89 protein-coding genes and 2 pseudogenes (2 of these 91 running past the window's edge) are annotated in these 115,343 nt (G+C 59.4%); 51 read left to right on the forward strand and 40 right to left on the reverse strand.

Annotated features, from left to right (window positions below; all coding sequences use genetic code 11):
* Together IPM54_30540 and IPM54_30545 are read left to right on the forward strand one after the other, a co-directional pair.
* Positions 1–1,379 carry the 3' portion of a hypothetical protein gene (locus tag IPM54_30540; GenBank protein ID MBK9264127.1) on the forward strand. Its footprint begins 682 nt before the window's first position, so 1,379 of the gene's 2,061 nt are visible here — the last part of the coding sequence; the start codon falls outside the window, past its left edge; the stop codon is at positions 1,377–1,379.
* Positions 1,379–1,924, forward strand: a complete 546-nt coding sequence (locus tag IPM54_30545) for a hypothetical protein (protein ID MBK9264128.1) — start codon at positions 1,379–1,381, stop codon at positions 1,922–1,924. Before IPM54_30540 ends, IPM54_30545 begins: the two co-directional genes overlap by 1 nt.
* Here IPM54_30545 and IPM54_30550 read toward each other — a convergent pair.
* Positions 1,921–7,284 (reverse strand): hypothetical protein, encoded by a 5,364-nt coding sequence (locus IPM54_30550; protein ID MBK9264129.1) that lies wholly within the window; start codon positions 7,282–7,284, stop codon positions 1,921–1,923. The two genes, IPM54_30545 and IPM54_30550, sit on opposite strands and share 4 nt — an antisense overlap.
* Positions 7,285–7,842: 558 nt before the next feature.
* Between IPM54_30550 and IPM54_30555 the strand changes: the two genes are divergently transcribed.
* Entirely contained in the window at positions 7,843–9,807 is a 1,965-nt protein-coding gene (locus IPM54_30555; GenBank protein MBK9264130.1) for a putative DNA binding domain-containing protein, read from the forward strand.
* Between the two features lie 13 nt (positions 9,808–9,820).
* Here IPM54_30555 and IPM54_30560 read toward each other — a convergent pair whose 3' ends face one another.
* The 3 genes from IPM54_30560 to IPM54_30570 are packed head-to-tail and all read right to left on the reverse strand — an operon-like array spanning position 9,821 to position 15,502.
* Positions 9,821–13,006, reverse strand: a complete 3,186-nt coding sequence (locus IPM54_30560; GenBank protein MBK9264131.1) for an error-prone DNA polymerase — start codon at positions 13,004–13,006, stop codon at positions 9,821–9,823.
* Positions 13,003–14,724: a DNA polymerase Y family protein gene (locus IPM54_30565; protein MBK9264132.1), complete on the reverse strand. Its 1,722-nt coding sequence runs from the start codon at positions 14,722–14,724 to the stop codon at positions 13,003–13,005. The genes IPM54_30560 and IPM54_30565 overlap by 4 nt, the downstream gene beginning before the upstream one ends.
* Positions 14,725–14,773: 49 nt before the next feature.
* Positions 14,774–15,502, reverse strand: coding sequence for a recombinase A (locus IPM54_30570; protein ID MBK9264133.1), 729 nt, complete (start codon positions 15,500–15,502; stop codon positions 14,774–14,776).
* A gap of 338 nt (positions 15,503–15,840) precedes the next feature.
* On the opposite strand from IPM54_30570, the gene IPM54_30575 reads away from it, so the two are divergent.
* The 10 genes and pseudogenes from IPM54_30575 to IPM54_30620 all read left to right on the forward strand — a co-directional run bounded on the left by IPM54_30575 (position 15,841) and on the right by IPM54_30620 (position 26,736).
* Positions 15,841–16,188: a DUF2934 domain-containing protein gene (locus IPM54_30575; GenBank protein ID MBK9264134.1), complete on the forward strand. Its 348-nt coding sequence runs from the start codon at positions 15,841–15,843 to the stop codon at positions 16,186–16,188.
* Positions 16,189–16,332: 144 nt separating this feature from the next.
* On the forward strand, positions 16,333–16,647 hold the full coding sequence (locus tag IPM54_30580) for a hypothetical protein (GenBank protein ID MBK9264135.1): 315 nt from the start codon (positions 16,333–16,335) through the stop codon (positions 16,645–16,647).
* A gap of 67 nt (positions 16,648–16,714) precedes the next feature.
* Positions 16,715–17,038 (forward strand): hypothetical protein, encoded by a 324-nt coding sequence (locus tag IPM54_30585; GenBank protein ID MBK9264136.1) that lies wholly within the window; start codon positions 16,715–16,717, stop codon positions 17,036–17,038.
* Entirely contained in the window at positions 17,035–19,179 is a 2,145-nt protein-coding gene (locus tag IPM54_30590) for a GMC family oxidoreductase (GenBank protein MBK9264137.1), read from the forward strand. The genes IPM54_30585 and IPM54_30590 overlap by 4 nt, the downstream gene beginning before the upstream one ends.
* A 205-nt stretch (positions 19,180–19,384) precedes the next feature.
* A complete protein-coding gene (locus IPM54_30595) occupies positions 19,385–20,737 on the forward strand; it encodes a fused MFS/spermidine synthase (GenBank protein ID MBK9264138.1) in 1,353 nt (450 codons plus the stop codon).
* Positions 20,738–21,237: 500 nt separating this feature from the next.
* Entirely contained in the window at positions 21,238–21,960 is a 723-nt protein-coding gene (locus tag IPM54_30600; protein ID MBK9264139.1) for a hypothetical protein, read from the forward strand.
* Between the two features lie 183 nt (positions 21,961–22,143).
* A pseudogene (locus IPM54_30605) lies at positions 22,144–23,372 on the forward strand (aspartate kinase).
* A gap of 50 nt (positions 23,373–23,422) precedes the next feature.
* A pseudogene (locus tag IPM54_30610) lies at positions 23,423–24,926 on the forward strand (fucose isomerase).
* A gap of 684 nt (positions 24,927–25,610) precedes the next feature.
* Positions 25,611–25,847: a hypothetical protein gene (locus IPM54_30615; GenBank protein ID MBK9264140.1), complete on the forward strand. Its 237-nt coding sequence runs from the start codon at positions 25,611–25,613 to the stop codon at positions 25,845–25,847.
* Between the two features lie 328 nt (positions 25,848–26,175).
* On the forward strand, positions 26,176–26,736 hold the full coding sequence (locus IPM54_30620) for a hypothetical protein (protein MBK9264141.1): 561 nt from the start codon (positions 26,176–26,178) through the stop codon (positions 26,734–26,736).
* Between the two features lie 171 nt (positions 26,737–26,907).
* Here the strand turns inward: IPM54_30620 and IPM54_30625 are convergent, their stop codons facing one another.
* On the reverse strand, positions 26,908–27,297 hold the full coding sequence (locus tag IPM54_30625) for a hypothetical protein (protein MBK9264142.1): 390 nt from the start codon (positions 27,295–27,297) through the stop codon (positions 26,908–26,910).
* A gap of 81 nt (positions 27,298–27,378) precedes the next feature.
* Between IPM54_30625 and IPM54_30630 the strand changes: the two genes are divergently transcribed.
* Positions 27,379–27,750 (forward strand): hypothetical protein, encoded by a 372-nt coding sequence (locus IPM54_30630; GenBank protein MBK9264143.1) that lies wholly within the window; start codon positions 27,379–27,381, stop codon positions 27,748–27,750.
* Between the two features lie 23 nt (positions 27,751–27,773).
* Here IPM54_30630 and IPM54_30635 read toward each other — a convergent pair whose 3' ends face one another.
* Positions 27,774–28,886, reverse strand: a complete 1,113-nt coding sequence (locus tag IPM54_30635) for a tetratricopeptide repeat protein (GenBank protein ID MBK9264144.1) — start codon at positions 28,884–28,886, stop codon at positions 27,774–27,776.
* Between the two features lie 849 nt (positions 28,887–29,735).
* Here IPM54_30635 and IPM54_30640 point away from each other — a divergent pair.
* The 3 genes from IPM54_30640 to IPM54_30650 all read left to right on the forward strand — a co-directional run bounded on the left by IPM54_30640 (position 29,736) and on the right by IPM54_30650 (position 32,173).
* On the forward strand, positions 29,736–30,164 hold the full coding sequence (locus IPM54_30640) for a penicillin acylase family protein (protein MBK9264145.1): 429 nt from the start codon (positions 29,736–29,738) through the stop codon (positions 30,162–30,164).
* The gene (locus IPM54_30645; GenBank protein MBK9264146.1) at positions 30,100–31,332 is read left to right on the forward strand and encodes a penicillin acylase family protein; all 1,233 of its coding nucleotides are present in this window, start codon (positions 30,100–30,102) and stop codon (positions 31,330–31,332) included. The genes IPM54_30640 and IPM54_30645 overlap by 65 nt, the downstream gene beginning before the upstream one ends.
* Before the next feature lie 112 nt (positions 31,333–31,444).
* Positions 31,445–32,173, forward strand: coding sequence for a penicillin acylase family protein (locus tag IPM54_30650; protein ID MBK9264147.1), 729 nt, complete (start codon positions 31,445–31,447; stop codon positions 32,171–32,173).
* A 5-nt stretch (positions 32,174–32,178) separates the two neighbouring features.
* Here IPM54_30650 and IPM54_30655 read toward each other — a convergent pair whose 3' ends face one another.
* From IPM54_30655 to IPM54_30665, 3 genes are read right to left on the reverse strand one after another with little or no spacing between them, the layout of a single operon-like run.
* Positions 32,179–32,766, reverse strand: coding sequence for a hypothetical protein (locus tag IPM54_30655; protein MBK9264148.1), 588 nt, complete (start codon positions 32,764–32,766; stop codon positions 32,179–32,181).
* On the reverse strand, positions 32,711–33,235 hold the full coding sequence (locus IPM54_30660; GenBank protein MBK9264149.1) for a hypothetical protein: 525 nt from the start codon (positions 33,233–33,235) through the stop codon (positions 32,711–32,713). The genes IPM54_30655 and IPM54_30660 overlap by 56 nt, the downstream gene beginning before the upstream one ends.
* Entirely contained in the window at positions 33,232–34,932 is a 1,701-nt protein-coding gene (locus IPM54_30665; protein ID MBK9264150.1) for a c-type cytochrome, read from the reverse strand. The genes IPM54_30660 and IPM54_30665 overlap by 4 nt, the downstream gene beginning before the upstream one ends.
* Positions 34,933–34,961: 29 nt before the next feature.
* On the opposite strand from IPM54_30665, the gene IPM54_30670 reads away from it, so the two are divergent.
* The 3 genes from IPM54_30670 to IPM54_30680 are packed head-to-tail and all read left to right on the forward strand — an operon-like array spanning position 34,962 to position 36,839.
* Positions 34,962–35,324: a hypothetical protein gene (locus IPM54_30670; protein MBK9264151.1), complete on the forward strand. Its 363-nt coding sequence runs from the start codon at positions 34,962–34,964 to the stop codon at positions 35,322–35,324.
* A gap of 9 nt (positions 35,325–35,333) precedes the next feature.
* Entirely contained in the window at positions 35,334–36,068 is a 735-nt protein-coding gene (locus IPM54_30675; protein MBK9264152.1) for a hypothetical protein, read from the forward strand.
* 24 nt (positions 36,069–36,092) lie between these two features.
* The gene (locus IPM54_30680) at positions 36,093–36,839 is read left to right on the forward strand and encodes a phytochelatin synthase family protein (protein MBK9264153.1); all 747 of its coding nucleotides are present in this window, start codon (positions 36,093–36,095) and stop codon (positions 36,837–36,839) included.
* Positions 36,840–36,871: 32 nt separating this feature from the next.
* Here IPM54_30680 and IPM54_30685 read toward each other — a convergent pair whose 3' ends face one another.
* Positions 36,872–37,063: a hypothetical protein gene (locus IPM54_30685; GenBank protein MBK9264154.1), complete on the reverse strand. Its 192-nt coding sequence runs from the start codon at positions 37,061–37,063 to the stop codon at positions 36,872–36,874.
* Here IPM54_30685 and IPM54_30690 point away from each other — a divergent pair.
* Together IPM54_30690 and IPM54_30695 are read left to right on the forward strand one after the other, a co-directional pair.
* On the forward strand, positions 37,062–37,712 hold the full coding sequence (locus tag IPM54_30690; GenBank protein MBK9264155.1) for a hypothetical protein: 651 nt from the start codon (positions 37,062–37,064) through the stop codon (positions 37,710–37,712). The genes IPM54_30685 and IPM54_30690 overlap by 2 nt on opposite strands.
* 25 nt (positions 37,713–37,737) lie before the next feature.
* Positions 37,738–37,959, forward strand: coding sequence for a hypothetical protein (locus IPM54_30695; GenBank protein MBK9264156.1), 222 nt, complete (start codon positions 37,738–37,740; stop codon positions 37,957–37,959).
* Positions 37,960–37,986: 27 nt separating this feature from the next.
* On the opposite strand, the gene IPM54_30700 is transcribed toward IPM54_30695, so the two are convergent.
* The 4 genes from IPM54_30700 to IPM54_30715 all read right to left on the reverse strand — a co-directional run bounded on the left by IPM54_30700 (position 37,987) and on the right by IPM54_30715 (position 39,998).
* Positions 37,987–38,217, reverse strand: a complete 231-nt coding sequence (locus IPM54_30700) for a hypothetical protein (protein MBK9264157.1) — start codon at positions 38,215–38,217, stop codon at positions 37,987–37,989.
* 51 nt (positions 38,218–38,268) lie between these two features.
* On the reverse strand, positions 38,269–38,535 hold the full coding sequence (locus IPM54_30705; GenBank protein MBK9264158.1) for a hypothetical protein: 267 nt from the start codon (positions 38,533–38,535) through the stop codon (positions 38,269–38,271).
* Positions 38,528–38,896 (reverse strand): hypothetical protein, encoded by a 369-nt coding sequence (locus IPM54_30710; GenBank protein MBK9264159.1) that lies wholly within the window; start codon positions 38,894–38,896, stop codon positions 38,528–38,530. The genes IPM54_30705 and IPM54_30710 overlap by 8 nt, the downstream gene beginning before the upstream one ends.
* A gap of 358 nt (positions 38,897–39,254) precedes the next feature.
* A complete protein-coding gene (locus IPM54_30715; GenBank protein ID MBK9264160.1) occupies positions 39,255–39,998 on the reverse strand; it encodes a hypothetical protein in 744 nt (247 codons plus the stop codon).
* 77 nt (positions 39,999–40,075) lie between these two features.
* Between IPM54_30715 and IPM54_30720 the strand changes: the two genes are divergently transcribed.
* The 4 genes from IPM54_30720 to IPM54_30735 all read left to right on the forward strand — a co-directional run bounded on the left by IPM54_30720 (position 40,076) and on the right by IPM54_30735 (position 43,388).
* A complete protein-coding gene (locus tag IPM54_30720; protein ID MBK9264161.1) occupies positions 40,076–40,528 on the forward strand; it encodes a hypothetical protein in 453 nt (150 codons plus the stop codon).
* The gene (locus tag IPM54_30725; GenBank protein MBK9264162.1) at positions 40,521–41,186 is read left to right on the forward strand and encodes a hypothetical protein; all 666 of its coding nucleotides are present in this window, start codon (positions 40,521–40,523) and stop codon (positions 41,184–41,186) included. The genes IPM54_30720 and IPM54_30725 overlap by 8 nt, the downstream gene beginning before the upstream one ends.
* Before the next feature lie 204 nt (positions 41,187–41,390).
* The gene (locus IPM54_30730; GenBank protein MBK9264163.1) at positions 41,391–42,332 is read left to right on the forward strand and encodes a hypothetical protein; all 942 of its coding nucleotides are present in this window, start codon (positions 41,391–41,393) and stop codon (positions 42,330–42,332) included.
* Positions 42,333–43,388, forward strand: a complete 1,056-nt coding sequence (locus tag IPM54_30735; GenBank protein MBK9264164.1) for a hypothetical protein — start codon at positions 42,333–42,335, stop codon at positions 43,386–43,388. It begins immediately after the preceding gene.
* A 30-nt stretch (positions 43,389–43,418) separates the two neighbouring features.
* Here the strand turns inward: IPM54_30735 and IPM54_30740 are convergent, their stop codons facing one another.
* Positions 43,419–43,877 carry a TerB family tellurite resistance protein gene (locus IPM54_30740; GenBank protein MBK9264165.1) on the reverse strand — a complete coding sequence of 153 codons (459 nt, stop codon included), beginning with the start codon at positions 43,875–43,877 and terminating at the stop codon, positions 43,419–43,421.
* A gap of 226 nt (positions 43,878–44,103) precedes the next feature.
* Here IPM54_30740 and IPM54_30745 point away from each other — a divergent pair, with 226 nt between their 5' ends.
* Positions 44,104–44,994: a hypothetical protein gene (locus IPM54_30745; GenBank protein ID MBK9264166.1), complete on the forward strand. Its 891-nt coding sequence runs from the start codon at positions 44,104–44,106 to the stop codon at positions 44,992–44,994.
* 21 nt (positions 44,995–45,015) lie between these two features.
* On the opposite strand, the gene IPM54_30750 is transcribed toward IPM54_30745, so the two are convergent.
* Positions 45,016–45,696 carry a DTW domain-containing protein gene (locus IPM54_30750; GenBank protein ID MBK9264167.1) on the reverse strand — a complete coding sequence of 227 codons (681 nt, stop codon included), beginning with the start codon at positions 45,694–45,696 and terminating at the stop codon, positions 45,016–45,018.
* A gap of 22 nt (positions 45,697–45,718) precedes the next feature.
* Positions 45,719–46,903, reverse strand: a complete 1,185-nt coding sequence (locus IPM54_30755; GenBank protein MBK9264168.1) for a hypothetical protein — start codon at positions 46,901–46,903, stop codon at positions 45,719–45,721.
* 136 nt (positions 46,904–47,039) lie between these two features.
* Here IPM54_30755 and IPM54_30760 point away from each other — a divergent pair, with 136 nt between their 5' ends.
* The 3 genes from IPM54_30760 (at position 47,040) to IPM54_30770 (ending at position 56,261) form a co-directional block, all read left to right on the forward strand.
* Positions 47,040–49,457 carry a fused MFS/spermidine synthase gene (locus IPM54_30760; protein ID MBK9264169.1) on the forward strand — a complete coding sequence of 806 codons (2,418 nt, stop codon included), beginning with the start codon at positions 47,040–47,042 and terminating at the stop codon, positions 49,455–49,457.
* 48 nt (positions 49,458–49,505) lie between these two features.
* Positions 49,506–52,892 carry a protein kinase gene (locus tag IPM54_30765; GenBank protein ID MBK9264170.1) on the forward strand — a complete coding sequence of 1,129 codons (3,387 nt, stop codon included), beginning with the start codon at positions 49,506–49,508 and terminating at the stop codon, positions 52,890–52,892.
* Positions 52,893–52,985: 93 nt separating this feature from the next.
* On the forward strand, positions 52,986–56,261 hold the full coding sequence (locus IPM54_30770) for a collagen-like protein (protein ID MBK9264171.1): 3,276 nt from the start codon (positions 52,986–52,988) through the stop codon (positions 56,259–56,261).
* A gap of 60 nt (positions 56,262–56,321) precedes the next feature.
* Here IPM54_30770 and IPM54_30775 read toward each other — a convergent pair whose 3' ends face one another.
* A complete protein-coding gene (locus IPM54_30775; GenBank protein ID MBK9264172.1) occupies positions 56,322–57,404 on the reverse strand; it encodes a sigma-54-dependent Fis family transcriptional regulator in 1,083 nt (360 codons plus the stop codon).
* 2,301 nt (positions 57,405–59,705) lie between these two features.
* Here IPM54_30775 and IPM54_30780 point away from each other — a divergent pair.
* Complete coding sequence (locus tag IPM54_30780; GenBank protein ID MBK9264173.1) at positions 59,706–60,077, forward strand: hypothetical protein; 372 nt, start codon at positions 59,706–59,708, stop codon at positions 60,075–60,077.
* Between the two features lie 190 nt (positions 60,078–60,267).
* On the opposite strand, the gene IPM54_30785 is transcribed toward IPM54_30780, so the two are convergent.
* On the reverse strand, positions 60,268–61,011 hold the full coding sequence (locus IPM54_30785) for a hypothetical protein (protein MBK9264174.1): 744 nt from the start codon (positions 61,009–61,011) through the stop codon (positions 60,268–60,270).
* A gap of 323 nt (positions 61,012–61,334) precedes the next feature.
* Here IPM54_30785 and IPM54_30790 point away from each other — a divergent pair, with 323 nt between their 5' ends.
* The gene (locus IPM54_30790; GenBank protein ID MBK9264175.1) at positions 61,335–62,669 is read left to right on the forward strand and encodes a cytochrome P450; all 1,335 of its coding nucleotides are present in this window, start codon (positions 61,335–61,337) and stop codon (positions 62,667–62,669) included.
* A gap of 37 nt (positions 62,670–62,706) precedes the next feature.
* Here IPM54_30790 and IPM54_30795 read toward each other — a convergent pair whose 3' ends face one another.
* Entirely contained in the window at positions 62,707–63,453 is a 747-nt protein-coding gene (locus tag IPM54_30795) for a class I SAM-dependent methyltransferase (protein ID MBK9264176.1), read from the reverse strand.
* Between the two features lie 132 nt (positions 63,454–63,585).
* Between IPM54_30795 and IPM54_30800 the strand changes: the two genes are divergently transcribed.
* From IPM54_30800 to IPM54_30810, 3 genes are all read left to right on the forward strand, one after another.
* Entirely contained in the window at positions 63,586–65,253 is a 1,668-nt protein-coding gene (locus IPM54_30800) for a DUF2029 domain-containing protein (protein ID MBK9264177.1), read from the forward strand.
* 200 nt (positions 65,254–65,453) lie between these two features.
* On the forward strand, positions 65,454–66,392 hold the full coding sequence (locus tag IPM54_30805; GenBank protein ID MBK9264178.1) for an SDR family oxidoreductase: 939 nt from the start codon (positions 65,454–65,456) through the stop codon (positions 66,390–66,392).
* Positions 66,393–66,418: 26 nt separating this feature from the next.
* Positions 66,419–67,114 (forward strand): glycosyltransferase family 2 protein, encoded by a 696-nt coding sequence (locus IPM54_30810; protein ID MBK9264179.1) that lies wholly within the window; start codon positions 66,419–66,421, stop codon positions 67,112–67,114.
* A gap of 18 nt (positions 67,115–67,132) precedes the next feature.
* On the opposite strand, the gene IPM54_30815 is transcribed toward IPM54_30810, so the two are convergent.
* Both IPM54_30815 and IPM54_30820 read right to left on the reverse strand, forming a co-directional pair.
* Positions 67,133–68,713: a Pyoverdin chromophore biosynthetic protein pvcC gene (locus IPM54_30815; protein MBK9264180.1), complete on the reverse strand. Its 1,581-nt coding sequence runs from the start codon at positions 68,711–68,713 to the stop codon at positions 67,133–67,135.
* Positions 68,710–70,563: a DUF2236 domain-containing protein gene (locus IPM54_30820; GenBank protein MBK9264181.1), complete on the reverse strand. Its 1,854-nt coding sequence runs from the start codon at positions 70,561–70,563 to the stop codon at positions 68,710–68,712. Before IPM54_30820 ends, IPM54_30815 begins: the two co-directional genes overlap by 4 nt.
* 223 nt (positions 70,564–70,786) lie before the next feature.
* On the opposite strand from IPM54_30820, the gene IPM54_30825 reads away from it, so the two are divergent.
* Positions 70,787–71,206: a hypothetical protein gene (locus IPM54_30825; GenBank protein MBK9264182.1), complete on the forward strand. Its 420-nt coding sequence runs from the start codon at positions 70,787–70,789 to the stop codon at positions 71,204–71,206.
* 27 nt (positions 71,207–71,233) lie between these two features.
* Here IPM54_30825 and IPM54_30830 read toward each other — a convergent pair whose 3' ends face one another.
* From IPM54_30830 to IPM54_30845, 4 genes are read right to left on the reverse strand one after another with little or no spacing between them, the layout of a single operon-like run.
* Positions 71,234–72,190: an ABC transporter permease gene (locus IPM54_30830; protein MBK9264183.1), complete on the reverse strand. Its 957-nt coding sequence runs from the start codon at positions 72,188–72,190 to the stop codon at positions 71,234–71,236.
* Between the two features lie 2 nt (positions 72,191–72,192).
* Entirely contained in the window at positions 72,193–73,704 is a 1,512-nt protein-coding gene (locus tag IPM54_30835; GenBank protein MBK9264184.1) for a sugar ABC transporter ATP-binding protein, read from the reverse strand.
* Entirely contained in the window at positions 73,701–74,687 is a 987-nt protein-coding gene (locus IPM54_30840) for a substrate-binding domain-containing protein (GenBank protein ID MBK9264185.1), read from the reverse strand. The genes IPM54_30835 and IPM54_30840 overlap by 4 nt, the downstream gene beginning before the upstream one ends.
* A 46-nt stretch (positions 74,688–74,733) precedes the next feature.
* A complete protein-coding gene (locus IPM54_30845; protein ID MBK9264186.1) occupies positions 74,734–75,753 on the reverse strand; it encodes a ParB N-terminal domain-containing protein in 1,020 nt (339 codons plus the stop codon).
* 178 nt (positions 75,754–75,931) lie between these two features.
* Here IPM54_30845 and IPM54_30850 point away from each other — a divergent pair, with 178 nt between their 5' ends.
* Together IPM54_30850 and IPM54_30855 are read left to right on the forward strand one after the other, a co-directional pair.
* Complete coding sequence (locus IPM54_30850) at positions 75,932–77,590, forward strand: FGGY-family carbohydrate kinase (GenBank protein MBK9264187.1); 1,659 nt, start codon at positions 75,932–75,934, stop codon at positions 77,588–77,590.
* 94 nt (positions 77,591–77,684) lie between these two features.
* Positions 77,685–79,538: a GNAT family N-acetyltransferase gene (locus IPM54_30855; protein ID MBK9264188.1), complete on the forward strand. Its 1,854-nt coding sequence runs from the start codon at positions 77,685–77,687 to the stop codon at positions 79,536–79,538.
* 2 nt (positions 79,539–79,540) lie between these two features.
* Here IPM54_30855 and IPM54_30860 read toward each other — a convergent pair whose 3' ends face one another.
* Complete coding sequence (locus tag IPM54_30860; GenBank protein MBK9264189.1) at positions 79,541–79,861, reverse strand: hypothetical protein; 321 nt, start codon at positions 79,859–79,861, stop codon at positions 79,541–79,543.
* Positions 79,862–80,010: 149 nt separating this feature from the next.
* Between IPM54_30860 and IPM54_30865 the strand changes: the two genes are divergently transcribed.
* From IPM54_30865 to IPM54_30875, 3 genes are all read left to right on the forward strand, one after another.
* Positions 80,011–80,955 (forward strand): hypothetical protein, encoded by a 945-nt coding sequence (locus tag IPM54_30865; protein MBK9264190.1) that lies wholly within the window; start codon positions 80,011–80,013, stop codon positions 80,953–80,955.
* A gap of 88 nt (positions 80,956–81,043) precedes the next feature.
* Positions 81,044–82,108 (forward strand): hypothetical protein, encoded by a 1,065-nt coding sequence (locus tag IPM54_30870; protein MBK9264191.1) that lies wholly within the window; start codon positions 81,044–81,046, stop codon positions 82,106–82,108.
* A gap of 61 nt (positions 82,109–82,169) precedes the next feature.
* Positions 82,170–85,373: a WD40 repeat domain-containing protein gene (locus IPM54_30875; GenBank protein MBK9264192.1), complete on the forward strand. Its 3,204-nt coding sequence runs from the start codon at positions 82,170–82,172 to the stop codon at positions 85,371–85,373.
* 47 nt (positions 85,374–85,420) lie between these two features.
* Here the strand turns inward: IPM54_30875 and IPM54_30880 are convergent, their stop codons facing one another.
* Complete coding sequence (locus IPM54_30880; GenBank protein MBK9264193.1) at positions 85,421–85,651, reverse strand: hypothetical protein; 231 nt, start codon at positions 85,649–85,651, stop codon at positions 85,421–85,423.
* A gap of 65 nt (positions 85,652–85,716) precedes the next feature.
* Between IPM54_30880 and IPM54_30885 the strand changes: the two genes are divergently transcribed.
* Positions 85,717–87,186 (forward strand): hypothetical protein, encoded by a 1,470-nt coding sequence (locus IPM54_30885; GenBank protein ID MBK9264194.1) that lies wholly within the window; start codon positions 85,717–85,719, stop codon positions 87,184–87,186.
* Between the two features lie 13 nt (positions 87,187–87,199).
* Here IPM54_30885 and IPM54_30890 read toward each other — a convergent pair whose 3' ends face one another.
* Positions 87,200–89,812 carry a hypothetical protein gene (locus IPM54_30890; GenBank protein ID MBK9264195.1) on the reverse strand — a complete coding sequence of 871 codons (2,613 nt, stop codon included), beginning with the start codon at positions 89,810–89,812 and terminating at the stop codon, positions 87,200–87,202.
* 145 nt (positions 89,813–89,957) lie between these two features.
* On the opposite strand from IPM54_30890, the gene IPM54_30895 reads away from it, so the two are divergent.
* Entirely contained in the window at positions 89,958–91,634 is a 1,677-nt protein-coding gene (locus IPM54_30895) for an amidase (GenBank protein ID MBK9264196.1), read from the forward strand.
* A gap of 51 nt (positions 91,635–91,685) precedes the next feature.
* Here IPM54_30895 and IPM54_30900 read toward each other — a convergent pair whose 3' ends face one another.
* The 6 genes from IPM54_30900 to IPM54_30925 form a co-directional block, all read right to left on the reverse strand.
* A complete protein-coding gene (locus IPM54_30900) occupies positions 91,686–92,327 on the reverse strand; it encodes a sulfotransferase family protein (GenBank protein MBK9264197.1) in 642 nt (213 codons plus the stop codon).
* Between the two features lie 103 nt (positions 92,328–92,430).
* A complete protein-coding gene (locus tag IPM54_30905; GenBank protein MBK9264198.1) occupies positions 92,431–93,060 on the reverse strand; it encodes an ABC transporter ATP-binding protein in 630 nt (209 codons plus the stop codon).
* Positions 93,060–94,301: a hypothetical protein gene (locus tag IPM54_30910; protein ID MBK9264199.1), complete on the reverse strand. Its 1,242-nt coding sequence runs from the start codon at positions 94,299–94,301 to the stop codon at positions 93,060–93,062. Before IPM54_30910 ends, IPM54_30905 begins: the two co-directional genes overlap by 1 nt.
* A gap of 3 nt (positions 94,302–94,304) precedes the next feature.
* A complete protein-coding gene (locus IPM54_30915; protein ID MBK9264200.1) occupies positions 94,305–95,513 on the reverse strand; it encodes a hypothetical protein in 1,209 nt (402 codons plus the stop codon).
* Positions 95,514–95,631: 118 nt separating this feature from the next.
* Positions 95,632–97,557 (reverse strand): hypothetical protein, encoded by a 1,926-nt coding sequence (locus IPM54_30920; GenBank protein MBK9264201.1) that lies wholly within the window; start codon positions 97,555–97,557, stop codon positions 95,632–95,634.
* A gap of 98 nt (positions 97,558–97,655) precedes the next feature.
* Complete coding sequence (locus tag IPM54_30925; protein MBK9264202.1) at positions 97,656–98,309, reverse strand: hypothetical protein; 654 nt, start codon at positions 98,307–98,309, stop codon at positions 97,656–97,658.
* Between the two features lie 73 nt (positions 98,310–98,382).
* Here IPM54_30925 and IPM54_30930 point away from each other — a divergent pair, with 73 nt between their 5' ends.
* A complete protein-coding gene (locus IPM54_30930) occupies positions 98,383–102,033 on the forward strand; it encodes a caspase family protein (GenBank protein MBK9264203.1) in 3,651 nt (1,216 codons plus the stop codon).
* 126 nt (positions 102,034–102,159) lie between these two features.
* Positions 102,160–103,200: a hypothetical protein gene (locus tag IPM54_30935; GenBank protein MBK9264204.1), complete on the forward strand. Its 1,041-nt coding sequence runs from the start codon at positions 102,160–102,162 to the stop codon at positions 103,198–103,200.
* A 3-nt stretch (positions 103,201–103,203) separates the two neighbouring features.
* Here the strand turns inward: IPM54_30935 and IPM54_30940 are convergent, their stop codons facing one another.
* The 4 genes from IPM54_30940 to IPM54_30955 are packed head-to-tail and all read right to left on the reverse strand — an operon-like array spanning position 103,204 to position 106,656.
* Positions 103,204–103,917 carry an SDR family oxidoreductase gene (locus IPM54_30940; GenBank protein ID MBK9264205.1) on the reverse strand — a complete coding sequence of 238 codons (714 nt, stop codon included), beginning with the start codon at positions 103,915–103,917 and terminating at the stop codon, positions 103,204–103,206.
* A complete protein-coding gene (locus IPM54_30945; GenBank protein MBK9264206.1) occupies positions 103,914–104,624 on the reverse strand; it encodes an SDR family oxidoreductase in 711 nt (236 codons plus the stop codon). Before IPM54_30945 ends, IPM54_30940 begins: the two co-directional genes overlap by 4 nt.
* A gap of 46 nt (positions 104,625–104,670) precedes the next feature.
* Positions 104,671–105,666, reverse strand: coding sequence for a hypothetical protein (locus IPM54_30950; protein ID MBK9264207.1), 996 nt, complete (start codon positions 105,664–105,666; stop codon positions 104,671–104,673).
* A 39-nt stretch (positions 105,667–105,705) separates the two neighbouring features.
* Positions 105,706–106,656, reverse strand: a complete 951-nt coding sequence (locus IPM54_30955) for a hypothetical protein (protein ID MBK9264208.1) — start codon at positions 106,654–106,656, stop codon at positions 105,706–105,708.
* Between the two features lie 84 nt (positions 106,657–106,740).
* On the opposite strand from IPM54_30955, the gene IPM54_30960 reads away from it, so the two are divergent.
* From IPM54_30960 to IPM54_30970, 3 genes are read left to right on the forward strand one after another with little or no spacing between them, the layout of a single operon-like run.
* Positions 106,741–108,249, forward strand: a complete 1,509-nt coding sequence (locus IPM54_30960) for a protein kinase (protein MBK9264209.1) — start codon at positions 106,741–106,743, stop codon at positions 108,247–108,249.
* 54 nt (positions 108,250–108,303) lie between these two features.
* Positions 108,304–109,317 carry a hypothetical protein gene (locus IPM54_30965; protein MBK9264210.1) on the forward strand — a complete coding sequence of 338 codons (1,014 nt, stop codon included), beginning with the start codon at positions 108,304–108,306 and terminating at the stop codon, positions 109,315–109,317.
* 23 nt (positions 109,318–109,340) lie between these two features.
* Entirely contained in the window at positions 109,341–110,609 is a 1,269-nt protein-coding gene (locus IPM54_30970; GenBank protein ID MBK9264211.1) for a hypothetical protein, read from the forward strand.
* A 133-nt stretch (positions 110,610–110,742) separates the two neighbouring features.
* Here IPM54_30970 and IPM54_30975 read toward each other — a convergent pair whose 3' ends face one another.
* Positions 110,743–111,507, reverse strand: coding sequence for a hypothetical protein (locus IPM54_30975; protein MBK9264212.1), 765 nt, complete (start codon positions 111,505–111,507; stop codon positions 110,743–110,745).
* Positions 111,508–112,689: 1,182 nt separating this feature from the next.
* Between IPM54_30975 and IPM54_30980 the strand changes: the two genes are divergently transcribed.
* The 3 genes in view from IPM54_30980 to IPM54_30990 are tightly spaced (at most 28 nt apart) and all read left to right on the forward strand, a layout consistent with a single transcriptional unit that may run on beyond the window.
* Positions 112,690–113,727 carry a hypothetical protein gene (locus tag IPM54_30980; GenBank protein MBK9264213.1) on the forward strand — a complete coding sequence of 346 codons (1,038 nt, stop codon included), beginning with the start codon at positions 112,690–112,692 and terminating at the stop codon, positions 113,725–113,727.
* 28 nt (positions 113,728–113,755) lie between these two features.
* A complete protein-coding gene (locus tag IPM54_30985) occupies positions 113,756–114,805 on the forward strand; it encodes a hypothetical protein (protein MBK9264214.1) in 1,050 nt (349 codons plus the stop codon).
* 2 nt (positions 114,806–114,807) lie between these two features.
* Positions 114,808–115,343: the 5' portion of a hypothetical protein gene (locus IPM54_30990; protein ID MBK9264215.1), read on the forward strand. Its footprint extends 469 nt past the window's final position; only the first 536 of its 1,005 coding nucleotides appear in the window; its start codon is at positions 114,808–114,810; its stop codon lies off the right edge, out of view.

A 115,343-nucleotide genomic window follows, 5' to 3' on the forward strand; every position in this document is an offset into this window, starting at 1 on the left:
GCAAGGCGCGCGAGGCCGGCGAGATGCTCGACAAACGTCTCGGCAAGATTGCTCGGTGCGAAGAAGAATTGCGCATCGAAGCCATGCATGCGTGGATCACGGCGGGGCAACCGAAAAAGGTGCGCCCGCACCTCGAAGCGCTGCGCAACTCACTTCCAGGGTTGGCGCGGGTCATCGAAGGTCGCCCGGCCCTCGATTCGTTGCCCAATGGTCTCGATACGCTCGCGAAGGATCCGCGCCTCGCCGAGCTTGGCGTATGGTTTTTGGATACCGCGGCTCGCGAAAAAGCGCACGAATCACTGGAAAAGGGCCCGTCCGCGCCGCTCGGCGTGCTTCCCGGGCCAGCCATGTGGGATGCCCTTTTCGACGGCAAAGCGTACATCGTCGTCGCCGAAGCCCTCACGCGTTGCGCTCGCACGGCCTACTTGGGAGCTTCACGAGCTCGATTGCTGGTGCATCCAGACAAACCCGGACGCATTGCATTGTGCTTGAACGCGAAGATCCCTGCGTTTTTGTGGCCGGAAGCAAATGCAGACGTCGAAGGCATCACGTCGCTGCTCGTACCCTACCGACGAACGCTGGCGGTGGACGAGCCACGGCTGTACGATTTGCCGCGGTCGATTCGCCTCTACATCGGGTTTGGCGCGGCAGTACCAAGCCCCTATTCGGGCGAGCTCGAGGAGCTGGAATTCCACACGTGGAGCCGCGTCGCGACGACGTCCCCGTTCCTCGAAAATTACGGTTGGGGCAGCGAATTCAGCGAAGATCCACATCGTGGATTCGTCGATCGCGGCGGACTCGACGGGATGCTCGCATTGCGTCAAACAGGGGGAATGGATCCGCAGCGGGTGCCGTCGGAATCGTATCGGACGATGCATAGCCGCTCCATCGTGAGGCTCGAATTACATCGGTCGGGCTACGTCATCGAAGCCAAGTACCGGCCAAGTCCGCATGTGGATGCCGTTCGCGCCATCAACGCTCGATTCGATACATCGTTCCCCGAAGACATGCCGCTCGATTGCGTGGGCGTGCTGATGCATTTCGAGGGGGCGCTTTCGGCGGACAAGCTCATGGCGGAGATCGGGCCCGAGCTTCCGCAAGAAGAATGGTGGAAGCTGCATGCCTTGGGCGCATTGCTGCATGAAACGATGGCGCTCGACGAATGGCTCGCGGGGCTGCCGGAGGTCTTCGCCCACGAGGCGCACGCTATTGCTTGGCGATATGGGCGGCTTGGGTTCCTTTTGCGTCGAGCGATCACGACGCCGGAATTGCGTGAACCGATTCAAACGGGTCCGCATGCTTCTGGGCTCAGCCCTGAGCAAGACGACGAAGACGACGACGACGATTACGACGACGAAGGTGACGAGGAGGAATCGTGATGGATCGTTTCATTGCCCTGGCGCGCCCGTCGTGCATGGACAACTTGACGAAACACGCCAAGGAGCGAGGTTGGTTGCCCTTGAGCTCTCCGCCATGGCGGTTTCATGGTGGAATGACGCGCGGTTTCATCACGCCCAGCGGAGTGCACGTGAACGCCGTGGATCAGACGCTTTTTGGAGCGTTCGTCATTTCGGTCATGCCTGACAAAGACGGTGTCGCCGCGGATCTCTCACAATTGCTCGAGCTCGTCCCATTAGAGACGCTCGTGCAAAAGTGGGACACGGCAACGACGCCGGCGGAGAAGGTTCAAGCATTGCTGTGGCTTTCGAGCGCCCAAGCGCTCGCGGGAAGCGATATGATTCCCGCATTCGAGGCGGCGGTGCGCAAAGCATTGGACGATGCGGATTCGGTCGTGCGCCTGGCGGGTATTCGCGCGCTGGCGATTGCACCATCCAAACTTGGCAAAGAGCTTCTCGAAGGGCGCCAGGATCCGGACAATCCGGGGCTCGAGGATTGGTACGATTTATTTGCGCAGAATGCTTAGAAGGCGTCACCCCCCTCTTCCACTCGCAGCGCAAACGACGCGCTCGTCGCAAAGCAGCGCGCCTCGTACATCGTCTCGATGCGCGCAGGCATTGCCGTGAAACGTCCCGGCAACACCGCCTCGATATCGTAACTCACCTCGTGGCGATCCGTGCCGAGCGAGTCAAAAAAGATCGCCGTACGATCCGCTCGCAGCTCCACGTGCGCGCATTGCCCTTTGCAAACGTCGCGCCCGCTCTTTTTCGCAACCGGCTCGCATCCCGCAAGCTTCATGTCCTCCAGCAGCAAATACGCCCGCGCCTTCGCCGCCTTCACCTTCAGCATCACGCGCAAACGCTGCCCAATCTTGATGCTGTCGCCATTTCGCAGTTGCCGCTTCGGCTCCTTCTTTTCATCCAGCAGCCAATACGTTCGCTCGATCTCCATCCCCTCCCCGCTCGCCGCAATCTCCGATTCTTGCGTGTAATACTCGAGCACCGCGCTGAAATGACGATGCGCAATCGGCGCTCCAGCAGGTTTCTCGTCGAGCACGAACGAAAGCTCGTTTTCGCCCGTCCGCAGGTCTTCGTCGCGGAACTCCATCGATACCGGCTTTTCCCCCAGCCGCTCGAGCTTCGCCTTTTGCTTCGACTCCGCATTGATCCGCACATCCACCGTGCGCTCGTGCCCCATGCTTCGCATACGCTCTTCGTACGAAAGCAGCGCCAATACCGCGAGCGCCGTGTCACGCGTGTTGTGCCATCGCCTTCCTTTTCGGTGTTGCAGCAAAAATGCCACCAGCACCTCGAGCGTCTCGTCCTCCGTTTTGCCTTCGCGTAAAAGCGCAAGCACGTAAAACGCAATGGCCTCCGTGCTCCCTGGATGATACCATTGCAATTCGCTCTCATCGTCGCGTGCAACCTTCTTCAAGAATCGCTTGGCCGGTCCCACGAGCGCTTTTCGCACTTCATCCGCATGCTCCTGTGCCCGGCTGTCACCCTCCGCGGCAAGCACCCAACAAAACTTGGCTCTCTCCGTCAGCGAAAGGTTCTCCCAACGCGACGACAGCACGTCAATCACGCGTTCACCCACGCGGTCGCCCGTCCATGCAATCGCAAAAGCCGCGAAAACATCCGCATCATCCGAATGATTTCGCCGAAGCTGCTCTTTCGTGAGATAAGCGCGGGCCTTCTGCAAACTGTCGCTGTCCGGCTGCGACGCCATCGAAAAACTGAATACGACATACGCCGTCATCCATAAATCCGAATGGCCTCCAGCCCACCACCCAAAACCTCCATCCGCATTCTGCATGCCGACAATGCGGCGGAGCGTCTCCTGTACCACGTCGTCCGAAAGTTTTCCTTGGAAACTGCGATACGCGCCAGTTCCCGCTTCGTCATGCGCCGATATTCGCTCCCACAATAGATGCGGCAGCAGCCGTGAACACGTCTGTTCGACACAGCCATACGGGTATTCTCGCAAATAGTCGAGCGCCCCGAGCACCGCGTCCATCGGACCACGATCCAGTTGCACCGAAAGCTTGGTAAACTCCTTCTTGCGCTCCTCGGGCAATTCGAACGAAGCGCTCACGGGCTCCTCTGCGAGCACCCCCGAAAGCGTTTTCCGCAAAAGCACTCCATACGGACGATATGCAACCTTCCGCTCCTCCGCATCCGAGACGCCGTCTGCATTCGTCGCAATCACCTCCGCACGCACCACGACGTCGCGCTCTTCGCACGTTGGAACGGCTAGCTCCACGTCGATACGAGCCTGCCCGTTCGGATCCATCGATCGCGAGCTTCGTGCATTCGCCGGAAGCGTTATGCTACCAGCCTGCAGGGACGCCTCGACCGAAAGCATTTTCTCGCTGCGGCTATCGATCATCGCTCGCAATGCAATGACATCGCGCTCTTGAAAGAACCGCGGCGCTTGCAATCGTACCATCAGCGGCTTCTGCGTACGCACGCGAGCAAACGCTTCGAGCAAATGATCGTGCGCGAGCGATACCAAAAGGGCCGAAGCCTTCCACGTCGTCAGCGTATCGGGAAGCTTGATTGGCAATGTCAAAGAAGCATTTCGCCCGAATTTCGCATGAGGAATCCACGCAGCTTCCGACGAAAAGTCACTTCGCAATTGCACGGGCGCGCTTTGCGGCATTGCAGCGCCCGCGTCTTCCTCCAATCCGCCAGGCGCTTCTTGCCGTTTTCGCATGACCGCCTCTGCAACCAGCCCCGCACCTGCCCCCACGAGCGCCACGGGCGCGGCTGCAATGGCGGCCGCCGCTCGCATGGGACTCGCAGATTTCCGCGCCGGCGCCATTGGCATAGCATACGCCATCGATGCAGCCGGCATATCCTCCACACCGGCCATCATTGGCGCAGGAGGAGGCAGCCCACCGGCCAATACCGCATGCTGCAATCGATCAACCCGCGGGACGTGCGAATACACGGTGCGACCCTGTTGCGCATGCGCGCTCGCCGCACTCCACGCTGGAAACGATTGCGGCCGCGGCGGCGAATCCTCAAAAAATGCAAGCGGACTCTTGGGCAGAGCGACCAGCGAAAAGAGCGCTTCGTCAATCACCGTCACCGTCAGCTCGGTCGGCTTTTGCTGAGCTTCACTGAGTTTTGCTTCAATCGACGTCTCCGCGCCCGGACGCGCAATGGCCGACGGAAACGCAAGCTCGAGCGCGACCGGCGCTTCATTGGGAATCGAAAGCGGATCAATCCGGGCCACCGCATGCTCTTGATGCAACCCTTCGTCACGCGCATCGAAATGCCATAACGCAAAATGCACCTTTTCCTCCGTCCCCGGTATGAACGGAAGGTCCACCCACGTCGTCGGACCCTTTCGATCGAGCACTCTGCTGAAAAGGCGAGGCCCTCGATTGTACACGAGCAGCTCTTTGGAAAGGTACGTTTTGGGCCCCGTGAGCGCCACGCGAATGGTCCCCTGGCTGTCGCTCGGATCATTCGACACGATGAGCTCGCGCGATTTTTGCTGCAATGCAGGACCGAGCAGCGTGAACGCGTATTTCGTGCGCGCACGCTGTCCTTCGACATGCGCCGAAATCTGCCAACGCCCCGCGGGCAAATCGAGCGGCATATCAAATATCTCGTCCGAACGACGAAGCTCGTGCACACTCGTTTTTTGGGTAGATCCTTTGCGGCACGTCAGCGTCACCTTGCGTGGAGCGTCATCCGTCGAATCCGCCGGCTCCCATTCGAGCCATAGCGGCAGCGCTTCTCCTGGCACTCGAAGCGTTTTTGCAGGCTTTGCAGAAACGATCACGGCAGCGCGACCCACGGAAACATGCAGGTTCGCTTGGCAGCTCTTGCCCGATGCATCGCGCACCGTCGCGCAGAAGTCGAAATCGCATCCATCAAAACGCTGAAGGACGTCCCACGGACCGTTCCACGAAATATCGATGCTCGCCTTTCCCTGCGCATCCGTCTTGAATCGCTTTCGTGCGAGCGATTTTGGCGCATAAAAATGCTTCGTCAAAGGAGCATTGTCGAACGCCGTGTGCGTCCAATTCGATCGCTTCACATCGAGCGTGCCTTCGGCATTGGCAACGGGACCACCGAAAAAATAACTGGCCTCGAATTCCAGCGTGTACTTCTTGCCCCACACCAGCTTGTCTTTGGCTCGAAGCTCCGCACGAAACTCCGGTGCGACGAATTCTTCGACGTGAAACGACCCTTCGATCTTCGGTTGCGGCGATACGTGCACCGTCTTGAAGATGTATCGCCCGAGCGCTGCGTCGGAAGGCAATACAAAATCGAACGAGGCACTTCCGAATTCGGAGAGCGTACATGATATCGTATTGACCTTCGTCCCACGCGGCGCGAATACTTCCAGTTGATACGTCTGTTTTGCTGCAATCTTCTTGCTCGTGCCTTCGTGCCCCTTTTGCCGCGCAAACAGTTTACCCTGCACGCGTTCTCCGGGCCGATACAACGGCCGCGCGAGCATCACGTAAAAGCGGCGCTGCACCTCGGGCGCTTTGCTCGTCGCGACGTCACTTCCATTCGTCACGAAGAGCTGTTCTTTTCGCCCTTGGCCATTGATGCGTTCGACGAGCACTCCGAATTGCCACGCAGGTTTCCCCTTCCACGTAAAAAGCCCGTCTTCGTCGGTCGTGCTTTCGAGCGTCTCGATTTTGGTGCCGCCCGCATCTCGATGCATCAGCGTCAATGGCACGTTCGCCACGGGAGCTTTGGTCTTCTTGTCGACGACCCACGTGCTCACGCTGTTTTCCGTGAGCGTCAGGACGGCATCGAGCGAGCTTTTTTGCACCCGACAATGCACTTTCGTAACGGGCATGGATTCGTCGCCCATGCATTGCGACCACGCTCGAGAAGCCGGTAATTGCGCCGAAACCTCGATTCTCACTGGCCCTTCGAGGTGCGGGAGCTTGAAAAAGTGCACTGGCTCTTGCAGGAGCGGCACTTTCCACGTATCGAGCGTTTTTTCCAGCAGAACTTCGCCGAGCGCGGCTTGTCCGAGCGGCGCTTTGGGATCATCGAGCCAGGTGCTCTCCGATGCTTTGACATCGAGCGCATGTATTTTCACCTGGAGCTTGGCGGATCGAGGCGCAATCAGTCCCCAATACGAGCGGTATTCGTGGATATCGCCGAGCTCGGGCGAAAAGAACTTCTGCACGCTCCCGCGAACGACGTCGTGCATGTGTTTCTTGGGGAGCGCGAGATATCGCTTCGCATACGCGAGCGCCTTGTTGCGAGAACCCTGGTAGGTGTAATGATTGAACAGATCGTAAAGGGCCGAATTGCCAACGTTATCGTCATGCGAGGCCAATTCTTCGAGCACGTGCAGCGCCGCTCGTAGACTGCGGGCATTGAGGTTGTGCTGTGCCCATTGCAGTTTCAGCTCGGGATGCCGTTTGGCGTCGTAAAGCTCGAGCCACAATGGCAAACAACTGCGGGGAAGTCCGCCGAGCTGTCGTTCGGCTTCCTTGCGCGCATGTTCGTGAGCACGCTGGCGTATGGCTTCGCTGCCTTCGATTGCGAGGCGTTGCCATCCTCGCCATTCTTCCCACTGGATCCAATGCGATTCGGTGAAAGCTTGCGCATCGCGCAGGCGGCTCGATGCATGCAGCTTGGCAATCGAGAGGCCCGAGCGATAAAACAGTTTCCACAGGGCCTTTCGCCGCGCTCGTTCCTCTTCGAGCGTCTCTTTGAGCTCGGGTACGTCGAGCGCCGGATCGTCTTCTTGGGCGTCGTCTTTGGCGAGCTTTCGCATGCTCGCGCGAAAGCGGAGCAGTTGCCCGAGTTGGTGCGCGTAGATCATGCCAATGATGCTCGCGACGAGCGCCACGAGCGCGATGGCGATGTAAACGATGACTTTCAGAACGATGAGCACGGGTCCGAGGTCCACGTGTATCGGATCGGAGGGGAAGTCTCAACGAAACAATGAGGGAATGGGCTTTTCTGCGACTCGAACCCGGACCGAGGCGCACGAGGTGGGCTTCTGTTGCGACTCGAACGCCGACGAAGGGCCTCGACGTGGGCCTTTGCTGGGGGTCGAGCCTCGACCGAACCGCGCATCGTGGGCATCTTTTGGGGGTCGAACCGCGACGAAGGGCCTCGACGAGGGGGTCTGCTGAGGGTCGAGTCGCGACGGAAGGCCTGCGAGTGGACTTTTGATGGGGGTCGGACCTGGGTCGAGGGGCTCGACGAGGGGGTCTGCTGAGGGTCGAGTCGCGACGGAAGGCCTGCGAGTGGACTTTTGGTGGGGGTCGGACCTGGGTTGAGGGGCTGCGGGTGGGCCTTGGGTGGGGGTCGGACCTGGGTCGAGGGGCTCGACGTGGATCCTTGCCGTGATTGACAGCCTCCATCTCGCGCACCTCGAGGGCATGTGGAAGGGCTGGCACCAGGCTTGCTTTTTGCGTGCCTTTCAGTAGAGTCCTCGAACTTCCCCATGGCTCTCCAGATCGAACTGCAAGCGCTAGCCACTCGCGAAAGCGAACAGGTTGAATGGAAAGAAAACGTCGCCGACATTGAGGATGTCGTGAAGACGGTTGTCGCCTTCGCAAATGATTATTCGAACCTTGGCGGCGGATATGTCGTATGCGGAGCGATGGAAGCTCGTGACGAGCACGGGTTTCAGCGCATGATACGCAATGGTTTGTCTGCAGCACGATTAAAGGAGGTCGAAGGGAAAGTTTTGGCACTGTGCCGCGACATGGTTGATCCACCGGTGGTCCCGATCGTTGAAGAGGTTCCCGCCGATGAGCCTGCGCGCCGAATTTTGGTGTTCATCGTTCCTGCAAGTCCAGGCGCGCATCAATTGCGCACGGCGCATGGAAGCAAGTATTGGGTGCGAATGAGCCGTAATACGGTAGAAGCGCGAAATGGCATTCTACGGGAACTCTTTGTCCGCAAACGCGTACTCGAGCCATGGGATCGGCGAATGAATGCGGCAGCCACCACGGAGGACATCGATTTATTGGCATTGCGTGAACATCTGCAGCGAATGAAAATGTGGAACGAGGAACGTTCAGTAGACGACTATCTTTCTCCTGAATTTCAGTTGTCGCCATTCGTCCCCCCGCTATGCGGCCGTGAACCACTCACAGGCATGCTCCGCCCGCGAAACTTTGCGCTGCTTCTGTTCGGCAGAGAGCCGACGAAGTTTTTCCCTGGCGCGCACTCGGTGTTTTCTATTTATCCTGGAGTCGATCGCACCGAGCAATATTCTGAAAAAGTGATGATTTCCGGTGGTGTCGTCGAACAAGCCCGTAAACTCATCGACCTTTTGAATACCGAGGCATACGTGGCTATCGACAAGGCCGATCGAACAGCCCCAAACTTGCTAAAATACCCCCAACGTGCACTCCAGGAGGCGGTGGTCAATGCCATCGTGCACCGTGATTATGAGGTGGACCATCCGACACGTGTTACAGCATTCTCGGATCGCATCGAGATAAACTCGCCGGGAACGTTACCCTCCGCAGTGGACCGTGGCAAATTCGTCCGCGGTGAAGCGTCTGCTGTCTGGCGCAACCAAGCACTGGCCTACTTCTTCAATCGATTGCAGTTGGCTCAGGCCGAAGGTCAAGGGATTCCTACGATTTTGCGCACCATGCGGGACGAAGGGTGTCCCGACCCGATCTTCGAAGTCGGGCAAGAAAACATTCTCTGCATTTTGCCGGCGCACCCGCGGCATGCGAAAATGAGAGAGCTCAAAGCAATCGAGAGTGGCTTGCTACTTGGGCATTTCGACGAAGCCTCTCGTCGTGCCGCCGCGCTCCTCGAAAAAGACCCGCTCAATACACGCGCAATCGAGCTCATGTGCGAAGCGAGCAATTTATTGGGAAGGCCTGAACGTGTCTTCGACATCATTCACGCCGCAGGCGTTCAACCCGAAAAGCTGAACATCAGCGCGCTATTGGTGCTCGGAGAAACGCTTGCCTCCATTCGTGCGCCCACCGAGGCCCAGCGGGCACTTGCATCGCAGCTTTTGAACGCCGCATCGACCAGCAAGTTACAGGAAGCCGAAATTCGCAAATTGGTCATCACGCTGCGCAAAGTAAAAGAATTCGAACGCGCGCTACAGGTGCTGGACAATCATTTCACGTCCAACCCGGCGCTCGCCATGGCCCCATCGCTCCTCGAATTACGTGGAAAAGTATTGATCGATCTTGCGAAGGTGTGCACCGATACGGCACGGAATGATCGGGCAAGCGCCAGAATCAAGCGCCAAGCGTGGGATGCTTGCCGGGACTACCTAGACCGAGCAGATCGAGAACTTCACCGTGCACTCGAGCATGGGCCTTCCCCAGTTGAACGTGAATATATCGAACGGGATCTCGAGTTTTTGCAGAATCTGCGTCGAACCGCGCAGCGACCGGCTCATTATAGACCCGGCGGCCGCCGTCATTGATCATCGATCCACCTCAATGAAAATCCCGCGACTTCGTCCCTACCCCGCGCTTGCCGGGAGCATCCAGCCGCTCGAGCTTCTCCGCCAATACGTGAATCACCGGCCCCTGCCGCTCGAGTCGCCCCTCGACGGCCATGATCTTCGAATACCGCGCCACGGCGTAGTTCTCGTCGAAAAGCGTCTTGCGCACGATCACGTTCACCACACCCGTCTCGTCTTCCAATGTAAAAAACGTGACGCCACTGGCCGTCGCCGGCCGCTGACGACCAATCACCATGCCCGCCACTCGCACGCGCGTGCCATGCTCCACCGTTTTCGTCGCTTCGGCCGTGAGCGTTCCCTGCAAATCGAGGCGCGCACGGTAATGCCGTATCGGATGATCCTGCAGCGATAAGCCCAGACGCCCATAATCGAGCACCAATTGCTCGGCCGGACGCAATTTCGGCAAACCCACGTCACGCTCGGGCTCGATGGGAAGCGCATCGAAGAGCCCATCCACGCGGGGCGCACGCGCTCGCCACAATGCTTCGCGCCTGTTCGACACGAGCGCCTCGAGCGCTCCCGCTTCCGCCAATGCTTCCACTTCGTTTTTATGCAGGCCCGCTCGCCGCACGAGGTCCGCGACGCCCGTAAAGGGCGCCTCGTCCCGCGCCTGCATGATGGCATGCGCCGGTCCTGCGCCAAAGCCTTTGATGAGTCGCATGCCCAATCGAATGGCGCCGTCCGCTTCGAGCGCATGATCCCACGTGCTCACGGTGACGCATACCGGACGAGCTTCCACGCCGTGGCGCTGCGCGTCCTGCACGAGCGACGACGGACTGTAAAACCCCATGGGCTGCGAATTCAAGAGAGCACAACAAAACGCGGCCGGATGATGCACTTTGAGATACGCGGATGCATACACGAGCAAGGCAAAACTGGCAGCATGTGATTCGGGGAAACCATATTCACCAAACCCTTGAATCTGCGCAAAGAGCTGCTCGGAAAACCGCGCCGATATGCCGCGCTGAGAAAACCCGCGCAAAAGCCTTTCACGATGCCTTTCGAGACGCCCGTGCTTCTTCCACGCCGCCATGTCTCGACGCAGTTGGTCCGCTTCGCCCGGCGTGTATCCTGCGCCAACCATCGCGATTTGCATGACCTGCTCTTGAAAAAGCGGGACGCCCAGGGTGCGAGCGAGGATCGCATCCAAACAAGGATGCGGCGAAATGGGCGCTTCCTGCCCCGTGCGACGACGCAAATACGGATGCACCATGCCGCCTTGAATGGGTCCAGGACGCACGATGGCCACTTCAATGACGAGATCGTAAAACTTTTTGGGCTTCATGCGCGGGAGCATCGACATCTGCGCGCGACTTTCAATTTGGAACACACCGACGGTGTCCGCTCGACCAATCGCTTCGTAGACGGCGGGATCTTCGGCAGGAATGCGCGCCAAGGCATCGATGGGGTCGAAGGGCACGTCCGGATTCGTCCGCTCGTGGACCATGGCGAGCGTTTTTCGCACCGCCGTGAGCATTCCCAATGCCAAAATGTCGACCTTGAAAAAACCAAGATCATCAATGTCGTCTTTGTCCCACGGAATGACCGAACGCCCGACCATTCGCGCGGGTTCGATGGGCGCGACGTGATGCAATGGTTCGGCCGACAAGACAAAACCGCCCACGTGAATGGACAAATGCCGCGGCATGCCTTCGAGCGCCCGCGCAAGCATGACGACGTTGCGCAATCGAGCATCCCCGGGATCGAATCCAAGCTCCACCAATTTCTTTTCGCTTGCATCCGCTTCGTGATACAAAGACAAACCACTCAATTTATCGAGCTGATCCGTCGTCAAGCCAAATACTTTGCCCACTTCCCGTAAAGCGCTTTTGCCGCGATAACAAATGACCTCGGAGACCATGGCCGCTCGGTCACGACCGTACATTTCATAAATCTCTTGAATGACTTCTTCGCGTCGCTCGTGCTCGAAATCGACGTCGATGTCCGGAGGCTCGCGACGCTCGGGTGACAGAAACCGCTCGAAAAGCAGACTGGATCGGGCTGGATCGACCGCGGTGATGCCCAAAACGAAGCATACCGCGCTGTTCGCTGCGCTTCCGCGGCCTTGACACAAGATGCGCCTTCTTCGAGCAATCGAGACGATTTGGTGGACGCTCAGAAAGTAGGGCGCCACGTCGAGCAATTTGATGAGGTCGAGCTCTTTTTCGATTTGCGCCATGACGGCGCTGGGACAACCTTCGGGATAACGATCCTTGGCGCCTATCAAAACGAGCCTTCGCAAGGCATCGTCCGGTGTTTCGTCCGGCAAACAAAGTCCCTCGCTGGGAAAGTGATATCGAATTTGGGACAGTGAAAAATTGCACTCTTCGGCAATTTCGACGGATCGCGCGATCCAATCGGGATAATCGCGAAAGAGGTGTTTCATCGATGCGCCCGTGCGCAAGACGGCTTCGGCATTGGGCGATAATAGCGGGCCTGCTTGATCGAGCGTGGTTTTGTGACGAATGCACGCAAGAATGTCAGCCAATGGTTTGCGCCCCGCGACGTGATACAAGGGGCGAGCGGTGGCGACGACGTCCATTCCATAACGCGCCGATGCCAAATTCACGGCGTCCTGACGAGCCGCGTCGGTGCGATCGAGGTGCCGCCAAGCCGCCAAAAACGCACGTTCGGCAAATGCTTCGCGAAGCGGGCCAAAGATTTCATCGGCGACATGAAGCCGCGACGCCAATGGAACGATGGCAAAAAGCCCGTTGGATGCGGACGCTATCTCGGCAACGTCGATACCTGCACTTCCCTTTTCGTGATCGGTGTGCGCCTTCGTGAGCAATCGACAAAGATTCGAATAGCCATCGTGATCTTGACAAAGCAGCACGACACTTCCATTGGATCGCAAATCGGCGCGTTTGTCCGGCCCTGCTTCGAGCGACAACTCCGCACCAATGATCAAGGGCTGACCCGTCTTCTTGGCTTCCGTGTGCGCCCGAGCAACTCCATACAATCCATCCCGATCCGCAATGGCAATCGCCGACAATCCAAGCTCGTGCGCGCGCTTGACGAGCTCTTCGGGATGAGACGCGCCTTCGAGGAATGAAAACGACGAACGCGCACAAAGCTCGGCAAACGCAGGCGGAGGTTCAGGTGCTCCATCGGTTCCACCCGGTATGACGGCAAATTGACGAGGCCGGCGGCTCATTCACAATACCCTTGCAAATACCCTTCACCCGTGGCGCGATCGACATACACCCACGCAAGCGTTCGCGCAGGTTGCGTGCCGCCTTTTCCGGAATTCGCCGAGCTGGTCCCAGGACCCGCTACGAACCACGCGATGCCATAATCGCGCGACGCGGGATCCTTCGTCCACCACTCGACCCCATCGAGACGCATGGCAAATCGGACGTGTTCGACGACATACATCCGCCCCTCGACGGCCACGACGGCGCCTTTTGTAATGCGGCCGAGCGGCAAGGGCGTCGCAAACAGACGCGTCGGCTCGGGGACAGCGGTTTCGTCGAAGTCGTTTGGCGGAGGTTGCTGCGCCTTTTTCGGGTCGTGATCGACCAAAGGAACGAACTTGGAGCGCGCTTCGGGACGATGGGCTTGGGCGACTTCGAGGACACCGACGCGATCTTGACCAATGTCGGCGGAGAGCTCGGCCAAGAGCGTGGGAAGTGCGTCAGGACGAACGGCCTTGTCGCGCGAGAGATCGATCTGGATGCGATGGGCCTCGACGATTTGCGACACTTCCAAGCGCAGGCCGATCGCAGGGGCCACGAGCGCTGTTTTTTCGAGCTTGGTCCGTAGCGCTCGATGCAGGTCGCTCGCATTCGAAAGCGGCGCGGGCATGTCGATGTCGAGCGTGAGCATGGGGTCGTCTTGATCGATGCCAGTTGGCGCGCGAAGACGCACGATGGACTTGTCGAGCGGAATGTGAAGCGTGAGGGCTTGGCAAGCTTCGCCGCGAGCTTCCAAACGCGACGCGAGGCGCGATGTCATGGATCGCAGGACGAAGAGCAGAGGTTCGACGCTGGTGATGCTATCGTCGAAATTGGTTTGCTCGACGAGGACGCGCGGCGGTTCATACGGAACGAGCGGCAAAGGGTCGTAACCGGCGGCGAGATCCAGCACTTCGGGCGCTCGGAAGCCGAGACGCGGGGCAAGCTCGGCACGCGGGAGTTTGCCCAAGGCACCGACGTTGAAGATGCCGAGACGAAGGAAAAACCCGGTCGTGTCGGGATCGAGCGGGAGGACCGAGATGGGCAAGGTGCTGAGCACGTTGGGTGCATCTTTGGCGATGACCGTGGGATGCGGGCGACGTTGCACGGTGAGTGACGTAGCGGTGGTGAGCGAAGGGTTGAGGGCAAACCGTGCGAGGGCTTGGGCGATGCGAGGGCCACTGGCGATCGCAGCTTGCGCTCGATGTCCGAGGGCCGCGACGCGTTCACACAGTTCGTCGAGGAGTTCTTGTTCGCCGCCGAAGAGATGCGCAGCACCCGTGATGTCGAGCCAAACGGTGTCGTGCACGGTTTGCCGTTTGACGCGTTCGGATTCTCCGGGTTGTTCAGGGTGCAAACGAATCGCGGCGGTGGTGCCGAGACTGAGACAAACCTCGGCGACTCGACCGAGCGCGGCGAACATTTCGTCGATGGAAACGGTGTGGATCTGAAGGCCCGCGAGGGTTGCTTGAGCTTCGACGACGCCTTGGCCCGGACGAACTCCATAATGCCATGCGGTTTCATCGACGAGATCGATGATGGCGGTGGCGTGATCGCGGGTTTGTCCTTCTTCAATGTGCGAGTCAGACAAACCGTACGAAAACAGCACGGCAAGCGGGCCGTCCACACGCACGCGTTCGCGCACGAGCTCGACGCCGAGCTGCGGGAGCACGACTGCTGCGATTCTTCGACTGACCACGGGTTTCATCATACTTTTGATTCGGGGGCTGGCGTGGTCCCCGAATTGTTCAGCGCCCAAGGTCGATCGCGCAGGATCCGGTCACTCGACCCGCGCGATCCTTGGCGACGCGCAAGCCGAGTTTGTCTTCCGCGATTCGTTCGAGCTCGATGCGCATCGCCGCCGGCAAAGGCATGGCGCGTGAAGCGTTGGCATCCGTGAGGAGCAGGACGGTGGTGTCGCTGCCTTCGACGGCGAGTGCCAAGCGACGAACGATGGTGACCCAGCGATCGAGCCGCGTTTCACCTCGAGATCCGGGCACGCCTGCCGTATCGATCACGACGACGGAGAAGGCGTGACTCTGTGCAACTCGAACGGCGACGCGTGCGAGGTCGTCGAAATCTGGACGGATGACCAGTAGTCGTTCGAGGTCGACGCCTGCGCGGAGAGCTCCTGGGGCAAACAGGGTTGCGGTGGGATCGAGCCACGCGCACCACGCGCCTTGCGTATCGTTTTCGCCGCGATGCCGAGCATCCGCTTGAGCCGAAGCGCACAAGGCAAGCGCGAGCGTGGTTGCACGGGCAAGACCTTGCGGCGCGGAGAGCTCCACGACGACTCCCCGGGGCAAACCGCCTTCGGGCAAGGCTGCATCGACGGGGCGCAAGCCAAGGGGCAAGGCTTTGGCGCGTCCGGTCGAAAGGCCGGAAAGCCCCGGACGAACGAGGGCGCTTTGGAAGAGTGCGCGGCGACGAGCGTCGATGTCCAGTTCAGGTGCCGTGGCAGCAGAGGCGAAGCTCATACTGAACACATTAACAGCTACTGAACGGCTGGCAAACAAAGATGCCAGTAAAAAATGAACTCATCGGACATACTCTGTCCTACTGAACAAGCCAGGACATGACGCACGACGGATGAGCTATGACACAATGCACCAATTTCACTCGTCGTAAATTTTGCCGTTCGTGCTGCGACGGGTTACGAGGCGCAGACTTGAATGAAACCCCGGGAGAAGCCGTGCTTTTCCGGCACTTGCGGGACCCCGAACTCGCCCGCTCCGCGGGTTCGAACAGTGGGGCCCCCCCCGCAAGCGCCGGAAAAACACGAGCTTCTCCCTCCTACGAAAGAGAAAGGTACGTCATGAAAACGAAAGGTAAAAAGGCCGACAAGAAGAACGTCTCCCTGAACAAGAAGGAGAAGAAGAGCGTTGTGATGGAGGCGACCGAAGCGCTGGCCGGTTCGGAATTGATGCTGGATGAAGCGGTGGAGAGAACACCGGCGACGGCTCAGTCAGATGACTCGATCTTGCCTGCTCCCGCAAATGTGGAGCGACGCACGATCACGAATGACGAGCGACAGCGGCTCATTGCACTTGCGGCGTATTTCCGAGCGCAGCAGGCAGGGTTTGGAAAAACGAACCCGGTCGAGGACTGGCTCTTGGCGGAACGTGAAGTGGACGCGATGATTGGGGCCGGGGACTCGATCTGACGAAAGATCGGTTTGCCACGACGAATCTGATTCCTGGGCCGAATTCCACCCAAATGGCCATCCTGACCGAGCCGGCGACATTCCTCTTGATCGCAAGCGTAAGAACCGCAATGATGAGTCGTTCATGAGAGGCAGGAGGTTTCCATGGCATTGACGCATGAAGAACAGGAATACGTTCGGGCCGTAGGAAGGTGGTTCTACGGACAAGCACCTGCACAGGTGACCGAAGAGCTCGCCAAAGTCGTGGCCGAGATGATGATGAAAGTGGTCGAGGGGTCGAGGGCGATGCACTTGGTCCCGCGTCCGACGGGTGGGGTGCCCGGCGTCGCTTGGCTTTGCAGCCAGGCCGTTCAGGCATGGTGGCGAACGCACCATGAAGAGCGAGTTTACTACGCGGTGAAACAAGCCGTGGCCATGGGCTACAAGTCCACGTATGCAATGGCCGAGATGGGACTGTAATTCGCTCGACGTGTCCCCTCCTTCCTCCACTCACCATCATACTCTCCGCGACGCGCTCATCGCCGCAATGCTTCCTTCGCCCGGCGGAGGTTTGCCCGCCGCAGGTGACCTCGATCTGTCCGCCTTTTGGCCTCGATTCGAAGCTGCCGCGCCCATTCACCTGCGCCTGGCATTCCACACGGCCACGGTCGTCATTGCCGGGATGTTGCCCATTGCGCTTGGATATCGCCACACGCTCGCGTCGCTCGATGACGATGCACGCAATGCGTTCCTCGTGCGAGCTGCGAACATGCCCGGCATGGCTCCGCTGCTCGATATCGTGAAGGTCGTCGCCGCATTCGCGTATTTCGACGACCCGCACGTGGAAGCCACCATTCGAGGTCGCGCATGAATCGCGTCGATGGACGAACATTGCACGTGCCGCTCGATATCGAAGCGGACGTCGTCATCGTCGGCAGTGGTCCTGCGGGATCCGCCGCTGCGCGTGAAGCTGCTCGGCTTGGCGCTCGCGTCATCGTCGTCGAAGAGGGGCGTTTTTTCGATAAGAGCGAATTCCCAGAATCCTCGTTCGCCTCGATGGCAGCCGCTTATCGCGACATGGGCGCGTCGGTGGTGCTCGGTCCTGCACCCATTCCGTTCGTGCAAGGCAAAATGGTCGGCGGTTCGAGCCCCATCAATGGCGCGATTTGTTGGCGAATGCCGCGCGACGTTCATGCCGAATGGATCCAAGCCGATCCGGCTTTGGCAGATGCATTGCCCTACGAAAAAATCGAAGCCATCACCCTCGAGCTCGAATCACGCCTGAACGTCAAACCAACCGAGGCGCGCATTGCAGGCACCAAAAACCTCCTGATGGCCAAAGGTGCCGAAGCGCTGGGCATCGAGCATCGGCCGATTCGTCGCAACGTTTCCGATTGCGAGGGGCTCGGGCGCTGCATGCAAGGTTGCCCGAAAGGGAACAAACTATCGGTCGATGCCACATTGCTTTCCGATGCGGAATCACATGGCGCAATGGTCGTCACTTCGGTCGAGGTCACCGAGATCGAGCGCCTCCGCGATCGCGTCGTTGGTGTGCGAGGAATGAGCGCGAGCGGTAAAACGGTGCGCATCGGAGCTCGGCGCGCGGTGATATTGGCGGCGAGCGCCGTGCAAACGCCTGCGATTTTATTGAAGAATCGTATCGATCACGGCCCGGTTGGGCACGGGTTTTCGTGTCACCCGGGCGTTTCGATGGCGGGGCGTTTTCCCGAGCCCGTGCGGATGTGGGAAGGCGCGACGCAAGGCCACGAAGTGATTGGTTTGCGCCGCGAGGGGCTGAAGTTCGAGGCACTTGGTTTTGGCCTCGCCGTGATGGCGGGGCGTCTCGGGGGCGTGGGGCGCGATTTTGCGAAGGAAATCGCGGACATGGCGCATGTGGTCGATTGGGGCGCAGCGGTGCGCGCGGAGGCTCGAGGGCGCGTGCGCGTGGTCGCGGGAAAGGCGCAGGTTTTCTATACACCGACGCCGCGCGACGTAGCGCTTTTTCGTCGGGGTTTGCGCGTGCTTGGCGAGATGATGCTCGCAGCGGGTGCCGATCACGTTTCACCCGGCGTACGAGGATTCAAGCCGCGCACGTCGACCATTGCGGACTTGATCGAGCTCGAAAAAGCGGGCCCGACGAACCCTGCGGCATTTACTGCTGCAATCACGCACATGTTCGGCACGTGCGTCATGGGCAGCGATCCGGAAACATCGGTCGTGCGTACGGATTTCCGCCACGTGGCGCTCGAAGGACTCTACATTGCAGATTCGAGCGTATTTCCGTCGAATATCGGCGTCAATCCACAAATCCCCATCATGGCCATCGCGACGCTTGCCGCTCGCGCCGCGGTAGGAGTCGACGTGGCAAAGGCGACCGGTAGAGGGCAAAAAGTGGATCCAGCACCGAAACAACATGATAAAGAGAAGCCCATGACGACTCGACGTGCCGAGCTGACGCTGGAGGACTTGATGGCGATGGATGCGAAAGCGCTTCACGAAGTGCTTTTGCATGGTCACCCGCTCGAACCGGAAAAGCTCGCTGGAAGGGCATACCTTGGGGTGGACCTGAGTTTGCCCGACATTGCGCGCAAGATCCTTTGGCATACGTTCCGAAAAACGTTCACGCGTGATGAATCGACGGGAGATGTGCGCGGATGGAACGTGCGCATGGAGCAGCATGGAGTGAACGGGGCGCGGATCCCGATGCGTAATCGCAAGGGCAAAAGCATTACGTTTGGGCATTACATCGTTCGTAAAACGGACGGCATCGAATTCCCTGGCGATTATCGCGGCACGCATTACCTCGATTATGGAACCGTGGGCAATCCATTCTTCGATTTGGCGCGTTTGGGTTTCACGCCGCTCGTGGCGGTAAACGTTGGTAGCCAGGATCTTTTGCTTGGTTGGGAAGTTTTTCGGGTGGGAGGCAAGTTCGTGCCCATGCCGCTTTATTGGGCGCTTCGTGATGAAGGGCCGCTCGACGAGGTCGTACCGCGGCCGGACGAGGCGTGACGAGCGGCTGCGACGAACCGCAATACGAAGCCGAGTATTGCTTTGACGGCGCCATCGACAACATCGATCGCAAGCGGAACACGCAAGACAAACCACATTTGTCTTCGCATCAGCTCTGCTACCGCTCATTGATATACAGGCTGCTTGACAGGCGGCGCGCGTTCGCCCTAGCGTGCGCGCGTCCCCTCGATCCATCACGATATCCATGACGAACGCTCAACCGGACCGTCGCACGATCGCTGTCGTATCGCTCTTGTTTTTTCTTTCAGGTGCGACGGCGCTCACAGCCGAGGTCGTGCTGAACAAGCTCCTCACCTATGTTTTCGGTTCGAGTCATCTGTCGACGTCGACCGTGCTTGCGGCATACATGGCGGGGCTTTCTGCTGGCGCTTGGTTATTCGGCCGCCGGGCGCACGAGCGGGCGCGCCCCGTGCTGGCTTACGCGATTCTCGAATTTGCCGTCGGCGTTTTTTATGCCCTTCTGCCGCTGGTGTTTGGACCGTTTCAGCGCCTTGGCATATCGCTCGCAGCTCCGCTCGCGGACGCACCCGTGTCGCTCACCGCAGTTCGGTTTGTCCTTTCGTTTGCCCTCGTATTCGCACCAACGCTCATGATGGGGGACACTTCCGACGCTTTTGGCTGCATTTCGGCGTGGCCAGGCGATCGAAAAAACCTTCCGCTTCTCTATGCCGTCAATACGCTCGGAGCCGCATCAGGCGTTCTCTTGGCAAGTTACGCGGTCGTTCCCGCAATCGGCCTCGACGGAGCACTTTACGCATGCGCCGCAGTAAACTTCGTCGTTGCATTGATCAGCGTGGTCCTTTCGCGACGCATTGGACCAATTCCGCGAGATGCCGTAAATACCGCATCTTCTTCCGACACGGCCGCGGACGCAATGCCCAGCACCTGGACGTTGCGGCCGCGCGTGGCGCTCGGGCTCGCATTCGCGCAGGGAGCGCTCGCATTCGTGCTCGAAGTGGTGTGGTTTCATTTGATCGGCACAGTCATTGGCGTGACGACCTATGCGTTTGCGCTGATGCTTTTCTCCATTTTGCTCGGCATAGGACTCGGTAGCCTGCTCCTTCCGTTCGTTGCGAGAAAAACGCGCCTGCCCTCGGCATCCATTTTCGTTTGGGCCATGATGCTCGCCGCGTTTGGAGTCGCCTTTTCGCTCGGCGGATGGGACGAATTTTCGAGCATCATCGATTTCACGCCATCCCTCGAGGAACCCGGCCATTTTTTCGCGCGTGAAGCAGTTCGTCTCGCGTTTTGTCTCGTGCTCCTTTTGCCTACGACCCTTGCGCTCGGCATGTCACTTCCGGCGCTCGCTGCTGCCACGCGTGAAGACGACGGACGACACGGTGCGTGGGTGGGTCGTTTTTGCATCGAATACGCTCGGCACGATTACCGGATCACTCACCTGCGGATTCGTGCTTCTCGGACGATTTCCGTCGGATCGCATTCTATCATTTGGTGCAGTGCTCGCGGTTGGTCTTGCTGCGGCTGCATTCATTTCCGGGCTGAATTCGCATACAGGACGAACGCCTTCTCGCACTGAACGCTGGGCCATCGTAATGGCTGCTGCGGCATGTTTGGCGGTCGTCGTATCCTTCCGAGGGTGGGATACGTATCGGCTCACGCAGGGTAGCCATTATTATTGGGAGCCTCCCGAGGCGACGCGCGAAAGCGAAGTTGCATGGATCCGTGAAGACGCGCAAAGCGGTTTCATTACGGTGATGCGCGCCAAGAATGGCAAGCGCACGATGCGAACGAATGGGAAATACGAGGGCAACAGCGAACCTGGCGAATTCCAAGATCTCTTTGCGCTGCTCGGCGGGCTCTACATCAAGCATTACGAACGCGCAATGCTCGTCGGCATGGGCCCTGCCCGCACGCTTGGCGTGCTGCATGCCATGCCATTCAAAAAAATCGAGATGATTGAATACAGTCCCGCCATCATCGAAGGTGCACGCAGTCAATTTCGGAATTTTCCGCCGCTGCATTCAACGACACGCCCCGCGTTTCGGTTGTTGCGACGACGGACGCAATTGGATTCAGTTGGCACGCGAGCCCTACGATTACATTGCAGTTGGAATTACGGGAGCTGCTTTCGCTGGCGCAGGGAATATTTACAGCCGCGACTTTTTCCGGGCGGTCTCGGACAAACTACACCCCGACGGCATTTTCATGCTTTGGGTTCAGGTGCACCACGTTTTTCCCCAGGATGTGCGATCGGTGGTGCACACGCTGCGAACGGTCTTCCCGCATGTCCACATGTATACCGATCCCTGGCAAATGCAGGGCTACTTGTTGGCGTCGCGATCCGAGCTGTCGATCGACCCGCTTCTCGTAAAAAAATTGAATGATTCCGACCATATTCGCTCGGTGCTATCGCAGCACCAACTGGATTCGGTATTGGATCTCGTCGAACGGAGCGTTTTTACGACCGAGGACGAGTTTTCACGATATCTGGCGGACCCGGCCGTCGGCCAACCTCCAATACTGCTCACGGATCTTTTTCCTGCATTCGAGTATTCAACGCCGTATGCCCTTGCCGAAAGGCTCAACTCGTTCTACTTCCATCGGTATTCGGACAATCGGCTGCCTCCGATGTCGCCGGACGTCACGGCCGAAGAAAGGGCGGTGCTCGAATGGCGTCGCGCGCTTGGATGGGGCGACAAGCGGGGGGCGCTCGAAGCACTACGCCGCGCCAAGGAGTTTGGCGGGCACGACAAGTACGACGAACGGATCCGGAAGCTCGAGCTGGAAACGAAGAATTGATCAAATACTTCGACTTGCAGGCGGCGCACGTAAATGCCAGGAGACGGCCGGCCGCGTTGGTGATGTTCACAACGCGCAGGTTTCACCGTGCAGCTTACAAGGTGATGACAGAGCAGCGGCAGATCTTCTGCCCGCGAAAAACCCCATGCACGAGACGCGCTCTTGCGCTAACGTCCGCGCGCCATGATCGTCATGAAGTTCGGCGGGAGCTCCGTCGCCAATCGCAAACAAATCGAAAAAGTTTTGTCCATCGTTCGCACGCGCGCGAAAGGTCATTCAGCGCCAAACCGAAATTGCTCGGGAGCTGGGCTGTAACGACGAGCTGCTCGCGCCGTTTTTCGAGGAAATCTCCGCCTTGTACCGTGGTCTGTCGCTCGTGCGGGAATCCAGCCCCCGGAGCCTCGATTATGCAGCAAGCTTCGGCGAGCGCATGGCCGTGCGCGTCATTGCCGACTTTTTCACGCGTCAAGGTTTTCCATCACGAGCCTTCGATGCATGGGAGCTCGGGTTTGTCACGGACGATAACTTTGGCGCAGCGCGGCCCGTTCCTGGGTATGGCGACGCGATGAAGCGTCTTTGCGCCGAACGCGTGCCGAAAGGTGTCGTGCCGATCGTGACGGGTTTCGTTGGCCAAACGCAAGCGGGTGACATCACCACGATTGGTCGCAATGGCAGCGACCTGACGGCAACGCTGATTGGCGCAGCCATTGCCGCGGAAGAAGTCGAGATTTGGTCGGATACCGACGGCGTGATGACGGCGGATCCGCGTTTCGTTCCTCGAGCTCGGTCGATTGCCGCAATGCACTTCGACGAGGCCGCGGAGCTTGCGTATTTCGGCAGTCGCGTGCTGCATCCGTCGACGCTCGTGCCGGCGATGGAGAAAAACATTCCCGTGCGGGTGCTCAATACCAATCGGCCGGAACATCCGGGAACGGTGATTCATCATGTGACGCCAGCGCGCGAGCAAGCAGCCACGAGCATCGCATACCGCGAACATCAAATGCGGTGACGATTTCCTCGCCCAGGATGCTCGGTGCGGCAGGATTTCTTGGTGAGGCATTCGACGTGCTCGGTAAGCACGACGTCGTCGTCGACATGATTGCCACGTCCGAAGTCAGCGTGTCATTCACGACGGATCGGCGCGAGCCGCTCGATCGGGCGCTTTTGGACTTGAAGCGTCTCGGCGACGTGCGGATGGAAGACGGAAAACGCTGCTCGTCGTCGTTGGGCAAGGTTTGGCGACGAGCGTCGGGATTGGGGCGGCGATCTTGCAAGCGATGGCGGATGCGGGGGTCAACGTGGAAATGACGAGTTTCGGGCTGAAGAGCATCAGCCTGACGATGCTCATTGCCGATGCGGACATTGGCCGAGCGGTCGGGGTTTTGCACGAGCGGTTGTTCGAGCGCTCTTGACGCCGGCTCGAATGCATGATGGTTGTTGACGACGGCGGAGGAATCGTTCGATGAAGAAGATTGCATTGTTTTGGCCTGGTGACGCGCGGACGAAGCCCAACGAGGTTGCCATTCCGAGCATCACGCGTGCGACCGATCAACTCGAGCGGGCGCTGCGCAAGCTCGGGCGCGAACCGTACCGGGTCGAAGGTTTTTGGCAAAGCCGCACGGAGTCGATCGAGAAGCTCGGGCCCATCGACGATCCGATGATTGGCGTGTGCGTGCATTGGTTTTACGGGCCGCATACGACGGACGGTGTGGTTGGGAAAGACAATCCGCTTCTTTTGGCATCAAACTTTTCGGCCGATTCCCGGGGCTCGTGGGGCTGCTCAATACGGGCGCGTCTCGAAAGTGTGGACCGACCTTTTGCGCATTTGGACCGACGTGGACGATTGGACGACGGATGGCGCGTTCATGGAGCGTTTGTCGGAATGGTGTCAGACGGGGAAAATCGTTTGGCCTGAAAACGATATCGCGTACCACGCGCCTGTTTCTGCGGAAGCGTCGGCTCGGGCACGCAAAGTGGCCGAAGGGATCCGGCGTCGCCGCGTTCTGCTTTTGATGCTGGGCGACACGTCGATGGGGATGATCAATGGTTACTTCGGGCCGCGGCTGCTCAACAAGCATGGTTTTACCGAGCACAAGATCGATCAGGCTTGGATCATCGATCGCGGACGCAGGATTGCGGATGCGCGCATCGAAGACGCATTTCGATTCGTCAAGGATCGTGGCGTCACGTTTCATTGGGGCGAAAAGGACGCCGAAGACTTCGACGAGCGGGCGACGCGGGAGCAGCTTCGCGATTACCTCGTGGTGCTCGACTTGGTCCAACGAATTCAAGGCCGATTGTATTGGTTGGCAATACCAATTGGGCCTCGTGCCATTGCGGGCCCCGAGCGACTTTGCCGAGGGGCTTTTGAATTCGGCGTGCCGTCCGGAATCGTCGGGGCGCCTATCGTTTGTTCGACCGAAGCGGACCAAGGCAATGCGGTGCCGATGGAGATGATGAAGCGCCTGCTACGTGAAAAAGGCTTGCACGAAGCGGTGATGTTTCACGATGTTCGTTGGGGCGCGGAGCACGACGGGCGCTTTGTGGGTGCTTCTGAATTCGGGCTCGTGCGGCGCATACGCATTCAATCACGATCCGGATACATTGCGCGGCGTGCATTCGTATCGGCAGCCGTCGATGTATTTCCCGCAGCCTGGAGGGACGTTTGCGGGCGGAGTTTGCCTGGCAAGATGACGTGGGCACGGGCATACATCAAGCAAGGCGTGCTATGGATGGATATTGGGAAGGGTGAAGTGGTGAAGTTGCCGCCCGAGGTGCGGGATGCGTGGTGGGAAGGCACGACGCGTCAGTGGCCGTTCATGGCGGCGGACATGGAATTGGGCGCGATACGCTGATGGCGCATTACTTGTCGAATCACGTGGCCGTGGCGTACGGTGACATTTTTTGATGAAATGGTGGCGTTGTCGCTGGAGCTGGGCTTCCGCGTGCGGGTGCTGGGACAGTGATGTCTCAGGTCAATGCCCTTTCGCATCTCGCGCCGCCGTTTCACATTTCTTGAAATCGTACGCCTGGCCTTCATCACAGAGGATCATCTGTTCAAAGCAGCAGGTGCCACACGGCTGCCCCTCTTGGCGCTCGATGCACCCAACGTAACACGGGTCCGACCCATCGAGGCAATGGGGAGGTAGCTTTTGCGCTTCCCGTTTCTCTGCCTTCTCTGGTTTGTATGGGCCACATCCCGGTCGTAAGGCCAGGATGAGACCCAGCGCAACGAAGGCTGACAACTTCAACATCATCGGTCGTCTTTGTCCGGGCAGGAGTAGAACGCGAAACTCTCATTCTTCTTGCACGATTTGCCAGCTTCCTGGCAGCAGACACGGCACGCGGCGCCCTGGCCCGCCTTGTAGCAACTATTCACGCACGCAAACGCACGGCGATCACAACGCTCCTCCAAAGAGTTGTCATCGTCGGTACGCATCCAAGAACAGCACTTGCCCCAAGAGTTACGACAAGCAGTACGGCGCTGAGCGCCTTCATCACTCGCATCTCTCCCGCAGTAAAGCACGCACTGCGTCGAGACACAACCTTTCAACCTCCTTTCTTCCCCGCTTCCCATTCCCATCAAACACTCATTCCGTGATTGAAGCGAACATCGATTGGGTGTATACGCATTGATGGAGGTACGCACGATGAAGCACGGTGCAATCTTTCTTTCGCTGACGGCCACCATCGCATTGATTTACGGGTGCAGCAGCGATCCTGCGTCGACCGCGTCGACCAGCTCGGCTGCAAAGCAGCAGCAGCAGCTCGGGAGACGCCGGTGCAGGAGGCAATGGCGGAGCTGGCACGGGGGCGCTGGCACTGCCAGCAGTTCCAGCTCGGGTCAAGGAGGATCGGTCATCGAGCCGATATTTTGCATCGTGTAACGATACGCCGCCGGCCGGCGCCGTTCTCGCGCCCGGAACCGAAAAAAAATACACGGAGGCGCATGCCCAACGCTCGTCGACGGACACAATCTGTTCCAAAGCGGCAGCGCAATGAGGACTTTCGACTGGTTTTACCAGCCAACCCCAAAGCCGACGAACGATTCCCGGTGCTTTTCTGTGGCATTGGCTGGGTGGGAGCGCCGATGACTTTTTCGAGAAGGGCCAACTCAATTGGCGCGCCGACACGCAACGCTTCATTGCCGTCATTCCCGAATCGAAGGGCGACACGTTCAAGTGGCCGTTCGAGGTCATCGCATCGCAAGCCCGCATGGACGAGGAATTCGTCTTTTTCGACGACATGCTCGCGTGCGTATCCGAACAATTCAACGTCAACAAGGAATGCGTCGCCAGCGCGGGCGTGAGCGCCGGAGCGTTGTTCACGGGGCAGCTTGCCGGGTTCCGCGGCGATTACCTTTCCTCCATCGTGAGGCTTTCCGGTGGCACGGGCGGTAGCCTCATCAAACCCTTTAATCCCGAACACCGAATGCCCGCCATCGTTCTGTGGGTGGTCCCACGGACAACTGTTTCCGGCGTCATGAATTTCGAGCAAACGTCGAAAGACCTCGAACAGAATCTGGAAAGTCGCGGGCATTTCTTCGTCGAATGTATCCACAACTGCGGACATGCCGAACCGCCGCTCGACGCACAGCCCGGTTTGTCCACGTACGCGCCCATGTGGCAATTCGTCCTGGATCATCCGTATTGGCTGAAAGCCGGGCAATCGCCCTATGCAACCACATGGCCCGAATCAATGCCTTCCTGGTGCGCCATCGGTGCTGCAAGTGCCACGCCGCGCACGGGCACGTGTCCAAGCGCTCCGGGGTGCTGAATTGGATTCCGAAGCTCGAGTCACCTAGTCCTACTCTACCAAATCGGACAGCGAGAGCTGTTTGCTCGGCGGGGCGGGGCCCTGGTTGAGCCGCCGAAGGCGGCGAGGGAGCGGGGTGCCGCGGTGCCGAGAAATCAGCCCCAAGCCAATCAACGAAGTGGCGGAGTAGTGCTAGAGCAGCGATCGGTTCGACACCAAGCCAAGATCTGCACGCTCGCCTCGCGCTGCCCCCCATACCCCCAGATTTTGCCCTGTCAACAAACCGCTTGTTGCTCTAGGATGCGTCGACCCAGGAGGCTTGTTCATGCGTTTGTCTTCATCTTTGGGAATCGTCGTCTCGGCCGTGGGACTTTCGGCGCTTGCTGCCGGCTGCGCCTTGGAAGCCGAGTCGCTCTTTGCGAGCACGCAGCCGACCGCCAATGGCGGCGCCGGTGGCGAAGGCGGCTCCGGTGGCATCGGGGCGCTGGCGGCAAGCCGGCGCCGCGCAGGCTCCAGTTCGAGCAGCTCAGGTAGCTCGAGCAGTTCGAGCAGTTCGACAGCTCGGGCATGGTCGATCCGCAAGCGTGTGGAACGTGCGCCTTCAACGCGTGCCAAACGGAGATCTTTGCTTGCGGACAAGACTGTATCGGTTTCGTGCAGTGCATGCAAAACTGCACGGACAAGGCGTGTGCGGACGAGTGCTTGAAGCAAAGTCCCCAAGGACAACCGGTTTACGACTGCACATGCAAATCGTGCACGAACGATTGCGGCGGATTGTGCGATTCCGGTTCGAGCAGCTCGAGCTCCAGCGGTATGCCCACGTGCTCGTCATGTAGCGATCTGTTGCAAGGAAACTTGGGTCAACCGTGTGATGGTTCGGCGCAGTTGATCGGCGCGCTGTACGCCTGCGCATGCCAGCAGAATTGCACGATGGAGTGCGGCACCATTTGCCAAGGCGGTCAGCCGGATCAAACGTGTCTTGGTTGCGTGTCGCAGAAATGCGGCAGCGAGCTCGGTGCGTGCTTGCAGGACTGAGCGAGTGACCTGCGATCAGGCGCTCAAAGTCGCGACGATTCCAGTGTCACGTCGGCCCGCGCGAATGCTTCGTGAAACCTTTGCCAAATCGAGGCGGCTTTCTCCTGCCTGCCCTGCATTTCGACGGCCGTAGCCAGCCCAAACAGCGAATACCCATTTTCGGGAAGTTTTACCAAATCTTCTCGAAAAACGCGCTCCGCATCCGCAAACCGGTCCGCGCGAAGCAGCACGTCGCCCAGAATTTGCCGCACCGGGTAATGCCAATCCGACGGCTCCATGTACCGCAGTTTGTCTTCCAAAACGATCGCCTGCTCGAAATGCGTAATGGCTTCATCGAGATCCCCGCGATCCGCCTCGAGCTCGCCCCGCGTCACGTGCACGGCCACGGCAAGCACGTCGCTCGCCGGGTTGACCCCCATGACCGTCGCCGTCGCCAGCGAAGGCGTTTCCGCCAGCTTTTCCAATTCGGCGAGCTCGGCCGATGCGGCTTCCTGGTCGCCGAGGCGTGAATATGCAATGGCTCGGGCGTGATGCCAAACGGCGCGCAAATACGCCTGGCTCTCCGGTGGCGCTTGCTCCTCGAGGATCTCGTCCCAACGCGCAAACCGAATGAGCGCGTAAATCGGGCTCGCAGCAAAATGCTGCATCATGACCTCCATACCCGCCCCATGTCCCGAATGGAGGACACCATGGGCCATGTCCGCAGCCATGCGCGCCGCGCGAATCGCAACCTCGGAGCGGCCTTCGAGCGTCGCGGCGGCCCATAAAAAGTGCGGATTGTGCAAACGGTACATGTGCAAGTAAAAATTGCTCGGATCCGCATAAGGAACATACCGCTCGTCCGCGACAATCGCACGCTCGTTGGCAAGCGACGCATCGTGATATCGACCCGTGCGAATGTAAATATGCGCCGGCATATGCACGAGATGTCCGGCTCCCGGCACGAGGTGCGCCAGACGATCGGCCACGTCGAGCGCACGCTGAGGCTTCGGCGATGCCTCGACGACGTGAATGTAATAGTGCAGCGCACCAGGATGCATTGGTTCGAGCTGCATTGCACGTTCCAGCGTGGCCACGATTTCCGGCGTATACGGGCGCGGCGATCCGTCGTCGGCCCAATAATTCCATGGCGCCAATCCATCTGCGCCTCCGCGGTCAGCGCGAGGACGTCCACGTCATTCGGAAATTGTTTTGCAACTTCGAGCATGTTCTCGGCATACGCTCGATCCAGAGGCGTACGATCTGCAACGGGCGCCTGCGCATAACGAACCCCAAGCGCCTTGATGAGCGCTCGTTCGACGGGCGACGCATGTTCCATGAGCGCCGCTGCACGCTGCATATGGTCGTAAGCTCGCGCAACGTTGGCGTCGTTCATGGGCGCATTGATGTTCGGTCCGAGCACCAGCGCTGCACCCCAGTAACACATTGCGCACGTCGGATCGAGATGCGCCGCAGCGAGAAAGCTTCGCTCCGCCTCGGCATGATTGAATCCGTACGTCAGCGCAAGTCCCTGATCGAAATAACGTTGTGCGAGCGGCACGGTCGTGGAAATCGGGCGACTCCACGACCCCATCCCCTCGAGAAGCGGCGCTGCGCCACCCTCGTACGCCACGCTATCGTGGCTATGAAGCGCGCCATCCGCCGTCACCGGCCCAGCGACGAGCATTGGGACAGCCAAAGCGCTCGCCAACATCAATATCGTCATTTTCGATGAATTGCGCATCTCTCTGTCTCCGATCTCGCTGCGGTCGAATTTCTCCGAAAGCGTGGGGCAGATGCCATGAGCGGCAAGCCCATCCAGCTCCCGCGAACGATTTCGGTGGCGGTAAAGGCAACTTTTTCCATTCTCCTTTGACTCCCGAACGATTTCATGTCCACTTTGCTGCCGAGGATGCGACACGACGACCTTTCGACTTGCCTCCATATCGCTTTGCCTACTTGCTGCGTCATCACTCGGATGTGCCGATGATCTCGTGCGGACGAGCATGAAGATCATCGTCGACGAGGACGGTATTCCGCACATCTACGCATCGTCCGACGAAGACGCGTTTTACGCCGCCGGTTATCAGATGGCCGTCGATCGGCTTTTTCAAATGGATATGACCAGGCGCGCGGCGCTCGGAAGGCAATCCGAAGTGCTCGGCGCATCGAGTTACGAGGATGATCGGCTTGCGCGACTCTTTCGATGGCGCGACGCAGGGCGCGCGGATGCGGCCGAATTCAAAAAACAAGACCCTGCATCGTATCGCCTCGTCGTCGCCTGGGTCGAAGGCGTCAATCGCCGCATTCGAGAAGTGCGGGAAGGTAAGGCGCCGCTGCCGCACGGCTTCGGTCCGGACAGATTCGATTATGCGCCCGGAGCTTTGGGACGAAACAGACCCGCTCGTCGTCGCGAAAATGACAGGATTTGGTAATGATTTGTCCATTGATCGGGAAATCTTCGCCACCATTGCCAAACGATTGCATGCCGCCGCTTTCGATTCCATCGAATTGATTCGACCCATGCGCGAACGATTTACAGTACCGCCCGAAGGCCTTCCTATGGGCAAAGGCGCATGGGGCGGCGCCTGCGAAGCCTTAAATGGAACCGCCTCGTGCACCGAAAAACCGGAATTCAGCTCTGAACACGCTTCGATGTCAGGACTGCCTCGGCGTCGCGTACTCGGAAGCAACAATTGGGCAATCGACGGTCGTTTCACCGATACGGGTCGTCCGCTCATTGCAGGAGATCCACACCAAGGTTTCGACGTGCCTGGCATGTTTTACGCGCTGCACATGAACAGCGCCGACCAAGGCGGTACGCTCGATGTTGCAGGGTTTTCATTTTCAGCCGTGCCCGGGATCTCACTCGGACAAACCCAGCGCGTGATGTGGACGGCAACCACGTCATTCGCCGACGTCATGGACGTTTGGGAGGTCGTTCGCGAAAACGGCGCCATTCGGTACGGCGGCATGATGGTGCCCATCGTCGAGCGAGACGAAGTGATTGCGATACGCAAACCAGGAATGCCCCTCGGACAGGGCGATTCCAATACGGAAACCTTCGAGGACCTCGGGCAAGTAGGCGTCATTCTGCCTTCGTTCGTCACGCCGGTCCCCGTTGCATCACCGGGTCGATCACTGCTGCTCGGGTGGACCGGATACAGGCCGCGCGGAGTCCGGGGGCTTCTTGGCATCAACCGCGTCGATTCCATTGCGGAATTCGAGGCCGAAGTCGACAAGGCGGAAAGCTTGATTTCAATTTGGTGGCCGCCGATGCCCAGGGAATTACGTACCGCGTGGGGCTCGACGTGCCCGTGCGAAGCGTTTCGAGCAATCGACAACCGTGGCTCGTGCTCGATGGCGAAGACCCGGAAACGGCGTGGACCGGCGCATTTTTGCCACGTGAAAAACTTCCTCGAAGCCGCGCCACCCAGCGAGGCTGGATCGTCACGGCCAACAACGATCCATTCGGTTTCACGGCGAATGGTCGCATCGATGACGATCCTTGGTATTACGGTGCGTTTTTCGATGCTGGCTGGCGAGCGGATCGCGCGTCGACCGAAATCGAAAAGCTCGTGGGCGCGGGCAATGCAACCCTAGCGGACATGCAATCGCTTCAGACCGATTTGCTGAAAGCCTCGCCGATGATCTTTTGCCATTGCTTTCCACCGCGCACGCCAACATTGCTACCGACCCATCCCTTGCAGAATTCATGGGCCGCGCGGACTTGGACACGCTCGTCGATTTGCTGAACGTAAAGTGGGATCGCCGCGTGCGCATCGATTCTCCAGGCGCGCTCGTTTTCCACGCGTTTGCGCATCTACTCGCCGAGGAAGCGGTGGCGGACGACGTGCCGCTCGTCTACCAGGAAGCGATGAAATTGCAAGCGGTGTACATGCTCAAATTGGCTCCGCTGGCGCTCGGGGGCGCGTATCCAAAAGGCGACGGCGTTTTGCAAGGAGGACGCGATCTCGTCGTGCTTCGCGCACTCGATCGAACAGCCAAATGGCTCGAGGCAAGGTTTGGCAGCGTCGATCCCGCCGGCTATCAATTCGGCGACGTGCACGTCACGAGTTTCGCGGACTCGTTCGGTAGGGGAATCGATTCGGGGACGCTTCCCACGAATGGCGGCGAGACCACGCTCAATGTATCCCCAAGCGTCTTTTACGACGCGGATGGTGCGGTGGCGCAACAGTGGCAATCCCGTTTCGGCCCGCTCGTGCGAACGACGGGCACCTTTGCCGAAGATGGCACGCCCGAGCTTTGGTTCAATGCGCCCCTTGGCAACGTCGCCGATCCGAATAGCCCGCACGCTTCCGATTGGATGTCCGATTGGCGCGATGGCCGCTATCGACGTTTTGCGTATCGAAAAGCCGAAGTCGATGCCAAGGCGGAATCGAGCTACGAGCTCGTATGGGAAAGGCCGGGCGCGGTGGAGTAAACGCCTCAAAAGAAGCTAAACACAAAATCCTCGAAAAACATCACCCGCACCCGAGGTTCGCTCTCCGCTGCCGTTTGGCTCACCGATACCACCATGTTTCGCGACATCATCTTTGGCGGCCGCGTTTTCGCCACCCCAATCCAACGGCGTTTCTGATCATCGTCCAGCCGAAACGTGGCCAGGTTGCTTCGCCCCGGTCCATACGGCAATCGATACAGCGAATACGACCAGTGTCGCGAAAAACGACTCGGAAAAAAACCACCTTGATGCTTGGCGTCCGGCGACTCGAACCCCTCGATCACCTCCGGCAACAAGAAGTTCACCCACGTCGTCGTCGCGTCCTTGTCCTTCGTCGTCACGCGATACGCATGCACCACCTTGTCGGCCACGTTCATCGCTTCGACGTGCTGGTAATACGTCGCTTTGATCGCTGGTGATCCCAATACCTTGCCTTTGACGATATCAATCAAAAGCTTGTCCCCTTCCCCCTGCTTGATCGAAACGTACTCGACTTTCCCCGTAATCTCCGCGTCGTTGCTATACGGCCCCTTTTCGGGGGTATTGTGTATTTCGCCCCATCCGAGGCCCCGCAATTCTTCCTCGTCGAAACAAGGCGTAGGCCATTCCGAATTCCACGCAAGCTCGCCCATCGGCCCAGGGGGCAACATCCGTATTTGCGTCGGTGGCGACGACCATGGGAAATGGCTGACCTTGCTCGTTGATCAGCCGCACCGGCGGCGCTCCCTCAATCGGAGGCTCCCCTTCCGCCGCTTCCTTTAGCATTGCCTCCGGCAAATCCGCAGCGCGCACATCGATGATCCGAACGGCCACGCGCGGTCGCACCGCCTTGTCGATATCGGCTTGACGCGAACAACACGTTTGATCGAATGCGCAGCACGCAGGACCAACCGCTTTCTTCTCTTTCGCAGGCTTTTCCTTGGGCTCGGGTGCTACCGGCGGCACCTCCCATCCCGGTGGCGGCGATATCGCTTCCTCGGCACCTGCGCTACGCGCTGCCAGAACGAGCGCCCCCATTGCAAAGATTGAAGCGACGATCCTCATAACGTCTCCAAGTATGCAATGAGCGCGGTTTTGTCGGCCGGTGAAATGACACCGCTGAACATGCGCTGGTTTTTCTCCGAAAGCAGCGCCTCCAGCGTTTCATAACGCCCGTCGTGAAAATACGGCGCACTCCCGCGAATTCCCACGAGCGACGGCGTATCGAAAAATGTGCTGCGCTCTCCCTTCACACCACTTCCAACATCGTGCGCAATTCGATCCGTGCCGCCCCCTTTGTGACACGTGTCGCACGAATACGATGCGTACACCTCTTTACCTCGTTTGACGAGCTCTTCATCGGCCGCCTTCGCCATCGGCGGCGCCGGAATCGATGCAACGAACGCAAGCAATGCATCGAAATCCGCAGCCGACGGCGGATCGCTCAACCCCGTTCCTCCCAGCCGCTGCAGCGTATCTTTTACATGTTGCCGCACGTCCTTGTGCTCGCCGAACCACCCATACGGTGCCGTTCCTTCAATGCGCCCGGCAAGCATCATCGTTTGTCGCTTCCCGTCGGGGCTCGTCCATACCAGCCCATCGTCACGCCCGTCGGGATGGCAATTCGCGCACGCCCGCGCCTGTGCAAGACGCGCGTCACGCGACGTGTGAAATAATCGCCGACCCCGATCCACCTTCGCATCCCGCTTTTCCCCCGCACGTTGCCACAACACCAGCGACTCGACCTTCTTCGCCTCGCGATCAATGCGCGATACCGCTCTGTCGAACTCCGACCACACCACGACGGTTTTGCCATTTTCATCCATCACGAGCCCACCTGGACCACCGGGCACGACGAATCGATGTTTTTCGGCAACCGTCGGATCGCCCACCCACGGGTCGTATTCGACCACCGCATCGATATCCATGCACGCAACGAACAGACTCTTGTCATCCGCCGCCGCGCTTCGCGGAAGCATGCAATCCTGCGCGCTCGGCCCGTGAAACATCCCGTCCACGTGATTCGTAATCGATTTTTTTGCAATCGGATCCACCACGCTCACAATTTGCGCAACGGCCCGCGGTCCCGTTCCGGTCCCTCCATAACCACCCGTCGTCACGGAAGCTTCGGCTCCCGGATCGACGCTCGTATGCGGCACGAAAATCCGCAATGCATCGCGCAAGCCGTCTTTGCGCAGCCCATCCACCCGCGCCAGCGCATACCCTTGCGTTGCTTTGCGTGGATTCTTGTCGTCGAATCCATTCAAATTCGGCATCACCCGCCTTCCCGCCTGAAGCGACGCCGTCTCCGCTCTGCTCGACGCATTCTCCAAATCTACCGCAGACACGATTCCCCCGACCGCATGCGTCACGAACGCCGTTTTGCCCTGGTTCACCACCATCACCGCACGAGGCTCGCGCGAAAGCGCAACCACGCGCACGACCCCCAAGTCCCCCGAATTCAGCACCGTCAGCGCCGCGCCAAACCCGCTCGATACCAAAAGCTTGTCCCCCGTTTCCGCCAATGCCCACGGCTCCACCGCCGAAACACGCACCTTGCAGCGTTCTTCCAGCGGCTTCTGCATTGCATCGTCCGCCGCTTCCAAAAGCAACACATCCCCCGTATCGCGCAGCGCCACCGCAATTCGACCATCCGCGAGCACCCGCACGTGCCCTGGACGCCCACCCAGCGGCGTCACCGCAATCTGCCGCATCGATTCCACATCCACCGTGTGAATCGCTCGTTCATCGTGATCGGCCACCAGCGCCAACAAATGCCCCCGCTCGCACGATGTCCACCGATGCACTCGCGGCCCCTGCATCCGCCGCGCGAGCTATACGTTTGGGCGACTTTGCAGCGCATCGAGGCGGCGTCACGGGCTTTGCCGAAGCTTGCGCCGCAATCGTAACCGATGCCGCCGGCGATGTGCTCGTCGAGCTCGTCGTATTGCACGCAACCAGCAATGTCGCCGATGTGACCGTGAGCGCGGCAAGCGAGATGAAAAGTGAATGCTTTCGAGATTGCATGTGTGTGATGGAGGCTGAGGATCGTCGCTCCAACGCCTTGTGGCTCGGGGCGATTCCTGCGTCAACACATCTTCCGCGATTCCATCGCGCGCATCCCAAGCTGTACGCGCCGAGCGGGTTATGGTAAGCACGATCCATGCGACGAACTTCCCTGCCCTGGCCCAGCGCAAACGCCACGTACAAAGCCGCCGTCGCCTCCGCCATGCTCGCGACGTCATGCACATCCACACCCGCACCCGTCGTTGCCGATCCAGGCCCGCCCGTGCCTGTCGTCGAGCATGTTCAAGTGCAAGAAATCCTCACGCCGCTCCCGCTCCGAGTTCGTTTGCCGGCTCGATATGGTGCCCAGCATGTCCTCGTATTCGTACTCATGTGGGGCACGCACGAATGGAAAGTCATGGAACTCGACCGCGAAGGCCAAGCGTGGAGCGGCGAAGTATCTTGTCGCGAAGTCAGTACCGTCACGGGAGATACGCGATATTTCTTCTTGGCCCTCGATTCAGCGGGACAACCCGTCGTCAGCAGTGGTTCTTCGGAATGGCCGCATGTCGCGACCATCGTGCGCAATCTCCCTGGCGGAGCCCAATCATTGCCGGGCGAATTCCGACCATTGCGATGCCATGATCCTGCCGACTGCCCGCCCGATTTCCCAGGCTGTCCTGCATATGCCGTTGCGCGTCCTGCCTGCACCAGTCATTCGCAATGTTCGAGCGGCGCGTGTGAATGGGACGGCTATTGCGCTCCCATGCCGAAAGACACAGGCATTCAGACCGTGCAGCTCGGATCGGACGACGAGCGTCTCGCGGCTGCCGTGCGCGACGTGACGCGTCGTTATCAAGCTGCGGCGGCGTCGTCGCGGCGATTCTTTTAGGACGCACGAGCCGCGAATCATCTCATGCGCAAAACACGCCGCATCGTCGTCATTGCATGCACGAGCCTCGTTGCTCTCGGCAGCGCCGGTTTTGGCCTTCTCTATTGGAGGATCTCGAACCCCGTAAACGAGCGCCTCCCTTTGCCCCCGGAGCTCGTCTCGCTCGAATCCGACGAAGGCAAGACGCTGCTCGCGGAAAGCGACGCAAAAGCCGACACCGACGCGCTCCAAGCCCATTTCGAGACGCAGCAAAAAGCGAGCTGGTGCGGAGTTGCCAGTGCGGTAACCGTCCTCAATTCGTTTTTGCCACCATTGCAACTGACGCAGGAGAGCTTTTTCAACGATTGCACCGCCGAGGTGAGGTCGTCGTTTCGCGTCACCTTCGGCGGAATGCCGCTCGGATCGCTCGGACGGCTGATGGCATGTCATGGTGCGGATGCGAAAGTGCACCTTGCCGAAACCTCGTCACTCGAAGAATTCCGAAAGCTTGCAGTGGACAATTTGCGCAGGCCCGGCGATTTCCTCATCGTGAATTACCAGCGCTCCGAGGTCGGCCAAGCGCCCTTGGGACACATCTCGCCGGTATCTGCTTATCACTCGGGAAGTGATCGATTCTTGGTGCTCGATGTGGCGAGCTACAAATACCCGCCGGTCTGGGTGAAAGCCGAGAAACTCTGGAATGCCATGAAGACGCCCGATTCTGAATCCGGACATTCACGTGGCTTTCTTTTCGTGCGTCCAGCGGTCAATGGCAATCGCCGACAACCGTGACGCCCGGGCGCATTGCCCACGAATTTCCCGCCTCAACATTGAGCCTCCGCAGGCGACGCGCATTCGGCGCGTGCGAAGTGCACCGATTGCGCCTGCTCGTGCGCCGAACCGGAGCCCGAGGAGCGACTTGCGGCAATTTCAGCGAATTGCCGAAGCAGACGAAGTCTGGCACGGTCGATGCAATCGCCGAAGTCACCGACATACGGAACAAGGAGACTTCTCATGCTGCGCATTCGACACATCCTCATGGCCTTGCCTCTTGCACTCATTTCGGTCGGCTGCACGCCTGCGGGTTGTTCCGGCGGGGATCCCGAGCAAGACAAGCCGGCCGATGAGCAATTCGTCGGCGCGGTCGAGCAAAGTCTCCCCCGTCCCGATCCCAACGCGTCGCAGCTTTATGGTACGTGGAGGGGTCCTCAAGTCCCGGGGCATTTCGACCTTCTCGTTTTGATGACGCATGGTCGATACCATTCGGCGGAGGCCGTCACGTGTGTCAATGCCCCGTGTGACCCCATTGTTCACGAGGGAGCGTTCAAGCTGTATACGCGCGAATCGCGCACCTACTTCGAGCTCGAAAGGACAGGCTCGGTCCCGTTGCGATACGAGTACGCGATATCGGAGAACAAGCTCCGTCTTCGTCCGCTCGTGCAGGGATCGGAATGGTTCGTGCTCGAGGATCCGGGGATTGCCTGGTGCAGCAACGACCGCGAATGCACGGTGCAGGCACTTCCGCCGGGCGTGTGCTCGGGCAAGTACGTATGCGGGCAGAATGCTTGCGCGTGGAAATGCGCGGCATTGGACCACGACACCGCGGCGGTTCCCGACACGGACACCGCGGGCGCTGTCAATGCTGGCGACACGCAGGCCCCGTAATCGGCGAGCGTAGGGAGAAGCAATCATGGTGGCGCAATCCGCACTTGCCGTCGTCGACGGCATTCTCGAAAAAGCGAACAGCTCGGGCGCGCCGCCATGCAATGCCGTACGCATGCAGGCGGCGTGCATACGGGCCCTCATCGACGAAGTGGAATGTCACCCCGCGTCGAGCGGCATTGTCGGGTCCTTGCAGGAGCAGCTCGGCGACGAGGTGAATCGGCTGATGGAGCTGGTGCGAATGAGGTGAGCGTCCACGCGTCGACTCCATTGCACTTCAATCCTCGAGCTCGGGCGGCTTCAAATCCGGATGCTCTCTATAAATCGGCTCCATGATGTCCAGGAGCATCGTCCCCATGATCTGACCCACTGCGGCCCGATATCCCTCGAGCTCGGCCGCGCTGCTTGATTCCATGACCAGCCGCACGGACTCATTCAGCTTTGCCCCGTACTCCAGCATCAGTTGGTTGATCGTTTCGGCAACGTCTCTTTTCATCTCAGCATACATCGTCGCACGCAGTTCCAGAACTTGAAACCGAAATCCGGGGCTCCATGACCGTCAGCCCGACTCTTTGACCATCTCCGTCAGGGTTGGACCTGCCATCGGTTCATAGTCCACGCCTTGCGGAATGAGATCCGGATGCTCGCGGAAAATGGGATCCGTAAGCCGATCCTGCATCTCGGAAAGAACGTACCCAACGCCTCGGCGCACAAGGCGGTCTTCCTCGTCGCCACAGTTTGCATGCGCAATTTGAACGACCTCGCTGAGGAGGTTGACGCAGGTTTGCAATCGAGCGACGATTTGTCGAGCTGTTTCCTCATCCATGCGTTGGCTCTTGATAATTATCTCGTGCACGCATGGGCAGCATGTCACGAATTGATTCCGCAAGCGCACGAATGGTTTCTCCAAGCGAGTCACGGGTGGGCATCTCGACCCCGTACGCTTCAGCCACCGCATCCGCAAGGTTTTGCCATTTCGGGTCGACGGGTTGTCCGAGTTTCCCGGAAAGGTCGACCAGGGCAACGAGCTTCTCCGCTACACCAAGAAAAAGCTGGTCTCGATGGGCAAACGCTTCTTCGAGTGCGGACAGTGCCTCTCGGGGCCGTCCCAGAGCATCGAGCGCTTGCGCCTTTCGTAGCCGTGCTCCTGGCGCTCCCATGCGTTGGCAAACCCAAGCTGCGCCCAAGCAGCACAGGCCTGTTCCGCCTCGGTATATCGCCCCGCATCGAGCAAAGTCATTGCGCGAAAATGAGCCACGCGTCGCGCAAACTGGAGATCATGATCGCAATGACGGTGGGCTTCCATGAAGGCATCCAAGCACGCGAGCGCCTCATCGATTTGCCCGCGTTCCTCCAACTCCATGTTGTGCCGCAAAACGTTCTCCAATTTGTCGCGTGCTTCGAGCCATTCGCGACACCTTGCGCATACAAGTGTGGGACGACCAGCGTACGCAAATGGCTCCGTCGCTTCGTTCTCCTTGCAAGACCAACAAGTACGAGGAGTTTCATGGGAAGACTGCTTCATGTTTCACTCCGAAACTCGAGTCAGTTCGAACTGAGACCGGGCGGACGATAACCGGGCCGGGGACACTTGTAGTCTGGCCAGTGGCCGCCTCTATGTTTGCACTCGTAAAAACATGACTTGCAATCCTTTTCCGTACCGAAATCGCCGATGTTCCAGCTCGGCTGCTTGTTGTCCATGAGGCACTGGTTCAACCAAGGCATGCACAAGTTTTCGATGCGACGCCAGCGCTTGATCGCTTCCGCCGTTTCGTCAACCGTCACCACGGCAACGTACACCGCTATCGTCACCCCAGCAGCCACGATCATGATCGGCCCCAGTGCGGCGAGGCCACCGGCCGCCTGCGCAATCCCCAACGGCTCCTTCGAATGCCGCATCCACTCGCCGCCCGAGAACGGCTCGGACGATCGCAACGGGATCGCCAACGGCGGGATCGACATCTCCACGAGCGCCCGCATCATGCACGATTCCATCGCACCGCTCGACAGCGTCGACTTGCCAAGCCGTACCTTGGAAACGGTGCCCTCGGCGGTCAAGTCGACGGTGAAACGCGTCTCGTGCGAGTATGTCGTCAACTCGCCCGCATGTTGCCGGACGCATTCCTTCAAACTTTCAACCGTGTGTTCAGGAACGGTCGCTTGATCGGGTGCATCGAAGAAGCCGCTCGATGGCCGATGCTCGACATGCGCGCCGCCACAACCGAACGACGTCAGCACGAGTATCGAAGCAATAGCAAACGCGCCTGACAAAGCTCCACGAACCCGCATGACGTCCCTCCGTCACGTCGAGGCAATCACGAGTGCGTCACCATGGGCAACTTTGCGTGACGTGCCCCAGCAGAACCGTGATGCTTCATACTCCCGTCGTGCTGCGGTCGTCAGGCGCGTGCATCTTTTCCCATTTCCGCATGCAGAAATCGTTTCCAACATCGTTTCGTGCACACTTCTGCAAGCCGAAGTCGTCTCCAACCGCCTTCCGCGCCGGTTTCGGCGTGCCGAAGTCGACACCAACTGCCTTCTGCGCCGGTTTCAGCATGCTGAAATCGTCACCCACGCCCTTTCGCACCCGTTTCGGCATGCCGAAGTCGACACCAACCGCCTTCCGCACCCGTTTCGGCATGCCGAAATCAACACCCACGCCCTTCCGCACCCGTTTCGGCATGCCGAAGTCGTCACCAACCGCCTTCCGCACCCGTTTCGGCAAGCCGTCATCACTTTTTGTTGTGTCCATGCACGTCGCCGTCGCAATTTTGTTGCCCAGCACATCGTTCTTCCGATATTATGGCTGTCATGGATAAACCTCACGAAAATGCAGCTACCTCGCAGTACATCCCTCGAGGCGCATTCAGCGTCGCCGCAGTTCGAGCGGACCCCGAAACCACCGGGATGGAGGTTCCATTCGCTGCCGTTCAACAGGAGCTCAAAACGAAGCACCGTGCGAGCGAAGATTTGGAGGAAACGGTCGAGGAGCACGAGGCGGTCATCATCGTGCGCGATCGCGCTGTCGACAAGATCGTGCGCTCCTTCGATTTGCGGCTGCTCGACATGGTCGACAAGAACCGCGACGATCCGCGATATCGACGGTATTTCCCCCAAGGACTGCGAGCGGTCACCGAGGCAGATGCGCGCCAGGCGGAACCGAAGCTCGTACGCGATATCATCAAAACGCTCGACGAGGACAAGGCCAAGCCAGGATTCGATGCGCTGCACGCAGAATTTCACGACAAGCTGCTCGCAAGCGTGCAAGCAGTGGAGGCCGCCGATGCTGCATGCGCGGAAGTGGAAGCGCAACTCGCGTTTTTGCAGGACAAGGTCTTGGCAGAAATAAAGGTCCGGTGGGTCGAAGAGCGAAAGAAGCTCTATGCGGAGCTGTCGAAGAAGTATCCGCACGACCCGTCGCGGGTGGAGTCGTATTTCGCACGCTTTGCAAAGCCGCGCAAAAAGAAGGCGGAGTAGGCAGCCATCACGCCGCCAATACGTCGTTCAGCTCCTTCAAAATGCCCCGCAGATCCTTCCCGAATACCTGCGTCGCCGTGCCCAGTCCGCCCGCTTCGACGAACGGCGTGTAATCGAAAGTGCCTACGAGACTTTTGTTGCTCGTCTTTTTCTTGCCAGGTTTCTCCGTTTTCCGGTAGTGTCGCGCGTACCGGGGAGAACGACATGAAGCTTGAATCGTGGTGGATGTGCAGCAGCATCGCGCTCGTCGCGACGCTCGCGGTCGCCGATGCGCATGCGCAAAAACCCAAAGACGGCGCCGCAGCAACCTCGTGCGAAGCCATCCTGCAAGCCGGCGACGCGCCTCGAACCGTGCTCGTCGCGCGCGCGGCGACTTGCTACCTCGATACCGGGAAAAATGTGCAGGCCGTAAAGCTCCTTCAAGCGCAGCTCGACCAAATGGAGCAAGAAGGGGCGCAAGGAGGTCGCGGAGCGCTCGAAGAACGACTTCAAACAGCGCTGGCGAAGGTCGCTATACTGGATATCAAAACCGAAGCGGGCGCGGAGATCAGCGTCAATGGGCTCGTCATCGGAAAGTATCCCGCCGTCAATCCAGTGTTCGTCGAGCCTGGCAATCACCTCGTCGAAGCGCGCCTCGGCAAAGCCGAAGCAATGACGAGCATTCACGCCGCGGCAGCAAACCAATCGACGGTCGAATTGAAGCTGGAAACTCCGGCCGCTACGACCCCGCCACCGAACGAACCATCGAAAACGACGAAATGGCCCGGATGGCGCATTGCGATGACGATTGCAGGCGGAGTCGTAGGCATCGGCGGCCTGGGCATGGGCATTGGTTCGGCCGCATCGGCGAGCGGCACGGAAGACGAACGCGCGAAGATCGTGGCGGCTTTTCCAATGGGATCGTCTCAATGCGCCGTGACGCCGGACATTGGCGATTGCAAACGTATCGCGACGCTGGTGCAAGATCGCGACGATGCCTGGCGCCTAACGCAAGTGGGATTCATCGCGGGAGCCGTTGGCATGGGCGTAGCCATTACGGCGCTGGTGTTGCCCGTCCGAACGGATGCTGCAAAGAAAAAAGACACGACGGTAACGTTTTTGCCCCTTGCCGGGGGCGCCGCGTTGACAATGCGGGGGAGTTTTTGAATGATTTACGCGAGGTACGTCATGCGGCCATTTCAATCATGGTTCGTCCTGGGATGGTTGGGCTTTTCGAGTCTCCTTGGATGCGTCTCCGATCCAACGTGCGAAGACTTGGCAAACTGCGCACCTTCAGGAGCGTCGGGGACGATGAGCAGCGGATCGGGGAGCTCGTCGGGCATGCCAGGCGCCGAAGATTGTACGAATGGTGCCGACGACGACGGCGATGGGCAAACGGATTGCGCCGATACGGATTGCTCGAGCAAATACACGTGCATCCCCGAAGTCCCGGCTGGATTCAATGGCATCGTCACGATCGCGGTCACTCCATTTGGCGATAATGCGCCACCCTGTGCAGGAGGTGCAACACCAACCTCCTATTATCAAAACCCGGCGATGGATTCGTGCGATGCATGCACGTGCGACGTGTCGGGGGTTCAATGCAGCCCGGCGCAGCTCGCGACGAGTTTTGGTTTCGACATGACGTGCAACAATCCGCAACCGGTGGGTCCGATTGCGCCCAATCAATGCCAGCAGGTCTTCGGTTCTTCAGCGATGGTGCAAAACGCGCCGACCGTCATCGGATCGTGCACGGCGAACATGGGCAGTCCGACCATGAAGCCGCCAATGGAGACGACAATCACGGCGTGCTCGATTGGAATGGCGACGGGCGGCGGTTGCGACGCATCCGGGACGTGCGTTGCGAGCGACAATGTGGCGAATGCCGAGCATGTATGCGTGTATCGCGCGGGGCATGAAGCGTGTCCGGGCGATTGGCCGCTGGCTCTTTATGCATTCGAATCGTATGTGGACGATAGAACGGGCTGCACGCCATGCGGATGCACGACGGCGTGCGAGGGCGGGACGTATTCGATTTTCCCGAACGATCCGACATGCGCCGGAACGGGTATTCCGGTGGAACCGGTGGGTGCTTGTGTCATGGGAAGTGGGTTTCAAACGGGCGTGTCGATGACGGCGCTGATGGCGACGTGCGCGGTCACGGGAGGCGCGATGATGGGGAGCGTGACGCCGATGAACGAAACGACGTTTTGTTGTTATTGAGCAAGATGCGTGGCGCGTGAAAAACGCGCGCTATGCGTCCTGGGTTGCCTCGAGCTGACGGCACAAGGTGTCGAGGCGTTCGGGTGAGACGCCGGCTGCTTGCGCGACGAGCTCGATTTTTTCGCGTTCGACGGGTGAGAGTCCATCGCTTGCCATGGCCACGAGGAGCCCGACGCGGAGCCCCTCGTCGACACATCCCTGCGCCGCGAAAGTTTCGCCGAGCAACCTGGCGCGCGTGGATGCACCGGCGGCGTCGATCTGCTGGCGACTGGCCAGCACGAGATGCCGTACGAACGTGGGCGCGAGATGCGTTTTGGTCGCCGCTTCGAGCGATGTGGAGAGGGCGGCCATTTCGGCAGGATCGATGCGCCCGTCGGCAGCAGCGACGAGGACGGCGAGATCGATGGCAGCAGCGACGCCCGCCTCGCTCGATTGGAAACGATTGCAGAGCGCTTCGACGGCCGGCTGAAGAAGAGCGTTCGAGTTCATCTGGTACACCTTGACGAACTCCCCTACTCCAGGTTCGCGCAGTCGACAAGTGCGTGTAACGATCAAAAAATCATCGCGCACGTGGGCCAAGGCGCCAAGACGTTTACTGGGGCCTTCCAGCGGGCCCCATACCCAACGGATCGTTTCGATTGGATGCACGTCAGAAGGTAGCATGGACCTCTTTGAGAACGTGTAATCCGTGCCATAGGATCCGAGCCACGTGACCATGATCGACTCCCCTGCCGCTGCCTGTGCGCTCGCCGTGTTCGCGACATGTTTCGGTGCGGCATGCGAATCCCGTCGCGTCGAGCAGCCTGCGCCGATCGCACGTCCTTCGTCACTGCCGGCGGCATCCGCATCCGTTGCACCACCGCCCACGGCATCCGCGATTGCCCCACCACCGTCTCCGCGAGCGCTGGAAGCTACCGCAGCCATCGTGGAGCTTTCCGTACCGGGTCATCCAAGCGCCGTGGTATCGCTGCCGCTCGGAACGACGTCGCGCCGGCCGATTGTCGTGGCGACGCACGGCAATTACGACCGCGCCGAATGGCAATGCGGCGTTTGGCGGGACATCGTGGGCAATCACGCGTTCGTATTGTGCCCTCGAGGTATCGCGCGGCCGGATTCTCCAGCGCCCGACGACGTGCGGTTTACGTACGAAAACAATGTCGTGCTCGAACGTGAGCTCGAAGCGGGCCTCGAAGCATTGGCGAAAGCGTATCCCGATTACGTGGACCCAGGACCCATCGTGTATACGGGGTTTTCGCTCGGGGCCATTCAAGGCGTGACGATGGCAGGGCGAAAACCGGAGCGAGCTCGAAGGCTGGTGCTGATCGAGGGAGGTCACGCGTCGTGGAAACCGGAGGTCGTAAAAGCGTTTGCGGGGGCAGCGGGTGGAGCGCATGTCCTTTTCGTTTGTTCGCAACCACATTGCGAAAAAGACGCTCGATGGGCAATGACGCGATTGCGGGATGCTGGTGTGCGGACGAAGATCGTCAAAACCGCGAATGTGGGCCATCGTTATGACGGCCCTGTCGCAGATGCGACGCGCGATGCATTCCCGTGGGTATTGGAAGGTGATTCGAGGTTCGAGGATCTCGTGGCGAAGAAGCCTTGACGAAACGCGTCGATGACGGCGTCACTTTTTCTCGGGCGGCGGTGCTTCTGCTGCTGGAGGTTTTCGCGGGGGCCTGGTTCGCTTTGGTAATCGTCGCTCTTCGGGTGCAAGGTTCGCGTCGCGCACGCGCTGCATGAGCGTGCGAAAGACGCGCGACAAGCCGGCTTCGATTTCGGGAGATTCGCCGCACGTCGTGAGCGCTGCGGCGACGGATTCGAGCGTCGAGACGTACTCGCGCCGCGGTTCCGCGCGAAGCCTGCCGTAGATCGATGGGTTCTTCGGCGTGAGGCTCATCCGATTGAGCTTGTTGAGCCATGGATTGCGCCACCAAAGCGATTTGGCTCTCGACCAGGTGCCGTCGAGCACGATGATGCCTTCGAGGTTCTTGGGGTCGAGCGGTGTTCCGCGACGCGATGTGAGCTGATTGCCTTCGGCCTCGCGATCGGGGAAAAGGACGGCCCACTTTCGAGCGTCGACGTCTTCTTCACCGAGCGCATGCCCCAAATTGCGCCAGCTCAAGCCAATGACGAGCTTGGCTTTCGGCAAGCTCGCAACGAGGATTTGGGCCGAGCCCAAGAGGGCGTCTTGCTCTTGCGGATGTTGCAAGATGAGGACTCGGCGCTCCGTCGGGAAGGAGACGATACGATCGCACACGCACGCGACACGAGGTCGTCGGCAAACGTCACAGGCAGGTTGTTCCACGGCGGCGCGACCTTAGCACGAGTCAGCGAGGGATGGCTTCGCACTGCGTCACTTTTGGAACGAAAACGGAAAGCACTTCGCCACAGCGGCAAGGCAGGTACACGCTGCCCACGAACGCGCTGAGGTTGCGCCCGGTTTCGAGCTCCTCGCCATCGGGGAGCTTCACGACGAACGAGCGCTGGCGAAAGGTGACTTCGAGCCCGTCGTGCGTGTGCGTGCCCTTGAAGGATTTGTGGTCGAAGGCGCCGAGCACCGTGAAGAGGCCGTCCTCGCGCAGCTTTTTTCGCGAGGGTGAACGAAAACCGCGCGACACTTGCAGGATGGGGTCGAGCTGCGGGACGTCACCTTCGAGCGGCAGGGTTTCGATGCGCGTGAGGTCGGGATTGCTGAAATAATGAATACCCGGCCGATCGTAGAGCCTGAAGAAATAAGGAATGTCGCCGCGCTCGAGCTGTTCGGTTTCGGCATCGAGCAGCGGGGGCCAGAGCGACTTGGAATCTGCTTGCACGTATTCATCGGTTCCGCGTAGGCACACGCGGATCGGGGCGTCGCGAAACTGGGGCAAGGTATCGAAGATGTTTGCGATTTCGCGGGCGTGGCGGTCGAAGAAGGCGAGCGACCTGCCATAGGTGCTGGCCATCGCGACCAGATCGCCTGGATCCACGGGCTTTCCAAGGTACGGGAGTACGCGCCGAACGCCGGCTGCGTGACGGCAAATGGCGGCAACTTCCGGATCGGCATCCGGCAAGAGTTTCGTTTCGGTGGGCAGTGACAAGTCCGCCAAAATCATTTCGATGTCGAGCGGCGCGAACACGATTTGGCCGCGACCATCGATACCGATGACGATGTTTTCCCAATGCAAATCGGCCACGCCGAGCCAGCTCCACAAGGCGAGCGATCGACCTACGATGCATGCGAGCTCGCGTCGTCGCTCGATCGAAAGCGCAGGCAGCGGCTCGAGATGGATACGCTCGACTTCGCCGCCATTGCGCACGTGAGCGGAACGAAATTCGAGATTGGGAAGGAAGTCGAACGCATTCGGGCCGAGCCCGTCTCGCGCGGCAGCGTCCGCGAGAAACGTTCGCAAGGGGCTATTGGCTGCGAGCAGCAGCGATTCCCAGAGCAGCGTGCGTGGTTTCACGACGAAGCCTTCGCGCGCCGTGACGCGACGACCGAAGTTGTGCGAGTCGCCGAGGTGATTGCCCATCGGGGCGACTATATACGAGGCGAACGACATGCGCGCGAGGAAAAAGTGGGGCAAGCGGTGCGCAAGGTCGCGAAGAAAGTGCGGCGGAGGCGCCAAAAACGTGGCCCATTGAGCTTGGCTCGATAAGCTGCGCGGCGTGTCCAGTCATCCGCACGCAAAACGAGCTCAACAAACGCCCCTTGTCGCCGTTGCTCTGCTGTTCGTCGCATCCGGCGCGGCGGGACTCGTCGACCAAGTCTGCTTTTCCAAATACTTGACTGAAGTCGTCGGGGCGACGGCGCAAGCCGTGAGTGCCGTGCTCGCGGCGTTCATGACGGGCCTTGCGCTCGGTGCGCACTTGGGCGGTCGTTTTTCCAAACGCGCGCAGTCGCCGCTTCGAGCGTACGGGGTCATCGAAATCGTCGTGGCGATTGCCGTCGCGCTTTCACCTGTGGGTTTTGCGCTGATCGAGCCTGCTTACGTGGCGCTCGCGCGGCTGGTTCCAGGGTCGATCGTGCTTTCGAGCATATTGCGCTGGGCCATTGCAATGCTCGTGGTCATCGTGCCGACGACGGCGATGGGAGCAACGCTGCCGCTTTTGGCGAGGCTCGTGGAAGAGCGGCAGGATGCGCGAAGTCGGCGGCGAGCGCTGGGGATTCTATATGCGGCAAATACGCTCGGCGGCGCAATGGGCGCGCTGGGCTCGGCGTACGTCGTGCTTCCTGCGCTCGGTTTGCGAACGACGACGCTCGCGGCGGCATTGACGAGCGGCGTCGTGGGTATCGTGGCCATCCTCTTGGGCCGGCGTGGGTCGCACGATATCCAAAACAAACCACTCGGCGAAACGGAAAACGACGGTGAATTGCGCACCGCCGACGACGCGCAGCAGCCTGCGTGGGCGCTGGATGTCGTCGCATTCGCGTCGGGTGCGCTGGTGCTCGCGTGCGAGGTGCTCTTTACGCATTTGCTCGTGCTGGTGGTGGGAACGAGCGCTTATGCATTTGGGCTCATCGTATTCATTTTCCTCGTGTGCCTCTTTTTCGGCGCTTCGCTGGCTCCCGTGGTCGAACGATTTTTCCGCGGTGGAGCTTTGGCGCTGGGACTTGCCGCAGCGTCTTTCGCATTGTTTGCGACGTTGCCGGTATGGGACATGCTGCCTGGTTTTTTTCGAGGAATGGGGTCGAAGGCGGCCACGTTCGAGGCGCGTGAATTCGTTCGAGCGACGGCGGCCTTCGTGGCGCTCGTGGGTCCGACGACGCTCATGGGATTGTCCTTTCCGCTTTTGCTTCAACGCATTGCTGCGCGGCGAGACGCGGGCGTTCGCGTTGGGCGCGCGACGGCGATCAATACCGTCGGATCGGTGTTCGGATCGCTGGTCGCGGGGTACGTATTGCTACCGGCATTTGGATCGCAACGTGCGCTCTTGGCGGTGGCGTTTGCATTCGGTCTCGTCGCGGTCGTGGTGGCTTTGACGACGTCGACGCGGAGCTTGGGACAAACGATTTCGCGCGGAATTGCGGTTGGATTGGCTGGGATTGGCATCGCCTTTGGCTTGCGCGCCCCTGCGTGGAACCTTGGCGAGCTCACGGGTGGTTACCACGTGTATTTCGATTATGGTCGCCAGGCGGAAAATATCGTGTACGTCGAGGAAGAGGTGCAAGGCGGCGTTACGACGGTCGAGGAAAAGAATGGCGTGCACACGCTGCTCACGAATGGCAAGTTTCAAGGCAACGACGGAGACGAAGTGCATGCGCAGCGATTTTTCGCGCATTACCCGGTGATGTTCACACCTCGCCTCGGCCGGGCGCTCGTGATTGGCCTCGGCACGGGCACGACGCTGGGCACGATTGCGGCTTATCCATTCGAGCATATCGATGTCGCAGAAATATCGCCTGCGATCGTGAAGGCAGCGCGCAAATACTTTGGTCCTATCGGCGCAAGCGCGCTCGATGATGGTCGCGTATCGCTTCACATTGCAGACGGGCGCAATCACCTATTGCTGTCGGAGAACAAGTACGATCTCGTCGGGATCGAGCTGACGAGCGTATGGTTTGCCGGCGCTTCGAGCCTTTACAGTCGTGAATTTTATCAATTGGTAAAGTCGCGTCTGGCGGATGATGGAATCTTGCAGCAATGGATTCAGCTTCATCACATTTATGCGAAGGACTTGGCGACGGTGCTTCGGACGTTACGTTTGGAGTTTGCGCACGTGGTGCTCTTTTATGGTGGTGGACAGGGAATTTTGGTGGCATCGAATGCGCCGCTCGTGGGGTCGCGCTCGCGGCTCGACCAGTTGCAGGCACAAATGAAGGATTCTGCGCGGCCCGGGCGGCGCTTGGCGACGCTTCATGGCGATGTGCTCGTCACGCGGGAAGGAATCGACGCATTCATCGCGGACGCGGCGCGTGAGGCTGGCGTTCCCCAGGAATCGCTCATCGCAACGGATGACAACTTGGTGCTCGAGTATTCGACGCCGCGGGGCAACGTGCTTTCATGGATGAGTCGGGAAGAGATGGTCGCGCGCCTGGTAAAATATCGGGACTCGAAGGCGATTGCGGCGCTCATGGGGCCGTAATTTTTCTTGATGCGAAGCCCTCCCAGTTTTTGTTAAGCTCGTGCGGCCATGCGCTCACCGCTCGCGGATTCACAATTTCAAGCACTGTACGAAGTCGTCGGCCCTCTTGGACGCGGAGGCATGGGCGAGGTTGTTCGAATCCGGCATCGCGTCTGGGAAATCGACCTCGCCGCCAAGGTTCCTTTGCCAGCCACGGTCGCGTCGGCCGGGGGCTTGCCACACTTGCGCCGCGAAGCGGAGACATGGATCCGCTTGCCGAACCATCCGCACGTCGTCACGTGCCATTACGTGCGTACGTTTGCCGATACGCCGGTCATCTTCACTGAATTCGTCGAAGGCGGGTCGCTCGCCGACGCCATCGAGCGCGGCTCGTTCAAAGGCGGCGCAAAAACCGAAGCGCTCGTTACGCAGGCCCTTTCCATTGCGCTCGACGTCGCTCACGGGCTTGCACACGCGCACGCCGCGGGCGTCGTGCATCAAGATGTCAAGCCGTCCAACGTGCTGCTCGATGAACACGGCGCAAAGCTCACGGACTTCGGGATCGCTGCCATTGGAAAAAACGAGATTGACACGGCCAAGCTGCCTGCGATTCGTGGCAATGGCACCATGGTCGCAACGGTCGTCGGGATGACGCCGCTTTATGCATCGCCCGAGCAATTGGCGACGTTACAATCATCGAAACGCCGCAAACGCGAGCCCATTACGCGCGCCACGGACATCTGGTCGCTCGGCCTGACGCTGCTCGAAACATTGATTGGCAGAGCGCCATGGCAACCAGGATCCGCCGAAGCCGTGCTCGACAAGGCGGATGGCCCGTGGATCGATGCGGTCGATTTGCTTCGTCGCATGCTCGCGGAAAAACCGTCGGCACGCCCCAAGGCCGTTGAAGTCGCCGCCGAGCTCGCCGCATTGCTGGAGCGCCGAGGTGTCGCGCGCAAGCCGCCCATGGGCGCGGAGATGCGCGCCGATGCGCTCAACAATCGCGCCGTATCGCTGCTCGACCTCGATTCACGAGAAGAAGCGCGGCAGCTCCTTCGCGAAGCGCTCGCCATTGATCCTTGCCATCCCGAAGCCGTTTTCAACGATGCACTCCTCGCGTGGAGGGCAGGCGAAACGACGGATCGCGGGGCGCTCGATCGCGTGAGGCAAGCCGTCTCCGCAAGCACCGATTGGCAAGCCAAACTGCTGGAAGCATGGATTCAAATTGAACGCGGCGACGAAAAAGGTGCGTGGTTGGTGCTCGACCGCGTCGCCGAACATGCTCGAGGCGCCGTTCGCGGCACGCGCGCGGTCGCTCGCGCATCGCGTGCCGTTCGAGATGCCGTGCGCGAAGTCGGCAGCTTTCGCGCGTGCGGCCTCACCGCGGATGCGCTCGCGCTGTCTCACGATGAACGGCGCGTGGTCGTCGGCGCGCGCGATGGCTCGATTGGCATCTTCGACCTTTCGAGCGGCCGCTGCGAGCATCGCATACGCGCCCATGCGGAATACGTTTTCGGCGTTGCGATCACGCGCGACGGCCGGCGGGTCTATTCGACGGGTTGGGACGGCGTTTTTGCCGCGCACGACGTCGAAACGGGCAGACGCGTTTTTCAAAAAAAACAGCCGGGCAAACTATCGACGCTCGTATTGTCCGCGGATGAAAAACGCGCGTGGACCGGGAGCCTCAGCGGGACGTTTCGCGCGTGGTCCATCGGCAAGCGCAGCGCGAAAATGGTGGGGGATTGGTTGTCCCTTGCCGACGACAATTCGATCATGTGCGCCGCGCTCACACCAAATGGCAAAACGCTCCTCGTGGGTGGCGAAGACGATGTTTTGCATTACATCGATGCCAATAGCGGTGAAACACTGCGCAGCCTGAAACTTTCGTCGCGTCCGTATAGCCTCGCATTCGTGCCTGGCGGCGATCGAGCGACGTTTCTGGTGGGTCGAGGCGATCAACAGGTCACGCTGCACGACCTCGAAACGGGCGAGCAGCTCGGCGCGCTGCGCGACTTGCAATCGTGGGTCAGCGTCGTCGCGGTCAGCAAAGATGGCAAGTGGGCCGTTTGCAACGAGGGATTGCATTGGTCGCTCTGGGACCTCGCTGCACGCCGGTGCATGCGCACGGTCGAAGCGCCGGCGATGCTCACGGAAGCGGTATTCTTATCGAATGGGGAGCTCGTGACATTGGATTGGTCCGGCATGGTGCGGCGGTACGTCATCGAGGCGCCCGCACCCGCGCCCACGATGGTGGCATTGCCGCGCCGTTCACGCGAGCTTGCGGCAGGACGCCAGGCTGTCGACGCAGCGCTTGCCGAATCTGCCGCAGCGCTCGATGAGGGCCGTATCGATGCAGCGCTCGCAGCAGCAAAGCGGGCACGTGACGCGCAAGGTTTCGAGCGCGCGCCGGATGTGCTCGCGCATTGGGAGCGTATCGCGCAGCGCGCGAAACGCATTGGCGTGCGAGCCGTTTGGCCTGTCGATCGTTGGGGTAAGGTGGATGCGTCGTCCGGGTTTGCGCTCGATCCTTCGCGCCGCTTTCTCGCAGCGCCGGACGAAAAGGGAAATGTGATCGTTTGGAAGCTCGATTCGCAAGGCACGCCCGAGCGCGCGCGTGAGATAGCATTTCCGGAAGACGAGCTTTCATCGCGTGCGCTTGCCTTTTCAATGGACGGCGGGCTCCTTGCAATCGGCACGTACATGCATCTGCACGTCGTCGATCTCGCGGGCGGCCCGATGCGCACGTCGACCGTGCCTCGAGGCTACGTGTCGGATGTTGCATTCGGTGGCCCGCAGGGAAGCCTCGTCGCTGCGCTCGACGATCACGGCCACGCCCATGTTTTTCGCGCAAATGACCTCGAACGAATCGCAACGGTGCGCGGGCCCGAAAACTGGACGAATGCTCTCGCATTTGCGGGTGATGATCGATTGCTGACCGGTGACTACGATGGTCACCTCATTGCATGGGACATCGCGAAAGCCGCCGAAAGCGGTTTTCTTCCCGGCGAATGGAACTCGGACGACAACCGAAAGCCGGAACCCGCACAAGCTTTCATTCGCGATTTCACGGGGTTCGCGATTGCCGGTTCGCGATCGATCTCCGCAATCCGGGTACGCAATGGGCACATCCATTATGGTTGTGCGGACAATGCGCTGCACGTTTTGGAGCTCGCGTCGGGAAAGCATGTTCTATCGCTCGAGGGCCACGGCGCCTCCGTTTCGTGTTTCGATTTCTTGGACGAGCATCACGTCGTGACCGGGAGTTTCGACAAGACGGTACGAATATTCGATTTGCGCAATGGCGCATGTTTGACCGTCGTCGAAGGACACACGCATACGATTTGGGACGTTGCGGTGCTCGGCCCAGGACGCTTCGTCACGGCGAGCGACGACGAACAGATCCGGCGGTTTCACGTAGATTGGGAGCTGGCGGAAAAAGACGCGCAAACGGCTTGATTCACGGCTTCCATCGGTCGGTCCCGAGCCGCAACGAGAGCAACCCCGGCGAACACTCTCGACATCGCGGATGAATTCTGCGAACCTCGGCGCATGGCTTATCGTTCGAGCGCTCGGGAGGAGCCCGAAATCGCACATGCGCCCGCAGGCGATTCGCTCACTCGTATCGATGTTTCCGGACGCGCAGGTATGCCCGGTGCACCTGGGCGACGTGGAGCCGACGGGTACGGCTCAGGTGCCGACGGCCAGTCCGGCGGACATGCCGGCCCCGCTGAACCGGGGCAACACGCGGGCATCATTCACGCGGTCTTGAGCCCCGATGCATCGAATGCCGCAAGCGTCCTCGTTGGAGGCAAATACACGACGGCCGACGGCCATCGCAGCCTGCTGGGCTTTGCGGTTCCCATGGGCGACGCCGGTTTCATCGATCTCGTGGCGCGTGGAGGCCTCGGAGGACGCGGCGGAGACGGAGGACGCGGCGGCGACGGCGCGACGGGATCGAGCGGTCGCGATGCAAGTCGATATTCGAGCGGCAGCGACGGCGGACCTGGAGGCGATGGCGGGCGTGGCGGCAATGGATCGAGCGGCGCGAGTGGCGGCTCGGGCGGCGCAATCGTCGTGGAAGTCGCCAAAGAGGACACGCATTTGTTGATGCTCGTCAGGCAAGGCGTCGAAGGAGGACCCGGCGGCGCGCCCGGATCGAATGGCGCCGGAGGCTCGGGCGGCTCGGGCGGCTCTGGAGGCAGCTCCTATTCGTGGACGGAGACCGAATCGTATACCGACAGCAATGGCGACACCCAAACGCGAACGACATACCATTCCAATCCGGGAGGTTCGTCCGGACGATCGGGCAACCGCGGCATGCCCGGGTCCGCATACCTGACCCCAGGCGCAGCCGGATCGAATGGCAGTTTCGTGATTCATGTTACGCACAATGGCGAAACCGCTGCATATCCGGATCGGTACGAATTACGGCTCCTCGGATTCGAGCATCGAAGCGACAATGACGATGGCATCTACGAGCCCGAAGAATCCATACACATTACGAACATCGAGGTGATGAACGTCGGCTCGATGCCGACGCCAGCGACGCGAGAAGTGCAGCTTTCGCTCCGGGAACAAGGCTGGATCATACCTGAAAAACAACATCTCGTCGTGCCATTTTCGCTTGGGCCTGGAAAGCGTCACGTCTTTGCTACGGAAAAACTCACGGCCAAACTCGGTGCATTTCACCCATCGAAACCATCGGATCCGCTCGCGCAAGAAGAGGTCGTGAGGCACAGAGCCTACGTGCCCGACGTGCGGCGTGAATTTTCCGCATACGAAAATGCGCGCAGTTTCGAGCTCGGGCGATTTTTGATTCGATTTCCCATCGAATCGTCCCCCATTGAAACGCTCTATTCGCTCGGCCCTGGACAAGCTGCACATCTTCGGTTTCGGATCACGAATACGTCGACTCGCCCGTACGGGGCCAATTCGCAGCTCGGACGTCGCATTACATTCCGACTCTTCTTTCACGAGAGCGAACTGGGCGACGAGGATCTTCTTTTTTTCGACGACACCGGCGCGCGCGTTCCACTGTCTCGAGGGTTTGCACGGGAAATTCCCGAACTATTGCCTGGACAATCCATCGTCATCGAAGGAGTCATTGCCATTTCGGAAAAAGCGCCATTTTATCGCGCGGGGCGAATGTGGCTTTCGCTCGAGCTCGGCGCCATTTCGGATCCTTCGCGACCGAAGCCGATTCAATATCGGGCTTTCGACGTCCGTGTTTCGCGTCCTTTCGATCGGCGCAGTCTCGGCGATGTGCTGCTCGTCGTCAACAATCGCACGGAAGCGGGAGAAGTCGAGGCTTGGCAACGGCTATGTTCGGCGCTTGGTTTGACCTGTTCCATCTACGATCTTTCGTTGGAAGGTGGATTCGATCTCGGAGGACAGGACAGCACGTTCATCGAAAAACTTCGCGATCGCACCGTCGTTTTCCTCAATCAACTCATGGATACGGCCAAGGGCGAACGCAAATCCATCCATTACGCTGCCAAAGGCGAGCTTTTCGATTTGTGCGCATCCGGCGGACGCGTTCATGTCGTTGGTGAAACGTTCAATTTCGAGCGCTTTTTGCTCCCCACGTTCGAGAGCGCCGAGTCCAAAGCCATCGTCCCCGCCCGATCGACGTACCTCGTGCATGAGAAGGGCAAACCTCGGCATACCTTGTCGGTGGGCGACGCGCCACATCAGCTCGAAATAACAAAATGGTCCATTTTTGGCCTGGGTTTCCCGAGCGAAAAGGCGCTTCGGAAGCGAGCGCTGTCATTGCATGAAAAACTCGAGCGACTCTACCCGGGCCGCCGTCACGTGCTCGTGTGGGAGCTCGAGCCAAAGCTCGTGAAAGATTACATCGTGGCGTCACGGTGGGACATGGGTCGCATATCGATCCATCGCTCGCTCGACGGAGTACCGGCATCCATTTCGGCGGCTTCGATGACAGGCCCCAAGCCAGATCAAATCAATGGCATTCTCCAGCACGACAATGTCATGCATTTCGTCCTTGCGTTGCCATTTACCGAAAAGCTCGGGCGGTTGGAGCTTCTCACGCAAACGTCGGCAAAATCCGCCATTCGAGGCGAATCCGAGGCTTCGACGGAAGCGCTCGAAGACATCCTTCTTCGTGCAATCGTCGTCGATTTGGTCGAAGAGCAGGTCGATCTCTTGCGACATGGGTGGTGCCAAGGCATGACGCCGCGGTCGCTCCGCGCAGCGCTCGTTTGCATGCGCGAGGTCTCGGGCAAGCTGTATTCGTCGATCAAGGGTTTGCCCGAGGTTCCTGCGCAAGCAGCGCTCGTGCGTATCTTGTCGAGCATGCACTTTTTTGCATCGAGCCAAGTGCGGGCTTGGGAATACGTGCCGCCTTTTCTTTTCGAGCGGCGGGCGCCGGTAATGCGCGGCGTGACGCTCGATTTGATCAGCGAGTGTATCGTGCGGGTTTTTGGAGGTACGGATCCCACGTCACCCGAGGGGAAGGAGCGAATTCGCGTCGCCAAAATCGCTGTCGAAACGGCACGCAAATCGCTCGCCAACAAATACAAGCAGGCAAAAAAGCAGCAAGAGTGGCTCGGCAACTGCGCCTCGTATGCGCGTGACCTTTTCCTCGCGCCGCTTTCGAATCCAGCTTTCAAACGAAGCACCAACGTCTTGCGCGACCCGAAATCGTGCATCATTTCTAGTGGGCAATACGTCGAGGCTCGGAGCAAAGACCAGCAGCTTGCAGGTAAACGCCGCGTGATGATGAAGCGAGCGGCAAGCGCGCGCGAAGCCCTGCTGCTCGAGGAGCGTTGCGAAGAGCTCGTGGCGAGGGCGAACAGGGGCTAGATGGCTTTGCAGACGACACGCAGAGGCGGCACTTCCAAATATCCAAATGAGTGACCAAACCTATCCAAATCGAAGCGCACTGGATGTGAGCACGGTTGGAATGGGGTCGAATGCGAGTGCCCGTTCGATGACGTTTCGTAATTCGCGCACATTTCCAGGCCACGCATACGTCGTGAGCGCCGAGATCGCGTCGGGCGCGAGCACCGGTGGCTCGTGGCCCTGCGGCGTGAAGCGCTGAAGGAAATGGCGCGCAAGGGCAACTGCATCCTCGGGGCGTTCGCGCAACGGCGGCACGTGCACCGGCACGACCTGCAAGCGATAAAACAAATCCTCGCGGAAACTGCCCTCGCGCACGAGCCTCTCCAAGTCGCGGAACGTTGCAGCCACGACGCGTACGTCGACGCGTACGGGTTTGCGTTCACCAAGTGGAAGGATTTCTCCGTTTTCCAAAAATCGAAGCAGCTTCGGTTGGACGTCGAGCGGTAGCTCCCCAATTTCGTCGAGAAATAGCGTGCCCGTTTCGGCCGCGCGAATGACGCCCGGCTGGTCGGTTGCAGCTCCCGTGAACGCCTCTTTCCGATATCCGAAAAGTTGCCCCTCGAAGAGGTCGCGAGGCACCGCGGCGCAATTGAATGCAACGTAAGGACGCGTTGCACGGAGCGACAAATCGTGAATGGCGCGCGCCACGACTTCTTTGCCGGAGCCGGATTCGCCCGTGATGATGATGTTCGCACGCGACTTCGACAAACGCGCCAAGTCCGCCTTGAGCCGCCGCATCACGGAGGATGCCGAGACGAACTCGGGCATATCCGGGACATCGCCTTCGGCGGCGGGGGGCGGCGGCGCCCGATCGACATAGCCTCGCAGCGTGGCCACTTCGAGCGCCAAGCTTGCGACGTTCGCCACGGTACCAAGGACCATGCGAGCATCTGGCAAAAGCCGCCCCGCGAGACTCAAGCGGAAGCGGCGCCCCGTGCCATCGCCGAATTCGATGCTCTCCGACGCCACTGCCGTGGAATTCCCCATTTCGTGTCGAATCGCGGAGACGCCACGCGAATCGATTTCTTCGAGCCGCACGGTGGCCGACGGAAAAAGCTCGTGCAAACATTCGACAATTTCGCGATGAAGCAGCTCGGGCCCCATCCCGCGCACCGACAAGCGAGCAATGGGTCCGACCACCCGCGCCAGCGTTTCGTTTTCCTCGATGGGCAGGTTGCGCCCAGCGTGGCTTCTTTTCCGTTTCGTGTGGACTTTCGGGCGGCACGTCACGCCGAGTTTTTCGAGCGCGCCATGTGCCGATGCCACCATTTCAGAAGCATTGGGCGCGTCGAGGTCCGCGAGAACGGCGCCAAGCGTCCAGGTCACGAGCGCAATCTGCAATCGATCATGAGCGAGTGTGAAGGCATCGAGCGCGCTTTCGTGCAGCGTCCGCGCTTCGTGCAATTTGCCCTCGCGATACGCAAGGAGCCCGCGTAGCCAGCGCAAAGCTGCCGATCCCCATACCGAAGGCGCCGTGTCGAGCGTTCTCTCGGCCCTCCGAAGCGCCCTTGCTGCTTGTTCTTCGTCCCCGGCGAACATGGCGAGCGTCGCATTGCCCAGCATCACCATTCGACGCAAAAACGTCCACACGCCCGAATCGTGGATCGCGCCCGCTGATTCATCCGCCCGATCGACGGCATGAGATACCTCCACTCCATCGAGCGCGTCCGCAATGGCGAGGACCATTTCAGCCACGTGGCGCATTGCATCGGCAAAGGTGACGGTTTCGGCTTCGAGCAATTTCTGGCCGAGCGGCCGTATCTCGCATTCCTGTCCGGTGAGCACGAGAATTCTTGCGAGGAGCAGCGGCATGCTCCCGTAAGACCAGCGCAAATCGCAAGCGATCTGGATGCCTTCCTCGAGTGCGACCCGCGCCGCATCGAAATGCCCGAGGCGTACATTGGCCTCTCCCGTCGCGTATGCCAGAAAAAGCGAATGCCAACCTGGGACTGCGCGCGCTTGCGTCGCGTACGCATTGGCGCGCTCGGCGTGTGCGAGCACGGTCTCGGGATCGATGCCGTCATCGATCTGCGACAAGATGGCCTGTGACAAAAACCGCGCATGCAAGTAATGAAACGATCCTTCGATCGCGAGCCGCTGCATTTCGGCCAAATGCTTCGGAGCATCCTGCGGACGACTGTCGACATAACATGCCACCGTACGCAATTCCTCGGCATGAAATCGCAGCAAGGGGCTCGATAGATCCTGCTCGAAATCGCTCGCGCGTGCGAGCACGCGACGAACGAGCGGCGGTTCGTTGGACACGAAGGCCGCAATGGCTTGAGCCATCCACAAGAGAAAACGGCTTTCCGTACCCGCATTGCGAGGCAAAGCACGCTCGGCACGAGCGATATAACTATTCATCTTGCCGACATCGAAAATGCGCCCATCCAGGCCGCCAAAAACGAGCGCGGCCGTGATGTACACTTCCGCTTCGACGAACGTGGGTAACGCCCCCGTTTCGGCATCGAACAAAAGCGGAGTCAACGTCGTGAATGCAGCGAAAACGTCCGCCCGTGCCCAGAGCTGAATACGGGCCACGGCTTGCGTTGCAAGAATGCGGCTCGAAATTGCCTCCAATCGATTCGACGACAAAAGCGTGATGAGGGCCGATTCGGCGCGGCGAAAATCACCCTGCATGAGCCTTTCGAGCGGCGGAAGCAGTTCCGCCATGTCCTCCGGCCCGATTTCTTCGGCGGCATGAAGGTCCGGATCAGGCTCCGGAGCTGGTTTGGACATTTCCATTTGCACGAGCGCCGGTGTTTGGATAGGCAAAGCGTGCTCCGTGCCAGCGGCGTAACCATCGAGGCGCTGCTTGATGAGGCCCCGCGGGCGCCGAGCTTCCGGTGCACCATCAGGCAACTCCCATCGGTACACCGTGAGTTCGGTCACTCCAAGTAGCTTCGCGAACGTGGCGCGGCTGTGTTCGCCACGCAAGTTTCGGATACGCTCGGCCGTCCAAACGACTCGGTCTTGCATCGTCGTTCGGATATCCGAACTTCCGTTTTTCCGCAAGCGACATCGTCATCCGTTCACGCGAACCATCAATCGAAATCGGCCTGTTTCACGGCGTATCTCGTCACGATGATGGAGCCACACCAGCGCGCCTCTTTCGATAGCTGAACGGAAATGTCCAATTTGCGGTTTGGACACGAAACGGAAGCATCCAAATCACAGCGCCTATTCCAAACATTCGCGGGATTTTACAGCACCCCACCGCTCGCGTGATGCATCGATTGCCGCGCGGATCTACAGCACCAATGCAAATCAGCCGCACTGGAACGAGATTGCCGCAACCGATAATGCGCCGCGTAATCGAAGTATCCTCAGCCGAGCCGTAAAAAGTTGTTTTCTCTCGACCCTCGTTGATCTAGTCTTCACCATCCACGCACGGAGGAAAACCTGATGAGTTACGAAGTCGCCCAGTATGCTCGCAACTATGAACGCATGGTCGGACGCGAGATCGCGTATTCGGACATGGTTTGCAACCAGTTTGTGCTCGCGGTTCTGCGTGGCACGGTCGCGCCGAACATTCCGAACATGCGCGCCGACGATTTTGTGAATTCGCCTTCCTTCCAACGGGTCGACACGCCTCGAGCTGGCGACTTGGTCCATTGGCCGGGCCACATCGGCATCGTGCTCGATCCGGACCTTGGCGTCTTCATCGGTTCGCAGACTTCGACAGGTGTCGCGGAAAGCAATTACAAGAGCGGCTGGTGGAGCGGCGCTTTCAACGGAAAGCGCCCCGACTACTTCTTGCGCTATACGGGGTTCTGAGCGTCGCTGGCCTGACCCATGCAGGCAATCTGGATAGCCCCCCGACAATGATCGCCAGCCGCTCGTCGTCCGAAGCCTATTCAGGATAAATACCGCCTTCTCGATCACTCCAAAATCCCCGTTCACACCACAGTTCGGCTGCAGAGCGCTATGAAAACGCGCTGCGAACGCGGGTCGAGCCTCGTGCGCTTCATCGAGCCCGCCGCGCTCCATGCCGCAGCAAGTTCCAAAAAACACCCACCACATTCTTGAAATCGATGGGGACCCACAAGGGCAGCGCTTGCCCCTCTGCCCAATTTGGCACTTGCTCGCAATACCACGAGATGAACGGACTACCGCGTCGATACGAGCGGGACTGTTCGACAGCTTTGGCATCAGCAACGTGAACCGGAAACTGCGCCGCCCAGGGGTTTGCGGGATCGATGGGCAGGTTGCGCTTTTGGGCCAGCTCGTGAAGCAAGGGCAGCACATGCGGAGGTGGTTCCAAACGGGGGTGCGGATAGACGCGTGGCAACATGCGCGCTGCAAGGTCATATGCGAGGGGGCTGGTCGCCACCGCCACGCCGGCCATGGGGCGTCCCGGATGAGCGGCCATGATCTCGAGTGCCTCTCGGACGCACTGAAATTGCAGGCTGCGTGACGACTGATATTTCAATCGGTAGAACAAGCCGCTCGTCAATACCAGGTGCTCGCGCGGGCCAGCGCCGAGCGTGTACGAGTTGATGTTGGCAAACCCCGCCAATTCGCCCGTTTCGCCAAAACCCATGACCAAGCGGGTATCGTCGAAAAGATGCCTTTGGACCCAATCCGACTTGCTCATTCCCGCGGCAATCTCGTTCCACAAAGCGTACACATCGTCTGCAAGCCGCGTTCGCTCGTCTGACGACAACTTTCCCCAAACGACACATTCCACGCGCTCGACGGGCAATCGCATGCTCATTGCTCCTCCAGAAAACTCATGATGCGCATTTCATAACCTCCCCCGACGCGATGTGTGGTTGTGTATCTGCACGCCGATCGGGCTCCATTGCTTCTCCGCGTGCGACACAATTGGGGGGCTCGCGAGCGTACTACAAGCATTGGTCGATGGCTGAAGAAAGCTGAAGAAACAAAGAAAATGCTTCCCTGTCGGCTGGAGGGTCGATTTGAGCTTCCGGCCTCGAATCGAATGTGTATGCTCGCCCTAACGGCGAGATGCGAATGGCCGGAAGAGGCCTCGATGTGCTGCGCAGCACGCCAAGAGGAACTGCATTACGAATGGCAACTACGAACCCTGCCCGACTGCCTCCCATGCCTGCGATGAACCCGTACAGGACGTGGCAGCTCGTTCGCAGGCCGGTTGAATTCGTGCAATGGGCCGCCCAACGCTGCGGAGATCCCTTCCTGGTGAAAGCGGCAGAACCGCTCGGCAGCATGACCTATACTGGCGATCCCGAGGGCATCCGGGCAATCTTTTGTGCGGATCCGGATCTCCTGAAGCCGTTCCGAACCGAGCTCTTCGGTCCCTTCCTCGGTCCAGGGTCGCTTCTGCTTCTGAGCGGCAATGCGCACCGAGCCGAGCGCAAGTTGCTCATGCCGCCATTTCATGGGGCACGAATGCGGGCGTACGGCGAACAGATTCGCGATACGGCAATTCGGCACGCTGCCGCCCTCGCGCCCGAGCGCGCCTTTTCCATGCAGAACTTGACGCATGCCATCTCGCTGGAGATCATGATCCGGGCGATCCTCGGCATTACCGAGACAAACCGCGTGCGGTACGCGCTCGAAGCAATTACAGCCAAGGTGCACGAGTTTACGCCGGTGGTTATCTATTTTTGGCATCTGCAGCGTTACCTCGGCAACCTTGGCCCCTGGGCGCGGTTCCGAAAGCGGCAGGAAACAGTCCTGCACATGCTGGACGAGGAAATCGAACGTCGTGCCTCGAGCCCCGGAAGGGGCGACGACATCCTCAGCCTGCTGCTCGATGCTCGGTACGAGGACAACAGCCCCATGTCGCATCAGAGCGTGCGCGATGAGCTCGTCACACTGCTTTTCGCCGGTCACGAGACGACTGCGGTCGCGCTGACCTGGGCCTTCTACGAGCTTCATCGCCATCCTGCGATCCGACATCGGCTCTTGGGCGAGCTCGAGTCGCTCGGCAATGACCCCGACCCGGAGGCGGTCGCGCGTCTACCCTACCTCGACGCCGTTTGCCATGAAGCTCTGCGACTGCACCCGGTCGCGCCCCTCGTTACGCGTTGGCTCACGGCGCCTTTCACCCTCATGGGGTACGAGCTTCCCCCGGGCACGGGTGTGGGAGCATCGATCATCCTGGCCCACTTGAACCCCTCGACGTATCCAGAGCCGCTCGAGTTTCGTCCCGAGCGATTCCTCGAGCGCAGTTTCTCGGCTTTCGAGTTTCTGCCGTTCGGTGGAGGTGCCCGACGTTGCATTGGCGCGGCGTTTGCGGAATACGAGATGAAGCTGGTCCTTGGCGCGCTGCTCACGCATTACGAGCTCGAGCTGGTGAACAAGACGCCGGAGCGGTCTGTGCGGCGGAATCTGACAATGGGACCGCGCACGGATGTGCTGATGCGCATGAAGAAGCGGTAAATTCATTGGAGCACAAACCAATGAAGGCTCCACGACGTCACGAGGTTTCGCCTTGGCGCGGGGCGCGGGCTCCTTTTCGCGCGATCAAGATCAAATTTTTGCCCAGCGGCGGAGTGAAGTAGCTCTCGAGAAACCTCGCCACGGGCACGACGGCCGTATCGTAGAGCTTCACCATGCGACGATTCATCACGCCACGTCGGAGCAGGACGAACGTGATCCACCACGGCAGCACGCCGAGCACATCCCAATAATGGCAGCGCACGATGTCGACGGGCTGGGCTTGGAACAAATCCATGAGCTGCGATTGCGTATAGCGCCGGTAATGGCCGAAAAGCTCATCGGCTCTTCCATATAACCGTGGCAACGCGGGGACGAAAATCAAAAGATGCCCTCCTGCCTTCAAGCAGGACAAAGCCCGCACGACTTCGTCTCGGTCGTGTTTTACGTGCTCCAAGACATTGATATAAAAAATGGTATCGTAGCGCTCTTGCCAACCGGCCGCGTGATCTGCGAGCAGGCCGCGCTTGGTTTCTGTGTTTTTCGCGCCAGCCAGACGTTGCTCGAGCTTGACGGCAACGTTGGCCGAGGGTTCCAAGCAGGTCAATAGATCTGGTTTCCAATCGAGCAAGCGCTCGGAAAAGTTGCCGCTGCCTGCACCAACTTCGAGGATTCGCTTACCAATGTGTGGAGCGAATGCATCGAGCATCCACGAGTAATACCTGGAAGCCGAATCCATGGCCTCGAGATCGTCTGCGAAGTAAGGCGCTCCGGTTTTGGAATTCATGCTCATCGGCTGCGCAGCGATGAATACATCGTCCCGAGCTCGTAGCCAACGTCGATTTTGGAAAAGACAAGGCGGCCCGACACGAGATATAGTCGCCGCGCTTCATATCGCTCACGAGGTTGCCAGGTCTCAATGCATACCGCTTTCCGCGCACTGGAGCGTCACCTGCTCGTCGCATGCTTCGCGCTCATTCTCGCTCCCGTTGCGGCCCATGGCCTGTGGCGCCCGCTGCTGGTAGCGCTCGGCGGAGACGCGACGGGCATGGCGCCTCGAGTCACCATCGCCTCCTTGGGCATTTCGGCATACAGTCTGGTGGCCATGCGAGCGCTTCATCATAAAGGCGCCGGGATTCGCGCCGCGGCGGCTTGCCTCCCCGCGATTTTCGCGGCTGTTGCTCTCGGTGGTGGACCGGCGCTGGCGCTCGCGCTGCTCGCTGCTGTAGGGACGACGCTTTTCATCGCTGCCGCGTGTATCACGCGAATGCCGGCGGAGCTCGATGGCTTGCTGACGAGCCACCGCGGATGGATGGCCGCGTGGATCATTTTGGCCATTGCAGTGGTGGTCAAGAGCGCCCTGCTCAGCACCTTCATCGGTGATCCTGCTCATCCCCAGTATTCGCTATTTCCGAAGGAACCATTCCTCGTCCACCATTCGTGTTTGTCGGGGTACGTTTACGCCGCCGAGCGATTCCTGGATGGTGAGGCGAACATATTCGATGCGAGCCACATGCCACCCCGTGAAGTCGTGTGGAATCCTCGCTTCGCCCCGTTCCACGTGGATCGTTTTCCCAATCCACCGACATTTTTGCTCGTTGCCCTAGGCCTCGTCAAAACCGTGAGCGGATTTTATGCTCAGCGAGCCTTGTGGTACGGGCTGTGCGGCATGGTTATCGCAGCGACCCTGTGGCTCGTGGCGCAATGGGTGGGCGGGCGACGAGGTGCAATTGCGCTGCTTCTCGCGCCTTGGGTTTGGCTTTCGTGGGGATACGCACTGCAACTCGGTAATTCGCATGCCTTGGTGATGGCCGCGTCGATGGCCGGCATGCTCGCCTTTGAAAAGCGCCGGCACGTGCTCGGCGGCGGGCTCCTTGCGGCCGCGACGCTCTTCAAAATGTCGCCTGGGCTGCTGGGCGTCGTGCTTTTGGTACAAAGGCGCTGGCGAGACGCAGCATTGACGTTCGCTGCCGGGATTCTCCTCGTCTTGCTCGGCCTGGTCGTCATCGGCCCCAAGACCCACGAGGCTTGGTTTACGTATCTCGTTCCGCGCCTCGCGTCGGGAGAATACATGTCCGACTTGGCTCGAGATGCTCGAACGATCACGTCCAATTACGGCCCATTTGGGATTCCATTCAAGTTGCAGCTCATGGGAATGGACCTGGACCCGTGGAAAGTGGGCCGCCAAATAGCCAAGGTCTATGTCGTGCTGGTCGTCGGGTTTGCCATCTTTGCCGCAAGAAGGCGCGATGGGCGCGGAAACCAAGCGACCATGTGGCTCGCCGTTTTGTCGTTCGCGTCGTTGCAGACGCCCTTTCCACCGCCGTACTATCTGAGCACCGTATACTGGATCATCTCGCTCGTGGCGGGAGAAATCCGAAGCCGAGGCGGGGCGTTTGTCCTGACCGCGGTGACATTTGCCACGCTGGCCCCGGCCATTCCGGCGCCGCAAGCCGCCCTAGCGGCGCTCTCCATCGCGGCTCAGTTTGTCGTGCTCGGCATCCTCCTATGGTCGATCCTGCGTAAATCGGAACCTGTGGATCCGCCGCAAGAATCCCCCGCAGAAGAACCTGCCATTCAGGCTTGACGTGTCGAAACTGGATGTCGATACATAGGCCGCTGCGCCGGTCAAGAAAAATAAACCCCGACTTCCGTGTACTGCGAGAACCGAATGGGGGCGGTGCCATCTGATGGGTAGGACACGGCACGACGGGCTCGGTCGGCGGCGATCTCGATCCGGACGATTTATTTTCATACGCGCTGAAAAAAAATTCGTAATGTACCGCCATGCGAAGGGTCCTCGTTACTGGCGGCGCGGGGTTTCTTGGATCGCACCTGTGCGAGCGTTTGGTCGAGCGTGGTGACGACGTTCTGTGCGTCGATAATTTCTACACGGGCAACGAGAAAAACCTCGAGCATCTCGCCCATTGTCGGCATTTCGAGGTCATCCGGCACGACATCACCGTCCCGCTCCATCTACGGGCGAACCAAATCTACAACCTGGCCTGCCCGGCATCTCCAGTCCATTATCAACTCGCCCCGGTGCAGACGATCAAGACCTGCGTGCTCGGTGCCATCAACATGCTCGACTTGGCCATGCATACGGGCGCCAAGATATTTCAGGCGAGTACGAGTGAGGTCTACGGGGATCCGGAGGTACATCCTCAGCCCGAGAGTTATTGGGGCAAGGTCAACCCCATTGGTGTGCGCAGTTGTTACGACGAAGGAAAACGCTGTGCCGAAACCCTGTTCTTCGATTACTGGCGACAGCACGAGCTGCAAATCAAAGTGGCACGCATTTTCAATACTTACGGCCCGCGTATGCACACGAATGACGGGCGGGTGGTGAGCAACTTCATCGTGCAAGCCTTGAAGGGCGAAAGCATTACCATTTACGGCGACGGACAGCAGACCAGAAGTTTTTGTTATGTGGATGATCTCATCGAGGCCATGCTGCGCTTCATGGATACCGGCGCCGATCTCATCGGCCCAGTGAACCTCGGCAATCCCGCAGAAATCACCATGCTGGAACTGGCGGAAACCGTGTTACGACTCACGAATTCGAAGAGCAAATTGGTACAAAAAAAAGCTCCCGCGGACGATCCGAGGCAGCGCCAGCCCAATATCGAGCTTGCAAGGAAGACGCTTGGCTGGACGCCGCAGGTCGACCTAGAGGAAGGCTTGAAAAGAACGATCCGATATTTCGAGCGCATCGTCCTTGGCTGATTCATGATATCATCCCGCTGCCTACCATGCGCCTATCCGTCGTCGTCCCCTGCTACAACGAGCTGAACACCATCGATGCGATCATCGATGCCATCAATGATGCCCCCTACCCGGACAAAGAGATCATCGTCGTCGACGATTGTTCGACGGATGGTACGCGGGAAAAGCTACGGCGAGACATCGAAAACTCGGGCCGGGTGAGCAAGGTGCTGTATCACGAGGTGAATCGTGGCAAAGGCGCCGCACTTAGAACGGGCTTCCAAGCTGCCACGGGCGATTTGATCATCATTCAGGACGCGGACCTGGAATATGATCCCAAAGAATATGGGCGTTTGATCGAGCCGATTCGCCAAGGCAAGGCCGATGTGGTGTTCGGTTCTCGCTTTGCCGGAGGGGACGCACACAGGGTCCTCTACTATTGGCACCGGCTGGGCAACGGTTTCCTCACCACGCTCTCCAACATGTTTACGGATCTCGATCTGACCGACATGGAAACCTGCTACAAGCTATTCCGTCGTGAAATCATCCAGAACATCCTCATCGAAGAGGATCGCTTCGGCTTCGAACCGGAAATCACCGCCAAGGTCGCCAAAATGAACTGCCGCATTTACGAGGTAGGAATCAGCTATTATGGGCGAACGTATGCCGAAGGCAAGAAGATTGGCTGGAAGGATGGCGTGCGAGCCATTTATTGCATTCTAAAATACAACATAATACGCTAAACGCGGCGATACCAGCCCTCAAGAATTCCTCTTGTGCAAGCTCACGTCGTCGTTGGAGAAATAATCAGGATCACGCCATCCATCCTCGTCGTAATCGGCCATGCATTGGTCGACGAAGGTTTCCATCTGTTCGAGCGATCCTGACGCTCGAGCCTGCTGCAAGCCGAATAGACGGACCATGTCGTGGTTCCCGGCATAATTGAGTTCGTAGAGCTCGTGGCGAGCACCGAATTCCGAACCGATGGCATCCCACAATAGCTTCATGATTTTGATGCGCTGTTTATGGTCGATGCCGCTCGAACCGCGCACGTAACGCGCGAGATACGATTCGATTTCGGGATTTTTCAGGTCGCGCGCATGGGACGGCAAATAGATCAATCCCGAAGCAATCACTCGCTCGATGATTTTGCGAATCGCAGGATAAGCCTCCGTGGCAAATATTCGATAAGAAATGCACGCTTTGATGCTTGGGAGTACGGCGCCACCCACCCAAGGATCGGGCATGGCCGCCATTGCATCCGAAAGCGACCAGAACAGGTTGCGCCAGCCGATGACTTCTCCGATTTGCGCCTGGACGCCGCGAAAGCTCTCGGTACCGGTCGCGCGAGCGGCCTTGTACAAGAGGCCGGACAAGAAATCGAGCTTGACGGCAAACCGGGTGCAGCCTTGGAATGCGAGGCCATTGGCAAAGCCCGAGCGAGGGTAGAATTGCTTGAGCTTCTCGGGATCGCGATAAATGAACACGTTTTCCCACGGAATGAATGCATTGTCGAAGATGAAAATCGCGTCATTTTCATCGAAACGGCTCGACAGCGGATAGTCCCAGGGCGAACCCGTCGCCGCAGCCGAGAGTTCATAAGACGGCCGACAAATCAGCTTGATGCCAGGCGTATTGACCGGCGCCATGAACATCACCACCATCGACGGATCGTTGATTTCGGCGCCCATGCTCTGGCCAAGGAAGTTGTAGTGCGTGAGCGCCGAGTTGGTCGCGACGACTTTGGCGCCGGAGACGTAAATGCCCGCGTCGGTTTCCTTTTGGATGGTAACGTAGACGTCTTTGACTTCGTCCACTGGTTTGTCGCGGTCAATCGGTGGGTTGACGATGGTGTGATTGACGAATAATACGGCTTCCTGCGCCCGCTTGTGCCACGCGCGCGCGTTATTCGCGAATTGGCCGTAAAATTCGGCATTGGCCCCGAGTGTATTCAGAAAGGCGGCCTTGTAGTCGGGGCTTCGGCCGATCCAGCCGTACGTGATGCGCGCCCATTGCGCAATGGCGTCGCGCTGACCCATGAGCTCTTCGCGCGAATACGCCGGCATGAAGAATCGGTGCGTGTATCCACCCGAACCGGTATCCGTGGGGGCCGTTAGGATTGACTTCGTTTTTTCGGCGTGAAGCGCATCGTACAGCTTGGCGACGGACCTGGCGGCATTACGAAAGGCGGGGTGGGTCGTGACGTCTTTGACGCGCTCGCCATAGACGTAGACCTCGCGACCGTCACGCAGAGATTCGATGAATTCCGGCCCAGTAAACGGGCGGTTCTTGCCGGCAACGATTCGCTCGGGTAGCTCGCGCACGGTTTTCGGGTTCCTCATGATCGCCTTGCTGCTCGCAATCGACGCTGCGCCGTGTGATATGCCGGTACATATCGAATTTGGTCCGGCAACCAAGGCACGAGCCGCTCGGCCGCGAAAATCCACGAACGCGCCAGTAATCGCTCCTGCGGATTCAGTTCCATTCGAAGCGCGCGTTGCAAAGAAGCGGGCAACATCTCCGCCGTGATCAACCGCAATTGATCGAAGATTGGCTGGACAAACGGCGCTTGGGGTTTGAAGAGCCTTGCTGCTTGATCACGCGCCGTATCCCCGACGAGCGGCGCGAGCTGCTCGATGCGCCTTTCGACATACCCGTGAAGATCAGCCCAGTTTGTCGGACACGCTTCCGGTGCGAGACCGAATGCGACCCAAAAGGTCGACGCTTCACGCACCAAGCGATCTCGATCGGGCGTATCGAGCGGACGGACCATTCGTTCGTACACCATCATGGCCGTATCGAAGAGCGTGGCACCGACCCAAAATACAGCCTCGGGGTCGAGCGCATGATAACGACGAATTTCCTGTCCGGGCACGTCGTCGAGCTGCCCCGAAATGGCGGCGTGAATGCCATAAACTCGCTCGGACACCGCGCGCACTTCGTCCGCGCTCCCGAAGATGATGGTGTACGCCGACATCATCGTGCGGATGAATCGACCGAGCATGTCTTCGTGAACGACGCTGTGATCGCGTATGGCATGGGCTACCGCGGGATGCGCGAGCTGCATCAATGCGGCCCGACCGCCGCCCAAAAGAATTACGCTATGGCGAATGCCTTCCCACATCGCGCTTTCAGGGCCGTAATACCCTGCGACAGGATCCTTGCCTCGCACCAGCCCATCGAGCGCCTCCGTATGCCGCTTGCGGCTGTTTATTTTCTTCGGAGGTTCCCACGCGGGAGCATCGGCGCTACGTACCGGCGTCTTCGTCCGCTCGGCGCCCACGCGCAATTGAATGGGCGACATGCTGATGCGACACGTATCACCGCCGTGTTTTGGAATGGTCTGCGTCAGCGAATACGTTTGACCGAATACTTCCGAAATCCCCGCCTGAAAACGCCCCAAAACGCCGCAATGCACCTGCTTCCAGCCCGGCCTTTCGTACCACAAACACGCGCTTCCTTCGATGAATCCAGGCTTTTGTTCATCACCAACGCCGCTCGTATGCTCGGGGTTCACTCGAAAAAGGAATTCTCCCATCCGCAACGTTTCAATGGCGCTCTCCATCGTGGGTGGCATTCCAAACAGCGATGCAGCAAGCTCGGCAACTTCTTTGCCGAATGCGTGGCTGGTATCCCCGAGCCATCCAATCGCCCGCGGAACGTTTTCTTTTGGCAATAGCTCGGTCAGCACAATCGTGAGCTCGCCCAAGTGATGGGAAACTTCGAGCCATCGCGTTTTCGCATCCACTTTACCGGCAAGCCGCCATGCACGCGCCGATGCGGCAATCCCCGGCGACTCTCTTGCAATACCGTCCAAGCTCCAGCGAATCGACGCCCCAATTGGTCCCGGATAAAGCGCCTCGAAGAAAGCTCGCACGTCCGCAGGTGATCGGCCCTCGAGCGCCTCCTTCAGCGGCGCCGCCAATGCGAGCCCCCGGCGCCGAAACATTTCGCCGCACGCAGCCGTCATGATGGCTCGCGCTCGGTACCGGTCGTCCAGGTGTTCGCCCAGGGCAGACTCCAGATAACGCATCCAGCCCGCCGTTCCCTCGGACGCAACCAGCCAAAGCGCCCAGGGCTCTACCGCCTCGCCATTGAACGATGCACGCAAATGCCGCAGCGCCGGAGCGATGAGGAAATGCTTGTCGAGCCTGAGTTGCGGCGCGCCTTGTGTAACGGCTACAGATTCCATGTAGAATCCTCCCGGGGGACTGCCAACCGCAAGATGCCACATGGCCGAAGGTGATTCGAGCCTGGCATTTTCCACGCGTATCCTGTATTCCGTCGATGGTCAACCAAATTCCGCAAATATGCCGTCAACGAGAAGCAACGTCCGCAAGCTACCTCGACGCGGCGGCGCAGATGTTTTATGTCGACCTCGATACGGTCACTTTCACCCTTCGGCGGGCCCATTCATGAAATCTCCCCCGCATTCGAGCTACGTCACCTTCGAGTCGCCGGACCTCGCATACTGGCACCTTCTCGGCCGTGTCGAAGCAGCGGACATCAAACGCATTTACGAAAAGCAGCTCGAGTTTTGTAAAGACAAGCCTTTTATCCTGGTCCTCATCGACGTATCGCGCCTCGAAAACATCACCCCCGAAGCGAGGCGTATCGCGGCCGAAGGGCCGGATCCCTCGAGAGAAGCGATGCCCGTACGTGGCAACGTCGTCATCGGCGCGAGCTTTCATTTTCGCGTCCTCGGAACGCTCATCGACAAGGCCGCGCGCCTCATCCACCGCAGCCTGGATAACCCCCTGCACTTCACTGCAACGGAAGCCGAAGCTCGAGCATGGATCGAAGAGCGCCGGCGCGAGCTTCAGCAGCGCGCATGACTCGCTGCGTGCGCGAATCCGCATCGATCACCGCGACGAGCCGCTCGAACCGCGCCGCACGCGATCAATCGCCACCGCTGCAACGATAATGAGCCCCGTCACAATTTGCTGCACCCAGTTGTCGATGCCCAAATGCGTCGACCCCGTACGAATCACGGTCATCAACATCGCGCCGAAAAGCGCTCCCGCCACCGACGCCTCGCCCCCCGCCAAAGATCCTCCGCCAATGACCACCGCTGCAATCACCTCGAGCTCGAGGCCCATCGAATCGGTTGGATCTCCAACGGTCAGCGTCGAAAACTCCATCACCCCCGCCAAACCCGCCAAACACCCGGCCGCCGCATACACGAACCATTTGACCCGCGAAACCGGCACACCACAAAGACGCGCCGTCGCTTCGTTCGATCCAATCGCCACGATGTGACGCCCGAGCCGCGTGTACACGAGCATCGCCGCGACGAGCGCCGACATGGCGAGCATGATCCACACGCCCGGAGGAAAAATGGCCCAGCCAAACCCATCCGGCAGGGGCGCTTGGAGCACGTCGAGGCCCTTTGGGGGTGCATCGATTTTTTGACTGTCCGCAAGACCCTTCGCGAGCCCGCGAATGGCGCTCATCGACCCGAGCGTCACGATGAAAGGCGTAATCCGCAGCGATGTGGAGAGCACGCCATTCGTGAGGCCCACGGCCATGCCCGACGCCGTGGCCACGAGCGCCGCAAGCGGCCCAGACAAACCTTCACGCAAACACAATGCCGCCACGACCGTCGACAAGGCCACCGTGGATCCCACGGACAAGTCGATACCGCCGAGCAGAATCACGAGCGTCATGCCGGACGCTGCAATGCCGACGACCACGGTTTGTCGCGCCATGGTCGCCAGGTTTTCGATGCGCAAAAACGAGGGCGGCGCAAAAAGCGCAAAAAGAAGGTAGACGAGAACGAGCGCAATGAGCGGCCCAAGAAATGGGTATTTACGCAGAATCTTCATGCCATTCCCGATTGCTCGAGCAATATCGAATGCTCGTCGAGCGACGAGGCGGCTTTTGCCGGACCAAGCCGCCCCTTGTGCATCACCGCGATTCGATCCGAAATGCCGAGGAGCTCCTCGACCGAGCTCGACACCACCAATACCGCTTTGCCCGAAAGCGCGAGCTCGTCGATGATTCGATAAATCGCCGCGCGACTGCCGACGTCCACGCCGCGCGTGGGTTCGTCGAGCAATAACACATCGACATCGTGATAAAGCAGCCGCGCCAATGCCACTTTTTGCTGATTGCCGCCCGAAAGCGCGCCCACGCGCGTCTCCGGCCCCTGCGTCACGATCCCGAGCTTGTCGATGAACTTCCTCGCCACCGCTCGCATGCGTGACGGCAAGACAAACCCTCGCGGCCCAAGCCCCTGCAAACGCGACAGCGTGAGGTTGTCCGCTATCGACAAATTCAACGCCAAGCCTTCGCCACCGCGATCTTCGCTGAGCAGCCCCATCCCTTGCCCAAGCCGCTGCGAAGGCGTCGCAAATCCCGTGAATTCCGCCATTTTCACTGTACCGCGACGAACCTGATCCAGCCCGAAGAGCGCCCTGCAAAACTCCGTTCGACCCGACCCCACGAGCCCCGCGATGCCCAGCACTTCACCGCGCCGCAATTGCAAACTCGCTCGCTCGGGCAACGCCACACCGGCAAGATCCCGCACGTCGAGCACCACGTCCTTCGGCTCGCGCGCCGAGCGCGGATAGAGCTCGTCCACGCGCCTGCCCGCCATCATTTCAACGATGTCTTCCATGCGCGCGTCCGCGACGCGACCACTTCCTGCAGCACGCCCATCGCGAATCACCGTGAACCGATCGGCAATTCGGCGAATTTCGGCGAGATGGTGTGAAATGTACACGATGGCCATGCCCGCTTCACGAAGGCGCCGAATCACGGCGAAGAGCGCGTCGACATCGTCCGCACCGAGGCTGGATGTGGGTTCGTCGAGGAGCAAAAGGCGGCAACGCTCGTCCGCGATGGCTCGCGCAGTCTCCACGATCTGCTGCTCGCCAGGCGCAAGATCCGCGACGCGCGTGTCAGGTCGGATGCGGTTTTTCTTGGCACCGGACGGATCGATCGCTTCGAGCGCCCGCAGCGCTTTCGCGCGCATTTCCACGCGACGCACGACGCCGCGAAACACAGGCTCACTGCCGAGCACGATGTTCTCTTCCACGGTCATGTGCGCGCAGAGCGCTCGCTCTTGGTGGACCAGACAAACTCCGGCGCGACGCGCTTCCGCGGGGTTTCGCGGCCGATACGCGACGCCGCCCAGCATGAGCGTCCCTGCATCCGGCAGGATCGCTCCAGCAAGGATCGACACGAGCGTGCTTTTGCCCGCGCCGTTTCCACCGAGCAGCGCGTGCACTTCGCCCGCGGACACCTCGAAGTCGACGCCCCCGAGCGCACGCGTAGCGCCGTATGACTTTTCGATTCCGCGCGCCGAAAGATGCGCCGCGCTGTTCGTCACTTGCTCAGCCACGGCGTCAGATCGGGCGCGAGCAGCGCCTTGATATCCGGCGTCGCGACGTTTGTCCGGTCCACGATGGTCGCGCCCGTATCGATGCGAGCTTCGACGGGTTTGCCCGCGAGCAGCTCGGCCATCGTGCGCACCGACTCGTAGCCGATCTTGAATGGATCTTGCACGACGAGCGCCGAAATGTGGCCTTCATGAAGCGCGGCGACGAGCTTCTCCGAAGCGTCGAACCCGACGAACTGGAGCTTGCCCGCAAGGTTCGACTTGCGCAGCGCGAGCAGCATCCCGAACGTCGTCGATTCGTTGGGGCAAAAAACACCTTGAATACCGCCCGTCGATGCGTTCTGCGCCGCGAGCAAGCTTTCGGCCTTTTCAAAGGCGCTCTCCGTCGTCGCACCACCGTACTGGTTGTCGCTCACGATGGTGATCCCTTCGACCTTGCGTATGGCCTCAAGAAACCCTTGCTCGCGCTTGTGCGTGCTCGCCGAACCTTCTTGGTAGCGCAAAACTGCTACTTTTCCCTTGCGTCCAAGCAGCGTCGCCATCTTCTCGCCCGCCATTCGGCCGGCTTGTTCGTTGTCCGTCGCGACGAAGCTCTTGTGCTTGTCGCCCGCCACATCCGAATCGAAAATCACGACCGGGATCTTCGCGTTCACCGCATCCGCGACGGGCTTTTCGAGAGCTTTGTCGTTGAGCGGCGCGAGCACGATGCCCGAAACGCCTTGCGCCACGAAGCTCTGCACGACGTCGATCTGCCCCTTCAAGTCGTCCTCTTCGAGCGGGCCTTTCCACACGACGTCGACGTTGATCTCGCGCGATGCCTTCACGGCCCCTGCATGCACCGCCTTCCAAAACTCGTGCGTTGTTCCCTTCGGCACGACGGCGATGCGGGTTTTGTTGCTGCTGTTTCGGTTGCACGAGACGACGAAGAGCACCGCGACGAAGAGCAGAACGATACGGAGGCTTCGGACGAACATGGCGCGCGAGTATAGTCACGCCCGGCCGCGAGATGCGAATTGCTTGCTACGCGGCCTCTTCGAGCGGTGGACCTGCCGTTCGAGCGATCTGATCGGGCCGCACGTGCTCCACGTCGAATTCGGCTGCCGCATCGAGCATGCGCGCCACGACGTCGTCGAAGGCGAGCGTTGCACCGCGTCGAAAGCGAAGCGGATTGCATCGCGCCACGACGAACGACTTGAGGTACGGACTGACGAACCCTCGCGCTTTCAGTGCAGACACGACCTCCGTGATGCGATCGTCCAGCTCGACGAGACGCGTCGCATGCGCACGTCGGACGTCGAGCGCCTCATGAAGTGGTCGATCCAAAAAGTCGCACGTTGCGCGCAGGATCCCGAGGTACTGACTCCCTGAAAACCGCGGGTGCGACTCGTAGCAGATGCCGAGTGTGACGAGCGCCGGCTCCTCGAATTCGAACGCGAAGTCACGCTCGGTGCGATCGGTGCCGGCGTCGACGAGCGCCTGCGCCATGCGGATGACCTCGACCGATTTTTCGTGCAGGTTGTGCGCTTTTTCCGTGTTGAGCGCGAGGATCTGAAACGCGACGTGTTCGTCCGGAAGAACCAGCGCGACGAGCGCGCGACCGCCGAGACGCTTCATCGCTTCGAGGCGATGCAGACCGTTGGGGGTCCAATAATGTCCGTTGGGGCGACGAACGGCGATGATGGGATCGAGAAAAACATCCACTTTCTCCAGAACGGATGCCAAGCGTTTGGCGTGCGTTTCGGAGAGATTGCGCTGAAAAGGTGTGGGCTCGACACGTTCGACAGGCAGACCGGCGAGCAGAACGGGGTGCCCACCGAGCGGATCGCGATAAACGGACAGCACCGAGCCGCCATCGTTGTGAATGGCGTCCGTGAGCGCTTCGAGGTTCGCGTCGAGCGTTTCGGTGACGAGATCGTCCGCGGACAAACCGCGTGAGGAGGGAGCAACGTCCTTCTTGCGCCGCGTTCGTTTCGCTGGCGACCCATCGGACTCGACCGCCTGTGCGGGCTTGGTCGCCGCGCGTTTCCTTGCCTGCGCCACGCCTGAAGCATCGAATCGAAGCTCGTCATGGCAACTGGATCACTGCAAATCCAGGCGACCGTCGTCGGCAGCGCGTTCCCCTCGCTCGGGAAAAACCTTGGAGCTCGTTCCCGCACCTCGCGGCAGCGTGTATCATCGCGTCGCACCTCGACGCAGGTTCTTCCGGACGAACATGACCATGCAAGACCGTCACTATCTCGGGATCGACGTGGGTACGGGCAGCGTGCGCGCCGCGCTTTTCGATGGCTCTGGCAAGCGCCTCGGCATGGGCGTGCATCCCATCACGCTTCATCGCCCCGAAACGGACTTCGTCGAGCAATCGTCCGACGAGATATGGAACGCCGCCTGCAAAGCAACGCGGGCGGCCCTCGCGGAAGCTGGAGATCGGCCAGAACGCGTCGTCGGTATCGGTTTCGATGCGACGTGTTCGCTGGTTCTTCTGGACGAACAGGATGCGCCCGTGACCGTGAGTCCCACGGGAGATGATCATTGGAACGTCATCGTGTGGATGGATCATCGTGCGATCGAGCAGGCCAAGCGCATCAATGCGGGCGGGCATGACGTGCTTCGATACGTGGGCGGCGTGATTTCACCCGAAATGGAAACGCCGAAGCTCTTGTGGCTTTCCGAGCATCTTGGGAGCAGTTATCGCCGCGCTGCTCGTTTCTTCGATTTACCTGATTTTCTCACCTATCGCGCAACGGGCGTCGATGTCCGGTCGCTTTGCACCACCGTCTGCAAGTGGACCTATTTGGGCCACGAACCTGGGCGAGATGGAAGCATTGGGCGCTGGGACGATGCCTATTTTCGCGCGATTGGTTTGGGCGATCTCGTGGACGCGGGATACGCGCGCATCGGCAGGCGCGTGCGTCCGATGGGCGAACGCGCGGGAGGTTTGTCCGCGAAGTCTGCGCGTGAGCTGGGTTTGTCCGAGGGGATTGCCGTTGCAGTTCCGATCATCGACGCGCATGCCGGAGGCCTCGGATTGATAGGCATTCCCGATGGGGGCAACGCGCCCGACGAAGCCATGATGGAAGAGCGTCTGGCATTGATTGGTGGAACGTCGACGTGTCACATGGCATCTTCGCGCGAGCCGCGATTCGTGCCCGGCGTGTGGGGGCCTTATGCGTCCGCAATGATTCCGGGCTTGTGGCTCACCGAAGGTGGGCAAAGCGCAACGGGCGCGCTCATTGATCACGTGATTCAATCGCATGCTCGCGGCCCCGAGCTTTCCGAGGAGGCGCGGAAGCGCGGAACGTCGGTGTATGCGCTGCTCAATGAGAGGCTCGACGTGCTCTCGGCAAAGGCGGCCTTTCCGGCAGAATTGACGCGTGGCGTGCACGTTTTTCCGGACCACCATGGCAATCGTTCGCCACGAGCGGATCCTACGTTGCGCGGTATGATGAGCGGTTTGTCGCTCGATAACGACGTGGATGCGCTCGCGGTGCAATACTTGGCGACGATCCAAGCATTGGCGCATGGGACGAGGCACATTCTTACGGAAATGAACAAAGCTGGGTATCGCATCGGAACGCTCTTCGCGACGGGTGGCGACACAAAAAACCCGGTTTTCCTGCGCGAACATGCGGACGTAACGGGATGTCGAGTGGTTTTACCCAAAGAACCCGAGGCGGTACTTTTGGGTTCGGCCATTCTCGGTGCGGTTGCATCGGGCGACAAGCCGAGCGTGCTCGCAGCAATGGCTGCGATGACGGAGAGCGGCACGGTCGTCCTTCCGAACGGCGGCGACGTGAAGGCGTTTCACGATCGAAAGCATCGCGTGTTCTCGAAGATGTACGACGATCAAATGGCCTATCGAGCGCTGATGGACGAGTGACGAAACGCGTCTAGGTCTCGTTCCGACACGATCTCCTTGCATCGTCTTGGCGATCGCGACACAACTCGCCCGCACGCAGCAGGAGCGCAGGAGAATCAACGTGTCATCGAGCAATTGGCAAGAGCGGTATCGGGACAAAATCTGCACGCCCGAAGAGGCGATACGACTCATTTTGCCGGGTCGTCGCATCATGGTCGGCTCGCACGCCTGCGAACCGAACCAGCTCGTCAGCGCGCTCGTGACGCACGGCGATCACTTGGCGGACAACGAGATCGTTCACTTGATGACGCTCGGAAAAGCGCCCTACGTCAAGCCTGGTCTCGAGAAGCGATTTCGGCACACGGCGTTTTTCATTGGAGCCAACACGCGTGAGGCGATTCACGAGGGTCGCGCGGACTTCATGCCGGTGTTTTTGTCCGAGATTCCAGCGCTCATCACATCGCGCCGCGTCCGCATCGACGTGCTCCTCATTCAAGTTTCCCCGCCCGATATGCACGGTTATTGCAGCCTTGGCGTTTCGGTGGACATCACACGTGCGGCGCTGGATGCAGCGGATCTGGTCCTCGCCGAGGTCAACGAGCAAATGCCGCGCACGCATGGAGATTCGTTCGTGCACGTGAATCGTCTGGCAAAGCTGATTCCGGTCGATTCGCCTTTGCACGAGCATTTACCCGAATCCCTCGACGAAGTGGACCGGGCCATCGGTCGGCACATTGCGAGCGTCGTACCAAATGGCGCAACGCTTCAGCTTGGAATTGGCAAGATTCCCGACGCGACGCTCGAGGCGCTCGAGCACCACCACGACTTGGGCATTCACACCGAAATGTTTTCCGACGGCGTCAAACGCCTCGTGGAAAAAGGTGTCATCACGTGCGGCAAGAAGACGCTTTTGCCGGGCAAAATCGTCACGTCGTTCATCATTGGCTCGCGCGATTTGTACGAGTGGGTGGACGACAATCCGTTCATCGAAATGCGCTCGTGCAGCTTCACGAACGATCCTTTCGTCATTGCACGGCATGACAAGATGGCGGCCATCAACGCGGCGCTGGCCGTGGACCTGACGGGTCAAGTTGCAGCCGACACGCTGATGGGACGGTTTTTCTCGGGGATTGGCGGACAAGTGGACTTCATCCGCGGAGCTGCGCGGAGCCGCGGGGGCAAACCCATCATTGCCATGCGATCGACCGCAAAAAATGGCACTGTGAGCCGTATCGTTCCGGTCTTGGAGGCAGGCGCAGGTGTCGTCACGAGCCGCGGGGACGTGCATTACATCGCGACGGAGCACGGCGTCGTCGATTTGTGGGGCAAAAATATTCGGCAAAGAGCGCTCGCGCTGATTGAAATTGCGCATCCGGATCATCGATCCGATCTGCTCGCAGCGGCCAAGCAACGGAAATATGTTTTTCCGAATCAAATCGTGGTGCAAGCTGCCTACCCCTGGGGCGAGGCTCGGCAGGAAAAGCTGCCCAATGGTGATACGGTCCTCGTGAGGCCCGCTCGGATTTCCGACGAAGACGCTTTGCGGGACTTGTTTTACCGATTGTCCGACGAGAGCACGTACCGGCGGTTCATGTCCCACAAGCGCGAGCATCCGCACGAGGAGATGCTGGAGCTCGTCAATTTGGATTACGATCACAACATGGCGCTCATCGTGTCACGCGTCGAAAATGATTGCGAAGAGATCATTGGCATGGCGCGTTATGACGTGGACCCTGCGACGCGCATGGCCGACGTTGCTTTCGTCATCCGAGACGAACAGCAGAACCGTGGAATTGGGACGCTTTTGATGCGCCGCATGATCGAGGTTGGCAAGGCTCGTGGACTCGCAGGGTTCGCCGCCGATGTGCTCGTGCAGAACAAGCCCATGATGGCTATCATTCAGAAGAGCGGCCAGACGGTGCACTTGGATCTTCGAGGGAACACGTACCACGTCGAGCTTTGCTTCTGACGTCAGCGTCTGGTTTTTTCCTTCAAGATGGCGCGAACGGCGGAACAGTCGTCGGGCGTGATGATCGGTTTGATCAAAGCGCCCACGTCGAGCAGGAGCGCCTCGGTTTTTCGAGGCCTCGCAACATCCAAGTGAAACCAATGTGGGGACAAACCCATCCCCCAAATTCGGTACTTTCCGGTCATCGCGCCCATCGTAAACGGCTCGACATGCCGAATGTCCGTGTAGGGAATGCGTTTGCTGCCGACAGGAAAGTAGTAGGTCTTGATGGTGATCGCGTCGTCGTCACACACGATGACGCTATCTTCGTAGAGAATGGCCATGGTCGGACCTCGCACGTGCGGATTGCGCCTTCAAGATAAGGCGTTCGACGCAATCGTTCAAGGGCGCCCTTGACGCATGCACGGACTCGTGGCAATGCCCGCGCAGCGGAACATTTGTACCGGGTTTCCTCAACTGCGTGAGGTTGATCGTGGCTGGTGGGTGGCTTGCTTGCAGGTCGGGGCATTGGTTCATCCTGGGAGCATTGATCCTGGGAGCAGTCGCGTGGCCTGATAACGCGGAAGCCGAGGACGCTCGACGCTGTTCGGCGTGGCGCTCGGGGGGCAAGGGGTACGAGCAACTCGAGCTGCGTACGTGTACGCGTCCTGCGAGCGACGTCGACGCCGCGTCTCGTGACGGTGACGACGCGGATGATGCGGATTTGGCGTACGATATCGAAGTAAAGAGCAGCTATGACAACGCCGTCGATGTTCGGATCGAACTGACGACGACGGACGGTACGGTCGAGAACGTCGATGCCGAGCTGAAGAGCGGGCTTCAGATCGCAGGTGAATGCTCGGTTTGTCCTGACCATGGTGACGTCAAGAGTTTCCGCATTGGAAAAGCACCGCCTGGTAAGGACGAACCATTGCGTCCGGTAAAGCCGACGATGCACATGGAGATCTTGGCGCGCGATTTGCGCCTCACGGACGCCAATGCTCAGCGCATCGAACGAATTGCGGCCCGTTATTACAAGGCTACGCGAAACCGGCTCGTCGTGACGGGCGGGTCGCGCACGCCTGCGCGTCAAGCGCAACTCATGTACGACAAGCTCGTGCACGGCGACGATATTGTGAAGGTGTATGAGAACAAGGCTGCGGCCGTGGAAATACGTAATGCCTACCGCGACGCGGTTGCCAAGCGACTGAAGCGCAAGGCGACGATTCGAGCGATTCGTGAAGTGATCGACGGGCAAATAGCGCGCGGTGTTTACGTCTCGAAACACCTTCGTGCAAACGCGGTCGACGTGCGGTCGTGGAACATGAAAGGAAAGCTCGAACAGGCGCTACGCGACGCAGTGAAGGCCGAAGCTGGCGTGACGCTGATGGATGAGCGCGACAGCGCGGAGCCGCATTTTCACCTGAACATGCCTTGAACGACTGGCGCAAGTGGCCGAACCGTTTGTCATAACGAACGGCCCCTGCCCGCTTCCCAACGACGTCGAAACCAGCGACAATGTCCGCATGGCTCGCGCTTTTGTGCTCTTGTCATGCCTCGTCTGCATCACTTCATGCAGCGCCACGCCAGAGCGCCATGCACATCAGACGCGCCCGATTGCCCCCGCGGCCCCGATGCCATCCGCAAGCGCGCAGCCTGCGCCCATTGCGCCGCCGGTCGCGACAGAGCCGCCGGCTGCGCCTCCCGCGCCTCCCACGCATCCAGGCAGGCCCGAAGCTGCTGAGCGCGTTCTGTTTCTCGCGACGCACCTTCGCACGGACGGCTTGCGTGAAGCTTGCCCGGTGGCGCTCGCGGAGGTGATACGTATTCGTTGCTTGATTTCGCTCCGATTCGCGGACGAACCCGATGCAAGAAAGCTGGCGCTCACGCTTTACGAAGAAACCGGGTCGCTCGCGGGGCTATTGCCCGAGGAATCGACGGTTGACGGCAAGGGCAAGAAAATACTTTTGAAACCAGCGCGTCCCATCGGCCGAAACAAGGAACACTTGACGTGGATCATCGGCGCGATGCGCGAATACGCCAGGTTTTTCACCGAATTGTCCAAGCGGCAGAAAATGCCCATCGTCATGCGCGATCGGCCGCTGGATTTTCGATTTTTCTACACGGAAGACGGCGGCACACCGAGCGCCTTCGCGGTGAGCCAAAACATTGGATACAACCTTTATGGAGCTGTCAACGTCAACGACGAAGCCGTGCGAGATACACTATTTCACGAAATATTTCACTTGAACGATGCTTGGCAGGACAATTTCTCCGCACGCGTGCTCGCGCCCATCGAGGCCCGGATCATCGCTTCGTGCAAAGGCAGCGAGAAGTGCCTCGAGCCTTATGCGCCCACCGACACGACGATGAACGGAAAATCGTACGCGTTCATCGACGGCGGCAGCGGCAAAGAATACGCTGCCGAGCTCGCATTGCGATATTTTCGCGAGCAGCGCCTGATGATCGACGGCAAACCATTACCCGTGCCGGCGTTCAAGTGCGGCCCGGCGGAAAATGCCGAGGCCATGGCGCTTCTGGTGGATGCTTTTTTTGGAGGTGTGGATCTCGTGCCTCCGTGCGAAACCTGAAGAGGCGTGACCTCTGGGTTTGTCTTGCGCTCGATAGCGAACATTCGCTACCATGCGCGCGATGGACGTCGTCAAGCTTGCCCCTCACCTCGAAAAGCTCCTGCACCGCGTCGCGAGCGGCAAAGCCGGAGTGGACACTCTTTCGGCTGCCGCATCGGGCAACGCGCAGCACCTCGCCGACGCGCTGTGGATGCTCGTGCGTGAAAACAAAGGGGCGCTCGTGGGTCACGAACGTGCCGCCCTGGCGATGCTGACGCACGGTCACTTCGATGCGAATGATTTCATATCGCTGCTGCGACAGCTCAAGAAGGCGAACTTATTTTGGTTCGAGCGGTGGGACGACCGCGTCGATGGGCTCGCTTATCACGGCTGGAGCAAAGAGCTCGAGGTCATGCTCGACAAACTCCTCGCATCGGATGGCGATCGCACGCCGCTCGAATGGGCAGACGTATCCGAACCCGCAGGCTCGTCGGTGCTCTTTGCCCTCGGGCGCAGGGGCATCGTGCAAGCAGCCTTGATGCCGCCGGATGCAATGCAGCGATTCGGACGCGCCTTTTTGCTGCGCGCTTCGTGGTGTCCCGAGCAATTCAATGGCTGGGAGCGATTGTGGGACGAAACCACGTTCGCGCGCGCGGTGTTCGCCGATGTCGGCAATATCAAAGAAGTCGGCGTGTTTCCAGATACGCTCGAGCCGCTCGTGGCGCACGCGACGCCTGCACAATTGGCGTTCGTCGTGGAAAAACTCATATGGCCCGATCATCGAGCCATTGGGTGGCTCGCATCACGCGACAAAGCGATCGTGCCGATGTTGCAAACACGCCTCGAAGAGCTTCTCGCAGACGCGAGAAAAGGGCATTGGATATCGGATCGAACGGGGCGTCACGTCGGCGCGCTCGCTCGCATTCGTGCTCGAGAACCGTGGCCCGCCAAGTGGATACCACTCGCCAAAGCGATGCTCGTGCACGACACCGCGGGCCTCGAGGACGTGCTCCGAACAGTCGATGTAGCGACGCGTGAAGAAATGCTTTTGGCGCACCTGTCGAAGCGGGACAATTGGCGAAACAAGCTATGGCCGCTCGCAAAGTTCCCGACGCAACGGCTCGTCGATGCCGTGGTAAAACTCATTCGCAGCACACCGAAAGCCGAAGAATGGGACTACGAGCGCGAGCCACTCTTCAAGACGCTTGGCGCCATGGGAGATCTCGGTCAAACGGCGCTCGAGACGTTGCTCGACGAGAAAGACCAAACCGAGGGAGCCATCGCCAATCTCGTCGCGACCCAATCTCGCGTAGTGATGACGTTGCCGCTGCTCGAATCGACGAACGATGCCATTGCATCGAGCGCGCGGAGGTTGTGGCTCGATTTGTCCGACGAGGATCGCATCGAGCTTTTGGATCGGCATCTCGATGCAATGCCGCCGTTTGTCGCAGTGTACGTACTTGCGCACACACATCATCACCCGCGCACGGGAGAAATCGCCGCACGGGTGCCGGAAACGGATACGAATCGAGCTTTGCGCAGGTTTTGCATGACGAGGCCCGATGCATTGCGACCGCTCGTCGATGCCATGGCGGCCGTCCCGGAAGAAGCCGTACAGCGCGCCGCTTCAGCGCTGGCACCGATATTCGAGCCACGCCGTGATTATTCGTTCAATCTGAAAGAAACGTTATCGCAATTCGGTCCCGATGACTTGCCGGTCGTCTTGCGCGTGACGGCGTGTCGCATGGGCGGCCGGTATGCCGATGTGGGCACATTGTGCAAACACTTTTGGCCTGCTCGGCCTGAAATACCGTGGGTGGCTGTGTTTTGGTGGAACGACGGATGGGATAGCACGCTCACGGCAGCAGAATGCATCGTTGGAAAGGAGATCCTTGCCCCATTACGTGCGCGGATCGAAACCGATCACGTGCAGACGACGGCCTGGCAGGCGATCTTCGGCATTTTGGCGCGTCATGATCCATTGGGAAGCGTCGACACGTTCATCCGTATGGCCACGAATCCCGCGGTAAGCCGTTATGTCGTCGACCCGATGATCGCGAGTCTCGAAAATGGCAGCGCGGCGGCACGCGATTGGCTCGCAAAAACGCTTTTGGGAAAGGGGCGCGAGCTGGCCTTGGAGATCCTGAATCGACACGCGGTTCCCGAGGTCCTGCCCGTTCTCCAGTCGCTCGAAAAGCAAAAGTTGCCGGCCAAAATAACAAAACTATTGCAAAGCGCGCTTGCTGCGCAAAAAACGCGCGGCCCGACCATCGTACGCGGCGGCAAAACGCTTTCGGCGCGAGCCATTCACACGACGAGCGGCCGCGTCGAATCGCTGCACATTTCTCGCGACGGCCATACGATCGGGGCGCAGGCGGCCGGCCATGCATACGTTTGGCAAGGAAAACGGCACGCGAGCATCGAAAAGCTCGGCAATGTTCGAATCGAATTGTCGCTCGACGGCCGATTTCTTTTGGTCGTCGACGAATTCAACGTACATGTCTACGAGCCGTGGGAAAACCCCAAAGAACCTCGCCTGACGCTTCATCCCGACGATGGCCTCGGGTACGTCGTGCCCATGCCGGGCGGGCGAGTTTTGACGCTTTGCGCGGCGCATAATGCGTATACTCCCCTGACCTCGTGGGACCTCGAAACCGGTAAGGAAATGGTGCACAAGTCGAATGGTTTTCCCGTGCACGCGGCCATCATCGACGACGAGCGTTATGTGGTTGGCGACATGAACAGCAACATTTCCATTCGCCAATTGAATGGAGGAAAAATCGTCGGAAAGCTGCAAACATGGGGCGATGGGCACGGTGACGGCATTTGTATGGTCGCATCGGGCAACGCTGGAAAAATCGTGGCAGCGCTGTTTTTTGACGGCAGCCTGATGATTTGGGACATCTCAGGCGCCAAAGTCAAAGCATTGTGCCGAATTCCGCGTGCGGCGCCGCGGGCGCTCGTGTCCGATCCCGGGTCGTCTTGGGTCGTCACGCCAAGCGTCAACGATGTGATTACGTGGAAGGACGGTCAACGCGCCAGGAGCGTCATGGGTGCAGGCCCGGTGGCCGCTCGACCCGATTTTCATTTCGAGGAAGCGGGGCTTGCGGTGTTCGTCCGGCCAAACATTCTCGCTGTGGGTGGCGAGCGCGTGGATCTCTGGGACCTCGAACGAAGCGAACACCTCGGAACGCTGGACAAACCCGTCACGACGCTCGTGTCGGCCGCCGGAAAATTGCTCGCCGGAGACGCCCAGGGAACGATCTGGGAAGTGGATTTACATTGAACGTGGACGAAACGGTCGAACATTGAAAACCGTGGGGAAAACCTCAATTACTGGTTTCTTGTCACGTGCGCGCCATTCGGGTACATTCGCAAAACCGATGGGGCAAGGAGTCGAAGCATGAATCGCTGGAGCGTGGGGATTGCGGTGGGGATTGCTGCTGCTGCGGGTTGTTCGAAAGACCCGCCGAAGCCGGAAACGAAACCGTCACAGCCGCAGGCGTCGGCATCCATTGCGGCGGCGGCCAGCACGCCGGTGACGATGGTGCCGACTTCGGGCATGTCGCCCGCAGAGCTCGACGAGTATTACCACTTGCCCGAAGGGGGGCGAGTTGCTGCCGCTAGACATGCTCCGCGCAGTCGAGAGCACGAAGACGTTCAAGCCTTTCATGGAGGATCTCGAACGATTTCGATTGATTCCGGATCCAAAGGATCCCGATGGATTGCCGGTGGGCATGTCGGCCGCGATGATCAATGGCAAACGGGCCGAGCCGCGAATGGTTTTTTTCAATTGCGCCGCATGTCACACGGCCGAAATGACCTACAATGGCAAGAAGTTGCGAATCGAAGGCGGGCCGGCGCATTTCGACATGGCAGGTTTCGTGGTCGAGCTTTTGGAATCGCTCAACGCGACCGTCTTGGATCCAAAGAAGCTCGCGAAGTTTCTCGAACGGCTCGCCCAGCAAAAGACCGCAGGTTTGTCGAAGGCATACCCTGACCTGAAGCTTGCCGGGGACAAACCCGAAAAGGATTTTTTGGACAAGGTCACGTCGCTCGTCAAGCAAAAAAAGGCAAAAGTCGAGCTCAAATTGGACGATGCCAAACTGCGTATCGAATCGGCAGCGGACGCATTGGATCTTTTGCACGCAAAAATCAAATACCTCGAAGGACTGCGCGGTCTACGCACGACGACGATCGCTGGATATGGGCGCCTCGATGCGTTCATGGCAGCGCGTAATCTCTTGTTTGGAGACAAATACGCGGTCGACGTCAATTCGCCCGTGAGTCTGCCGTTCATTTACGGTTTGTCAAAGTTGACATGGTATCATTACGACAACAACACGACGTCGATCGTGCAGCGAAACATCGGGGAAGATCTGGGCGTGGGTGCCGTCGCGGACATGAAGACGGGTGAATCGACGGTAGAGCTTCGGAATTTGCTGCGTCTCGAGGCGCTCGCTGCAAAAATTCCCATGCCCAAGTGGCCCGAGGAAATCCTTGGTTCCATCGATTCGGGGCGCACCATGCGAGGCGGAGCCATCTACAAAAAGGAATGCGCGAGCTGTCACGATTACGGAGACGACGGTATGTTCCCCGATCGCACGTTCGATTTGGCGACGATCGGAACGGATCCGAATCGAGCGACGAACTTTGCAAAAATGCTCGGGGACAAAACGTTTGCCGAGGCGCTGCACGGGGCGCTCGACTTGGTGCAAGCAAAGGCCGTGGAGCGAGAGAAGATCACGCCCGAAGAGCTCGCGAAGGCGGAAAAGGCGAAGGTCGAATGGCGTTCGACGAACAAGTATGCGTCGCGGCCGCTCGTGGGAATTTGGGCAAGCTCACCGTATTTGCACAATGGCTCGGTGCCGACGTTGTACGATTTGCTGCTCCCCCCGGACAAACGGCCGAAGCAATTCATGACGGGGAGCCGCGAATTCGATCCGAAGAAGGTCGGCTACGTGTACGATGGAAGCAATGGCGGTTCGTTTCAACTCGATACGTCACACGACGGAAATCACAATACAGGGCACACGTACGGAACGACGCTCTCCGAAGAGGAGCGGATGGACTTGCTCGAGTATCTGAAAGGGCTGTAAGTCGACTTCAGCTTCACGCGGCGCGTCGTCGTATTGCACGCCGGCGCAGCCAGCCGAGCGTCGCCGCGAGAATCGACGCATAACCGGCACCGCTCGTCGGAGTTTTTCCAGACGTACGACAACCGCAACCGCCGAAGGATATCGGTTCCTTGTTCGGAGGCACGTCGGCAGGTACGCATTGCCCGGAGGTGCACGCCGAGCCATCGGGGCACACGCACGTTTGAAGGAATCGCGCCCGAGCACGATCAGCCACATAAGGCGCGTCCGGAATGAATCGCGAATACGTGACGACCACTTGACCTTCGGGTCCAGTCGCCAAAAACGGCGAGTTTTCGGTTCCTGGCTCGGCAGAAACGATGAATGGCAAGCTCACCATTCCTTCTTGATCGATTTCAACGCCCATCAAGTCGAGCCCCATTGGATCGCAAGACGCTACGTTCGATGGTTCGCTCCATACGACGAACGTTTTGCCACCCGTCGAAGCGACCGCAGGATGCAGCGATCTCATGGCTGCCGTGCCGCAACCCTTCATTTCCGCTACGACGACCGGATCAGAGTCATTCACCTCGCCGCTTGGCGTGACGCGCGTCGCGAGAATTCGCAGCGTACGCGGGAAGTCCGGCCAATATCCTTCCTCCCATTCGTCCGTGCGCCAAAATAGCCAATGGTTTTTCCCATCGAACGACGCCTCGAACCATTCGAACATGGTATTCGGAACTGTCAAGATGGGCTTCCATCCCGCCTCGAGCAGCTCCGCGTTTGGAGATAGCCGCGCGCTCTGGAGCGTTGCAACGAAGTCTTCGCTCGGGTAATCGCCGATGGGGGTCGAACACGTCAGTAAATATGCGCTGCCGTCGAATGTCAAGCTACGTGGAACGCAGGAGTCGTTTCCGATCCACGTTTGAGGCTGCACCATTCCTTGGTTGTTGAAACGAATGGCAAAAGGCCGACTCGATGTTCCAGATTGAGGGTCATCCTGCGCGCCGACGAAGAGCGCTCCATCGGGATCTACGCTCGCGACATACTGATGCGAAACGAGCGGCCCGAGATGCGAGGGAGGAAGCTGAAACGGGGCAGCGTCGAGGAGTTTACCGTCCGCGGATAGTCGAACCATGCGGGTCGACGATGTCGCACCATCGGAAACGACGGCTGCAATCCACGTCAAGCCCGAAGCATCGCCTGTCGACATGACATGCGTCACGTTGCTATTGCTCGGAGATTCGCTTGGAAAAGGCAAAACCGGCCCGTTCGAGATCGTGGCATCCGAGGTCAAGCGTGCGGCAAAAAAGCCCGCGGAATCATGCATTGCAAGTTGATAGTTTTTCCCGTCAAACGCGATGCGTGGAGCCTTCTGCGAGCGTGCTCGAACGGACATGGGAATGGGGGGCGAATCGAGTTTCGTGCCCGCAGAATCCATCCGCGCTCCCACGGCAAAGCCGCTCGGTGGGCCCGGAATCACGGGTGCGTCATGCCAAACAGCAAACGCCCCGACCCCATTCGCTGCGACGCGAGGTGCCGCGCTGTTCGACGCCAAAAGGACAGCCTCGCTTTCGACCATTTTGCCGTCGGGGCTCACGTGAAACGAAAATGTACTCTTGGACATGGGATCGTCGAGCATTACGAGCAGGTTTGGGCCATTGAATGCCATGTGCATGAAGATGGCAGAATTCAGGCCCGTGGGAACATCGATGGGCTGCGGGTCGACGACACCGTCCGAGGACACTCGACGCAAGCGGAATACATGATTACCGTTGTCGAGGATGCCCGATCCCACGGCGAAATTCACGCCATCATAGAGCACTTTCACCCGTTCGTGGTTGCCCACGAAATCGTCGATGACGAAGGGATCGAAGCTGAGCGGCTGTGCCGATTTGGAGATTCTCATTCCTTGAAGTGGCGAGAAGTTGGGGCCCCAGGCCAGCAGGTAGTGATTCCCGTTGAATGCCAAGCTGGGATAAAGGGTCCACGGAATGAATTCGGTTATGAACTTTCCGCCGGGATCGAGCACCTCGCCGCCCGCAGTCAAACGCGCGATACGCATTTGTCGGTAGGTGTTGGGGAGAATTTCATCCGATGCCCAGGCGACCAAGAAGTCGACTCCGTCCGACGCCACGGTGGGATAAACATAAGTCAATTTCGTGTCGTCTTGCTCGGCAACCATGATGCCGCCGACATCGAGAACTTCGCCGGACGGTAAAATGCGGGTCGCTCGAATATCGCCGCTCGGACTGGCCGTGAGAGGGGTGGACACGACGACGAATTGGCCGTTTGCAAATGTCACGTCGGCAGGATACCCCGATCCCAGGTAAAACCCCGACGGGTCCAAAACTTCGCCATTTTGGGTGATTCGCGTCGCATACATGTTCGCCGAAGGGGCAATCGTCGGAATGGACCACACGACCAGGTACAAGCCGGCGCCGAAAGCGACTTTTGCCTCCACGCTCTTTCCCCTGTCGAGCGTCGCCGCACCGAGCTCGATTTCAGCCGATATGGGTGGATCTGCTGCAAATAGAGCTGCCGAAACCTCGGAAGTGACGTCGCTTTCTACCGGTACGATTTCACTGCAACCGAGCGCGACAATACCGCAATAGCTCACGAGACAAAAGCTCGAATACCGACGAATCATTGCGTACCTCCACGAATATCATTACTTGCTGATGCCGCGAGACGTCAAAGACTTTCGACGCGTCGCCAAAAAACCGGTCGTTGCTCGCGTAGCCCTTGCGCCCCGCGGCAACTGGAAGTAGCGTGATTTTTGGTGGTTTACGACCATGACCTTGAAAGATCATCGCAGAGGCACGGATCGCCGCACCTTCATCACGACGAGCGCCGCTCTCGGCGCCGCATTCCTCACAGGTTGCGCGGGCAGCGCGAACCCGCCGCAAGTGCCAACCGGGCCCTGCGCCGGGTCGTCGCCGAATTCGTTTCCTGCTGCGGATCTGGAAGAGCTCACCATTTCCGACCTTCAAGGGCGCCTCGGAAATAGGCAAGAATCATCGCGTTCCCTCGTGGAAAAATACATCGCTCGCATCGACGCCATGAACGCCAAAGGGCCGGAACTGCGCGCCGTGCTCGAGCTGAATCCCGATGCGCTCGAGATTGCTGACAAGCTGGATCGTGAACGTGCAGCCAAAGGACCTCGCAGTGCGCTGCACGGCATCCCCATTCTGCTCAAGGACAACATCGATACAGCGGACAAGATGACCACGACCGCAGGGTCGCTCGCCCTTTCTGGATCGATCCCCGCCAAGGATTCGACCGTGGCGGCGCGGCTTCGTGAAGCCGGTGCCATCTTGCTTGGCAAGACAAACATGTCGGAATGGGCAAACTTTCGGTCCAATCGGTCGAGCAGCGGATGGAGCAGCCGAGGCGGGCAATGCCGCAATCCTTATGCGCTCGATCGCACCCCCATCGGATCCAGCTCGGGATCCGGGTCGGCCATCGCTGCAAATCTTGCCGCGGCAGCGATCGGCACCGAAACGGACGGCTCGATCGTTTGTCCCTCTTATGCATGCTCGCTCGTGGGTATCAAACCGACGGTGGGCCTCGTGAGCCGCGCGGGCATCATTCCCATTTCATCGACGCAAGACACGGCCGGCCCAATGGCGCGCACGGTACGCGACGCCGCCATTTTACTCGGTGCTCTCGTCGGCGCGGATTCCCGCGATTCCATGAGCGCCGAAGGGGTGAAACACGGATTGCGCGATTACACGCAATTCCTTGGGCGCGAAGGCACTCGAGGATTACGTATCGGTGTCGTGCGTGAGGGGCTTTTCGGTCGTAATAGCAGAATCGACGCGGTCATCGAATCAGCGCTGAAGGACCTGAAGTATCTCGGAATGGAAGTCATCGATGCGCCAGAGCTCCCGAAGATGGATGAGCTCGAAAAAAGCGAATGGGAAGTGTTGCTTTACGAATTCAAGGCGACACTGAATGCATACTTGGCGGGGCTCAGCGAACGGACGCAGGTCAAAACGCTCACCGAGCTCATTGCCTGGAACGACAAACATCGTGACGAAGTCATGCCATATTTTGGCCAGGAGCTGTTCATCGATGCAGAGAAAAAGGGAGATTTGACGAGCAAAGAATACGTCGATGCGCTCGCACGATGTCGTGAGCTGTCAAGGACCAAAGGATTGGACTCGGTGCTCGATGGTCAAAAGCTGGATGCGCTCGTTGCACCGACGGGAAGCTTGCCGTGGCTCATCGACATGCTGAATGGTGATTCCTTTGGGTTTGCAGCTTCGATGGCTCCGGCCGTTGCGGGATATCCGCATATCACGGTGCCGGCCGGATACAGCGCTGGCCTGCCCGTCGGCATTTCGTTCATCGGGCGGCCGTGGAGCGAACCGCTCCTTTTGCGTATTGCATTCGCCTACGAACAGGCGACGAAAGCACGAAGGGCGCCGCGGTTTCTACCTACCGCGGATGTATCGACGCCGCGTTGAGCAACGTCATCGTTATCGAACTGCTTCGATAAGTCGGCATCCGCGAGAAGACTACTGTCTCTCCATGAGCTTTTTTCTATGCTCTGGGTTACCAAATTCTTCGGCCGAATTCACTTTGGGGTAGGGTGCATTGGGTACCGGGACCCCGAGGAACTTGCAAAGCGGCTCCCATCCCTGTTTCGCTTCGAATACGAGCAGCCGATCCGCAGCAATGCTGCGACGCACCTCTTCATTGTGGCGCTCGTAAACTGAAGCCAAGTGCGCATTATCGTCCGCTTTGCCACCAAACGTGCGTTCGAGTACGAGTTTGCGCGCCATTTGATGCTGCGCTTGGGCAATATCAACGCCCTCGGGTGGTTCGCCTTGCATCACCCTGAGAATCGTTTGATGCATGCTGTTGAGCCACGATTCGGTGGATCGAACGGTGAGAATGACCTTTGCATCCGAGTAATGGCTCGCGAGCTCGCGCCAAAAGAAGGTCGATGGCCAATCGACGGTGGATTGATAACCCGCAAAAATCGATTCCCAATCGACGGGGCCGTCGGCAGCGGCGCTCCAGATTTCGGAATGATGGGGATTCTTGAACACCTCGACCATGTGATAACAAGGCCCCACGCCCAGCATTTCGAGCGCAAGCTTCATCGAAAGAGTTCCCGTGCGCCCGAAGCCGGCGCCGACCACCTTGAGTGCCATCGTGCATGACCTCCAATCGCCACTGCGGCGGGATGGGCGCATATTTTCACGACTGCAACGCGATGTCGATCAGAATCGACACCCGAAAGCAAAATCTCGCACGTCAATCCAAACCGATGACTCGTCCCGCCGCAATGCGCAATCGATGGGCGTTCGTCATGGTCGCAAATGCCTCGTCGTGCGTCGCGACGACCGAAATGCCTCCCGACCGCGCATGCTCCGAAAGCACATCCGCCAGCATCGTAACCCCTGATACATCCAGACCATTCGTTGGCTCGTCGAGCAGCAAAAGCCGAACATTGCCCACGAGAGCTGCGGCAAGGCAACTGCGACGCCGCTGACCCAAGGAAAGACTGCCAATATGTTGATCAGCATACGAATCAACGCCGAGGCGCGTGAACAACGACGCATCGGGTAATGTAGATCGCTTCAATGACGCAACGAGTCCCACAAGTTCGCGCGGGGTCATGTGGGGCGGAGCATCTGCCGCTTCGGGGACATATCCAATTCGTGCTCGATCGGTAATTGGATAACCGAATAGACTATCCGAATCGAGCGTGGCGCCGCCAGCATCGGCATCCATGACGCCGGCAAGAATACGTAATAACGTGGACTTTCCCGCGCCATTTTCACCGAAAAGCGCCAGCGTTCGTCCCGGAGATACATCGAACGTAACTTCATCGAGGACCTTGCGCCCTCCGAGCACTTTGCAGAGGCCGACGACAGACAACATCACGAAACTCCCCGGCGGCGACGCAATACTTCGGCGCGCCGCATGGCTATGGCAATGGATAATGCAGCAAGAACGAGATGCAATAGGAGCGCACGTTCTCCCCAAAGAGAGGCCGTCACGACGCCCATGATCGTCACGACGAGGGCCGATACCATGCCGCGATCACCTCGTTTCGGCGACGCGTCGGCTTCACGCGCAAAACCGGCAAAAGCGCCGCCTACGGCCATTCCGAAAAACAATGGAATCATAGCGACGCGGACCAGCGTCCACGCCGAATGACGAAGCAGAATCGCCGCAACCAGGCCGAGAAATAGCCCCGCCGCTGCGCCAATGACCGACGTTGCAAGGGCCGCTGCGAGCGCGCGTGTGCGCGGAGACGTACCCATAACATCGCAAAGCCACGCGGACAAACGCTCCGATCGAATGACCGCCGCACTGGATCCCGACATTGCGGGTGAAATGGCGACCGCCGCAAGACCAAGCGAAAGCGCACCGAAGGCAGGAGGGGTTTCGAGGTCATGGCCACGAGCGGCCATCGGTAAGGAGAGCCCCGCGAGAATCGATAAAATGAACGCTCGCCCAAGGACCGCCGGTTCTTTCCGCAAAACATAAAAAAGATGCGTCATGGCCAAGGCAATGACAGGTGCCCGTGCACGCACCGAACCTCGCGCCATGGCGTGCATTTCGGGCGCGCGATCCATCGCATGCCCGACAGCAATCAACGAAGCAATGCAAGCCGTCGGAAACGCAATCATGACGGACGGTTGAAGTGCAATCGCGGCCCATCCCAATGCGACGAGCACGTGAACGATGCCCACAGGCCGCGTCACGAGCGCCGCATGCACGGCGAGCGCTCCAAGACCGGCCGCAAATCCCGACGCAATACTTTCACCGCGGCCAAAAAGAACCATCCACGGCAATTCGACCACGAGGCCACTCAGTGCTGCGGATGCGTAAAGCACCCATCGAGGCGCCGGAAGCCAACGCAAATACATCGACGACGGCGGAACGAGCGCCAGGCGCGCAACGGGAAGCGCAAGCACGAGCCAGCCGGTCCACAAGACGAATGCGAGCGGCCACGAAGTTCGCAGCGTAAAGACGAGATCGGCGGCGCGCATGCCCGTCGGACCAAAAACAATGAATGCGACGACGAAGACGCCGAAAAATAACGGGGCACCCAGAGGCACGGCCGCACGTGCCGACAGACTCATGTACACGAGCGCCAGGCGAACGTAGCGCATCGCTCACGCGTGAATGACGCAACCGGACAGATTTACGCCGGAAATCGTCAACTCGAATGCTTGTCCCATTTTGACGACGTCCGCCGTGACGGCCGATTGTTCGACCAAAATGCCATCGACGCCAGCGTCCTCGGAGAGCTTGGATGCAACATTCACAGGATTGCCCGCAATGTCGCGTCCGCCTCGTGCAAGTGGAAATAAAAACACCTCGCCTTTGGCAATGCCCACCCGAGCATTGAAGCCGAGGCTGCCATTCGTTCGGACGACGCCGCGGGCAAACACCAATGCCTCCCGCTCGTCATCGAAGAGCACGATGGCCAAAGCCCCCGTCGACTTGACGACGTCGGCTCGATGTTCCGACGCAACGCGACGAATGGCGCGATCCGCCAAAGACATTTCGGTGAACGCATCGAGCAAGAGCGGCTTTCGAGATCGATTGATTTTGACGAATGCGACCGTCGTGACTTTGCGGTAATCGTCGAATGCATCGAGGGCAAGCTCGTCGAGCGACATGCGGCGCAATTTTTGAAAAAATGCATCGCTGAAGGGCGTGGGGTAGCGGATGTCGTCTCCAATGATTGCATGAATCGGACGCTGATAATCCCTAATCGACCAGAGCTCGCCGTGGCTTTCGAGGTCCGAGCGCAAAACTGCATGCGCCCGCACAGCCTCACCGAGGCGCTCGTATACCGGCCGAGACACGACGATTTCACCGCCCCGAGTATCATCTTCGGCAATTTCTTCAATAAAATCGGCGTCATCGCCAAAAAGGCCGCCCGCGATGCCGACGCACTGCCCGAAATGAATACCAATGCCGATTTTTACCGCGAGCGCCTTGCCTCGCTCTTGCACCTCGAGCATTTGTTCGACGACGGCTGCGGGATCGATTGGCTCGGGGAAAAACATCTGCGCATTGTCCGCGGCCCATACGCCAATGGCCTGACCACCAATGGCTTTGCCACAAGCGTGAAGGACCTCTTTGGGTTCCGACACGAGCTTCAACACTTCGGGTAGCGAGAATTGTTGCGTGAGTTTCGACAAACCCGCCGCGTCCATCGAAACGATCGTGCCGCGTACCAAATATGGTTCGAGCAGGTGCGCGTGTGTTTCAGCGGACCTATCCGATTCGTTCCAACGCAGCACGAGCTCGGGGGGTACCGCACCCGCAATGTCCTGCGTGAGATCCGCAAGCGATATGTCGTGAGCACCCATCGGTCGAGCCGGTCCCTCCGACGCGGTGCATAACACGCGGCGAGCAAACTGAAAACAGAAAAAGGCTGTCGATGGTGACGATGATGAGAGGAGCGCGAAGTTGATCGTTACGCTACGATCATGGCTGCTGGACAGGGCAGCTTCGGCGCGTGAGCCAGTCGACGACGGACCTCACGACAGGGCGATACCCAAAGCTCAACTGCGACGGGTCATTGAGCTGCGCCGGGCAAATCGAGCCAACGACGGCTTGGTCACCAAGTGATTCGAGGAGCATGAGCGGCCGAATGCCGGGATACGCTTTCGCTCGAACTTGCAGCGTGGGGCTGTTCCCATTGTTGGGATCCGGTTGGCAGAGCGGATTGTCGTTGTTCTTGTCGGTGCAATCGCAGGCCGTGAGGTTGGTGTCCGTGCAATCGCGCTCGGTGCCCGGCAAAAGCGGGAAAATGCAAGCGTATTGCAGATCGTCCTGTGTCGGAATGGTCGTCTCATGCCCATTGATTGGATTTGCGAGCGGCATGGTCGAATCCACGTTCACATCGCCCGTAATGGGGTTGGTCCCGTTGCGCTTTTTGTGCGTCTCGATCATGAGTGGATCGAGTGGCGCGACGTAATTTGCGGGGTCGCCGATGATGACGTCCCATGTCGAGGCATTGACGCCTGTAATGGGACCGGCGAGCTCGGCCGCGTTTTTGAATCCCTTGGAAATGTCGTTCTTGTCGCGTGCAATGTCCTGCCACGGCACACCGACGATGCCCGTCACGAGAACTTGCTGCGGCCCGCGAACCTGGGTGTTGTCGTCGTTGGGATTCAGATCGGAAAAGAGCGGATTGGGAACGAGGTCGCCCGATCGATTCGCAATCGTGGCGGACGTGAACGCCTGCGTGTATCGATCGATGGGATACATGAAGTCGATGCCGAACCTTCGTTTTTGATCCCAGCATCGGAGATTGATGTTGTCCTCGATGTCCGTGAGAAATCCATTGTTCTGCGAGCATGTGGGGTCCGGTGAGCATTGACCTTGATCCACGGCGCAGGACAAACAGCACGGATCGTTTGGATTCGTCGCGCATTCTTGTCGAGCTCGCGGCATGCGCCACGGCGTAGCGCCTTCGCGGAGCTTGTTGACGGCGTAAAACTGGCCATACTCCTTCGTCGAGCAATCGTTTTCGTCGGTCAACATGACGACCGCCACGAGCGAATCGGGGCGCAAGAATTCCGTGCGCTGCTGCAATAGCGACGTATCGGTACCCGTCGGCGTAGCAATGCCATTGTTGGCAGTGATGGTTTCGTAAGGCTCGGGATCGACCAGGAATCGGTAAATGCTTTCGAGCTGCGATTCGTACCCGCAACCAATTTGCCCCACACCGAGCACCAAATCGCGCAGACGTGGAGCAAGTCCTCCGCCCATGCCGTCGCTCACTTCGGATTCACCCGGCGGACTTTTGACTTGACCCGGATCCCACGCCAAAAACTTCTTGTTGTCGTACGTTGGCACCGTCGCCTGATTACAATGATCGGCACGATCGAGCAAATGCGCCTTGTCGTTGTTCGTCAAATTCGGATCGGGTTGGCATTCCTTGGCGGTGGGGTCGACATTCGGACATGCATCCGAGCCATGTCCCCCAATGCTGGAACTGATGACGCCGAAATGAATGTCCGTCATGGGCACGAATGTTCGAACAAGGCCCGCAGGGCACGCTTCCGCAGGATCAGCCGGTTGCGACGGCGGCTCGGCACCCGTGGGATCATAACACGGCGGATTGACCAAACCCTGCACGAGATCCGGGACGGCGCGGGACAATATCTCTTGCTTGTCGGCCATGCTGCGCGAATTGTCGATTGCGAGAATCAAGTCCATCTTTGCGGGATTGACGCACGCATTCGAGCCCCCACCGCTCCCACCATCCCCTCCACCACCAGCACCACCATTACCACCATTACCACCGCTGCCTCCACTGCCACCATTCGGGGTGCTGGAGCAACCTCCGATCACGCACAATGACGCAATGGTCAGGCCAAACATACTCAGCGCTCTGCTTTTCATGCATACCTCCTCAGGACGAGACGATAAGGACCACGACGCGTTCCCACGCGACCCAAATGTGACAGCAAGCCCTGTCGCTTGGACACTTGGCCAGCAAACTACTTGGGCAGGTCGGTAGTGCCTCGTGAGCGCCGAAAGTGAATAAAAACAACGAGAAGCACGGTTGCGACGGTCAGCGGGATGGCGTGCCGAACGATCCACTCGCGCATGGAAGCTATCCCACCAAGAAGCGCTTGACCGGACAGCCGGCACATGACGGCCCACAGGATTTGCGACCCCACGAGCGCGGGTAAAAAGGTTCGTCGCGGTACGGCTGATGCACCTGCGAGCGCACATACGATGGGTCCGGGAACGACGAAAACGAGCAGCGGCGCGGACACTCGAAGCGGCGTCAGCAGGCGCTCCAATCGATTTTCGGACGCAATGCGCCGGCGCACGAGGAATCCGACGAGCATGGGGCCTTGCATCCGTCCCAGGAAAAACCCGAGTAAACAGTGCGCAATTGAAATGGTGATTGTCGGGGCGTAATACGCGAAAGGTTCCGTGAGAGCCGCGACGATGACGAGATGTCCGATGACGGGGCTCAGAACGAGCAGCGCGATCGGCGCGTGGGCAAGCAGCATGGGCGAGATTGCGGCCCCGACAATCCGGCCGGCCATCATGACCACGAACGCGCCGCCCAGAATTTTTGCTTGCATCGCCGCTTTCGCGTTCGCTTTTTCCGCAGGCTTTGCTTCTTCGTGGACGGCCACGGAGCGAGCATGTTACATGAATGTGCGTCGCGCCAGTGGCGTCGCCTCGGCGCCTTCATTTTTTGTACGTCCCATGAGCCTTGTCACTCGAAGCGCCGCGTTTGCCCTCGCCCTTGGATTCGTTTCCGCAGCGTCACCTGCGCGCGCAGACACATCTTCGACTGCGGTCACCCTGACCCCGCAGCTCGTGCACCATTTCGACTATCACGCAAACGTCACGATTTCACCGAGCGGCCGCGTCGTGGCGTCGCTGCACCGAGGCAGCATTCATATTTGGGACGTTGAAACGGGCACTATTTTGCGGACGCTCTCGCCGCCGGGCGCGCCAACGTTTGCCTTTACAAACGATGGCGAAAACATCCGGTACTTGTATCCGTCGATCGTCGACGGCAAAGGGACGCTATTTTCGGGCACGTGGGACCTCGCGACCGGAAAGTCTTCGCAAAAACTCGTCCGCGCGGGGCTCTTCGTGACAACCATCCTCGCAGGAGGTCAGCGCGCAATTCTCGGCGAAAATCCGAGCGGGATCATTCATGTATACGATATTGAAAACGACAAAATCATAAAATCATTCGGGCTCCGTCCTCCCACGCCGTTTTCACCCGGACAACTCGATCCGCGGCTGGTGCTGAGTCTCAGCGTCTCGAAAAACGGCGAATCGGTGCTGGTCGAGCGAAATGACGGTTCTTGCGAATTGTGGGATGTCGACCGCGGCTCCAAGCGATACGAAGTAAAACGTCCTCATCCAACGACGCGCATTGGAATGGCTGCCGACGGCTCGCGCGCCGTATACACCAAACCAAGCGCCCCTGGCGGCGGAACGGCGCTCGATGTCGTGGATGCGCGAGCCGGAACGCTGCTTCGAACGATTCCCATGCAGCGAGACATGGTCGTAGGACTTGCCATTTCAGCCGATGGACGCAAAGCAATGACGGCGCTCGCCACCGGCAAGTTTCGCGTGTGGAACCTCGATACTGGCTCCGAGCTGAGCTCGATTTCGATTCCATCCATGGATACGGTGCCCACCGCCGCTCTTTCGTTCATTTCGGATGATCGCGTCGTTTTTGGAAGCACGGGACGGCTGGAGATCTGGGACGTCACGCGATGGCAAAAATTGCAGGCGTTCAGCGAAGACAAAAGCGCCGTCAATATGATCACGACAGCGGCCATATCACCTGCATTCGATCGCGCCATTTCTGCCGGATTCGACGGGAAAACCCTGCGCTATTCGTCATGGGACTTGTCGAGCCTCGGATGGCTCGGGTACTTTCCTGTATCCACATCGAACGCTACTGCCGTGATCGCGGCCAATGCTTCGCGCGCTTGGGCTCCGAGCTCGAATGGATTTTCGGTGCTGGATTTGCGAACGCAAACTCCGCGAAACATCATGCGGGACACGGGTACGTTCATAGGTGGGTTCTTCGCGGTCTCGGGCAATGGGAAGAAGATGATCGTGAGCGGTCATCGTCGCGGCTCCGATCCCATCTCGAACCAGACGTGGAACGAAATTGTGCTTTCGGAATGGGATGCAGAATCTGGCGCAAAAATCGACAAGCTCGTGCGAAGGAAGGATTCCGTATCGCAAACGGTCTTGGCGGCATCGGACGACGGGCGGTTCGTCGTAACGAACGATTACGATATGCTCATCCGGCGCAAAACCGTTCATTTGTGGGATCTCACGCGGGACACGCTCGTCTCCGCGTTCGACATGAGCCGAGCAAGCTACGCCAATGCAACGATTTCCGCGGACGGTAAAACGCTGGGCATTGCATTCATGGAGGAATCGAAGCCGGGCAGCCATACCGTGCAGATCATCGATGCACCAAGCGGGAAAGTGCGCCTGAAAACGGCATCCAGCATCGTCGGGCTGGCGCAAACCATGACGTTTTCTCCCAGTGGCGACAAGCTCGCTTTGGGTAGCGTGACGATCGAAGTGTTCGATACGAAAACGGGGGCATTGCTTCATACTTTTCGAGGTGACACGCAATGGGTCAAGTCGCTCGCATTTTCGCCGGATGGAAACTACTTGCTTGCGGCAGGTCAAGGCGGATCGGTCATCCTGTATCGCTTTGACAAACCTGCATCGGTCACGATGATATCGTCTGGCGACGAATGGCTCGTCTACGACGGTGACGGGTATTTCGACGCTTCGCGCAAAGGCGGATCGCTCGTGGCTGCAGTCGACGGTCTGCGATCTCATCGCATCGACCAGCTTGCCGTACGGAGCAATCGGCCTGATTTGCTGCTCGAACGGATGGGCCTCGGCGATCCGGACATCATTGCGCATTTTCGATCCCGTTATCAGCGGCGCCTCGAAAAATTGGGCATAGCCGACGAATCGGCGTTACCGACGTTCAGCACGACGCCCGAAGTGACGCTCGATCGCGTGGATGTCGAGGGCTCCGTGGCGACCGTGAAATTCCACGTGGTTGCGCGAGGTACGGAACTATTACGTTACAACATTTTCGTCAACGACGTGCCACTGTTCGGTGCGCTTGGCAAACCTACGTCGGGAAAAACCCAGCACCTCGAAGAACGAATCGAGCTCGGATCGGGGCGTAACAAGATCGAAGTCAGCGCGCTCGATGTGCGCGGCGGTGAATCGTTACGTGCGGTGCGGGTCGTCGAGCGAAAGGAGGCGGCAAAAGGCGATCTTTATTATTTGGCATTCGGAGTATCCAAATACAAAAATTCCAAATACGACCTCGGATATCCGCACAAGGACGTGACGGATCTTGGGGACGTGTTACGAGCGGGTGCGGGTCATACGTTTACGAACGTGCATGTGCGGACGTATGTCAATGAAGCGGCGACGGTAGAAAACGTGCGCAAGGCAAAGGATTTTTTGCAGAAATCGACGGTGGAGGACACGGTGGTGCTTTTCATTGCCGGTCACGGGCTCCATGCGAACGATGCTGCTGCGGATTATTATTTTGCGACGCACGAGGTCGATCCGACGCGGCTATCGGAGACGGCTGCTCCTTTCGACGTCGTCGAAGATTTGCTCATGGGCATTCGTTCACGCAAGAAACTTTTTTTGATGGATACGTGCGAATCTGGCGAGCGAGAGAAGGACGAAGCGCCTTCGAGCGGGATTGCAGCCGCGGCCCGAGCGCTCGTTGCTCGATCGGCAAGGCAGCTCGAGCTCGACGTGGCACGAGCGACGCCATCGCGAGGAGCGCCCAGACGGAAGATCTACGATCGTGAACGATACATCTACAACGACTTGTCGCGGCGCTCGGGCGCGATTGTCATTTCATCGTCGCGAGGCTCCGAATATTCGTACGAGCTCGAAGAAATTGCCAATGGCGTTTTCACGGAAGAGATCCTGCTGGCGCTCACGACCGACCGAGCGGACGATAATCGCGACGGATTGGTTTCGACGGACGAACTGCGGGCGCACGTTGGTCGCGCCGTTCCGGAACGAACGGACGATCAACAGCATCCGACGGTGGACCGAGACAATTTGGACGCCGTGTTTGCGTTTCCCGTCGTCACGGTCGCGGCCAATGTCGTAGCGCGAACCGACATACCGCACGGGATATCCGCCATGGCTGGCGCTCGCGAGGAAAAATCGAATGTCAAAGCGGCCCCCGCTCCAGCGCCTCGCCCACACGCATGTGGATGTGACATGACGGCACGTAATGGCATGGAAACGAGCATCATTGCAGGCATTTTCGTCGCTGCCCTTGCCATGCTGCGTCGAGCAAAAAAACGACGTTGATTTCCTCTCCTTGCAGAAGAATGCCGATCCGCATCATCGTGCGTGGGCGTGGACGGACTTAGCCAGTTGAGCTTGATTCAACCGTTGACCCTTGACGGGCGCACGTATTTCGGTTATGCCCAACGCATGCGAACTTACACCAAAACCTTGGGCGCTTTTTTCTTGGTTCCACTCTTGGCCGTCATTGGTTGCGGCCCCACTGACAACAACACCACCGGCGGCGGTGGGGGCGGAGGCGAAGGGGGAAGCGGCGGCAGCGGCGGCAGCGGAAATGCCGGGTCGCTCGACCAGGTTGCACAAGAGGTTTCCAAAGCGTTCTGCGCGAACGCGGTCGACTGTCACACGGCCGAAAGCGAGGCCGATTGTCTGGCGGCGTCGAATGCCCAAGTCGAAGCAATCGAGGCATACGTCGCCAATGGAACGGTCATCTACCATCCCGAAAAGCTCGATGCGTGCCTTGCCGCGTTGAAAGGCGCATTTTCATGCTCGATCTCCAGTGCCATCAATGCCGACCCGGAAAGTAGCATCACCGGCGCGTGCAACGCCGTTTTCGAAGGCACGGTGCAGGAGAATGGCGCCTGTTTCGACGACGAACAATGCGTGTCGAACGATTGCGAGACCGATCCGAACTGCATGGAGCAGTGTTGCGAAGGAAAATGCGCCCCGGCGATGGCCGAGCCCACGCCCGCAAAGATTGGCGAATCGTGCGCCGGCGCAGATTGCGAATCCGGTGCGTACTGCCAGACCGACATGATGGGCATGCCCACGACATGCGCCGCGAAAATCGCAATGGGACAACCGTGTAGTGACGTCTATTCCTGCGCGGCACCTGGCGTATGCAACATCGATTTCCAATCGGGCATGGGCACCTGCGCCGTGCCTCCTGCCGAAGGCGCTACGTGCAATCCGAACACGGTTTTCCCGTGCGATCGCCTCGATAACGTCTGCGACCAAGCGTCGATGAAATGCGTCCTGAAGGGCGTCGACGGTGCGGCCTGCACGGATAGCGGCGATTGCGTCGAATACGCGCATTGCGACGCCGGAGGAAAGTGCGCCAAGGACCCCGGCAAGGACGCAGCCTGCGATGCGATGGACGACAACTGCTTGGGCGATCTCCAGTGCATCAACGGCACATGCGGATTCGCGCCCACGGTCGTCTGCCAGTAATCGTCAACCGATGGCACCGCCGTCGATGACGAGCGCCTGCCCCGTAATGCCTCCCGCAGATTCACTCGCCAAGTAATACGCAAATTCAGCGACCTCTTCGGGCTCCAGCATCCGACCAAGCGGAACGGAGCGCGCAAGTGCAGCTTCGTCGAACCCGAGGTCTCGCATGCGGCCTTCAGCCATCGGCGTACGCGTCCATCCCGGGCAAATGGCATTGACCGTAATGCCACGCGGCGCCACGAGCTGCGCCAAAGCACGCGTAAATCCGATGACGCCATGCTTCGCCGCCGTGTATGCCGTTTGATCCGGTACGCCTTTCAAACCGAGCACCGAAGCGATGTTGATGATGCGGCCTCGGCGGTCCGGCAAATGCGGAAGCGCATGCTTGCAAACGTAATACGTGCCGTGGAGATTGACGCCCATGACTTCGTGCCAAAACGAATCGTCACCATCCGGATCGAGCACATTCGTCCCCGCCAAACCTGCATTGTTGATGACGACGTCGATTTTACCAAACCGCTCGACGATCGATGCAATGGAGCGTTTCACTTGGTCGGCGCTCTTCACGTCGCATTCGGTGCCGAGATGGACGTGAGGCGATTCGAGCTTGGTCCGCGCGCATGCCGTAACGACAAACCCGCCGCGATGAAACCGCGCCGCAAGAGCCGCTCCAATGCCGCGCGATGCCCCAGTGATGAATACGACAGGGGCACTCATTGAGCCACACCTCCGCCATCGACCGGAATGATGGTGCCGGTCATGAACGATGCCGCATCGGACGCGAGAAACGTAACGACCCAGGCGATTTCGCGAGGATTGGCGAAGCGACCGAGAGGAATTGCAGCTTGATACACGCGCGACAGATCTTCGCCACGCATGGCCGACAATTCCTCGACGACTTTGCGCAGCATGGGCGTATCCGTGCTTCCCGGCGCTACGCAATTGACGCGAATTTTCTTCGGACCCCAATCGAGCGCCGAGCTCATCGTGAGCTGCGCCAAAGCTGCTTTGGATGCACCGTAAATCGAGCTATCCCGCTTTCCAATGAATGCCTGATCGCTCGCGTTGTTCACGATGGCCCCGCCCCCCGCACGGATCATGTGCGGAATCACGGCCTTCATCAGCAGAAAGGGCGCTTCGAGGTTCACCGCGAGCACGTCCTTCATCTCTTGAATGCTCGTATTGAGCAAATTCCCGAGATGCGTGACTCCGGCATTGTTGATCAAAATGTCGATTCGTCCTTCACGAGCGGCGACATCATCCACGTGCTGCCCAAGCGATTCGAGGTTGCGCAAATCGACGTCGGGCAGGTCGAACCCGTGCACGCGCACGCCGTGTTCGACGAGCAGCGCAGCGACGGCTTGCCCGATGCCGCTCCGATGCCCCGTCACAATGGCCACTTTTTTGTCGAGTCCCGGTAACATAGGACCCGACGTAGCACGCGCCCAGCTCGTTTGCCAAACGAATTCTTCAAGGCATGGGATGAGCTTCGAAGAAATCGAGAATATATTCGCTGGCGACCAGATCTCCCACGCCCATCGCACTGCCTCCGGCGGGCCATTCGTGACTGCCTCCATCGATGGTGCAGAGCTCGACATCGGCATTGCACTGCGCGTAAAGCTCGCACTTGGCCGAACCCTTCGAATACACGACGGACTTTTCGGGTTGGCAGAAGTTGCGCGCGACCCAGCCGTCGATGGTCTGAGGTACCGTTTGCGCCGCAATTGAATTGTTGTATGGCACGACGATGTCGCTCGTGCCGTGGATGTGAAGCACCGGCACGGGACGCTTGGGAATGCACGGATCGATCGCCATGGTGCCCGATACCGCGCCAATGGCTGCAATACGTTCGGAAAATTCGCATGCGAGGCGATGAGAGAGCATGCCGCCATTGGAAAAGCCGCTCGCAAAAATGCGTTTCGGATCGATGCAATAGTCCTCTTCGATGCGCGCGACCATATCGCGCATGAACTGAACGTCCGGCGTATTTTGTGACTGCGCCGAACCGCAACACGAGCCTGCATTCCAGCCGGGCACGCCCACAGGCGCCTTGCCCTTCGGAAACACGACGATCATGCCGCGTTTGTCCACGACCTCTGCATAATGCGTAATGAACATGAAATCATCGATATTTTGCGTGTATCCGTGCAGAGCAATCACCAAAGCGACAGGCTTCGTCGCGTCGTATCCAGGTGGCACGTGCACGCGGAACTCGCGCGTCTCGCCGCTCGACATGATGCTGACATCGGTATTGCCCGCCGCCATGGGGCTCTTGCCCATGCAATGCGACGACGTGCCTCCTCCAGTGCCGCCACCGCCCGATCCTCCGTCGCCGCCACCGCCGCTCGAACTGCTGGACGTCGAAGCCGTGGACGACGAGCCCGTGGTGCCGTCAATCGATACGCCGTCCCCTCCCCCGCAAGCAGAAACGAGAATTCCAAGCCCGAAAAAGATCGAAGCACGCATGCACCGAGGATACGCCGATATCGCGGAGCTTGACCATACCTATTTCACATCGCCTCGTCGCTCGGGCGGCTTGAAGTCCTTCGGCATGGGGACGCGAGTGCCCGTCGCGACGTCGATGGCTACGGCTTCGCGCTCATCACCATTCCAAATGGTAACGCTTTTGCCGTCGCTCGAAAATCTCACATCGATTGGATGTTCATCGCCGGTCGTGGTGACGTGCACCTTCACGGCGCCAATGGTTTTCTCGGCCTCGAGGTCGATGAAAAGCAAGCGCGTCTCGTATGCAACGATTCCCGTCGGTAACGGTTCACGCCGAACCGTGAAACCTCGACCCGTCGCTTGATGCACTTCGGAATGTCCGCCCATGATCTGATTGGTATCCACGAGCGCTGGAACGGACACGAAGCGTATCCCCTGCCCCATTTCAATGATGCGATTCCCTTTCCGAGAAAAAACCGCTCCTTCGATGGGCCCCGTTTCACGTTCGGCAAGCTTTTTTGCCGCAGCAACGTCGTAAAGGGCGCCTGACGAATCGCTCCAGGCATAAAGAAGTTTGCCCGTGGGGTCGAAAGCTGCTCCGTCGATTCTATCCAATGGCAAGACCGGCGCGCCGTTCGAATCGACCAATACGCATTTCCCGTGCTGCCCCCGCATCACGCGATGACCGAGCACGCCTGTGGCAACCGCGACGTCCACGTTGGGCGGGTTTTCCGTAGGCGTCGAGCGCACGCTCGATGGAGCAGGCGCAGCGTTCGTCACGGCACGCGTCGCCGAAGATGACGAATGCTTGTCGACTCGCGCCGAACCACCTCCACAAGCAGCGACCGTCAACAGAACGAGCAGCAAAGCAGCACGCATCGGTTCGAGGGTAACCTTGGAACAGTCCCGAACGCAACAGCGAATCGACATGCGTCCATTGTGCACTGCAATCGTATCGAGCACGTTCGTGCTCCGATCTGCGCCTTGACGCACGCGGTAACGCCTGGTCACAACTAACGTGCAGCATCGTGGCTTTGCCTGTCGAAAACAGCGGCGCGATCGCGTGGTGGAATGTTCGTCCGGGGGGAGGAACCATTGACGTCCGAGTTGACTGCGGGAGATGTATTTGCGGAGCGATACCGCATCGAACGGCGCCTTGCAGCGGGTGGCATGGGAGCGGTCTATGAAGTGGTGCACCTCGAGACGAACCGGCGCCGCGCGCTGAAAGTGCTGCACAACAAGTTTTTGGAGAACGATTCGTTACGAAGTCGCTTCCGCCAAGAAGCTCGCGTCGCAGCCGAAATCGAAAGCGAGTACATCGTCGACGTCTTCGACGCGGGCATCGATACCACGACGGGCATGCCCTTTCTCGTGATGGAACTGCTTCGGGGCGAAGACGTGCGCAAACGCGTTCGTCGCGACGGACCGCTGCCTGCCGAAGATGCCCTCCGTTTCCTCTATGAAACCTCGCTGGCGCTGGAAAAGACGCACCAAGCGAACATCGTGCATCGCGATCTCAAGCCGGACAACTTGTTCCTCTGCGAGCGCGAACATGGGCCGCCCCGCATCAAAGTGCTCGACTTCGGCATCGCCAAAATCGTCGCGGATGGCACGATCCAGACGCAAGTCACGCAATCGCTCGGAACGCCCATGTACATGGCGCCCGAGCAGTTCTCGATGGGCAGTACGGTATCGCCAGCAACCGATATCTATGCACTTGGACTCATTGCGTACACGATGCTCGCGGGCAAACCCTATTGGACCCTCGAGTCCAAAAAAGCTCGCTCACCCATCGCATTCGCCTTGCATGCAGCAAAAGGGCCCGCGGAAAGCCCGAAAGCTCGAGCTGCGCGGCTAGGTGTCGAGTTGCCCGAAGCCTTCGACGCATGGTTTTTCCGAGCAACCGCCGAAGAACCAACCGAGCGGTTTCCATCGGCCCTTGCCGCAGTCGCCGAACTTGCCGAAGTGCTCGGCGTGCCGTTGCCACACGAATCCTCACGAGGCAAGGCCATTCTGGAGCAACGATCGATTCCGCCGCCGTCGATGGAGCGACGATCGATTCCGCCGACATTGATGGAGCGACGATCGATTCCGCCGGCAGCCATGGAATCCGCACCTCAACCGCCTTCGGAGAGTGCCTCCGCCGCGTCGGATGGGCCCATTTCGATGACGCTGCATGGCGCGGGCACTTCTGCTGGCGATGTCCTCGACGCAATATCGCAAAAGATTCGGAAACAACCGCTCCTCGCTGCCGCTTGTGTCCTGGCAACGTTCATGGCGGGTTCGCTCGTCAATGTGCTGCTTCCCGCGCGGTCCCCGCGTGACCCCTCGGACGCGTCGACCATGGGCGTCGACGCATCGAGCGCCAATGCCGCGGCCGAAAGGATTGCGCCGTCAGCCGAGCCGACACCGACCATTGCATCAGCGCCGGCCGCATCGGCCTCGGCCGCGCCCATCGAGCCGGAATCGACCATAAAGACACCAGCGGCGTCCACAACGTCGTCTGCGGCGCCTGCGGATCCAGCGCCGACGAAGAAAAAAACAGTACGTCCAAGCATACCTGTAAAACAGCCATCCGATGGCGTGATCTGGAACAATGATTGAATGCATTTTCCCTCATGTGCGAAGGGAACCGAACGCACGCGTAGGTGGTGTGACATGAACCGATGGCTTTTCGCTCTCGCACTTCAAGGGCTCATTGCTATGTGGTCGACTGCAGCGGGCGCGCAGCAGACGGTCGTTGCGTCGACCTTGTTTCAACAGGCCGTGTCGAAAATGGCGGTGGGGCAATTTTCGGAGGCCTGTCCACTTCTCGAAGAAAGCTACCGCCTCGAAGCAAAGTCCGGGACGCTCTTTACATTGGCCAATTGCCGGGACCGAGAAGGCAAAGTGGCCACCGCGAGCGTCCGGTACAGCGAATATTTACGTGCCTATGCGAACATGAGCGAATTGGAAAAGAAAAAACACGCCGGTCGAGCCAATGTGGCCGAAACGCGTGTTCGAGAGCTCGAGCCGGAGCTGCCCACATTAAAAGTCGTACGGCAGGGCGAGCTCCCCGCAGGCGTAACGATACGCGTCAACAATGTGCGGCTGACGCCTCGAACCTTGAACTTGCCGTTGCCATTCGACCCAGGGACGCACGAAATCACCGTCGAGCAGAAAGGAACGGAGCCTATCAAACGCACCGTCACATTGGAGATGGGGCATGCGGCGACATTCGATATCGACGCAGACGTATCGCTTGTAAAACCTCTCGTTGAGGATACTTCGACCCAAGCGCCGTCCCCAATACTGCCGCCGCAACCCAAAAAACCGGCTGCAAACCCGAGGCGACTGGCAGGTTTCATTACGCTTGGCGTGGGCGGCGCTGGTCTCGTATTCGGCGGTGTCATGGGAGCGCTTGCTCTCGTTGAAAAGCAAACGGTCGATGAGCATTGCGATACGACGACGGGAACGTGCAATGCCCAGGCCGGAATCGATGCTGAAAACAGGAGGCGCCTTTATGCGCCCCTGAGCACGGGTGGTCTCATTGCTGGGGGAATTTTGGCGGCTGCGGGCGTGGTGCTCGTCGTGACGGCACCTTCGCCGGCCAAAGAAAAGCCGATGGCCCTGACCGTGCGCGCCGGGGGCGTGCCGGGAGGCGGGTTCGTCGGTATAGGGGGGCAATTTTGATGCGTGCAAAATGTCTATTTGTCGTGGGTCTTTTGGTTGGCGCGGGCGGATGCGCCGAAATCACCGATGCGAATGCGCCCTATACGCTCACGGAGAGCAGCTCGTCATCCGGCGGCGCTGGAGGTGGAGACACGGGTGGAATGGGCGGCATGGGCGGCAGCGGCATTCAATGCGCGACGGATGCCGATTGCCCTGCAACGGGGCAAGTTTGCACGGTGCCTGCGTGTATCGACGGAACATGTGGAACCCGAAATGCGCTCAATGGGACGCCTGCGGATACCACCGTGCAGAAAGTGGGGGATTGTAAAATCATCGTTTGCGACGGTTTGGGCGGCACGAAAGCCATCCATGACGATACCGACGTGCCCGACGATGCCAATCCATGCACAATCGACACATGTGAAAACGGCGCTCCAAAGATGACGAACGTCCCCGCGGACACGCTCGCGAGCCCCACGCTCCAGCAGCCCGGGGACTGCAAAAAAGTCATTTGCGACGGGATGGGGGGCCAGAAAACCGTCATTGACGATACCGACATGCCCGACGACGGCAACCAATGCACCATCGACACCTGTTCGAACGGTGCCCCGCTGATGACGAACGTCGACGTGAATACCCCGTGCGGCCTCAATCAAAAATGCAACGCTTCAGGTCAATGCGGCTGCATGAAAATTGCCGATTGCGACAATACGTATAGCTTCTGCAAACAGCGTTCGTGTAACGCGGGCGTATGCGGTATCGAATACCTCGAAGTCGACACGCCACTTCCAGCAAGCGATCAAATCGTCGGGGATTGCAAAGTCGATGTCTGCGACGGCGACGGGAACGTCCTGACCAAGGTCGACGAGAACGACGTTCCGGTCGATGGCAACGAGTGCACGCAAGACAAGTGCAACTCCGATGGCACGCCATCGAATCCGCTCGCGCCGCTCCTCGCGCCATGCATACTCGGCGACAATGATGTTTGCGATGGGTTCGGCGCATGCAAGAAATCGAATGGCAAACCGTGCGCCGGGGGCGACGAGTGCGTCACGGGCATTTGCATGGATGGTTTTTGCTGCGACACGGCGTGTGATGACACGTGCAAGTCGTGCGGCGTCGCAGGAAAGCTCGGCACATGTGCCAATATCCCTCTCGGATCGATCGACGGCAATGCCACGATGACGTGCGCTGGCGCGAACGTATGCAATGGGGCCGGTCTATGCAAGCTTGCCAATGGGCAATCGTGCACGTCGGACAGCCAATGCGCGAGCGGCAATTGCAAGAATGGCCAAAACAAATGCCAGCCGTGATGCGGTAAGTCGATGCAGCGTGATTACTTGGCGGCTTTTTTGCAACATGTCACGCGCACCGTGAAGAATGACGTCGCACGATGGATTGAGCATTCGAGAAGGTGGCGTGATCTCCTGACCGAGCACCACGCATTCACCACGCTTCGGTTATCGTATTCGGAAATATATACAACTCGTTGCTTCGATCCTCGTAACACGGAAGAATCTCTTTTGCGCGTTCCGCTGCACACGATGACACCTCGTCCAAAAGCGGAAGCGAAAGGCTGCGGAGCGGGCGGAGCACGTCGGCATGCCGCTCGAGCACGTCGAGCAATGCATCTTCGTCGCTGATTTCCCCTTCGAGCCACAACGTATGCAAAGACGGCGGCAACCCTCGGCTCGAAAGCTCGTCGAGGAATACCGTAATGTCATCGAGGCCCCGAACGCGTGCCCATTCGAGGCGCGGGGCATCGAGCGTCGACAATGCAATGGCACACGTTTTGTCATGACATTCGCTGGGCATCTCCTCGCGAAGCATGATTGCGAGCTTTTGGAGGCCCGGCAACGAGCACTCTCCAAGCGTTTCCACCTGTGAGGTGCGTAGCGGCTCGCCCAGCATCTGCAATTCGTTCAATGCCGAGTGCTCGAATGGCCGAAGCTCGAAATCTCCGTTCACCATTGCACGTTGTAGATTCGGCATCGCTACGAAAATGGTGCTGATGTCCCCTTGTTGAAACGCAGGGTCCACGGGCATGATGTTGGTGAGGACCAAGCTGCGGACAGTGGGCAGGGATTTGCCAATGAACGCTCGACTCAAGCGCTCGGTCGGTGGTGTCCGCGATGAAATATCGGCGACCACCATCGGAGGCTTTTCTTCTTGCATACGATCGACGCTTTTCGCAAGCGTCTCGCTCGACATGCGGCGATCCACGACGAGTACGAATCGACCCGGCGACCGATCGGTCTTTGGAAAGCCACCTGCGGGAGTGGACGGCCAGTCAGCTCAGGAGGAAGAACGATGGTGTCGGAAGCTTGCTCCACCTCACGTACGCGGTATCCGGCACGTTTACGAAGCGCGACGAAACACTCGACGTGTGCCGCCGCCTCCGCGGCGCTCGCGAATTCTTGAACCACGCGATTACGCGAGTCGGTGTCACGCCACCGGATGTCGGTCAAGAGGTGTTTTCCAGGTGCAAAACGCGCCATTCGTTCCTGCTCTTGCTTGTGCGTGAAGAGGTAGCTCGTCGCCATGACAAACGCGAGGATACAGCCACCGCGTCGCGAACTCCAGAGGTTTGTCGGAGGTCGTCAACGCGCACGCGCACGCGAAAACCGCACCTTCCCGAATCGCTGGCTCGACTTCCCGACCAGGATCGCCACCTCACGCCGGCGCAAGTCGCCCTCGCCCACGAGAAACCCGACCTTACCGAGACGCAAGACGGCGAAACGCGTCCGGGATCCCCACCTTCCGGAGACGGAAGATGCCCCTTGCCAACCAGGATCCCCGGTTGACGTGGACGCAAGGTCGCCTTCCCGACAGCAGATCCTCCCTTGGCGGACACGTCAGGTGGCAAACCTCGACGAAACGGCCGATTGACATGGACGTCAATGACTCTTTGCAAAGAAATTTCTCGAATGACCGAGATGTAAATGAGCCATCGCTCGGTGGGATTTCGATCCGACATGGGCGCTCGCCCATGAACGCTCGCGCCTTGCTCGTATGCCAAGGCTCCGCCGCGCGTCTCTTCGCCATGCCGTCGTCATGTCTCGGTCGTTGCCTCGATGCGTTCGAGCAATGCTTGCTCACTCCGCGAAATACGCGCCGTACCCGTGTGTCGTGGGTGCTCACTTCACGGAGCCCACAGCGCGCAAATCGCTCACAAGCTGGCGTCGCGCACAGACCGTTCCGTGGATGACGTTGGCATTCCGATAACTGTCCCTGGTATGCCGATTGCCCACCAAGCGCAATTCGCAATTACATGGAATTCATGACAAGGGGATTGGCATGCCGTCCTCGGCATTGGAGTCCCCCCAGCATCGAGACACGATGACCCATGTGTCCGCATCGATGTCGACCGAAGGGTGATGCGTATGCTTCGAAATGATTGTGCCCGCATTCGTCAAGGATTTGTTCCACGGTCGTTATCGCATTCTACGCGTCATTGAAAACGACCGCGCCGGCGCAATGTACGAAGCCTTGGACATGATGACGAATGCGCACCGAATCCTCAGAGTGGTGCAAGCTGAAGCCCTTGCGGGCACGGGTATTCGCATACGGTTCAAAAGCGACGAGCCTCTCTTGGATGCCGGAAACGTTGCATTTCTCTCCGATGCGGGCCTCGATGACGACACGCGGAGCCTCTTTTTAATCATGGACTTGGCCGAGGATTCCGAACTGGAACCCATCACGCGACAACGCGTCATTCACGTGGACGCATCCGGAACGGTCAACGAGGACGTGGCCGTTGTGAACGAGGCGTGCGCCATGACCCGTCGGCGCGCTTCCGTGCCTCTACCATTGCCGCCTCCATTGCCACTGCCGACGCCGCCGCCGCCAAGGCCATCACAAGCGTCGATGCCATTGTTGCATGAATCGCCTCGATCATCCGCCGCATTGCGCAATACGCAGCGCAATGAGCGGATGTTTGGGGCAGCGCACTTCTTGGTGCTCGCCGGCATTGCGACCGGCGTGGGAAGCGTCGTGTACTTCGGCCTGGGTCCCGCGGAGAGTCGACCCATGCCCGATCGCACGGGCATGGCCATGGTGGATTCGCCGGAAACCTTCGCTGCGAATTCGTCAGCGCCAATGGCGTTCGAAATGGCGCCTCGTGCCGCAGCCTCTGCTGTTGCCGCTACGGAGGCGAATGTGCCGGACGCGAGCGTGCCGGCGAATTGGTTGCCCAGCGAAGCGGAATCCAAAAAGCCGGAAGCATCGGTGCCGGAAACGGCTCTGCCAGCGCAACCCATAACGACGCCGACGGCCATAACGCCGCCGAAAACGACGCCACCAAAAACCTCGATACGGGAGACCGCAAAGCCGATCGCTGCGCAGCCGACAGCGCCGCCAGCGACGACAAAACCATCCGCGACCAGCGGCAGGCCCGCCCAAACGAAACGACACCGCGAAAGCATTTTTTGACCGCGTTCCGAGAGAGGTGAATTCGAGCATGCGCACGCAGTTCATGATTGGTTTGTCGCTATTCACTCTGCCGTCGTGGGCTCTTGCCGACGAAGCAGTGCAGCCGCCCGATCCGAACGTACTTTACGATGAAGCGCTTTCCGCAATGGACGCCGGCGATTACGAAAAAGCTTGTCCCATGATCGAGCGCGTAACGCAAATGCTGCCGGACGGATTGGGCGCAAAGTTCACGCTCGCCGAATGTCATGAAGAGCATGGGAAACTCGGCAATGCCTACATGATGTACGTGCTCGTCGAGAAGGCAGCGCGAGAGCAAGGACAGGCGGAACGGAGTCAAAAGGCCTCGGCACGAGCCGATGCGCTGCGCCCGAAGCTTGGACAGATCAAATTCACGGGACCTCAATCGCTCGCGAGCGGTTATGATTTGCGCGTCGAGATCGACGGGATCGCCATCGAATCGACACAACTCGAGCAGCCTCGATACGTCGATCCCGGCATCCACCAAGTCGTCGCATTTGCCAAAGGTGTTCGGCGCAGCGGCAGCACCATCGACATCGATGCCGGTGCAGTCCACGAAATGCCCATTCGGGAATTGTTGAATCTTCCCGCACGCGATTCGCAATCGAATGCTTCGGCGCCCATCGAGACGGCGGAAAGTTCGTCCCCATCGACGCTGCCCTCGTGGGATCAGGAACCGAATGCGCCGAAACCTGTGGAGAAACGAGGTTTTCCCGTTTGGCAAACGGTCGTCGGCGGGCTCGGGCTCGCCGCGATCGGTGCCGGCGTTGGCTTCAAACTCGATAGCGTCGATGCCGAACGGAAGCTCGTCGAGCAATGCGGCGAAGACCTGCTTTGCCCGCGCAATTCGTATTACCATCCCGAGGCGGACAACGACCGGAAGAATCGAAGTTTCGGCCTGTTTTTGGGCATGACGTCACTCGGAGCCATGGCGCTCGGCACGGCGGCGGTGGGAATGATCCGCTGGCACACGGCCAAGCAGACGCCGAAAACGGGCCTCATCGTGCAACCAACGTTTTCCCCCGCGCATGGCGGAGTCATCTTTTCGGGGAGGTTTTGATCATGACCCATCGCCAGTTGGGCATTACGCTCTTCGGTCTCGGTGTCGGACTTTCCACGAGCCTCATGGGTTGTCCGGTACAAGACGCCCAGTTCGAGCCGCTTGCGAATGATTGGGACGTTGCATCGAGCGGCGTCGGCGGAGAATCAAACACGTCATCGACTGGCTCGGGGGCTGGAGGGGGAATGGGTGGCGCTGGTGGTCCGATTGGCGCTGGTGGAATAGGTAGCGCTGGTGGTATGGGAGGCGCTGGTGGTATGGGAGGCGCTGGAAGCGGCGCTGGTGGTATGGGTAGCGCTGGAAGTGGCGCTGGTGGTATGGGAGGCGCCACGAGCTCCAGCTCTTCATCGAGCAGCGGTGGACTTGGTGCCAATGGTACGCCATGCGAAACCGCGGCCGATTGCATGAGCAACGTTTGCGAAGACAGCGTTTGTTGCGAAACCACATGCGCAGAATGCCACCGCTGCGATCAGCCAAATGCGATGGGCACTTGCATACCCCTGGGAGTGGGCAGCGACGATTGCGCGACTGCCGGCGA

Source organism: Polyangiaceae bacterium (genome assembly GCA_016715885.1).
In the GTDB taxonomy this organism is placed as follows: domain Bacteria; phylum Myxococcota_A; class Polyangia; order Polyangiales; family Polyangiaceae; genus Polyangium.

Excerpts from the sequence above, each read along its gene's own strand:
- IPM54_30640 (MBK9264145.1), top strand. The coding sequence starts at position 29,736 with ATGAAGATCATCGTCGACGAGGACGGTATTCCGCACATCTACGCATCG.
- IPM54_30780 (MBK9264173.1), top strand. The coding sequence starts at position 59,706 with ATGAGTTACGAAGTCGCCCAGTATGCTCGCAACTATGAACGCATGGTC.
- IPM54_30920 (MBK9264201.1), bottom strand. The coding sequence starts at position 97,557 with ATGAAAAGCAGAGCGCTGAGTATGTTTGGCCTGACCATTGCGTCATTG.
- IPM54_30650 (MBK9264147.1), top strand. The coding sequence starts at position 31,445 with ATGGGCCGCGCGGACTTGGACACGCTCGTCGATTTGCTGAACGTAAAG.
- IPM54_30890 (MBK9264195.1), bottom strand. The coding sequence starts at position 89,812 with ATGATTCGTCGGTATTCGAGCTTTTGTCTCGTGAGCTATTGCGGTATT.
- IPM54_30820 (MBK9264181.1), bottom strand. The coding sequence starts at position 70,563 with ATGGAATCTGTAGCCGTTACACAAGGCGCGCCGCAACTCAGGCTCGAC.
- IPM54_30905 (MBK9264198.1), bottom strand. The coding sequence starts at position 93,060 with ATGTTGTCTGTCGTCGGCCTCTGCAAAGTGCTCGGAGGGCGCAAGGTC.
- IPM54_30615 (MBK9264140.1), top strand. The coding sequence starts at position 25,611 with ATGAAGCACGGTGCAATCTTTCTTTCGCTGACGGCCACCATCGCATTG.
- IPM54_30645 (MBK9264146.1), top strand. The coding sequence starts at position 30,100 with ATGCGCCCGGAGCTTTGGGACGAAACAGACCCGCTCGTCGTCGCGAAA.
- IPM54_30895 (MBK9264196.1), top strand. The coding sequence starts at position 89,958 with ATGACCTTGAAAGATCATCGCAGAGGCACGGATCGCCGCACCTTCATC.
- IPM54_30795 (MBK9264176.1), bottom strand. The coding sequence starts at position 63,453 with ATGAATTCCAAAACCGGAGCGCCTTACTTCGCAGACGATCTCGAGGCC.
- IPM54_30800 (MBK9264177.1), top strand. The coding sequence starts at position 63,586 with ATGCATACCGCTTTCCGCGCACTGGAGCGTCACCTGCTCGTCGCATGC.
- IPM54_30775 (MBK9264172.1), bottom strand. The coding sequence starts at position 57,404 with ATGGGGCCCGAGCTGCTTCATCGCGAAATTGTCGAATGTTTGCACGAG.
- IPM54_30555 (MBK9264130.1), top strand. The coding sequence starts at position 7,843 with ATGGCTCTCCAGATCGAACTGCAAGCGCTAGCCACTCGCGAAAGCGAA.
- IPM54_30755 (MBK9264168.1), bottom strand. The coding sequence starts at position 46,903 with ATGGGCAATCACCTCGGCGACTCGCACAACTTCGGTCGTCGCGTCACG.
- IPM54_30875 (MBK9264192.1), top strand. The coding sequence starts at position 82,170 with ATGGACGTCGTCAAGCTTGCCCCTCACCTCGAAAAGCTCCTGCACCGC.
- IPM54_30675 (MBK9264152.1), top strand. The coding sequence starts at position 35,334 with ATGCGACGAACTTCCCTGCCCTGGCCCAGCGCAAACGCCACGTACAAA.
- IPM54_30725 (MBK9264162.1), top strand. The coding sequence starts at position 40,521 with ATGGATAAACCTCACGAAAATGCAGCTACCTCGCAGTACATCCCTCGA.
- IPM54_30785 (MBK9264174.1), bottom strand. The coding sequence starts at position 61,011 with ATGCGATTGCCCGTCGAGCGCGTGGAATGTGTCGTTTGGGGAAAGTTG.
- IPM54_30715 (MBK9264160.1), bottom strand. The coding sequence starts at position 39,998 with ATGCGGGTTCGTGGAGCTTTGTCAGGCGCGTTTGCTATTGCTTCGATA.
- IPM54_30595 (MBK9264138.1), top strand. The coding sequence starts at position 19,385 with ATGACGAACGCTCAACCGGACCGTCGCACGATCGCTGTCGTATCGCTC.
- IPM54_30900 (MBK9264197.1), bottom strand. The coding sequence starts at position 92,327 with ATGGCACTCAAGGTGGTCGGCGCCGGCTTCGGGCGCACGGGAACTCTT.
- IPM54_30885 (MBK9264194.1), top strand. The coding sequence starts at position 85,717 with ATGCTCCGCGCAGTCGAGAGCACGAAGACGTTCAAGCCTTTCATGGAG.
- IPM54_30730 (MBK9264163.1), top strand. The coding sequence starts at position 41,391 with ATGAAGCTTGAATCGTGGTGGATGTGCAGCAGCATCGCGCTCGTCGCG.
- IPM54_30805 (MBK9264178.1), top strand. The coding sequence starts at position 65,454 with ATGCGAAGGGTCCTCGTTACTGGCGGCGCGGGGTTTCTTGGATCGCAC.
- IPM54_30965 (MBK9264210.1), top strand. The coding sequence starts at position 108,304 with ATGAACCGATGGCTTTTCGCTCTCGCACTTCAAGGGCTCATTGCTATG.
- IPM54_30860 (MBK9264189.1), bottom strand. The coding sequence starts at position 79,861 with ATGGCCATTCTCTACGAAGATAGCGTCATCGTGTGTGACGACGACGCG.
- IPM54_30680 (MBK9264153.1), top strand. The coding sequence starts at position 36,093 with ATGCGCAAAACACGCCGCATCGTCGTCATTGCATGCACGAGCCTCGTT.
- IPM54_30695 (MBK9264156.1), top strand. The coding sequence starts at position 37,738 with ATGGTGGCGCAATCCGCACTTGCCGTCGTCGACGGCATTCTCGAAAAA.
- IPM54_30685 (MBK9264154.1), bottom strand. The coding sequence starts at position 37,063 with ATGAGAAGTCTCCTTGTTCCGTATGTCGGTGACTTCGGCGATTGCATC.
- IPM54_30700 (MBK9264157.1), bottom strand. The coding sequence starts at position 38,217 with ATGTATGCTGAGATGAAAAGAGACGTTGCCGAAACGATCAACCAACTG.
- IPM54_30740 (MBK9264165.1), bottom strand. The coding sequence starts at position 43,877 with ATGAACTCGAACGCTCTTCTTCAGCCGGCCGTCGAAGCGCTCTGCAAT.
- IPM54_30910 (MBK9264199.1), bottom strand. The coding sequence starts at position 94,301 with ATGCGCTACGTTCGCCTGGCGCTCGTGTACATGAGTCTGTCGGCACGT.
- IPM54_30735 (MBK9264164.1), top strand. The coding sequence starts at position 42,333 with ATGATTTACGCGAGGTACGTCATGCGGCCATTTCAATCATGGTTCGTC.
- IPM54_30975 (MBK9264212.1), bottom strand. The coding sequence starts at position 111,507 with ATGTCGAGCGAGACGCTTGCGAAAAGCGTCGATCGTATGCAAGAAGAA.
- IPM54_30630 (MBK9264143.1), top strand. The coding sequence starts at position 27,379 with ATGCAAAACTGCACGGACAAGGCGTGTGCGGACGAGTGCTTGAAGCAA.
- IPM54_30810 (MBK9264179.1), top strand. The coding sequence starts at position 66,419 with ATGCGCCTATCCGTCGTCGTCCCCTGCTACAACGAGCTGAACACCATC.
- IPM54_30770 (MBK9264171.1), top strand. The coding sequence starts at position 52,986 with ATGGCTTATCGTTCGAGCGCTCGGGAGGAGCCCGAAATCGCACATGCG.
- IPM54_30940 (MBK9264205.1), bottom strand. The coding sequence starts at position 103,917 with ATGAGTGCCCCTGTCGTATTCATCACTGGGGCATCGCGCGGCATTGGA.
- IPM54_30915 (MBK9264200.1), bottom strand. The coding sequence starts at position 95,513 with ATGGGTGCTCACGACATATCGCTTGCGGATCTCACGCAGGACATTGCG.
- IPM54_30545 (MBK9264128.1), top strand. The coding sequence starts at position 1,379 with ATGGATCGTTTCATTGCCCTGGCGCGCCCGTCGTGCATGGACAACTTG.
- IPM54_30670 (MBK9264151.1), top strand. The coding sequence starts at position 34,962 with ATGTCCACCGATGCACTCGCGGCCCCTGCATCCGCCGCGCGAGCTATA.
- IPM54_30840 (MBK9264185.1), bottom strand. The coding sequence starts at position 74,687 with ATGTTCGTCCGAAGCCTCCGTATCGTTCTGCTCTTCGTCGCGGTGCTC.
- IPM54_30570 (MBK9264133.1), bottom strand. The coding sequence starts at position 15,502 with ATGAGCTTCGCCTCTGCTGCCACGGCACCTGAACTGGACATCGACGCT.
- IPM54_30945 (MBK9264206.1), bottom strand. The coding sequence starts at position 104,624 with ATGTTACCGGGACTCGACAAAAAAGTGGCCATTGTGACGGGGCATCGG.
- IPM54_30935 (MBK9264204.1), top strand. The coding sequence starts at position 102,160 with ATGCGAACTTACACCAAAACCTTGGGCGCTTTTTTCTTGGTTCCACTC.
- IPM54_30880 (MBK9264193.1), bottom strand. The coding sequence starts at position 85,651 with ATGCCCGAAGTCGGCACCATCGTCACCGGCGTGCTGGCCGCCGCCGCA.
- IPM54_30690 (MBK9264155.1), top strand. The coding sequence starts at position 37,062 with ATGCTGCGCATTCGACACATCCTCATGGCCTTGCCTCTTGCACTCATT.
- IPM54_30825 (MBK9264182.1), top strand. The coding sequence starts at position 70,787 with ATGAAATCTCCCCCGCATTCGAGCTACGTCACCTTCGAGTCGCCGGAC.
- IPM54_30815 (MBK9264180.1), bottom strand. The coding sequence starts at position 68,713 with ATGAGGAACCCGAAAACCGTGCGCGAGCTACCCGAGCGAATCGTTGCC.
- IPM54_30765 (MBK9264170.1), top strand. The coding sequence starts at position 49,506 with ATGCGCTCACCGCTCGCGGATTCACAATTTCAAGCACTGTACGAAGTC.
- IPM54_30585 (MBK9264136.1), top strand. The coding sequence starts at position 16,715 with ATGCTTCCTTCGCCCGGCGGAGGTTTGCCCGCCGCAGGTGACCTCGAT.
- IPM54_30790 (MBK9264175.1), top strand. The coding sequence starts at position 61,335 with ATGGCAACTACGAACCCTGCCCGACTGCCTCCCATGCCTGCGATGAAC.
- IPM54_30930 (MBK9264203.1), top strand. The coding sequence starts at position 98,383 with ATGAGCCTTGTCACTCGAAGCGCCGCGTTTGCCCTCGCCCTTGGATTC.
- IPM54_30620 (MBK9264141.1), top strand. The coding sequence starts at position 26,176 with ATGGACGAGGAATTCGTCTTTTTCGACGACATGCTCGCGTGCGTATCC.
- IPM54_30850 (MBK9264187.1), top strand. The coding sequence starts at position 75,932 with ATGCAAGACCGTCACTATCTCGGGATCGACGTGGGTACGGGCAGCGTG.
- IPM54_30985 (MBK9264214.1), top strand. The coding sequence starts at position 113,756 with ATGCGCACGCAGTTCATGATTGGTTTGTCGCTATTCACTCTGCCGTCG.
- IPM54_30575 (MBK9264134.1), top strand. The coding sequence starts at position 15,841 with ATGAAAACGAAAGGTAAAAAGGCCGACAAGAAGAACGTCTCCCTGAAC.
- IPM54_30980 (MBK9264213.1), top strand. The coding sequence starts at position 112,690 with ATGATTGTGCCCGCATTCGTCAAGGATTTGTTCCACGGTCGTTATCGC.
- IPM54_30745 (MBK9264166.1), top strand. The coding sequence starts at position 44,104 with ATGATCGACTCCCCTGCCGCTGCCTGTGCGCTCGCCGTGTTCGCGACA.
- IPM54_30660 (MBK9264149.1), bottom strand. The coding sequence starts at position 33,235 with ATGAGGATCGTCGCTTCAATCTTTGCAATGGGGGCGCTCGTTCTGGCA.
- IPM54_30590 (MBK9264137.1), top strand. The coding sequence starts at position 17,035 with ATGAATCGCGTCGATGGACGAACATTGCACGTGCCGCTCGATATCGAA.
- IPM54_30705 (MBK9264158.1), bottom strand. The coding sequence starts at position 38,535 with ATGGATGAGGAAACAGCTCGACAAATCGTCGCTCGATTGCAAACCTGC.
- IPM54_30870 (MBK9264191.1), top strand. The coding sequence starts at position 81,044 with ATGGCTCGCGCTTTTGTGCTCTTGTCATGCCTCGTCTGCATCACTTCA.
- IPM54_30950 (MBK9264207.1), bottom strand. The coding sequence starts at position 105,666 with ATGCGTGCTTCGATCTTTTTCGGGCTTGGAATTCTCGTTTCTGCTTGC.
- IPM54_30560 (MBK9264131.1), bottom strand. The coding sequence starts at position 13,006 with ATGAGCCGCCGGCCTCGTCAATTTGCCGTCATACCGGGTGGAACCGAT.
- IPM54_30580 (MBK9264135.1), top strand. The coding sequence starts at position 16,333 with ATGGCATTGACGCATGAAGAACAGGAATACGTTCGGGCCGTAGGAAGG.